Genomic DNA, 115343 nt, shown 5'->3' with positions numbered 1-115343 from the left:
GCCTCACTGTTGAAGACTTTTTCCAGAAACTCAGGAACGCTGGCGTTCTCGGTCGGGATCGGAGGACGGGTCGGCGTATTTGCCATGCTGAAGTCTCCAACCAGTCTTTTTGCGTCGGCGTCCAATTTGGTCCGCAGAGTCAGCACTTTTCTCGTATAGAGGGTCGCGTCCGAACCCGGATTGGCCGAAGGCGGCTGTCCTCGCTGTTGTTCCGTCGTGAGCACCCAGTCTTTCATGGCGGGTCTTTGACTGATCGGGACGTCGTACTCGGTGGCGGGCGTCAGCAGGCGGCGGGGACCGGCTGCGCCCTCTGGTGTGGCGGCTGGCGTTTCGACAATGGCTGCTTCAGCCACGTCGAGGCTGCCTTCGACCGGCATTTTGACTGGCTTCATTCCGCGCGCGATCAGTGCCTCACGCAGTTCGTTCAGGTTCTTGTAGTGCTGGCCGTACAGCTGGGTCCAGTTGCGGTTATCGACGAAAAAGTCTCTGAGGTCTTTCTGGATCACTGTGCGAATCAGTGCGCCGTAGCGGTTGCGGCTCACGATGAGCGTCGCCCCCGATTCGTTCACCAGGGTGAACATGCCGTTTTCGGTCAGGAGTTTATCGGCCCGTCGCATGTTGCTGACCACCTCGGGAGTCTCCAGTTGCAGGCGCAGGTCAGTACGCATTGGCAAGGCCGTGCCGCGATTATCGACGCTCGTGCCAGGGTCCGGTTCTATGCCACGCGCCTTGCCGACGGGGGCCTCTTCGATCCGCAGACCGACGGCACCTTCGATTTCACTGAGGCCCGCGGCACCGTCAAGGGTGCCCACCTGACTTTGGTTTACCAACGCCACCCATTGGTGGGTACCCCGGGCGGTTTGATCGGCATCGATCACGGTTCGCGCAAAATAGTTACCCATTTTGACCTGCAAGGTATTTTTGATGCCCATCCGGCCCGCGTCCTGGTAGCTGGCAAAGCAATCCAGCGCCTGCACCCGAATGTGGTTTTGCTGTGCCGCCCTGACCAGTTCCAGCGTGGTGAATTGGCCACTGGGGTCAGTGCCCTGAACCTGATCGATTTCCCTGAGGTAGCGCTCAAGGCTGCGGGACATGTTGCCGAATCGGGTGAAGTTATCCAGGTCGGCCTGGTGGAATTCGGTGAGCAGGTGTTGCAGGTGCAGGGTGCGGACTTTCAATTTGCTCAGCAGCGGCATGTTTTCGATCAGAAACTGCTTGCTGGCCATGCTGCCCGGCGCCTCGCCAATCACCAGATTGCGTGAGCCCCGCAGCAAGTTCTTGAGAATCTCCTTGGGCGGTGCGGCGGCGCTGATGGCAGGAATGGTCGGCCGTGCGGGCAGGCGAGGGGCGGCGAAAAAACGGTTGGTGTCGGCCTGCAGCTGTAGGTTGCATTCGTACGCCTCGACGCTGTGCTCAAGAATGTCGAACCGGGCTGTGCCGTCGGCTGCCGGTGTTATCCCTGGCCTCAAGGTTTCGGGAAGGTCGTAAGGCGTGGGCGGAGTATCGACGGGTGGCAGTGGTTCGGAGGTCTGTCCCCAGAGTTTCAGGCCAAAGATCTTGCCGCCCACGCCACCTTTCAGGCCCAGTTGCGATGCCGGTTCCCACTCCGAGTACTCGTTCAGGCTTACAGGGATGTTGCGCTTGAGCGACCAGGGATTGGCCGGATCGATGATGATCCAGGATTGCAGCTGCCCGACATAGCGCACCCGGTAGTGATACTTCGCGGTGCCGACCCGCATGAAGATGTAGCGTCTGCCGGAAAGGGTTTCGATCACGCCTTTGGAAATGCCGGTGCCTTCGATAGTGGGTTCGGTGATTTCGGTTTTGAACGAGATCAGAAAGTTCTCTTCCCCGCTTGGGAGAAAGCGTTCCGGCACCAGCTCTTCCAGGGGCGGGGCGGCAATCGGTTCAAGCGCCGGTTTACTGATTTTCCCTTCGGTGATCAGCGGGCTGTCGCTTTGTACGATGGGTTCGGGCAGCACTTGCCCGATGGGCTCCTCGCTGGCCAGAATGCCATCGGCTTCGGCGATATCCGCAACGCTACCGCCCTTGAGAAATATAGCGTTGAACAGGGTATTGATCGCCGCGAAAATCGCCCCGGTGACGCCGGCCTTGCGTTCGACGGAAGTTTTACCGTTCACCGCCTGCTCAATGTTCAGCCCGACATTCGCCAGCCCGGCGCCAACCACCGCCAGGGCCACCGGCCAGCCCACCGCCGCCAACGGCCCGAACACGCGGCCAAAGGCATTCAGATAGCCTATCCAGAGCTTTTTCCGCAGTTCGCCATTGGACGTCATCATGAACGTGGCGTCGCTCATCATGCGCGCGTGAGTCGCATCGCGCAGATAAGTGAAAGGGTCTTGCTGGATGAACTCACCCTGATCCTCAAGCAACCGATGGTCGTTGGTTTTCCAGGCCGTGAATAACAGGTCCAGCACACTGTCGAGGCCGACATTTTCGATGTGCGGCTCCCTGAAAAAATGGGCCATGACGTCGACGGCAGAAAAAGGCGCCATGAGCCATTCGGTTTTTTTATCGAACTGCGCCGTGTCTTCCATGATGTCGTGATCGGCGGCCGGAAAATGCGAGAGGAAGCGCTGTCTGCCGGACGTGCTGTGCACGGCGGACAGAATCCACCAGTGCAGGTCGACGACACTGTCGAACACATGAAAGCCCCACAACTCGCCGGGCACATAGACGATTTGCCGGTTATCACTGTCGACGATGCACAGGATATCGGTGGACACGAAGCCGCCCACGCACAAGCGGCGAATGCGCAGGGCGCTGGAGGGTTGATGTTCTTCTTCGAGCATGTTCAGTGTCGCAGGCCAGGTGACTGTGCCTGCGGCCGCGTTGATCACGGTGCGCAGATGGTCTGCGGTCAGACGTCCTGCTTCGTAATCTTCAAGGGCCTTGGCCAGGAACGCGCACTTGGCCAGGGTCCTGAAGGTCTTGCCTTGGGTGTTCCAGAACGACTCGACCCTGGCCTTGTAGTGATCGACGAAGTTATAGGCCCAGAACGCCTTGAGCACCTCGCTGCCGAACAGACGAACCTCGTTGGTCTCGTTGTAAGTTCCGGCCTCCGGCCCTGCGCTGTAGAAGCCGCAGTCGTTGTCGAGCATGTCGGTGTTGTCCTGGTCATGCACGGTGAAGCGGGTGATCACCAGTTGTGTCAGGGTCATCGAATCGTGAGGGTGTTCGATGTGTTCCCACCCGGTAAAGGTCTTGTCGTTGCTCTGGGAACCATGGAAGCGGTGCCAATAGACCTGATCCGGCTCCAGGTCGTGGATGCCGTGCTCGGTGAGGATGCGTTTGGCGAAGGTGGTCGCCATGTCGTAAAGATCGGGGCAAGCCTCGACCAGTGCCGGAACCAGCACCTTGAGCGCCTGCGCATCGGCGGCGTTGGGCAGGTCGGCGGCTGGCGACGGGTGTTCGGTTGCAGTCATTTCGCTCTTCCTTGAGTGAGTTTGCGCTGCTCACTGTCTCAAGGCTGGAATGACAAAGATGTCGGACGCATTGGCATTTGTTGCAGTCCCTGGCTGATCACAAGCATGGAACTCGCCGTGTCCCGTGTACGAATCAGCGTCGCGCCACATCCGAAAAGTAGAATTTATCCAATGTATGCCGGGACTCGGTGTACTCGAATTGGCGCCCATCCTGCAAAAACGTCTGGTTACTGACCACGATCACGTGGCTTTGGCCGTCGAGGTCCAGCAGCAGTTGATCGTCCTTGCTGCGCGGCACCGCTTCGATGGTGCGCTGGGCGTAGGCGATTTGCAGTTGCAGGGTCTGTTCGATGAAGGCGTAGATCGATTGCTCGGCGATGTCCCGGGACAGGCCGGGGATCACATCGCTGACGAAATGGTTGATGTCGAGGATCACCCGTTTGCCATCGATTCGCCGCACCCGCTTGATCCGCGTGATCAGGCTGCCGGCTTCGGCCTGGATGTGTTCCAGCAGCGCGCCCTCCAGCGGAATCTGGTCGAACTCGACCACTTCGGTGCTGACGTCGTTGCCCAGCCGTGGATAGGTTTCCTGGAAGCTGACGATGCCGCCGAGCTGGAATTCGATCGGGTTGGTCGACAGAACAAAGGTGCCTTTGCCGTGGATTTTCTGGGCGAAGCCGCGCTCCTGCAATTGCTCGATGGCCTTGCGCACGGTGCCGCGACTGGCCTGGTAGCTGTCCATCAATTCGGTTTCGGAAGGCAATCGGGCGCCGCGTTCCAGACGTTCGGTGGTGATGCTGGCAAGCAGATCGGTGTAGATCTGGTTGTATTTACTCATGGGGATGGCTCTATGCCGCGCTGTACTCAAGGCTTCGAACCTTAAGGGCAGGGTAGGGGTTTGTCCATGCGGCTTTGGGATTCGTTGACTTTGAAGGTAGGAAATGTCGCCGCCGGACGGGTTCAGGATAAACAAAATCAAACTCGTCTGTACGAGTTGTTGCATTAACTCGTACAGACGAGTACTTTTCGTTTCGGCGTGCTGCCAATAACAAAAAACGACAACGGAAGATCAAGCATGAGCCACGACTATCCGAATATCGCCAGCGAGCTGCTTGTCAGCCTCGGTGGCAGCGACAACCTCGAGCAGGCCGCGCACTGCGTCACGCGCTTGCGCCTGGCCCTCAAGGACCCGAGCCTGGTCAACAGCGCCACGCTGAACCAGATCGATCTGGTCAAGGGCTCGTTCTTCACCGGTGGCCTGTTCCAGGTGGTCATCGGCCCCGGCGAAGTGGAAAAGGTCTACGCCGAACTGCGCCGGCAAACCGGCCTCGCCGCGTCGACCATCGCCGACGTTAAACAAAAGAGCGCGGACAAGATCAACGCCATGCAGCGCCTGGTGCGGGTGTTTTCCGACGTGTTCATGCCGATCCTGCCGGCGTTGGTGGTTGCTGGCCTGCTGATGGGCGTCAACAACCTGATCGGCGCCAAGGGCATGTTCATCGAAGGCAAAACCCTGCTGGATGCGTACCCGAGCCTGGATGGCATCTGGAGCCTTATCAACCTGATGGCCAACACCTCGTTTGTGTTCTTGCCCGCGCTGGTGGGCTGGTCGGCGGCCAAGCGGTTTGGCGGCAGCGAAATCCTCGGCATCGTGCTCGGCCTGATGTTGGTGCACCCGGACCTGCTCAACGCCTGGAACTACGGCAAGGCTGTGGCCGGGCTCGATGGCCAGAGTCTGCCGTACTTCGATATCTTCGGCTGGTTCAAGATCGAGAAGGTCGGTTATCAAGGCCAGATCCTGCCGATTCTGCTGGCGGCCTACGTCATGAGCGTCATCGAAAAATGGCTGCGGGCGCGGGTGCCGAATGCCGTGCAATTGCTGGTGGTGCCGATCACCACCATCGTCGTCACTGGCGTGTTGGCGCTGGCGGTGATTGGCCCGGTAACCCGGCATCTGGGAATTCTGATCACCGAAGGCGTGGTCACCTTGTTTGACCTCGCGCCGATGGTTGGCGGGGCGATTTTCGGCCTGCTGTATGCGCCGCTGGTGATCACCGGCATGCACCACATGTTCCTCGCCGTGGACCTGCAGCTTATTTCCACTCAGGGCGGCACCTTTATCTGGCCGATGATCGTCATGTCCAACCTCGCCCAGGGCAGCGCCGCGCTGGCGGTGTTCTACATGACCCGCAACGTGCGGGACAAAAGCATGGCCTCGACCTCGGCGATTTCCGCGTATTTCGGCATCACCGAACCGGCGATGTTCGGCGTCAACCTGCGCTACAAATTTCCGTTTTATTCGGCGCTGATCGGCTCGGCACTGGGCTGTATCTTCCTGTCGCTGAACAAGGTCCAGGCCTCGGCGATTGGCGTCGGCGGCTTGCCCGGTTTTATCTCGGTCATTCCGCAGTTCATCCCGATGTTTGTGATCGGGATGATCATCGCCATGGTCGTGCCGTTTGTTTTGACCTGTGGGTTGAGCATGAAGATTGTTCGGCCTGGATTTCGGGTTGCCTGACAGAACCATTCGCGCGTAGGAGCTGCCGAAGGCTGCGATCTTTTGATCTTCAGCGATCTTGATTACTTCGAGAATCAAGATCAAAAGATCGCAGCCTTCGGCAGTTCCTACCGAGGTTGTACAAAATTCAAGAGGAACCCAGCCATGCAAGACTGGCAACGTTCGGTGATCTACCAGATCTACCCGAAAAGCTTCCACAGCCACGCCGGCAACCCCACGGGTGATTTGCTCGGGGTCGTGGCCAAGCTCGACTACCTGCACTGGCTGGGCGTCGATTGCCTGTGGATCACGCCGTTCCTGCGTTCGCCCCAGCGCGACAACGGTTACGACATCAGCGATTACTACGCCATTGACCCGAGCTACGGGACCATGGCCGACTGCGAATTGCTGATCGCCGAGGCCGGCAAGCGCGGGATCAAGTTGATGCTCGATATCGTGGTCAACCACACCTCCATCGAGCACACCTGGTTCCAGCAGGCCCGCAGCAGCCTCGACAACCCGTACCGCGACTTCTACATCTGGCGCGACCAGCCGAACAACTGGGAATCCAAGTTCGGCGGTTCGGCCTGGGAGTACGAAGCCCAGACCGGCCAATACTTCCTGCACCTGTTCGACCACACCCAGGCCGACCTGAACTGGGACAACCCGCAGGTGCGTGCCGAAGTGTTCAAGATGATGCGCTTCTGGCGCGACAAAGGCGTCGGTGGTTTCCGTCTCGACGTGATCAACCTGATCTCGAAACCGGCGGATTTCCCCGAGGACAACAGCGACGGCCGACGCTTCTACACCGACGGCCCGAACGTCCACGAGTATTTGCAGCAAATGCACCGCGAAGTGTTTGAAGGCCACGACCTGATCAACGTCGGCGAGATGTCTTCTACCAGCCTTGAGCATTGCATTCGCTACTCGCGGCCGGACTCGAAAGAGTTGTCGATGACCTTCAACTTCCATCACTTGAAAGTCGATTATCCGAACCTGCAAAAGTGGATTCGCGCCGATTTCGACTTCCTGCAACTCAAGCGCATTCTCTCGGATTGGCAGACCGGCATGCAGGCCGGTGGCGGCTGGAATGCATTGTTTTGGTGTAACCACGATCAGCCGCGGGTGGTCTCGCGTTTTGGTCACGACGGCGAGTATCGGGTGGTGTCGGCGAAGATGCTCGGCACGGCGTTGCACTTCCTCCAGGGCACACCGTTTGTGTACCAGGGCGAAGAACTGGGCATGACCAATCCGGGCTTCGATCACATCGACCAGTACCGCGATGTCGAGACCCTGAACATCCATCGCCTCAAGCGCGATGCCGGTGTCAGCGATGCCGACAACATGGCGGCGATCATGCAGAAATCCCGGGACAACGGCCGCACGCCGATGCACTGGAATGCCGAGCCGAACGCCGGTTTCAGCGTGGCCGAACCGTGGATCAGCGTGCCGGCCAACGCCGCGCAGATCAACGTTGCCAGTCAGCTCGACGACCCGGATTCGGTGCTGCATCACTATCGCCGGTTGATCGCTTTGCGCAGCGAGGAAGCCTTGATGTCCGACGGTGTGTACCGGCAGTTGTTGCCCGAACACTCACACATCTGGGCCTATGTGCGTGAAGGCGTGGATGAGCGCTTGCTGGTGCTGAACAACTTCTACGGCACAACCTGCGAAGTCGAGTTGCCGGAAGAAGTGATCAGCGAAGCGATGTCGCAACGCTTGGTCATCAGCAACTACCCGGACTGTCCGCCGCGCAATCGGCAGGTGTTTTTACGGCCCTTTGAGTCGTTCGTACTGCACCTGACTCACTAATAAAAAACACTGTTTTCAAAAACACGCAGAACACTGCGCGGGGGAGTTTTGCGCGCTGTTTTTTGCTGCAGCACACAATAAAAATAATGGGGTAGCACTTGAAAACAACAATAAATCGCAGCCTTTTCGCCGCGGGCGTGTGCCTGGCTTTGCCGCTGTCGGCCCAGGCGCTGGAGTTCGCCGGTTACTTGCGCAGCGGCGTCGGGACGTCGGTGAACAGTGGCAAACAACAGTGTTTTCAATTACCGGGGGCGCAAACAAAGTATCGCTTGGGCAACGAATGCGAACAGTACGCCGAACTGGAATTGCGCCAGGATCTGTACACCCTGGACGATGGCTCGGTGTTGAGCGTCGACGGCATGGCTTCGCTGTATAACCAGTACGACAAGGACCTGACCTTCAACGGTGATAACGGCTCGGTACGCATGCCGCAGATGTATGCGCAGTGGTCGAACATGCCGAGTCTGAATGGCGGTTCGTTGTGGGCCGGTCGGCGTTATTACAAGCGGAACGATATCCACATTTCCGACTTCTACTATTGGAACCAGAGCGCCACCGGCGGCGGTGTCGAGGACGTGTTGATCGGCGATCTGAAATACAGCTACGCCTACTCGCGCAAGGACAACCTGTACCAGAAGGATTACATCAACCGGCATGACTTCAACGTCGCCGGGTTCGACACCAACCCCGGCGGCGAGCTGGAACTGGGCCTGAGCTACATCGACAAGCCTGACAGCCGTGATGCGCACCGTGGCTGGGCGATCACTGCCCAGCATGTGCAGAAAGGCTTTCTCGGCGGCAAGAACAAACTGGCCTTCCAGTACGGCGAAGGCCCCGGCACCGGGTTGGGGTATACCGGTAACGTGAAGCTCGACGACAGCAACAAAAGTTATCGGGTGGTGGAGTTCTTCGACTGGCAGGTGACGCCGCGTTTCGGCGGGCAGATCGAAGCGGTGTATCAGAAAGACATTCGCCCGGACGGCGCCGACCAGAACTGGATGTCCATCGGCGTACGCCCGGCCTATGCGATCACTGAGCAGTTCAAACTGGTGACCGAATTGGGTCACGATCAGGTCGATGCACCGGGCGGGACGCGCAAGTTGAGCAAGTTCACCTTCGCCCCGACCTGGTCGCCCAAGGGCCCGGAATTCTGGGCGCGCCCGGAGGTGCGTCTGTATTACACCTATGCGAGCTGGAACGAGGCGGCCAAACGGGCGGCCAATGAACTGGCGGCGGGCTCGGCGTTATCCGATACCGGCGCCTTCGGCACGGCGCGCCACGGTGCGAATGTCGGATTGCAGGTCGAGTATTGGTGGAAATAAACGCAAAACTGCGGCTGTCCTCGACGCGCATTGTCGCGCAGAGAACACCTGTAGGAGCACGGCTTGCCGGCGATAGCGGCCTTGAGATCGCCATCGCCGGCAAGCCGTGCTCCTACAGTTACCATTCGCTTCAGCGTCTTTCAAAAGAACAAAACAGCAGGTGACGTCATGGCCACACCCCAACATTTGCAACTGCTCGCGCCGCTGTCCGGCGTGCTGATGCCGCTGGACCAGGTGCCCGATCCGGTGTTCTCCAGCCGCGTGATCGGTGACGGTCTATGCATCGACCCGACTTCACAAACCCTGCTGGCACCGCTGGCCGGGGTGATCAGCAATGTGCAGGCCAGTGGGCATGCGGTCAGCATCACCGACGACAGCGGGGTGCAGGTGTTGATGCACATCGGCCTCGATACCGTGAACCTGGCGGGCAAGGGGTTTACCCGGTTGGTGGAGGAAGGCCAACGCGTCGAAGCAGGGCAGGCGTTGATCGAATTCGATGCCGATTACATCGCCTTGCATGCCCGCAGTTTGTTGACCTTGATGCTGGTGGTCAGCGGCGAACCGTTCACTTGGCTGGTGCCGGAAACGGGGCTGGTGGACAGTGGCCAGCCATTGCTGGGTTTGAACGGCACCGGACCTGTGGCTGATGACGTGTTGGCGGAAGAGGGCGAGGCGCTGTTCTCCAAACCGGTGACGCTGGCCAACCCGAATGGCTTGCACGCGCGTCCGGCCGCCGTGTTCGCGCAAGCGGCGAAAAGCTTTTTGGCAAGCATTTACCTGCATAAACAGCAGGACAGCGCCAATGCCAAATCCCTGGTGGCGATCATGGCGTTGCAGACGGGGCACGGTGACGTGGTGCAAGTCAGCGCGGCGGGGCCGGATGCCGAGGTGGCGATCAAGACGTTGGCCGAATTGCTGGTCGCGGGTTGTGGCGAAACCGTGAAAGTGGCGGTTGAGGTGGAACCCGTCGAGTCGCTGACCGTGCTGCGCGGAGTGTGCGCCTCGGCGGGTTCGGCGTTTGGTCAGGTGGTACAGATTGCCGAGCAGAAGCTGGACGTGAGCGAGTTCGGCCAAGGTGCACAGGCCGAGCTTGAGGTGTTATCGCAAGCGTTGGGCGAGGCTCTGAACGACTTGCAGCAATTGCGCGACAACGCCACCAGCGATGCCCAGGCCGAGATTTTCAAGGCGCATCAGGAATTGCTCGAAGATCCGAGCCTGCTGGATCAGGCCCGGTCGTTGATCGGCGAAGGCAAAAGTGCCGGTTTCGCCTGGCGCGCGACCACCGAAGCGACGGCGGCGCAATTCAAAAGCCTCGGCAGTCCGTTGCTGGCCGAGCGGGCGGCGGATCTGGCGGATGTCGGCCAACGGGTGCTCAAGCGCATTCTCGGCGTAACCGACCGCGCGTTGGACCTGCCGGACGGCGCAATCCTGATCGCCGAGCAACTGACGCCGTCTCAGACTGCCGGACTCGATACCCGCAAAGTCCTGGGATTCGCCACAGTCGGCGGCGGCGCCACCAGCCACGTCGCGATTCTGGCCCGGGCCGCTGGCCTGCCGGCGATCTGCGGTTTGCCGGTGCAAGTACTGGCGCTGGTCGATGGCACGCAAGTGTTGCTCGACGCCGACAAAGGCGAATTGCAGCTTGATCCGGACCTTGCGGCTATCGAACAACTGCAAGCCAACCGTCAGCAACAACAGAAACGCCATCAACATGAACTGGCCCACGCCGCGCTCGCCGCGTGCACCCGCGACGGTCATCACATTGAAGTGACGGCCAACGTCGCTTCGCTGACTGAAACTGAGCAAGCCATGACCCTCGGCGGTGAAGGTGTCGGGCTATTGCGTTCGGAGTTCCTTTATCTGGACCGCAACCACGCGCCGAGCCATGACGAGCAGGCGTCCACCTACAGCGCCATCGCGCGCGCCCTGGGGCCTACGCGCAATCTGGTGGTGCGCACCCTGGACGTCGGCGGCGACAAACCGTTGGCTTACGTGCCGATGGACAGCGAAACCAATCCGTTCCTCGGCATGCGCGGGATTCGCCTGTGCCTGGAGCGTCCGCAACTGCTGCGGGATCAGTTCAAGGCCATCCTCAGCAGCACCGGATTGGCGCGTTTGCACATCATGTTGCCGATGGTTGCGCAGCTCTCGGAATTGCGTCTGGCGCGGCAACTGCTGGAAGAAGAGGCGCTGGCGCTAGGCCTCACGGAACTGCCGAAACTGGGGATCATGATTGAAGTACCGGCCGCCGCGTTGATGGCGGATCTGTTCGCACCCGAGGTGGATTTCTTCTCCATCGGCACCAACGATTTGACCCAATACACCCTGGCCATGGACCGCGATCACCCACGCCTGGCCAGTCAGGCCGACAGCTTTCACCCGTCGGTGCTGCGCTTGATCGCCAGCACGGTCAAAGCGGCCCATGCCCACGGCAAATGGGTCGGCGTGTGTGGTGCGCTGGCTTCGGAAACCCTGGCGACCCCGTTGTTGCTGGGGCTGGGCGTGGATGAATTGTCGGTGAGCGTGCCGCTGATTCCAGCGGTGAAAGCGGCGGTGCGGGAAGTGGATCTGACGGACTGCCAGGCCATCGCCCAACAAGTGCTGGGGCTGGAAAGTGCCGAGCAAGTGCGCGAGGCGCTGCGGCTGTACCACGAAGCGACGGTCGATACTTCACTGGTTCTGGAGAACTGAGCATGTTCGAGAAAATGCAGCGGGCGTTCTGGAAAGCGTTGACGCCGGATTTGGTGGTGGATGAGCCGAAAGTCGTGGCGCAGGTGGTTTCGGGGTTGGCGCCGGAGGTTGTGGCCGCGCTGGGTGGGGTGGATAACCTCAAGTCCCAGCAGCCCGTGGCGCTGACCCGGGTGCGGGTGGAGTTGCGGGATGTGGCGCGGATGGATCCGCAGGCGTTGAATTTGGCTGGTGTGCCGGGCTTCATGAAGCTGGACGATGGGGTGGTGCATTTGTTGATGGGATTGGTGGTCACTGGGCGTTAGGTGACGAGGATCAAGAGCCACCCCTCACCCTAACCCTCTCCCCAAAGGGGCGAGGGGACTGATCGGGTTGTTCTTTCGAGCTACATCGACTTGAGATATCGAGCCGAACTCAGGTGCTGAACAGCATGAAAATCGACTCCCTTTCCCTTCTCCCCAAAGGGGCGAGGGGACTGATCGAGTTGTTCTTTCGAGCGACATCGACCTGAGATATCGAGCCGAACTCAGGTGCTGAACAGCATGAAAATCGGCTCCCTTTCCCCCTCTCCCCTTTGGGGAGAGGGCTGGGGTGAGGGGTGGCCCTTGCAGGCGCCTGCGGCCATCCGCCGCCCCGCCCTTACTGTTTCTCAACCGCAGGTGTATCGTATTCGCCTTTTGCGGGCCTCAGGCCTGTCGCTGATACGTGAGGTAGTTGAGTTCATGTCCTTTACCCGTCGACAAATACTCGGTGGTCTGGCCGGTCTTGTGGTGGTTGGCGTGGGGGCCGGTGGCGCGTCGCGTTACTGGCTGGGCAAGATGGCCGACGCTGACGCGGGCCACGACTATGAGCTGATCGCGGCACCGCTGGACGTCGAACTGGTCGCCGGGCACAAGACCGAAGCCTGGGCGTTCGGTCTGTCGGCGCCGGGCACCGAGTTGCGGGTGCGACAGGGCGAATGGTTGCGGGTGCGCTTCATCAATCACCTGCCGGTCGCGACCACCATTCACTGGCACGGCATCCGCCTGCCGCTGGAAATGGACGGCGTGCCCTACGTCTCGCAGCTTCCCGTGCTGCCGGGCGAATACTTCGACTATAAATTCCGCGTGCCGGACGCCGGCAGCTACTGGTATCACCCCCACGTGAACAGCAGCGAAGAACTCGGCCGTGGCCTGGTCGGCCCGCTGATCATCGAAGAGCGCGAGCCCACCGGTTTCAAGTACGAAAAAACCCTGAGCCTCAAGAGCTGGCACGTCGATGAAGCGGGCGCGTTCGTCGCGTTCAGCATTCCCCGTGAAGCGGCTCGTGGCGGTACGGCCGGGCGCCTGTCGACGATCAACGGCGTGGCACAAGCGGTGATCGAATTGCCTGCCGGGCAAATCACCCGTGTGCGTTTGCTCAACCTCGACAACACCTTGACCTATCGCCTCAACATCCCGGGCGTTGAAGCGCAGATCTACGCGCTGGACGGCAACCCCATCGAACCGCGCCCATTGGGCAAGGAATACTGGCTCGGCCCCGGCATGCGCATCTGTCTGGCGATCAAGGCCCCGCCGGCCGGTGAAGAGCTATCCTTGCGCAACGGCCCGGTGCGCGTGGGCACGTTCCGCTCGGTGGCCAACAGCGACGCGCCGACCCAGTGGCCGCCCGCGCTGCCCGCCAACCCGGTGGCCGAGCCGGACCTGGCCAATGCCGAGAAACTCAACTTCAATTTCGAATGGGTGGGCTCGGTGTCGGTCAACGTCGACAACGGCAAGCCGCCGAGCCTGTGGCAGATCAACGGCAAGGCCTGGGACATCACCGACAAGACCTGCGCCGACCGCCCGATTGCCAAGCTTGAGAAGGGCAAAAGCTACATTTTCGAATTGAAGAACATGACTCAGTATCAACACCCGATTCACCTGCATGGCATGAGTTTCAAGGTGATTGCCTCGAACCGGCACAAGGTCATCCCGTACTTCACCGACACCTACCTGTTGGGCAAAAACGAGCGCGCGCAAGTGGCGCTGGTGGCGGATAACCCGGGGATCTGGATGTTCCACTGCCATGTGATCGATCACATGGAAACCGGCCTGATGGCCGCTATCGAGGTGGCGTGATGCGTCAGATTCGTCCCGCCGCGATCATCGACCGCAGCCGCGACCGCGACTTCATGCGCGAAGCCCTGACCCTTGCCGCTAAAGGCGCGGCCCTGGGCGAAGTGCCGGTGGGCGCGGTGCTGGTGCAGGACGGGGAAATCATCGGTCGCGGCTTCAATTGCCCGATCAGCGGCCACGACCCCAGCGCCCACGCCGAAATGGTCGCGATCCGCGCCGCCGCCCTGGCCGCCAGCAACTATCGCCTGCCCGGCAGCACCCTCTACGTGACCCTGGAGCCGTGCAGCATGTGCGCCGGCCTGATCGTGCATTCGCGCATTGCGAGGGTGGTGTACGGCGCCCTGGAGCCCAAGGCCGGGATTGTGCAGAGTCAGGGGGCGTTTTTTACCCAGGGTTTCTTGAATCACCGGGTGTTGTTTGAAGGCGGGGTGTTGGCGGAGGAGTGTGGCGCGGTGCTGAGCGAGTTCTTCAAGGCCCGAAGAGCCAAGCCCACAGAGTAAACACCGATCAAAAATGTGGGAGCGGGCTTGCTCGCGAATGCAGTGTGTCAGTCACATCTATGCTGAATGACACACTGCATTCGCGAGCAAGCCCGCTCCCACAGGGGATTGGCGTCGAGCGCAAAATCGGCAGCCACTCTAAACAATTGTGGGAGCGAGCTTGCTCGCGATGGCGGCCTTACATTCAACATTGATGTTGGAAGTTAGGGCCTCATCGCGAGCAAGCTCGCTCCCACAGGGATCTTCGTTGGTTTGGAGATCGAGGGTTTATTTGCGAGCGACGATCACCGCCCGCATCGGCGCCGGCAGCCCTTCAACCGTTTTGCTGTGATCTTCCGGGTCGAGGAAGTCACTCAACGACTGGTACTTCATCCACTCCGTCCCGCGCTGTTCCTCGACGGTGGTCACGTTCACATCCACACAGCGCACATCCGTGAACCCGGCCCGGCGCAGCCACAGCTCCAGCGCCGGTACCGACGGCAGGAACCACACGTTGCGCATCTGCGCATAACGGTCTTCGGGCACCAACACTTGCTGCTGATCACCTTCGATTACCAGCGTCTCCAGCACCAGTTCGCCGCCCTTGACCAGGCAATCCTTCAGCGCCAGCAAATGCTCGATCGGCGAGCGACGGTGGTAGAACACGCCCATGGAAAACACGGTGTCGAAGCCTTCCATGTTCGGCGGCAGGTCTTCGAACGGGAACGGCAGGTGCCAGGCATTCGGTTCGGACAGGTAACGCTGCACGGCCTGGAACTGGCAGAAGAACAGCCAGTTCGGATCGACGCCGATCACACTGTCGGCACCGGCGCCGAGCATGCGCCACATGTAATAGCCATTGCCGCAGCCGACATCGAGGATGCGTTTGCCCTTCAAGTCGAGGTGCGGCGCCACCCGCGACCATTTCCAATCCGAGCGCCATTCGGTATCGACGTGCACGCCGAACAGATCGAACGGCCCCTTGCGCCACGGCGACAGGCCCATCAGCGCGGTACGCATCTGCGCACGGGTTTCATCGTCGCAGTCGGTGTCCAGGGTCAGGCCATTGAGCAGATCGACGATACTTGGCTGGATCTTCGGCAAGGCGTCCAGCGCACTTTGCCAGCGCTCCAGGTCGCCGTGACCTTTTTCCATTTTTTTGTCGAGTTGCGCTTGCAGGGTGTTGGCCCATTCGGCCAGCGGGGTGCCGGCCAAACGGCGGGCGAGGGGGGACAGATCAATCATGGCAAGGCAATCAACGAGGCAAAGTTAAGACACTGGAACCACGGCACGACTTTCGAGAACCCGGCGGCCAACAGGCGTTCGCGGTGTTCTTCGAGGCTGTCGGGCTTCATGACGTTTTCGATGGCGCTGCGCTTCTGGGCAATTTCCAGTTCGCTGTAGCCGTTGGCGCGTTTGAACGCGACGTGCAGGTCGGTGAGCAACGCGTGTTCTTCCAGATCGTTGAAACGCAGCTTCTCCGACAGAATCAGCGCGCCACCGGGCAACAGCGATTGACGGATGCGCGAGAGCAATGCGGTGCGCTGCTCCGGGGCGATGAATTGCAGGGTGAAGTTCAGCGCCACCACCGAGGCTGGCTGGAACTCGAGGGCGAGGATGTCGCCTTCGATCACTTCCACCGGCAGCAACTCCTGGAACATCGAGTCCTGACCGTTGAGGTATTCGCGGCAGCGCTCGACCATCGCCGCCGAGTTATCCACAGCGATCACGCGGCAACCGTCGGTGCGCACGTGACGGCGCAGGGCCTGGGTCACGGCGCCCAGAGACGAGCCGAGGTCGTAGAGCACGCTGTTGGGCTGGGCAAACTGCGCAGCGAGCACGCCAAGGTTTTCAACGATAGTCGGATAACCCGGCACCGAGCGCTTGATCATGTCCGGGAACACCCGCACCACGTCCTCGTTAAAGGCGAAGTCAGGCACCTGGGCCAAAGGCTGGGCGAAAAGGCGATCGGGTTCTTTGCTCACGGCGGTTCCAGCGGCGTAGGTGGAAAAGGCCGGCATTTTAGCCAAATTGACGGGGGGATGCGCGGGTTGTCTGATAAACCGTAAATCAAAAGATCGCAGCCTTCGGCAGCGCCTACTTTGGAATGCGATCTCCTGTAGGAGCTGCCGAAGGCTGCGATCTTTTCTCTTAGGCTAAACGCGGTTCCGGGCCGAACGCCGACGCCGTAATCCCCCATTGCCCCACCCAATAACTGAGGATGATCACGTAAGGCGCCGCCTCGAACGGCATCACAAACCGACTAATCCCGATCACGCTGTCAGAAAACACAAACGCCACCGCACCCGCCGCCGCCAGCAGCGCCGAGCGCTTGGGCACATCGCTGCCGAGCCGGGCCAGCGCCCGCCAGAGCATCGCGCTGATCGCCACGCCATACACAATCACTGGCACCAGCAACGGCCCCAGTCCGTGGGAAATCAGAATCCCCAACAGTGCCGCGCCCACCACAACGGCCAAAACCAACGGCAACAACGCCAACCGCCGACAATCGCTCAAGTACGCTTTCAGGTACGCCAGATGCGCGACCAAAAAAGCCCCCAGGCCAAACACAAACAAATCCCCTGGCCACGCCAACAGCACGTCGCCGAGCAGGGAAAAAATCAGACCCAGACTGATCCAGCGCCGATATTCCGTGGGCGGCGCGTCGTGCAGCCAGCCAAGCAGGGCCAATACGGGCAGCGGTTTGACCAGCAGGCAGAGCAGCGCGGCATGCACGCTCAGGCCATACAGAAAAGTCACCGCGCCCATCAGCGCCAGGATCAGCCAGCCCACGATCAGTTAACCGAAATCGCGCAATCGAAGGTTTTCACCGCCGGGACTTCCGGCGCCCACGGTTGCGAGTAGGTCAGGCGCAAACGGCCGGTGCCGGTGGCGAAAGACTGGAAACGCCAGGTGGAAATCCCGGCACTGCCGACGATCCCGGCATCTTCCGGATTGCTATAGACCTCGGGGCTTAACGCACGCAATACGCCGCCAGCGGAGTCCTGGATTGCCCAGCGATAACCCGTGGTCGGGTTGCTCGGCAGGGTCAGGATCAGGTTTTGCCCGTTGCTCAGCCTGGCCGGGCATTCGCTTTGTTTTTCCACGGTCACGTTATGTTTCGGCTGCGTCGAGCAGGCGGCCAGCAGGACGAGGGCGAGGGGGACTAACAGGCGGGTGGGGGACATAAGGTCAGTGGCTCCGGCATTCACGACGAACGGCGAGCATAACTGAAGATGAGACAAAGTGTGACAGTCGGGCCTTTCAGGTGGCCGTTGGATATGTGTTGTGAGTGATGGCCCCTTCGCGAGCAAGCCCGCTCCCACAGGGGAGTGCATTTCAATGTGGGAGCGGGCTTGCTCGCGAAAGCGGTGGTCCAGGCATTACCTACCTATCAGAACAATATCTTCGCCACATCCGCAAAGCGCTTGGCGAAATGCACGGTGATCCCTTCTTTCAGGTACTCCGGCAATTCATCAAAGCTGCCGCGATTCGGCTCCGGCAGGATCAATTCGAAAATCTTCTGCCTACGCGCCGCGATCACCTTCTCGCGCACCCCGCCAATCGGCAGCACATGCCCGGTCAACGTCAGTTCACCGGTCATGGCGATGCCTTTTTTCGGCGCCTGGTTGCGGGCGAGGGAAAGCAGGGCGCTGGCCATGGTCACGCCGGCGCTCGGGCCGTCCTTCGGGGTCGCGCCTTCCGGCACGTGGAGGTGGACGAAGGCTTCGTCGAAGAACTTCGGATCACCGCCAAACGACTTCAGATTGGAGCTGACGTAGCTGTAGGCGATTTCCGCCGACTCTTTCATCACATCGCCCAATTGCCCGGTGAGTTTGAAGCCACGGTTGAGCGTGTGAATCCGCGTCGCTTCGATCGGCAGGGTCGCGCCGCCCATGCTGGTCCAGGCCAGCCCGGTGATCACGCCGGTACCGGACAGCACTTGCTCGTTGCGGAACACCGGATGGCCGAGTGAGGCTTCGAGGTCTTTGGGTCCGATCTTGATCACCGCTTTCGGCTCGTCGATCAACTTGACCACGGCTTTGCGCACCAGTTTGCCCAGTTCTTTTTCCAAGTGGCGCACCCCGGCTTCACGGGCATATCCGTCGATCAAAGCTTTCAACGCGCTGTCGCTGATACTCAGGCTGCCTTTGGACACGCCGGCCTTTTCCAGCTGTTTCGGCCACAGGTGACGCTTGGCGATGGCGATTTTTTCTTCGGTGATGTAACCCGACAGGCGAATCACTTCCATCCGGTCCAGCAACGGGCCGGGGATCGAGTCCAGGGTGTTGGCGGTGCAGACGAACAGCACTTTCGACAGGTCCAGGCGCAGGTCCAGGTAATGATCGAGGAATTCGACGTTCTGTTCCGGGTCGAGGGTTTCCAGCAGCGCCGAGGCCGGATCGCCCTGGTAGCTCTGGCCCATCTTGTCGATCTCGTCGAGCATGATCACCGGGTTCATCACTTCGACGTCTTTCAACGCCTGCACCAGTTTGCCCGGCTGTGCGCCGATGTACGTGCGGCGATGGCCCTTGATCTCGGCCTCGTCGCGCATGCCGCCGAGGCTGAAGCGGTAGAACGGCCGGCCCAGGGATTCGGCGATGGATTTGCCGACACTGGTCTTACCCACGCCCGGCGGACCGACCAGCAACACGATGGAGCCGCTGATCTCGCCTTTATAGGCACCGACCGCGAGGAATTCGAGGATGCGGTCCTTGATGTCGTCGAGGCCGGCGTGGTGTTTGTCCAGTACCTTGCGCGCGTGCTTGAGGTCGAGTTTGTCCTCGCCATACACGCCCCACGGCACTGAGGTCGCCCAGTCGAGGTAGTTGCGGGTGACCGCGTACTCCGGCGAACCGGTCTCGAGGATCGACAGCTTGTTCATTTCCTCTTCGATGCGTTTCTGCGCCTGGGGCGGCAGCACTTTGCCTTCCAGACGTTGCTCGAACTGTTCGATGTCAGCGCTGCGATCATCCTTGGTCAGCCCCAGTTCCTGCTGGATGACCTTGAGCTGTTCCTTGAGAAAGAACTCGCGCTGGTGCTCGCCGATCTTGCGGTTCACTTCGGCGGAGATTTCTTTCTGCAGGCGCGCGACTTCGACTTCCTTGCGCAGCATCGGCAGGACTTTTTCCATGCGCTTGAGCATCGGCACGCAGTCGAGCACTTCTTGCAGCTCGCCACCGGTAGCGGATGTCAGGGCGGCGGCGAAGTCGGTCAGCGGCGATGGATCGTTGGGGCTGAAGCGGTTGAGGTAGTTCTTCAGTTCTTCGCTGTACAGCGGGTTGAGCGGCAGCAGTTCCTTGATCGCGTTGATCAGCGCCATGCCGTAGGCCTTGACCTCGTCGGTCGGCTCGGTGGGCTGGTGCGGGTATTCGACTTCCACCAGGTACGGCGGGCGATGGTGTTTGAGCCAGGTTTTGATTCGGACCCGGGTCAGGCCCTGAGCGACGAACTGCAGTTTGCCGTTTTCACGACTGGCGTGGTGCACCTTGACCAGCGTGCCGTACTCCGGCAACGCAGCGGTATCGAAATGGCGCGGATCTTCCTGGGGCGTGTCCATGTAGAACAGGGCCAGGGAGTGGTGATCGGATTTGCTGACCAGGTCCAGTGTTTCGGCCCACGGTTCTTCATTGACGATGACCGGCAGCACTTGGGCCGGGAAGAACGGGCGATTGTGGATCGGGATGATGTAAACCTTGTCCGGCAGGTTCTGGCCAGGCAGGGCGAGGCCTTTGCCGGTGGAATGGTGTTCGATGTGGTCTGTTTCGGCGTATTCGCTCGGGTCTTCAGGGAATTCTTGCTGGTCGCTCATGGGGCACCTGCGCAATGGGGTATGGGTCTTAGATGGGGCAGGTGGCGGGTGGTTTCAATGGCAGGGGATATTTCAGGGTGTGTGTTCAGGGTTTTGACAGGTCATTGCCGCAATGACACTGATTTCCTGTGGGAGCGGGCTTGCTCGCGAAAGCGGTGGGTCAGTCAGCATCACAGTCGAATGTGAAATCGCATTCGCGAGCAAGCCCGCTCCCACAGGGGATCAACGGTGTATTGAAGATTGCGTTCATTTCGCAGCCACAAAAAAAGGCGACCCCCTCACAGGCGTCGCCTTTCGTTTAACCGCCGCTAAACCTTACTCGGACAGTTTGTACGCCATCACATAATCACCTTGCTTGGTGCCCAGCGAACCGTGACCGCCGGCAACAACGAGCACGTATTGCTTGCCGTCCTTGCCGGTGTAGGTCATCGGCGTGGTTTGCGCGCCGGCTGGCAGGCGGCCTTCCCACAGTTGCTTGCCGTTTTTCACGTCATAGGCACGCAGGTATTGGTCAAGGGTGCCGCTCAGGAAGGCGACGCCACCGGCCGTGGTGAACGTGCCGCCCAGGCTTGGAACGCCCATGCTCAACGGGATCGGAACCGGCGAGCTGTCGCGCACGGTGCCGTTTTTGTGTTTCCAGATGACTTTGCTGGTGGTCAGGTCGACCGCTGTCACGTAACCCCAGGCCGGTGCCTGGCATGGCAGGCCCATTGGCGACAGCAGCGGTTCCAGCACCACGCCGTACGGCGCGCCTTTGTTCGGCTGCACGCCTTCGGTTTCGCTTTTACGCGGACCTTGAGCGGCGATTTCGGCGGCCGGGATCAGTTTCGATTTGAACGCCATGTAGTCCGGGTTCATGAAAGCGATCTGGCGTACCGGGTCAACCGAGATACCACCCCAGTCGAACACCCCGAAGTTGCCGGGATAGACGATCGAACCTTGCAGCGATGGCGGCGTGAACGGGCCGTCGTAGCGCAGGGATTTGAAGTCGATCCGGCAAACCAGTTGGTCGAACGGGGTAACGCCCCACATGTCGCGTTCTTTCAACGGCGGCGGCATGAGGTTGAGGTCGGATTTCGGTTGCGTTGGCGACGTGTGATCACCGGCGACAGCGCCTTGCGGCACCGGCACTTCGTTGATCGGCACAAGCGCTTTGCCGGTGCGGCGATCCAGCACGTAGATGCTGCCTTGCTTGGTGGACGCCAGTACCGCTGGCTTCACGCCGTCAGCGGTTTTCAGGTCCATCAGGGTTGGCTGGCCGCCAACGTCCATGTCCCACAGGTCATGGTGCGTGAACTGGAAGTGCCACTTCACATGCCCGGTGTTGATGTCCAGGGCAGTCAGGCCAGCGGCGTGCAGTTCCGATTCAGGGGTACGCGCGCCACCGAACTGGTCCGGGGTCTGGTTGCCCATCGGCAGGTAAAGCATGCCGAGTTTTTCGTCGACCGCGAACATGGACCACATGTTCGGCGAGTTGCGGGTGTAGGTTTTGCCTTCGGCAATCGGCGTGGTGTCGTCCGGGTTACCGCTGTCCCAGTTCCACACCAGTTTGCCGGTGTGCACGTCGAACGCGCGGATTACGCCGCTTGGCTCGTCGGTGGAAACGTTGTCGGTCACGTGGCCGCCAATCACCACCAGGTCTTTGGTGACCGCTGGAGGCGAAGTGGAGTAGTAACCGCCGGCGGTGAAGCTGCCGATGTTGGCGCGCAGGTCAATCTGGCCTTTGTCGCCGAAGTCTTCGCACATCTTGCCGGTGTCGGCGTTCAGGGCGATCAGACGGGTGTCGGCGGTCGGTAGGAAGATCCGGCGTGGGCACGCGTTGCTGGCCGCAGCCGGGCTGGCGCTGCCGGTCGGGCTCTGCTCGGAGGCGTACACGGCGTCATCGTGATACGACACGCCACGGCAGGTCATGTGCGCCCAACCCTTGAAGTTCGCCGCGTTCTGCGTGGAGAGCTTCGGATCGAAACGCCAGATTTCCTTGCCGGTGTCCGGGTCCAGGGCAATCACCTGGCTGTGCGGCGTGCACACATAGAGCATGCCATTGACTTTCAGCGGGGTGTTTTCAGCGGTGGTTTCGCCCGGATCGTTAGGACCAGGGATGTCGCCAGTGCGGAAGGTCCAGGCCGGAACCAGCTTGTGCGCGTTTTGCGGGGTGATCTGCGCCAGTGGCGAGTAGCGATCACCGTGGGCGCTGCGGCCGTAGGAGTTCCAGTCACCGTCCGGCATCGCCGGGGCGGTGTTGGTCATGCCCGGCACGCTGTCGCGGTCCAGTTGACCCTTGGTTTCACCGGGGCTGGTGAATTGGCTGGCCAGTGCAGCGGCGCCCGCCAGGACAACCGCGACGCTCAGCGCGCCCGTGCCCATCGGCGCAGGGCCGGTGCGCAACAGCGGACGGCGGAACCACGGCAGCAACATGACGATGCCCAGCGCAAACAACATCGCCAGACGCGGCACCAGTTGCCACCAGTCGAGACCGACTTCCCACAATGCCCAGACGGTGCTGGCGAACAGCACCAGTGCGTACAGGCCCAGCGCGGCGCGGCGGGCGGCAATCAGCAGCACGCCGGTCAGCGCCAGGCCGATACCGGCCAGCAGGTAATACAGCGAGCCGCCGAGCATGCTCAGCTTGATCCCCCCGGCCAGCATGGCCAGGCCCATTAGCAGAAGCAGGATACCGAGCAGGCTCGGCAGTAGACGGCTTCGACTCAAAGCACCATCAGTGCTCATAGTGTGGTTCTCCGTGACGTTTTAAGTAGTCCCGCGCAAGTTCACTGTAGATGACGATCTGGCGCGGGCATGGTTCAGATATAAAAGTGAAACTTGTCAGAGCGTGTTCAGCAGAGGTAATCCCTTGTGGGAGCGGGCTTGCTCGCGAAGGCGGCTTAACATTCAGCATTGATGTCGACTGACATACCGCCTTCGCGAGCAAGCCCGCTCCCACAGAGGGTTGTTGTGCCCCATAAGGTTTGTGTTGTGGGTTAGAAGGATGAGATGACTTTGATCCCGCCAATCAGCGCGTCATCGACCTTGTCCACGCCACCGGGATGACGGATGTATTGCAGGTTCGGGCGCACGGTCAGCCAATTCGTGACGTGCACGCCGTAATAGAGCTCTGCGCTGTATTCGGTGTCTTGCGGCGGCAGGAACGATGGATCGTCGTAGTCGTAGACGGCGCGAGCCTGGTTGGTCGCCTCGGCATTCTTGCGATAGGCCGGGTTGACGTGGACGTGGACGCGGGCCAGGGCAAAGCCGATATCGTCCTTGGCGCGGGCATTGAACAGGCCTTTGTAGACGACGCCGGCCTGGACATAGTTGTCGATGGCGTTGGTCTTCTTGTCGTGCATTGTGCCGTTGGCGAACACGCTCAAACCCCGTGAGTTATCGCTGGCGCGGCTGGTGATCTGCTGCTGCACACCGAGCCACACGCCGTGCTTGCTTGATGCGCTACGGTACGCCTCGCCACTCAGGGCGGCGGGTTGACCATTGCTGTCCTTATAGGCGTCGGTGGCCTTGGCGTTGCTGTAGTAATAACCGGCGCGGTACTCGCCCGGCAGGCCATTCAGTTTCGGCGTCCACACCAGTTCAATCGGCAAAATCGCGCCCTGGGTGCCGCTGCCGCTGAGCTTGAAGCCATTGCCGCGATCGAGGTTCGACGGGTTCTGCTCATAAGCGCCGACCTGCGCATACAACTCCGGCGTCAGGTGATATTTAACCCGCATCGCCCACTGACTGACCGGCCAGTTGTACCAGATGCCACCGACCCAGTTGCCGACTTGCGAGCCGCAGAACGCCAGGTTCTGGAAGTCGCAGGGGAAGCTATTGAAATCCTCGCCTTCGCCAAAGCGGCCGACCTTGATGTCGAGCTTCTGGTCGAAGAATTTCTGCTGATACCACATCTGCGTCAGGCGCCAGGTCTGGCCACGGCCCCAGACTTCTTGGGCCGAAGTAAAACCGCCGACCCGGGGATCGTTGATCCGGTCGTTGCTGATGTTGTTGCCGTTGCGTTCGGTGATGGTCAGTTGAAATTCGGCGGCGTCCCAACCGAGGATCTTCTGCAAATCCAGGTGCGTGCCGAGGCCGAACTGATCGCTGTAGCGCGCGGTGCGGTCGTGGTCATAGCCGCCGTGCAGGTTGCTGCCCATTTCGCCGGTGTAATCGACGTTGAAGTCGTAACCTTTTTCCGCCAGTTCGGTGCGCGTGCCGTTCCAGTCGCCGAGCATCCACGTTGAGTCGCTATCGAATGCCGGGGCCGCGTGAACGCAGGTAGCGAGACCGAAAGCGCTGAGGCCGCCGATCAGGTTCAGGGCTTTTCGGTGGGCCACAGGGGCGGAGACAGCGCTGTCTCGCGGAGTTGGAAAGTCGGGCATAAAGTAGAAATTCTTGATCTTTTTCTGGGGATGAACTGAACGCGACGAGATGGAACGGGCAGTGAAGCGTTTCAGCTGAAGAGCGGCAGGATAATGATCTGTTACAAAGAGAGAAAGCGCTTTTACTGACATGCAGCGTTTCGGATTTGGTAACAGTCGTCTGCGACCCGTTGCCACAGGGGGAAAAGCGGGACCGTGTGTGAGCGGGCTTGCTCGCGAAGGCGGTGTGTCAGCCAACATCTATGTCGACTGAAATGCCGCTTTCGCGAGCAAGCTCGCTCCCACCAGGGTTGGGGGTGTCCGGCTATTTTTTGGTGATCAGCTCAACAGGTACACCGGAAAACATTCACACAAGTGCATCACCCGGCGCCGGGTGTTATCCAGCAGCGCGGCGTTGTTCGGCTGCGCCAGCAAATCGGCGATCAGGTTCGCCACTTCGGCGCATTCCGCTTCACCGAAACCCCGGGTCGTCAGTGCCGGTGTGCCAATGCGGATGCCGCTGGTGATCGCCGGTTTCTGCGGGTCATCGGGGATCGCGTTCTTGTTCAGGGTGATGTGGGCGCTTTCCAGCAGCGCTTCGGTGTCTTTGCCGGTGATGTTCATCGAACGCAAATCAAGCAGGAACATATGGCAGTCGGTGCCGCCGGACACCACCCGCAACCCGCGCCGGGTCAGAACGTTCGCCATGGTCCGGGCGTTGTTGATCACCCGTTGCTGGTAATGCTTGAAGCCATCGCTCAAGGCTTCATTGAAGGCCACGGCTTTCGCCGCGATCACGTGCATCAGCGGCCCGCCCTGGTAAACCGGGAAAATCGTTTTATCGAGCAGCGCCGCGTATTGCGCCTTGGCCAGGATCAAGCCACCGCGCGGCCCGCGCAGGGTCTTGTGGGTGGTGGAGGTGATGAAGTCGGCGATGCCCACCGGCGATGGGTAAACGCCTGCGGCGATCAGCCCGGCGTAGTGCGCCATGTCGACCATCAGGTACGCGCCGATTTCATCGCAGATGTTGCGAAAGCGCTGGAAATCGATGGTCCGCGAATACGCCGAGGCCCCGGCAATGATCATCTTCGGTCGATGTTGCCGGGCCAGGGCTTCCATCTCGGCGTAGTCGAGGGTTTCGCTGTCCTTTTCCAGCCCGTAGGCAAACGCCTGGTAGAACTTGCCGGAAAAATTCACCGAGGCGCCGTGGGTCAGGTGGCCGCCGTGGGCCAGGGACATGCCCAGGATCGTGTCGCCGGGTTCGAGCACGGCCAGAAACACCGCTTGATTGGCCTGTGATCCGGAGTGGGGTTGGACATTGACGTATTCGCAGTTGAACAGTTTGCGCGCGCGTTCGATGGCCAGATTCTCGATCTCGTCGACGACCTTGCAGCCACCGTAGTAACGCTTGCCCGGATAGCCCTCGGCGTATTTGTTGGTGAGCACCGAGCCCTGGGCCTGGAGCACTTCTTCGCTGACATAGTTTTCTGAAGCGATCAGTTCCAGGTGGGTCTCCTGGCGATTGCGTTCGCGGTCGATCAGGCGGGCAACGGCGGGATCGAAATTTTGCAGGCTCATGGTGAGTTCCTCAGGTAAGCGCTTCGGCCAGCGGTGCAGATACGGGGTGCGGCGGCACCCGGGACTGGCCTCTGGTCGAGTCGGATAGAAAAATGGAGGTGTCTTTCAAACCGCTGCCAGTGATCAGGATCACGGCGGTTTGCGGGGTGTCGGGGTGGGCTTCGGCGTACTTGAGCAGGCCGGCGAAGGCACTGGCGGCGCCGGCTTCGGGGAACACCCCGGTGCTGGCGGCCAACCGGGACGCGGCGGCGACGATGCTCGCATCACTGACGCAGATGAATTCACCGTGGCTGGCGGTGACGGCGCGCATGGCTTTGAGGCGGTCACGGGGCAACGCCACGTTGATGCTGCTGGCCAGGCTGGTGGGGGCGATGCGTTCGATGTGCTGCATCGGCCGCTCGCTACGCCAGGCCCGGTACATGAAATTGCTGTGTTCGGCCTGCACGCCGATCAGCCGCGGGATACGCTCGATCCAGCCCAGTTGCAGCAGGTCGAAAAAACCCTTGTAGACCGAGCCCAGAATGCAACCGTTGCCCACCGGCACGAACACCAGGTCGGGCACCTGCCAATTGAGTTGTTCGCACATCTCGAAGGCCACGGTTTTCTTGCCTTCGCTCATGTAGGAATTGATCCCGGTGGTGCGGTTGTACCAGCCGTGGGTTTCGCAGGCGTTGAGGCATTGCTCGAAGGCTTCGTCGTATTGCCCGTCCACCAGCACGATCTCCGCACCGTAGCCTTGCATCTGCGCGAGCTTTTCCCGAGGCGCGCTCTTGGGCAGGTAAATCACGTTGTGCAGGCCCAGGCTGGCGCTCATGCCGGCCAGGGCCGATGCGGCGTTGCCGGTGCTGGCCACGGCCACGGTGCTTGCACCGGACTGCAAGGCGTGGGCCACCGCCAGGGCGCTGGCGCGGTCCTTCAACGACCCGGTGGGTTGGCGGGATTCATCCTTGATAAAGACTTTGATCCGCGCGCCCTTGCCCAGCAGCTCAGGGCGCGAATACAGCGGTGTGTTACCCACCAGCAACGGCGGAATAAACTGCGACGAACTCAACGGCATCAGCCGGTCATAGCGCCACATGCCCCGGGCGTGATCGTGGGCCAGGCTGTCCCTGGACCATTCGCGCTTGAGCGTCGGGTAGTCGTAAAGCGCATCGAGCGCACCATCGATCTTGCAATGAGGGCAGTAATAGCTGACCTCATGCGGCTGGTAGCTGCGCTCACAAACCAGGCACTGCAACACATACTCTCTGTACGAATTCTTCATGGCCATCCCCTGAAAGTATGCTGTGCTGGTGCTTCCCTGCCGACGTCGGTCCGCCTGGACCGACGGGCACTTCACTGACAGAAGACGGTTCAGACCACCATGATTGCGTCGATGGCCACCAGGGTATTGCGCGCCAGCGCGCTGGCGCCGGCGGTAGTGCGGGCCGGGTAGGGCTTGGTGAAATACTCTTCCATCACGCGGTTGAGGGTCGGGAACTCGCTCAGGTCCGTGATGAACGCCGTGACCTTGACCACGTTCGCCAGGGTGCCGCCGGCCGCTTCAGCCATTTGCTGCAAGTTGTCCAGGGTCTGGCGCAACTGGCCTTCGAAGTCCTGGGCCAGCACTTCATTGTTCAGCGCCGAGACCGGGGTCTGCGCCGACAGGTAGATGGTTTGCCCATGGCTGACCTTGATGCCTTGGGAATACGTGCCCAGAGGCAGCGGCGCCTTGTCGGTGAAAATAACGTTTTCGTCGCCCAGGAAAGGTTGGGCTGCGGGCTGGAGTTGAGCGTTGGTTTGCATGGTGACGTTCCTTGTTAAGTGGGTGGGGGGTTAATGCAAATCGGCAACCTGTTTGACGGCCAGGCTGGAAAACTCCGCGTCGCGGCAACGGGTCGGGGAAAAATGCTGGTAGTTGAGCTGCAGCGCCGCCAGGTCCGCCGGCAGCGCGATACCCAATGCCGCGTGGCTGCATAACCTGGCGATGGCGGGCGCGGCCTGAATGCCGTAGCCACCCAAGGCGGCGAGCCAGATAAAGCTCTCTTGTTGTGGGTCCTGGCCGAGCACCGGGGAGCGGTCGGCGACGAAGGTGCGCAGGCCTGCCCATTTATTGATGATCGAGCGCGGGCGCAGGCGCGTGGTGCTTTGCAGGCGATCCATGGTGATCGCCAGGTCGAGCTCTTCCGGCAGTGCATCGCAGGGCAGCGACGGGCTTTCATCGCAGGGCGAAACGATCAGCCGCCCGGCTTCCGGCTTGATGAAAATGTCTTCGTCGACGGTGCCCAGGTACGGCGTGTGGTGTACGTCGCATTGCGGATCCACCGCCAGCACCGTGCGGCGCAGCGGTCGCACGCCAACCTTGGGCACGCCGCAGCGCTCGGCGAACTCATCGGCCCAGGCGCCGGCGGCATTCACCACGATGGCCGCCTCCAGCCGCTGGCCGTCCCGGGTGTGCAAGGCCCAGTGCCCGGCGCGGTGCTCACCGCGCAGCACTTCGGCCTCACGTTTGATCACACCGCCGCGAGCCCGCAGGCCGCCGAGGTAGGCGCCGTGAATGCCATGCACATCCAGATCGAAAGCGCTGGGCTCGTAGATCCCGGCGCTCCAGGCGCCCTCAGCCAGGTACGGCACCAGTTCCAACACCTGTTTGGCGTCGAGGAATTGCGCGGTCGGTACTTGCTCCAGCACGGCGGTGAAACGCGCGGCCAGTTTGTCCATCCGTGCCGCCTGGGCCACGATCAATGCGCCCCGTGGCGACCACAGCGGATGCTCGGCCAGGCCTTCGGGCGGGTTTTCGAAAAAAGCCCGGGACGCGCAGGTCAGCGAACGGATCTGCTGGTTGCCGTAGCTTTCCATCGAGATCGCCGCCGAACGCCCGGTGGTGTGGTAGGCCAGTTGCTGCTCCTGTTCGAGCAGGCACACGCTGCCATGGGCCGCCAGTTCATAGGCCGCAGACACACCGGCGATGCCGCCACCCACCACAATAAAGTCGTAACGAGCAGTCATGGTCGGCTGCCCTCGGCGATAGCCACGGTTTTGCTTTCCCGGGTCCAGGTCAGCACGAAGTGCGCGACGAGGCCGAAAATCAGGCCCCAGAACGCCGCCGCCAAACCGAGGAAACTCATGCCCGATGCGGTCACCAGGAAGGTGATCAGCGCGGCTTCCCGTTGTTTCTCATCGGCCATGGCGCCAGTCAGCCCGGCACTGATTGCACCGAACAGGGCCAGGCCGGCGAGGGAGGCAATCAACTCTTTGGGCAGGGCGGAAAACACCGAGGCCAGGGTCGCGCCGAAAGTGCCCATCAGGATGTAGAACACGCCACAGGCGATCCCGGCGATGTAGCGTTTGTCACGGTCTTCGTGGGCTTCGCGGCCGGTGCAGATCGCGGCGGTAATCGCTGCCAGGTTAAAGCCGTGGGAGCCAAATGGTGCCATCAGGATCGAGCCAATCGCCGTCACGGAAATGATCGAGCGCGCCGGGGTGTTGTAGCCCGAGGTGCGCAGCACCGCCATGCCCGGCACGTATTGACCGGTCAGGGTCACCAGGGCCAGGGGCAGGCCAATGTTGATGATTGCGTGCCAGCTCCACTCGGGAGCAATGAAGATCGGGTGTGCGACGTCGATGGTGATCGAGGCGCTGTTCAACGTGCCGAACGAGGCGGCCACGGCGCAGCCGACAATCAGCACCGACAGAATCGCGTAGCGCGGTGAAAAGCGTTTGAAGATCAGGTAGGCGGCAATCATCGACAGCACCATCGCCGGTTGCAGCTTGATCGAGGTGAACAGTTCGGCGCCGAAGCGGAACAGGATGCCGGCGAGCATGGCGGCGGCGATGGCCTTGGGCAGGCGACTCATCAGTTTGTCGAACGCCCCGGACAACCCGACGATGGCGATGATCACCGACGCCACCACATAGGCGCCGATGGCCTGGGGCAGGGTGACGGTGGGCAGCATCGACACCAGCAACGCCGCGCCCGGCGTCGACCACGCGGTGATCACCGGAATCCGCAGGCGCCAGCTCAGGAACAGGCCGGTAATCCCGCTGCCGATGGAAATCGCCCAGATCCACGACGACACCACGTCGTTGGGCAGGTGCGCTTCCCTGGCTGCCTGAAACACGATGATCAACGGGCCGGCGTAGGAAATGATCACCGCGATAAAACCGGCGATGACCGCTGACAGGGATAGATCCTTTCTGAGTGTGTCCATGATGTCTCGACTTGGCGCGGCAGGGCCGCGCAGTGATCAGGGGGAGATTGAGTCGATTGCTTCGATTCGAGATGAGTGTATTTGAATGAATTGAGTTGATTCAATAGACGGCGGGGTTGTTACGAGATGTTTTTTTGCTATCAAGGCCTGTTTTTTGGCTATTTGAAAGTTAAATAATTGATTTATAAGATAAATAATTCTTTTAAAAATATATCGTTAACACGATGCGTATCGATTTAATCGCTGCATCAATCGACTCAATTTATAGGTTGAGTCGATTTATTAGTTGCCTAACCTCCATGTGATATGCTCGGATATTCATCATTTCTACGATGGGCAGTGATCATTCATGTGGGTTCCCCAGCTAAGCGAGTTCAGCCAGCCGATGTATTTGTCGATTGCCGATGCGTTGGCGCGCGATATCAGCAACGGCGTGTTGAACGAAGGTGATCGCCTGCCGACCCTGCGGGAGTTGGCCACCACCCTGAATGTCACGCCGGGCACCATCAGCCGGGCCTATAGCGAAGCCCATCGCCGGCGCCTGGTGCAGGGTGAAGTGGGACGCGGCACTTATGTGCTCAACCAGAAGCAGCTGGAACTGCCAGCCAGCAACAGCGCCGCTCCGCTGAATCTGGGGCAGTCCGAATTGCTCGACCTATCGATCATCAAGCCTTACAGCGAAACCCTGGAATACTGGCTGCGCGGCGCATTGGTCGGCATGGCCAAGAGCACCGATTTCGCCCGCGCCCTCGATTACGCACCGGACGGTGGGCACCCGGCGCATCGCGAGGCCGGTGCCCAGTGGCTGCGGCATTCGCTGCCCGACGCACAATGGCAGCAAGTGGTGATCACCGCCGGCGCCCAGCATGGCTTGATGGTGGCGATGAGCGCCCTGACCAACGCCGGGGACCTGGTGCTGTGCGAGGCGCTTTGCTACCCCGGCATCATTTCCGTGGCCCATGGCCTGGAGCGTCGCTTGCGCGGCGTGCCGATGGACGACGAAGGGATCATTCCCGAAGCGTTGCGCGAGCTCTGCTTGCGAGAGAAACCGGCGATGCTGGTGTGCGTGGCGACGTGCCAGAACCCGACGGCGGCGATCATGTCGCAAAAACGCCGGGCGCAAATCGCCGCATTGGCCGAAGAGTTCGACTTCCTCATCCTCGACGATGACATTTATGGTTTTCTCGCGACCGATCCATCGATCAAACCGCTGTCGGCGTTTGCTCCGGATCGTTCGGTATACCTGACCAGCCTGTCGAAGTCGGTCATGCCGGCGCTGCGGATCGGCTATATCTACAGCCCGCCGAAACTGCTGTCGCGCCTGACCTCAATGGTGCGCAGCAGCGTCTGGATGCCGTCGCCGCTGACCGCGCAACTCGCCAGCAATGTGATCACTGAAGGCCTGGACAAAAAGCTGATCCGTATCCAGCGCAACGAAGCCGCCGGGCGACAAGCCATCGCCCAGGAAATCTTTGCCAACTTCGAACTCAAGACCCAGCCGTACTCCTACCACGTCTGGCTGACCTTGCCCGAGCCATGGACCAGCGACGAGTTCACCATGCTGGCCCGGGCCAACGGTGTGCTGGTGCTCAGTGGCACCCAGTTCCAGGCCGAGCGAAGCGGAATCACCCGTTGCGTGCGGCTGGTGTTGATGTCGCCCACCAGCCAGGACGAACTGCGCTTTGCCCTGACCAAACTGGCCAGCCTGATCGATTCCGACCCGCGTCGGTATTACTGAGTCCCCGATCGCGGTTTTTGTAGGAGCCAAGCTTGCTGGCGAAAGCGGTATGTCAGTCGACATTGAGGTTGCCTGACACGCCGCCTTCGCCAGCAAGCTTGGCTCCTACATAAAGCGGTTGTTGACCTACAGTTAACTGAGCGCTTCCACCCAACGAAACCCTCGGCTAAGGTGCGCGGCTTCTTCATTCTTTCTTCGCGCAAAGGCCCGGCATGACCGAACAGAACAACAACCCGCTGCACGGCGTGACCCTGGAACAGATCCTCAACGCCCTGGTTGAACATTACGAGTGGTCGGGGCTGGCCGAGCGTATCGATATCCGCTGTTTCAAGAGTGACCCGAGCATCAAGTCGAGCCTGACGTTTCTGCGCAAAACCCCGTGGGCGCGGGAGAAGGTCGAACGTCTGTACGTGAAGTTGATGCGCACCAAGCGTCCGGTCTGAACATGCTGATTTCATCTGCCGCGAAGCGTCGTTGTATCACCGTGGCGGCGGTGCTGGGTTGGGCAGGTTTGACTGTTCAGATGTACCTGATCCTCGGCACACGCTGGGAGATCGGCGCCAGCCTGCTCGGTGGGTTGGTGAGTTTCTTCAGCTTCTTCACCGTACTGACCAATACCCTGGTGGCCGTGGTGCTGACCTGTGAGCTGACAGCGCGGGAGTCGGCGGCGAAACGCTGGTTTCTGCGGCCATCGGTCAGCAGCGGGATTGCCGTGAGCATCGCCGTGGTCGCGCTCGCCTACAGCCTGTTATTGCGCCATCTGTGGCACCCCGAAGGTTGGCAGTTGCTCGCCGATGAGTTACTGCACGACATCATGCCGCTGCTGTTTCTGATTTATTGGTGGTGTTGCGTGCCCAAAGGGACGTTGCGCTTGTGGCACATCCCGTTGTGGGTGGTTTATCCACTGGTGTATTTCGCCTATGCGTTGTTGCGCGGGCATCTGCTGGGGGCTTACCCGTATCCGTTCATTGATGCGGGCACGCTGGGTTATCCACAGGTGTTTATCAATGCTGGGGGGATATTGGTGGGGTTTGTCGGGATAGCGTTGTTGGTGTTGGGATTGGATCGGTGGCGAAAGCCGATTTCGTAAACGCCAAAAATCAAATGTGGGAGCGGGCTTGCTCGCGAATGCGGTGTGTCATTCAGCATTGATGTAACTGAAACACCGCATTCGCGAGCAAGCCCGCTCCCACAAGGATTATCGTCGGATGTTATTCCTCGTCAGAGTCATCCAGCCGCCAGTACCCCACCGCTTTGACGAACTGTTCATCCAGCCCATGTTCATCCAGCAGCACCCGGCGGATCTGCCGCGACATTTTGGTTTCCGTCGCCACCCACGCATACAAATTGCCGCTCGGCACTTGCAGTTGTTTCACGGTGTTCAGCAGGTTGTTCTTGCCGCCGTCGCGCAACACCCAGATCACATTGACCTGCGCGGCGCTGTCCAGCTTCTGTTGTTCACCACCATTTTCCACCTCGATGACCACCAGCGCGCGGCGATTGGCCGCCAGGCCTTCGAGGCGTCGGGCGATGGCGGGCAGGGCGGTTTCGTCGCCGATCAGCAGGTAGCTGTCGAAGATATCCGGCACGATCATCGAACCCCGTGGCCCGCCGATGTGCAGGAACTGCCCGGGCTTGGCCTGCTCGGCCCAGGTCGAGGCAGGGCCGTCGCCGTGCAGGACGAAATCGATGTCCAGCTCCAGTGTGTCCAGATCGTAGCGGCGCGGCGTGTAGTCACGCATCGCCGGCAGCGGCTGATCGGTTTTGCCGGCACCGAGCACCAGGGTTTCCAGCGCCGCCGTTTCCGCCGCGTTCTGCGGGAACAGCAGTTTGACGTGGTCGTCCGTGCCGAGGCTGACAAAGCCTGCCAACTCCGGCCCGCCGAGGGTAATCCGGCGCATGCGCGGGGTCAGGTCGACCACCCGCAACACTTCCAGGCGACGGCGTTTGATTTCGTGCATGACGCGGTGAATGGTCTGGTTTTCAAAAACGACATTCATTCGGCGTTCTCCTGGGCTGCTTGAACGGCGGGGCCGTCGACGATGGCTTTGGCGGTGTTGTTGAGCAGGTTGGCGACGCGCAGGATTTCTTCCGGGCTCCAGCGTCCGTGATGCAGTTGCAGCGCATGACGCAGGTTGTGCACCGCTTCGTGGATTTCGGCCGGGCGATCATGACCGCGCAGCGAGCGTTTGCTGACGTCGATGCGCATCCGCACGCCTTCCAGGGCAATCGCCTGGTCGCTCAGGGACTGACGCCCGGCGTCGGTCACGCTGTAACGCTTTTTCCCGCCCTCGGCATCGCCCAGGATCATTTCGCTTTCTTCAAGAAAGGTCAGGGTCGGGTAGATCACCCCTGGGCTGGGGCTGTAGGCGCCGTCGAACATGCCTTCGATCTGGCGGATCAAGTCGTAGCCGTGGCATGGTTGTTCGGCGATCAGCGCCAGCAACAGCAGTTTCAAATCGCCGGGTGCGAACACCCGTGGGCCACGTCCACCGCGTTCGCGGCCAGGGCGTTTCTCGAAGCCGTCGCGGCCGTCACCGTGTTCGCGGTGGGAATGATGGTCTCTCATTTTTGCTTTCTCTTGTCGTGTTTAGATACAACTTAAGATATATCTTTAGTCGAAAGCAAGACGTTTTTCCCACACGCTTTCTCACGACCGACGGACGGCGCGGCTCATCTGGCGCCGCCGTTCACCGCGACTGCAACCCTGTTATTGCCAATCTGGAAATAACTGGAAAGTTAAAGTTATAACTCTATTAGTTGTCGGGCCTATAGTCTAAAGGGACTTCGCTCTTCTCTTCTAAGTTGAAATGGGCTGTATGGTTTTTTTGATAAAACTGTATGTAGTCCGCTGCTGACAGTTGCTCAGCGATAATTCGTGTTTTCGCACTTTTTTCTGTCTTGTTCTAGAGGCGTTTAACTACATGTTCATCGGAAGTTACTTGCTTACTTTCCAGAGACATTGGCCGATCATTTGCCGGCGTTGAAAGTTCAACCCGCGTCGCCAAAACAGGTAGCTGGCCGGCGTCGATTGAACTTGCAATGAATCCTTTATTTTGAAAAGACAGGTACTGACTGATGTTCAAGAAAATGACTTTCGCGGCCCCTCTGGCACTGCTGGCACTGACTTCTTCCATGGCATTTGCCGCCGGTGAAGCCAAGCACTCCATTAGCCTCGTTGCCCACGTGCCAACCAACGGGTTCTACGTCGTACCTGTTGATCCAGACCTGGTCGCCAAAGACCAACGCATGGACTTCCAACCGACCACTGGCCAAATGGCTGAGGTCAACGGGTTCTTTGATATGCGCAACAACAACGGTTCGGTACACGCCAGTTTCGTCACACCACCGAAGTTGTTATCCGGTGCCAGCACCATTGACTTGAAAGTCGAAATCAATGGCCTGGAACTGACCACCACTCCGCAGATGGTTGCCGGTGAAACAGAGTCCAACGTGAACTATCGTGCGCCGTTGCGTATCAGCGCCAAGGGCACCACATTTGCACCGGGCGATTACACCGGTGACGTTGCACTGATATTCGATGCCGTACCACCGGTTATCTAAGTTCCCGTTAGCGTCAACCGAGGAGCCAACAACGTTGTTGGCTCCTCGGACTTCCATTTGTTTGCAATCAGAGTACGTGTTCATGTTCCCGATGACTCCCATCGCGGCTGCGCTTGCGCTGTTGTTTTGCGCCAGCGCGGCGGCGGCTCCGGTTCCTGCCGGTTCGACACCGCGAAGTCTGTTGGCTCAGGCCAAAGGTTTGCCGGCGGAATTCGAGGAGCATTTTTTTGATGTGCCGCTGGCGGTTCGCGTGGAACTCGATCAACAACCCCTGGGCGAGGCGATGATCGTGCTGTCTCGCGATGACCGCATCACCCTGCTCGAATTCACCGACACCCGCGACAGCCGCTTCAGCGCCGCCGAGCGTGAAACCTGGGCCAGTTACCTCAAGCCCGGCGTAGCGCTGGGCGACTGCGTCGGAAAATGCCCGGAGCAGATGCTGGCAGTGCACTACAACCTGGAAAACTCGCTGGTGTCGATCGTCACCGAAAACGCCGAACGCGACACCGAGCTCAAGCGTTACTACGACCAGCCGGAAGGTGGCAGCAGCGGCCTGATGGTGCGCAATCAGCTCAACCTCAACGGCGGCCAGGGCCAGGACCTGGGCGGGCGCTTTGGCCTGGAAGCCAGTGGCAGCCTGGGCAGTTGGAGCCAGACGTTCAACATGCAACTGGCCCGACTCGGTGGTCCGGATGACCAGCTCTACCACGCGGTACACGAGCTCTACACCCAACGCGAATTGCAGGGCCAATTCGTCCGCCTGGGTTACTTCACCCCCAATTCCGAAGGGCTGACCCGCCAACCGCGCACGTTTGGCACCAGCCCCGACACGGCCGTCGGCGTCATGTATGGCAGCTCCGACAGCCTGGCGATCAACAGCCCGATGCCCAGCGTGTATCCGATCTACGTCACGGCCAACCGCCAGGCGTCGGTGGAGATCCTGCGCGACGGCTTGCTGATCAATACCCAATCAGTGCCTGCCGGCCTGCAAACCCTCGATACCCGGCCACTGCCCGGTGGTATCTACGAAGTGGAAGTGCGGTTGATCGAAGACGGCCAGATCACCAGCACCACCCAGGAACTGGTCTACAAGCCCAACAACTGGCGCAACCTCGACGACCGTTGGCGCTACAACCTGTTTGCCGGACAGGAACAGAAATTACTCAGTAACTGGGACCAGCAGGCCAGCGGCAGCGCGACGGCCGGGGCTTCGCTCAACTACCTGATGCACCCTCGGGTGATCCTCGGGCTGTCGGCGCGGCAGATTCGCGAAAAACTGCAATACGGCACGTCCATCGACTGGACCCTGGCCAATCACATCAGCCTGTATGCCAACGTCTACCAGACGCAAGATCACGGCACTGGCCTGGATCTGCAAAGCCTCTATAACTATGGCTCCGGCAGTGTGGTGATCAGCCACAACCGCAGTTGGCTCGATACCACCGATACCTACGACACTTTGCCCGACGGCACCCGTGTGCGGCAGCGCAATGTGTTTGTCGGCGAGACCAGCAATTCATCCCTGGCGCTCAACCATCGCATCAGTAGCAAAAGCTCGGTGAATGCCCGGGTTTCCCACAGCGAGGGCAACACTGAAGGCCTGGGGGTGGACCTGGGCTGGAACCAGCGCACCGTCTTGCTGGGCAGCGACGCCACCTGGCGATTGGCGCTGTTCGACCGGCCCGGCAGTTACAGCAGTGGCGATGCGCGCAATCGCGGGGTCGACCTGAGTATCAACCTGGCGCTGGGTGCTCCGGGGCAGCAAATCACCGGCAGCATCGGTTCGCGGACCGCGCGTGAGGGCGGGCGTGACAACAACGCGTCCCTCGGCTGGCGCAAGGACTTGAAGGACCATGCGCTGCAAAACGTGTCGGTCACCGCGCTCTCCGACACCTATGGCCTCGGCCTGTCGAGCCTGGCCAGTTTTCGCACCGAGGCGCTCAGTGGCGACGGGTTCGTGCAGCGCTCCTCCTACAACGATAACTTCACCGGTGGCCTGAACCTCGACAGCACACTGGTTATTGGCGGCCAGCAAATGGTCCTGACCAGTGAGCATCAGGTGCGTGGCGCGGGGCTGATCGTCGATGTGGAATCCGATATCGACGGCATTGCCTTGCGCGCCGACGACTTCAGCGGCGGCAGCGCAGCCTTGAAACCGGGGCGTAATTTCATCCCGATTACTGCGTACCAGAACAGCTCGGTGAGTTTCGACTTCGAAGGCAATGACGTGCCCGCCGCCAGCATCGAGCCGCCACGCACCTCTTATCACCTGAACAAGGGCGGCGTGGAGTATCGCAAGGTACGGGTGATGAAAACCCTGACCGTGCTGGGTCGGCTGGTCGATCCCCAGGGGCTGCCGCTCAAGGGGCACCACGTGATCAACCACGCCAGTCGTGGCGTGACCGAAGTCGATGGCTTCTTCTCCATGGAAATGAATGCCGGCTCGCCGACGCTGGAAGTGCGCCGGGGCGATCAATTGCTCTGCCAGTTCCGCCTCGATGCCAGTCGTCACCGCAGTGAAAACAACGTGTTGATGATCGGTGATCTGCGGTGCACGCCGGACACCCTGGCCGACGTCACGTCCCACGAGCAGAAGGCAGGTTGAAACCTATGAAACTATCCACAGGGTGGCTGGGGCTGGCCTTGGCGCTGGCGGCGCCTACCGTCGGGGCGGTGAACCAGGAAATCAGGGCGCTGTTCACGCCGGATCCGGCGCAGCCGCAGCGTAACGTGTTTATCAACAAGACGCCGAACAGTGGTTATTGCAGTGATCGTCCGAGCGAGTGCATGCAACAGAATATGTTCAGCATTCGGATACCGATTGTTTTCGGGCCGAGCCCCTCGCTTGCGCCCGGCACTGCCGCCTCTGTCAAAGTGCCGGCCAGTTGGCGGCAACTGACGGTGACCAACCGGGACACCCAGGAGACGGAAACCGTTGAAGTGCGCATCATCGGTATTGGTTCTCAATACACGCTCAGCGATTCGGCCGCCAATCTGGTCGGCGTCACCGACATCCTGGAGGGACACCAGAAGCTCTGGAACCCGTCGTGGGTGTACGCCCCGTCGCCTTGTTTATATAGCGGTGTCGGGCTTTACGGCAGCCACACCTATCGTTTCTTCTGGAAAACGCCGGTCGAGGCACCCTGCACCAAGGTGAATGCTTTTCGCATTCCGTTCATGACCTACGACACCCTGGACTTTGCGTATGAGCTGCGAACGCCTAATCCACTGGGTATGTCGAGCGGGCTGTACACCGGTTCGATGAACTATCGCCTGGGCCCCGGCCTGGATTTCGATATCGGCGGGCTGACGCCGGATGACAGCAACCTGACCCTGGACTTTGTTCTGGATGTGCAGCACACCTTGAAAGTCACACTTCCGCCCGGCGGCAATAAAGTCGAGTTGGTGCCGCCCGGTGGCTGGCAAAGCTGGGTCAACGAAGGGCGCAAACCCAATCGTCTGGTCCGCGATCAGACCTTCCATATCTCGGCGTCATCGCGGTTCAAGATGATGTTGATGTGCCCGGGCCAGGTGGGCAACAACTGCACCATCTTCGACCCGGCCACGCGTCGGCTGGGCGTGGTGCAACTGAGGGTGACGCTGCCCAACGGGCTGACGGACCCATTCGGGCAACCGATCAACCAGCGTCCGTTGAGGATCGGTGACTCGGGCTCTTTGAGCATCGTGCCGAGCTTCTATGTCGATCGCGGAAAGGGAACCCTTCATTTTGAAATCGGCGAGCAATACACCCATTTGATGCTTGAGTCCGGTGTGGCCGGCGACTACTCCGGCGTCATGACCGTGATCTGGGATTCGGAAGCCTGACCGTACATACACTCGGCAATTTTTTTGAGGTTGAAGACGATGAAACGTCTGTTATTGATAGGGATGGCCAGCCTGTTTGGCCTCACGGCAAACGCCGGGCCGCAGATAAATGTCGGCACGGTGTACGACTACCTGGACGGCGATAAAAGTACCTTCCTCAAGCGGGTATTCAACAGTGGCGACAGCACCGCTTTCGTCAAGATCAATGTGCTGGAAATCCTTTACAACACCGACGGCACGGTGCGGGAAGTACCGGTCGAAAACGCGGCAGATGCTGCTTCGCGCAACGGCATCATGGCCAGCCCGGCACGCTTGATCGTACCGGCCAAGGGCATGCAGGGCACCCGTCTGCTGTACATGGGCGAGCGTGACACCGAGCGTTATTTTCGCGTGCGTTTCATCCCGGTCGTGCCGGAAAAGGAAGATGCGTTCGTGCTTTCCCACGAAGAGCGCGAAGACTATAGGAAGAGCCTGTCGGCCGGCGTCAACGTGATGACCGGGTTCGGCACGATCTTTTTCGTACGGCCAAAAAATGCGCGCTTCGATACCGTCATAAACGACACCGCCCAGCGTTATGAACTGCGCAACAACGGCAACACCGTGCTGATGGTCGACGAGTTCAAAAGTTGCTCGATCAGCGATGAAAACGATTGCGGAGCCACCACCAAACACCACGTGATGGCCGGAAAGACTTTCGGTTTCGACAAGGAGAAGGGACGCGAATATCGCTTCATGGTGATCGAGGGCGACAACAAGAAAGTGCTGAAAATAGCCAGTCGATAGTGGCGGCTTCCAATTGATGCTGTGGGTAACGAACATGATCAAGCAATGCACGGTCGCCACGCTACTGGCGGCAACGGCGCTGATAAGTCTTTCGGCGCTGGCCGCCCGTGAAGAGCACATTTTCGAAGTGTCCGTGACGGTCCCGACGCGCTCGTTTTACATCATCCCGTCTGAAACCGGCTGGATTCACCGCGAGCAGATCCTGCCCTGGAATGTCGCGACCGCGCGGCTGGGCAGCCTGCGCAAATACTTCGATGTGCGGCACGACACCAGCGCCGTTGAAGCGCGGCTGGACGCGAATCCGTATCTCTCCAACGGTCATGATGCAGACAACATTGGCTTGCGCGTGCGCTTCAATGGCGTGGAGCTGAGCCACGCCATCGAGCCTCGCCTGGTGGTGACGGCTGCTGATGCGGCGCTGGGCTCGCGGGTGCTGTTGGAGATAGAGCCGCAGCAACCGCCCGGTGGGTATCGGGCCGGGGATTACTACGGCAATGTGTTGTTGCTGTTCAACGCAAGGGCGCCGGGTTCCTGAGTGCTCATCGGTATGCAACCTGTGGGAGCGGGCTTGCTCGCGAAAGCGGTAGGTCTGTCACATCAATGTTGGATGTGCCGCCGTCTTCGCGAGCAAGCCCGCTCCCACAGGAGGAGCGGTGTTCTTACGGTGTTGTCCGCTCCAGTGCTTCACGGGTTTTTGCCCGGGCCCATTCCTGGCGCTGGTAACCCAGGTCGTGGTACAGGGCCTCGTAGGTCTGTTCGGTCATGGCGTGCCCGGTGAACACCTGGTGTTCGGGAATGGACAATTGCTGCGTCAGGACTCGCATCCGTTCCTCTAGCCGATACTGTCGTGGTTCGTTCAACGCTTTGGCCTTCGCCCATTCCGTTTGAGTCTCGCGCAGGCTTTCGAGCGCGTTTGAAAGGCGTTCATAGCGCTGCTTGTTGGCCTGGAACTCGGTAGGCCAGGTTTCTAGCAGGTACTTCACCCAAAACGGTTGCTCAAGCATGGCATTGACCAGTCCGTCGCCTTCTTCCATGGTCAGCACGGTGTCGAATGCCTGGTCGATGGCGTTGTCACTGACGCCGGCGACCGGTCGATACAGCATGCTTTCCGATTGCCAAGGCAATTGCAGGCGATCCGCCAGCGCGGTTTCATACGCCAGGTACACCTCGACTTCGTCCGGGGTGCCGCTGCGCGCCATGATATCGGCCCGGGCAATGTCGTCGACGCGCTCAAGGCGTGCGGCGCCTTTGGCCAGCGTCACCAGCGCCTTCTCCAGCGGCGCGCGGTAGGTCGAATAAGAGTACGCCCGCGAAGCGAGGACCTTGACCCCCATGTTGTTGAACAGCTGAGCCCCGGCGTCGGCACACGTGGTGGGCGCCGTGGCCATGGTGAACAGCTCTTCGCGCAGGGACGTGTCCAGGTCAATGGCATCGATCATGTTCCAGACCCGAATGGACAGCTGTCTGCGCCATTCACCGCCAACCCTGTAATCGGAAGATTCGGTGAGCTTGTCGATCACGCTGAAAAAGCCGTCAGCGTTCGGCTCAGTGATCAACCTGCTCCAGGCCTCGGCCCTGTACGTGCCTAATCCCGGCGCGCTGCCCCACAAGTCAGAATCGTTGGAAACGGGCCATTTTCGCCGCGCGTGTTCGGCGGCGGGAACGTAGACCGTCCGGCGAGGCAGCCCCACCGACTGCCGGTATTCACCGATCTCGAATTGGGCCGTTTGAGGCATGCCAGGTGCGGAGATGCGTGCACGTGCGATGACCATGGCACTGTCCGAACCGGGGATGACCTTGGGGACGCTGGTAATCGGGTTGTCTTGCAGGTCCAGGAAAAAGCCTCGCGGACGACGCTTGCTGAACAGCCCGGGCGGCCAGTGGTCGATCCCGGTATGACTCAGGTTCAGTATGGTCAGGTGCGGCATGCGTTCGACATTCGGCGAACGGCCCAGCGGGTTGTTGTCGAGCCGCAGGGTTTCCATGCGGGTCAGGTTGCGCAACTGCTCCACGGCCTCGGGTGTCAGTTCGAGGTGATTGTCGGTCAGGCGCAGGGTTTCCAGCAGATGCATCTGGCCCACGCCTTCGGGCAGGCGCTGCAGTTCGCAACGTCTGGCGCTGAGATGACGTACGTGACGGAAATCTTTCAGCAAGCCTTCGGGGCCGGCCGAAAAATGAGTGTTGTCCAGCGACAGCGTGGTGACTTGATCGAAATATTTCTTGAGATCGGGCAGCTGCTTCCACCAGCGCTCAAGGTCGTGGTGCTGGAACTGCGACGACAGGTTCAGCGTATAACCGCCTTCCAGGCTGCTGCTCTCATCAAACACGTACGAGCGTCGTTCGAAACACTCCAATAGTCTGTCGGCGATATGTTTGGGGGTGCCTCTATAGATCACCGGATCGTCGGGCAAGGTCGGGAGTTTTTGCTCCAGCCACCACTGAACCGTATTACGCAACAACGTCAGTTCGTCTTCGAGTGATTCCATCACCTTGGAGGGCTCGGGCAGGGCATTCAGCGAACGGACGAACGCGTCCACGTCGCGTGTTCTCATGGTCGGGTACAGGTCTGTGACACGCTCCTCCAGTGTGAGGCGCTTGGTGGACAGCACTGGCCCGCGCAGCAGCAGCATCAATTGCGGCTCGGCGACCGGCCTGATCGCCGGCTCCAGCAACACGGTCCGGCGTTCGGCGGGTGGGGCGGTCTTGGCAATCAGCCAATCCTTGAACCAGGCGCCCTGCCCGGGCTGGTAGCCCAGTTCTTGGCTCTGTTGCTTGGGCAGGGCGCGCAGGATCGACTCATACAGATCCGCCGCCCCATTAATCGGGTAATTATCGGCGTCCCGCACTTCGTAGCGTCCCCATTTGTCGCGCAACAGGTGCCTGACGATCGAGGCTTCTTCGGGCCCGACGCTGCAGCGCAACTCGCCGTCGACGCCATCGCGCACATCGATGCGCAGGTCGCCGAAGGTGTCGGTATTCAAACGCAGGGTGTTAAGGGCCAGTCGTTCGGTATCGACGCTCAGCCGGTTGGCCCTATAGAAGCCTTCGAAGGCACGCGCGGTGCGGATTTCAAAAGCACATTCGCGTGCCTGACCTCTCAAGTTTTGGGGGATGCGTTTCTCGGACAGCACCTCGAACTCGTCTTTCGTGGCCCCGGCCACCAGGGCTTCGGCGATGTCGGCGGACAGGGTCGGATAGTGGCGCTGCAGTTGATGGGCGTTCGGGTCGGGGCTGGCCGGTGCCGGGGCGTCATCGAAGGTCCTGAAGTGTTTGAGGCTGTCGTCCAGCAACAGCGGTGGCGCCGTGTTCTCGACATACATACGGCGTAATGCGCCTTCGTCGACGCCGCTGATGAGCAGGATGTTTTCCAGTTGCTCAGGGCTCAAACCATCGGTGCTGTGACCCAGGCGTTTCATCAACGTTACGCCATCCCAGGTGCGAGGATGCTCGCCTTCATGCACCCAGGCGCCACGACCGTTATGGGCCAGTTTTGGCGCGTAGGCATCCGGTCGATCAGGATGCAGGACTTGGTGTACGCCGGTGACGGGGTCCTTTTCCACGGCGTAGAGGCGTTCGTCCAGTGGCAGGATGTCGTTGTCGCCGTGGCGATGCAGGCCCAATTCATCTGGCGTTGAATACTCGGCCAGCGCAAGATTTTTTTGCGCATAAGGGGTCAAGTCGGGGTTCCACAGACGGGTTTCACCGTTGGCCAGTTGAACCGGTTGGGTGCCCTCGATAAACGGCGAGAGTTTAAGACGGAACTCGTTGACGATGGCGCCGCCCGCGGCAAACCCCGCCAGTTGTATAACGTCCGTCACCACCGAGATCACATGTTCGGCCGCTTCAACCCAAAGGCCTTCTGCCAGGTCGACCACGCCCTCAATGATGTCGTTGGTCAGTTGATAAGCGGTGTAGGCCAGCATGAGTTCGCCCAGGCCCGGCACGAACGGCGCCACCACCATCAGCGCGACGTTGAAAATATCCGAGACGATTTTCTTGAAGTTATCCCACCACGCCCAGCGGGCCTTGCTGTCCGTGTCTGCGGTAGATACTGCGATTTCCCGGCCGTCATTGAGGATCTTGTTGAGGGTCTGTTGATACAGGTGCTCCCACAGCGGACGGGTGATGGGGGCCACGGAAAACTGCAGGTGGGGCTTTTTCACGGGGGTTTCGCGCCACGTCGGGCGCGGATCCAGCGGTTGCTTTTCATGCCATTTGACGATGCTCAGGCGTTGCCCCAGACCGGCGAAAAAATGCCCGCGCTGTTGCTGGTCGATGAACTGGCTGAAGAACTGCTGATAGGTGAGCCCGTTGGAGGGCAGTGTTTTGTTGTCGCGCAATTGGCGCGTCAATTCCTGCATGAACCCGGTGATCGAGGGGTATTCCTTCAGCGGGTGCTCGGGGTCATGGGGGACATACACAATCACCTTGTCGGTCCCGCGACGTTGCTGTTCGACCGGGGCAAACACCACGATGCCGGTCAGGGTGGTGTCCATCATCGCCAGGTCAAACCCCTGCATGACTTTACCGTCCAGGGTCAGGCCCCGCTGCCCGTAGATCAGGCCCGACACCACACTGGCCGCATTGTCGCCGATATCTTTTTTCGCCAACGCCAGGTGGACAGCGGCTTTGAGCGCGGCTTTCTGGCTGGCGGTGACCTTGAGTTGCAGCACGGTGGACGCCACGGGATCGGTCGCCAACAGGACGCTTTCGAGGTGGCGTTTATAGCGGGCACCGATATCCAGTTCGCGGCACAGGGCCTGGAACTGGCCGATGCCCATTGTTCGCCGGATCGGCACGATGTCGAAGTGACCTCGCTGATCGGGCCGGGTAATGAAGTCGGACTCGGGCTCGAAGGTTTCGGCACGGGCGAAGTTATGAATTGCCGCGTCCAGCAACGACACCGTGCGCGTGGTCACGCCTGACGAGGTATCAATTACGTACCAGGGCGTTCCCTTGGGGAGGTAGAGCCTGAGGTAAGTGTTCGCCACGTCGATGTCGAGGCGGTACTTTTCTTTCAATGCGCTTTTGAGCAGGGGCGTGGCGAACGTGCGGATGTCCTGAAGACTGTCGAGCACCCGGTCGACGTCGTTTTGTGCGCTCCAGGCCTCTGTATTGGCGATTTCAAGCGATTTGCCGGCGCGGGAATGCCAGGGTTCGCGCTGAAGTCGGACATTGCCGAGTGCTTGTGCACGGGTGAACGACGCGCGGGTAAACGAAGTGCCGATACGGTCCCGGATCAGGGCGTAATGCCGGCCCTTATAGTCCGGTGCATCAGGCGATGCTTGCAGAATTATGAGTGACTGTAACTGAGACATTGTGACTGTTCTTACGTGAAGTGGGAGGCCTCAGGCTATCCACTCACGGCCATAAAAAAAGTCGAAACGATGGCGCCCGAAGTGCCTTGTGGGCGGGTGATCGATTGAAAATTGGAATGCCGAAAATATATAAATACCGCCCTCGGCATTTATCGTGTTTTCGGCGTGGGAAATGCCGACAACGAGGGTCAGCCTTATCGCTGCACGACCACCGGTGCCAGGCATTCGGTGTTGCGACCCGGCTGCAAATAAGGCGTCAGAATCGGCGCCATGCCCTTGAGCACCTGCACTGGCAGGGCTGAAGTGAATTTAAATGTTTCCGCAGAGCGACCCGGCACAAACGCGGTCAGGGTGCCGAAGTGGTGATCGCCGATATAGAACACGAACGTCGCGGTGCGGTTGATCGATTTTGAACTGAGGATTCGCCCACCGGAGCCGATGGCTTCGATACGGTTATCCCCGGTGCCGGTCTTGCCGCCCATCGCCAGCGGTGTGCCGTCCGGCAGTTTGAAACTGCCCGACACCCGTTTCGCCGTGCCGGCGTCCACCACTTGGGACAAGGCTTCGCGCATGGCCGTGGCCACTTCTGAAGGCATCACCCGTTTGCCGACGTTCGGGTCGTTGATGACTTGGGTTTCATATGGCGTATTGGCCGCGAAGTGCAGGCTGTCGATGCGCAGGGTGGGCATGCGCACGCCATCGTTGAGGATGGTGCCGATCAGTTCGGCCAACGCCGCCGGCCGGTCGCCGGAACTGCCGATGGCGGTGGCCAGCGACGGCACCAGGTGGTCGAACGGGTAGCCGACTTTCTGCCAGCGCTGGTGAATATCGAGGAACGCTTCTATCTCGAGCATGGTGCGAATGCGACTGTCGCGAGCGCCCTTGTGTTTGCTTTTGAACAGCCAGCTATAGACCTCCTGGCGTTCGAACTGGCTGGCTTTGACAATTTCGCTCCACTTGGCATCCGGGTGGGTCAGCAGGTGGCCGATCAACCACAACTCCAGTGGGTGGACCTTGGCGATGAAGCCCTGGTCCGGCAGGTCATACGAGCCTGGGCCGTAGCTCAGGTAGAGGCGCTCCAGGCGCTCGTCGGTGAGTTTCTCGGTGAGCTTGGCGCCTTTGAGGTGCGCGCGCACAAAGGTGTTGAAGGCGGCCTGTTCAGCGTCCGGGTAGAGATAACGATGCACGGCGGCCATGCGGATCGGGGTCGGGCGCATGCTGTCGAGGAAGGTATCGAGCTGCGCCTGAGTGTCCTTGTTCCGGTATTTTTTCCAGAACTTGAGCAGGAACGACGTGCCTTCCTTGTCGGCGAACGACGCCAGGTATTCCTGACGCCGAGGGTCGCGGTCGTCCTTGAGCAACTCGGCGCTGTTGTTGGGGCCGGAATAGGTGGTATAGCGCACGATGTCACGCATCAGCCGGATGAACGGCAGGTTGATCGACTCACGGATGGCATCGCGCAAGGTCGGTATGCGGCCATTGTCTTCATTGCGGAAGTTATGGAACACGTGCAAGCCGCCACCGGTGAAAAACGCTTCGCCGGGGCTGGCCGAGTATTTGCGATCCAGCGCGGCGCCAAGCATTTTCGGCAGGCTACGGTCGGTGTTCTGGATCAGGTAATCGACGACCCAGCGGCTCAGGCGATCCTGATCCGGGACGTCGGTTTTTTTCAGCTCGGCGACGGTTTTGTCAGCGAATTTGTCGTGCAGCTCGGAAATGATCTGCAGGTACGTGGTCAGCACCCGCATCTTCGCGGTAGAGCCCAATTCCAGTTTGCTGCCTTCGTTGATGTCGAAGGGTTGGTCGGTGCTGTCGGTCTGCACCCGAACGCGGGAACCGTCCGGGGTCAGTTCGAACAGGGTGAAGCTGTAGCGAACCTGGGTGGTGCTGGTCGGCGTCAGCAAGCGTTCGCCGATCAGGCCGATCTGCCCGGCGAAAGCCGGGTCGGCCAGGTGCTTGAGGTATTCGGTGGCCTGGGCCTGCAACTCACTTTGCAAGGTACTGGTGGCCGACAGGTCGAGGCGGTCGAGGTCGTACAGCGGACGGTTGAGCATCGACGCCAACCGACTGCGGGCGGTGCTGATGCCTTTATTGGTTTCGATCGGCTGGATGGTCGGTTGAGTCAGCCAGTCGCGGTAGGTGACTTTACTGGCCAGTGCCGCAGCGGCGAATTGAGCATCGATGACGTTGTTCTGGGCGAGCAGGCGAATGTGGCTGTCGGTGAGGTCGGCCAGTTCTTCGTGGCCCTTGGTCAGGTAGTGCGAAGGGCGGCGCTGGGCGATCATCAGCGACAGCATTTCTCGCAGCGCCAAGCCTTTTGCGGCCATGGTTTTTGGATCCGTGGCGGTGCTGGCCAGTGTTTCATTGGCCTTGTTGAAATCGGCGCCGTACCACACGCGCAAACCCTCGGCCATGCCGTGCACTTCACCGTGGCCGGGCACGGCCGACAGTGGCACGCTGTTGAGGTAGTCGCGTACCACATTCTGCCGCGCCTCCAGGGTTTGCGGCCCGCCCTGATAGGCGCGCACGCTGGCGGAAATCATCTGCCGGATTTTCTCCGCGCCGGACACGGTCAAGCCGTCAGGAGAGTGGCGATACTTTTCCAGTTGTGTCGCCAGGGTGCTGCCGCCGGCCGACTGCCCCGGCAAGTGCATCAATTTGGCCACCTGTGACCACGCGGCCATGCCGAACCGAGGCCAGTCCACGGCCGGGTTGGCCAGGGGCTGTCTGGGGTCGAGCAGGAAGCGGTTTTCGATGAACAGCAAGCTGTTGACCACCACCGGCGGGATCGACTCGAAACTGGAGTAGAGCTGTTGCGGGTAATTGAACTGGTAGAGCGGCGCCGCCCTGCAATCGGTGATCGACAGCCCAGCCTGGATTTTTTCCGCATAGGGCACGAAAAAGCCCCGGTCGCTGTACTTCATCAGCGCCGGGGAGAAGCGGGTTTGCGAGGCAATCACATAATTGCGCTTGAGCAGCCGGGGCAGAAAGTCGCCCATGGCGCTATAACCCAGGCGCAAATCAAACGGACCGGCACCAGGATAGCGAATCGCATCGCTGGGGCCGGGTTGCACGTCATAACTCAGGGACGCGGCAAATTTGCTGACTTCCCGGGCCTGAAACTTTGAGGTACGCATTTCCTTGGCGGCGGCCAGGCCCAGCACGACCAGGATAATCAGCAGCAGCAACCAGAACGCCTTCCAGCCGTGCTTGGTACGACGGGGTTTTTCAGGTAAAGGCGCATCATCCACACGTTCAGTCGGAACCACGGTTTTACTCGAATCGGATTGCCATAACGCGCCCATAGTCGACTGATCCATTCACGCAGATTGATCGGACTTGTCTGAAGCTTAGTCGGTGGTTAGCGATGATGAAAAAATTGTGAATAGAGAAATATCGAAATCGTATGTAGGAGCAAAGCTTGCTCGCGATGGCGGTCGTGCAGCCGATGGATCTATCGAATGTAAAACCGCTATCGCGAGCAAGCTTTGCTCCTACAGGGGTAAGGCTTGCAAACTCTGTAATAGCTGAAATAGAAGCCTCGAGGTGGTAAATCCGACCTTTGTCCAAGCATGACGACGCACCATTACCGTGCAATACTCTCCGTCGTTTCGACTGCGAATAATCCTGCAAAACCCAGGTAATGCCCCTCCGTAAACCGCGCTTTTAGCGAGAGTTCTGGCTGAATGTTGTGGTTTATAGAGTGAAAAGCCCTGTCCGAAGCTTTTTATACTGCACGCCCCGCTGATCTTGCAGGTTTTGTCCTACAAGACGGGTTTGCCCAAAAGGCAGGTCCGGTTTCAGGTAAGCAACGGCTATCCGTCGGCGCTTCGACACTCGGCGGTCTTCCAATAACAAGACGAGGTTGTACCCCATGCCAGCAGGCAATCATCTGCCCCAAGGCGAGACCGCTCAGGGCGGCCCGCTCAAACGCGAACTGGGCGAACGGCACATTCGCTTGATGGCACTCGGTGCCTGTATCGGCGTCGGCCTGTTCCTCGGTTCGGCCAAGGCCATCGAAATGGCCGGCCCGGCGATCATGCTTTCCTACATCATCGGCGGCCTGGCGATCCTGGTGATCATGCGCGCCCTCGGCGAGATGGCCGTGCACAACCCGGTCGCCGGCTCGTTCAGCCGTTACGCTCAAGACTATCTAGGCCCGTTGGCCGGCTTCCTCACGGGTTGGAATTACTGGTTCCTATGGCTGGTGACCTGCGTTGCGGAAATCACCGCCGTGGCGGTGTACATGGGCGTCTGGTTTCCCGAAGTGCCGCGCTGGATCTGGGCGTTGTCGGCACTCATCAGCATGGGCACCATCAACCTGATCGCGGTGAAAGCCTTCGGCGAATTCGAATTCTGGTTCGCCCTGATCAAGATCGTCACCATCATCGCCATGGTCGTCGGCGGTATCGGCGTGATCGCGTTCGGCTTCGGCAATGATGGCGTGGCGTTGGGAATTTCCAACCTGTGGGCCCACGGCGGTTTCATGCCCAACGGCGTGCAAGGCGTGCTGATGTCCCTGCAAATGGTGATGTTCGCCTACCTCGGCGTCGAGATGATCGGCCTGACCGCCGGTGAAGCGAAGAACCCGCAGAAAACCATTCCCAATGCGATCGGCTCGGTGTTCTGGCGGATTCTGTTGTTCTACGTCGGTGCGCTGTTCGTGATCCTGTCGATCTACCCGTGGAACGAAATCGGCACCCAGGGCAGTCCGTTCGTGATGACCTTCGAACGTCTGGGCATCAAGACCGCTGCCGGCATCATCAACTTCGTGGTGATCACGGCGGCGCTGTCGTCCTGCAACGGCGGCATCTTCAGCACCGGGCGCATGCTCTACAGCCTGGCGCAGAACGGCCAGGCTCCGGCCGGTTTCGCCACAACCTCAAGCAATGGCGTGCCGCGTCGCGCGTTGCTGCTGTCGATCTTCGTGTTGTTGCTGGGTGTGCTGCTCAACTACATGGTCCCGGAAAAAGTTTTCGTCTGGGTGACGGCGATTGCCACCTTCGGCGCGATCTGGACCTGGGTGATGATCCTGCTGGCCCAGCTCAAATTCCGCAAAGGCCTGAGCGCCAGCGAACGGGCCGGCCTGAAATACAAGATGTGGCTGTACCCGGTCAGTTCTTATCTGGCGCTGGCGTTTTTGGTGCTGGTGGTTGGGCTGATGGCGTACTTCCCGGACACCCGCGTGGCGCTGTATGTGGGGCCTGCGTTCCTGGTGCTGCTGACGGTGTTGTTCTATGTGTTCAAGTTGCAACCGACCAACGTGACGCAAGGCGCGGTGCGTTCGGCTTCTTGAGTGTGTAGCGTTTGAAATGCAAAAGCCCTGGTCAATTGGCCGGGGCTTTTTTGTTTTTGAGGATCAAAAGATCGCAGCCTTCGGCAGCTCCTACGCGCCTTTGGGCGCTGCCGAAGGCTGCGATCTTTTGACTTTAAGCAGGCACCACCGAAACCGGCCGCATGAGGCGCTTATTGAAATCCAGCCAGGCCCCCAGCAACGCCATCAACCCGGCCCCCACCAGCGCGGTGAAAATCTGCATGGCAAAGGCATCGTCGGTCATGGCATTGATCATGTCCGCCAAGGGCGCCAGCAGTACGCCCAGGCAGAAGATTTCCAGCGAATAGCGCCCCATGCGACAACTCTGTTGCGCCAGCCAGTTTTGCGTCCAGCCGTTATCCGGCAACAGCTTGGCGGTGACGTAGGCCAGCGCCAGGAAATGCACCAGTCGCACCGGTGACAGATCGGTCTTGCTGATCGGGTACAGCAAATTGCTCAACCACGCCGGCATCAGCGCATAGTGGATTTCCGGCCAGCGCCAGGCGATCGTGAGCACCCCGGCGAACACCGAGTACACCAACGCACTGACAAACAACGTCTGGCGCATCAGCGCACGGGTGTCGGGCAGTCGCGGCCGCTGCCCAAGCACCGCCACCGCGCCACCGAGCACAAACAGCAATTGCCAGGTGACCGGGTTGAAGTACCACACGCCGTCCTTGATGGCGGCCAGGTTCCAGCCCAATCTCGGCGCCAGCAGGTACACCGTCAACGACACCGCCACCACCGCCCATGGCGCGCGCAACAGCAATGGCAGCACCAGCGGCAAACCCGCCAGCAGCACGATGTACAGCGGCAGCGGGTCCATCAGGTTGGGTTTGAAACGCAGCAGCAACTCATCCGTCAACGCTTGCTGGGGATTGGTGATGAAGTGATGCAGGCCCATTTCCTCCACCAGATCCCGGGTTTCAACGTGGCTGTTGGCGAAAAACACGATGCCCATCAGCATCGCCAGCAAGAAGATATGCACCACGTAGAGCACCCAGGCGCGGCGCAGGATTTTCACGCAGGCGATCAGATAACCGTCACGCTTGAGGATCTTGCCGTAGGCCAGCACCGCCGCCACGCCGGCCAGAAACACGAAAATTTCCGCCGCATCGCTGAAGCCGAAATTGCGCGGGGTGATTTGGCCCAGCGGGTTGTGCGGCACGTGATCCCAGAAAATGAAGATCAGCGCCAGGCCGCGAAAAAAGTCGATTCGGTGATCGCGATCAGACGTCATGGCTGAGGGCTCTTGAACGGGTGTTGAGTAAGGAGCGTTACGCGGCGCAAAAGGTTGCGCGCCGCACATCGGCGGCCCGCAGGGTGGCGCGGTTGGCCGGTAATTGCAAAACCGGGATATTACGGGATATTGCCCCGCATCACCGCCCGTCTTAAACACGGGATGAATGCATCGCGGCAGGATCAAAGCTTCACGGGTTAAACGTAGTACCCGAAGGGGCACCGACATGCGGATGGGCGATTGGCTCGACAGAGAACTCGGCGGCCGGCGAGTCTGGCTGTGTTTTCTGTTGGCGACCTTTGCCTACGTCCTGCCACTGATCCTCGCGGACTATCCCTACATCGATGACAGCTGGCGCTCACTGGCCGCCGGCATGGGCTGGTCGGGGGAGGGCCGCTTGTTCACCCAGCTGTTTTTCAACGGGCTGACCTTTTCCGGCGCTGCGCCGAACATCTTCCCCCTGCCTTTGCTGATCGCCACGCTGGCGATGGCCTGGGCATTGACCCGTCTGACTTTCCACTACTTTGCCGAGCCGACGCTGAGCCATTGCCTGGTGGTGCTCGCGTTCTGGTACAACCCGTTCTTCCTGCAAAACCTGTCGTATCAATACGACGGGCCGGCCATGGCCCTGAGTCTGGTGGCAGTGATTTTCGCGATTACCTTTCGCAGTGTTTCCCGGGTGCAACAACTGGTCGTTCCGGCGTTGCTGATTGCCCTGGGCCTGGGGCTGTATCAGGTCAGCATCAATGTGTTTATCGGGCTGTGTGGTCTGGAATTGTTGCGTGCCGCGAGTGCCAAACTGCCCTGGCCGCAGTGGTGGCAACTGATCGGCTGGAAAGCCGCACAGGTGGCGCTCGCCTGGTTGATCTACTTCGCCACGGCGGGTGCCTACATGAATCAGCATCGCACTCTGTTGTTGGACTGGGGGGCGGCGCCACTGCTGCAAATCGAAACCAACGCGGCGCGGGTGCTGGAAAAGGTCATGTTGCTGTTTCACGATGGCTTCGGTTGGGTGTTCGCGGGGTTGTTGCTGTGTGCCATTGCCGGCAGCGTTTGCCTCGGGCGACGTTTGTTTGAACGTCAGGAAACGGCGCTGAAGCACGCCGTAGTCGGTGTTCTGTGCGTGTTGATGCTGCCGCTCGTGGTGCTGCTGGTGCCTGGCGCCGCGCTGTTTTTCCGCGACTTCAATGAAGGCGCCCGGACCTTGATGGGGTTTTCCGTGGTGCTGGTGCTGCTGTTCTACCTCAGCCATTTGGTGTTGGCGTCCGTGCATCAACGACTTCCGTTCCTGCTGGTGATCCCGCTGCTGGCGATGCTTTCCCTGTCCTTCGCCTACGGCCGGGTGCTGACCTTGCAGAAAACCTTCGTCACCACCGCGCTGAATGCCCTGAGCTACGACATCGCTTCGCGGCCAGCCCTGCGCGATGCCAAACGGATTTATATGTCGGTGAGCTACTCCGATCACTGGCTGGTCGGCGCTGCGGGTTCATTCAAACACCTGCCGGTGCTGCGCTATTTGCTGAACACCGATTACTACATGCTCGCCGAGAACCTGCCAAAGGCCGGCATCACCAACGTGGTGGCCGAGCGCGAGCGGCGCAATGCGACACGGGTCGGTTATCAAGGGTTCGTGCCGTTAGTGGACAGTCAGTACTACCGCATCTATCTGCTGGGGGATTACGGATTTATCGTGATGAAAGAACCGAGGCCGATCACCGAACTGCAATGGTGACCGTTTATCTGGAACAGATGCCGACCTGTGATTTCTGACAGTAGACGGCATAGGGGCATGATTTCAGTTTGAACAACACCTGCGACGGCGACGCAGGACAAGGTGCCAGCCCCCCATGAGGCTGGCATTCCAGGACGCCTTACGCGACAGCCAACTCATTAGGCTCAAAACTATCCGCCCGAGCCATCTGCCACATCCGCGAGTAAAACTCGCCATTCACTTCCCCGGTCAACAACTCCCCCGGTTTCAAAAACACATGCAACTGCGAGAACAGCTTGATCTCAGTCGCCGACATGCGCCGTACCAGGTGCTTGGCCGACAACTGTGACGGATGATCCAGCCCGGCCGCCGCCAACATCTCAGCCAGGGCTTTGAGTGTATTGCGGTGGAAGTTGAACACGCGCTGCGCCTTGTCCGGCACCACCAACGCGCGTTGGCGCAGGGTGTCCTGGGTGGCGACGCCGGTCGGGCATTTGTTGGTGTGGCAGCTTTGCGACTGGATGCAGCCGATGGCGAACATGAAGCCGCGTGCCGAGTTGGCCCAATCGGCGCCGATGGCCAGGACGCTGGCGATGTCGAAGGCGCTGACGATTTTGCCGCTGGCGCCGAGTTTGATTTTGTCGCGCAGGTTCAGGCCCACCAGGGTGTTGTGCACGAACAGCAAGCCTTCGCGCATCGGCACGCCAATGTGGTCGGTGAATTCCACCGGTGCAGCGCCGGTCCCGCCTTCCTTGCCGTCGACGACGATAAAGTCGGGGAGGATGCCGGTTTCCAGCATGGCTTTGGCGATGCCCATGAATTCCCACGGGTGACCCAGGCAGAACTTGAAGCCCACCGGTTTACCGCCGGACAGTTCACGCAGTTGCTGGATGAAGTGCATCAGTTCGATTGGCGTGGAAAACGCGCTGTGGCGTGACGGCGAGATGCAGTCTTCGCCCATCATGATGCCGCGGGTTTCAGCGATTTCCTGGGTGACTTTGTGCTTGGGCAGGATGCCGCCGTGGCCGGGTTTGGCGCCTTGGCTCATCTTGATTTCGATCATCCGCACTTGCGGGGTTTGCGCCTGGGCGGCAAAGCGTTCCGGGTCGAAACGGCCGTCGGCGGTGCGGCAGCCGAAGTAGCCGCTGCCGAGTTCCCAGGTCAGGTCGCCGCCGTTTTCCCGGTGATAGGCGCTGATGCTGCCTTCGCCGGTGTCATGGGCGAAGTTGCCGAGCTTGGCGCCCTGGTTCAACGCGCGAATGGCGTTGGCGCTCAGGGAGCCGAAGCTCATGGCCGAAATGTTGAACACCGACGCCGAATACGGCTGGGTGCACTGCGGGCCACCGACCGTTACGCGAAAACCGCTCGGATCGCTCAACGGCGCCGGGCGCATGGAGTGGCCGATAAATTCGAAACCTGACTGATACACATCGATCAGCGTGCCGAACGGCTTGTCGGCGCTTTCATTCTTCGCCCGGGAATAGACCAGTGAACGCTGGGCCCGGGAGAAGGGCAGGGCGTCGCTGTCGGATTCGAGCAGGTACTGGCGGATTTCCGGGCGAATGCCTTCGACCAGATAACGAATGTTGCCGAGGATCGGGTAGTTGCGCCGCACCGCGTGGGGGCTTTGCAGCAGGTCGAACAGGCCGATCAGGCTGAGAATGCCGGTGACGGCGGTGATCGGCCAGAGCCAGTCGTGTTCCAGAAAGGGCAGGCTGGCGAGGGTGAAAATCACGCAGGCAGCAAAGAAGGCGTAGCGGCTCAGGAGGGACAGGCTCATACGGTTTCCTTGGGTTCGGACTCGGTTGTTTTAGCGCAGTGCTTTGCCTGGATACACATTTCCCTGTGGGAGCGGGCTTGCTCGCGAAGAGGCCATCACATTCAACATTGATGTTGTCTGACATACCGCTTTCGCGAGCAAGCCCGCTCCCACAGAAAAGCAGCCCACTGGGCAATCAGGCATTTTGGGCCTGCAGGAATATCGAAAACAGCTCGGACTGGGATTTGATCCCCAGTTTGCTGTACATGTGTTTCTTATGGACTTTCACGGTTTCTACGGAGATTTCCAGCTTACGGGCGATTTCTTTACTGGAGCAACCGCTGAGCATCAGGCGCCCGACGTCCAGTTCTCGAGCGGTCAGTTGCGCGCCTTTGAGTTGCTGCACCGAGGCTTCCAGCTGCACCCGCCAGTCGACCTGCGGTGGCGCGGGGGCCAGGGCCACGACTTCGTTGATTTCATAGGGCAGGCGCTGGCGTAGCAGGCCCAACACCCACGGCTGGATCAGCGACAGCAACGCAATCTGCTGGCCACTGAAACGCTGCTTGCTGCCCAACGACAGGCACAGCGTGCGCTCGCCTTCGAGCTGGCAATTGAACTGGATTTCGTCGGCCACCACATTCAGACGAAAGTAGCGCTGGTAATACTCGGTCAGCTCAAAGTGTTCGGGCGCGACTTCCGACAGGCGATACAGCCCGGTGCGCGATTGTTCGCGGCAGGCGATGTAGAACGGGTCGAGCAGGTACAAGCCGCGCAGGTAATCCTGGAACAGTTGATCGGGGCTGCCGTCCTCGCCGGGGCATTCGGCGAACACCTGCGGGTGTTGGTCCGCGCTGAAAAGCAGCACCACCCAGCTGTCGAAATCCACGTATTGATCCAGCAACCGGACCAGTTGCGTCCAGAAATTCGGCTTGTCGAGGGCGTCGATCAGTTGCCCCACCGAGCGGTGCCAGGCGATGTCATCCAGCGAAAGTGTCATGCGTCTACCCCTATCGGGTTACCCCGGCCGCGTAATTCCCTGGCCGGTTACTTGCTGCGCATACTGGCGCACAGACACCGGCCGGGCAATCTTTCTGCCGCCCGGCCACGAGAATAAGGAATACCCATGAAGGTCGAACTCGCCCAATTGGCGGGCCGTGACAACGACACGGCTTACAACCTTGAACGCGCCCTGGTCGCGATTGCCGCCAGCGCCGCTGATACGCAGCTGATTATGTTCCCGGAAGGCCACTTGATGGGCTTTCCCTCGGAAGAATCTGTGGCCCAGGTCGCCGAGCCGCTGGACGGCCCGACCGTCAGCGCCGTGATCGCCGCCGCCCGCGAACGCAATATCGCCGTGGTGGTGGGCATGGCCGAGAACGACAACGGCCGTTTCTACAACACCACGCTGCTGATTACCCCCGAAGGCATTGCCCTGCGTTATCGCAAGACGCATTTGTGGGCCTCGGACCGTGGCGTCTACGAGCCCGGTGACCGTTACGCCACGTGTTTGTGGAACGGTGTGCGGGTCGGTCTGCTGATTTGCTACGACATCGAATTCCCCGAAACCGCCCGCGCCCTGGCGCAACTGGGCGCTGAAGTGCTGATCGTCACCAACGGCAACATGGATCCGTATGGCCCGACCCACCGCACCGCGATCATGGCCCGCGCCCAGGAAAACCAGGCGTTTGCGCTGATGGTCAACCGCGTGGAAGCAGGGGATGGCGGGTTGTTGTTTGCCGGCGGCAGTGCGCTGGTGGATCCGTTGGGTACCTTGCTGTTCGAAGCCGGGCGTGAGGAGGGGCAGTTCGCGGTTGAGCTGGACCTGAACCAATTGGCGGCGGCGCGGCAGGATTATCGGTACCTGGATGATCAGCGGCTGAAGTTGCCGGGGGAGATTGTTGAGCATGTTTGCGGGTTGCGGGAGCTGTTGATTCCGCGACGCTAGATATTGAGCGGTGTGTCAGTTGGAACCGCCCCTCACCCTAACCCTCTCCCCAGGGGGGAGAGGGGACTGACCGAGGTGGCCGGACGATTTGCTGCGACCTGAAATACCCAGTCGAACACAGGATCGAAACATCCAAACCGAACCCAGGATTGAGAGAAACACTCAATCGAACCCAGGATTGAGAGAAACGCCCGATCGAACCCAGGATTGAGAGAAACACTCAATCGAACCCAGGATTGAGAGAAACGCCCGATCGAACCCAGGATTGAGAAACACTCAATCGAACCCAGGATTGAGAGAAACACCCGATCGAACCCAGGATTGAGAGAAACGCCCGATCGAACCCAGGATTGAGAGAAACACCCAATCGAACCCAGGATTGAGAGAAACACCCGATCGAACCCAGGATTAAAAAGAAATACCCAGTCGAATCCAGGATTTGAAACCCATGGAGATCTGCCCCCTTTCCCCCTCTCCCCTCTGGGGAGAGGGCTGGGGTGAGGGGTGGCTTTTGACGTTGACGTAATTTTTGCCGAACTCGGCTCTGCCATAAATCTAATAAATTCGGAGTAGTCGCTCATGGCTCGTTTACAACGCACCCTGTCATTGGGTTCGGTGGTGCTGTTCGGCATCGCCTACATGACGCCGATCATTGTGCTCGGCACTTTTGGCATCCTCGCTCAATCCACCGCTGGCATGGTCCCGGCCGCGTATCTGGCGGCGCTGGTGGCGATGTTTTTCACCGCCATGAGCTACGGGCGCATGGCCGCGGCGTTCCCGGTCGCCGGTTCGGCCTACAGCTATGTGCGCAAGGCCATCAGCCCGAAACTCGGGTTCATCGCCGGGTGGGCGGTATTGCTCGATTACCTGTTCTTGCCCATGGCGATCTGGCTGATCGGCGCCGCTTACCTCAACTCCGCGTTCCCGGCCGTGCCGCAGTGGATCTGGGTGTTGGCGTTCATCGGCATCACCAGCGCGATCAACATCGTCGGCCTGAAACTGGCCAACGGCATCAACGCTTTGCTGATGCTGGTGCAAGCGCTGGTGCTGATTGCTTTCGTCGTGCTGTGCGTCCATTACATCGTCGGCGATGCGAGCACGCCGCTGTGGACGGTCAAACCGTTCTTCAACGGCGACATGCAAATGCCGCTGATCATGAGCGGCGCGGCCATCGCCTGTTACTCGTTCCTCGGTTTTGACGCGGTCAGCACCCTGACCGAAGAAACCCGCGATCCACGCCGCACCATTCCCCGGGCGATCATGCTGATCACCCTGATCGGCGGTTTGATTTTCGTCGGCGTGTCGTACTTCGTGCAGGTGGCGCATCCGTCGTTCCAGTTCGACAACGTCGACTCGGCGGCCTACGAAATTGCGCGCAACATCGGTGGCGACCTGTTTGTGTCGATCTTCCTGATCGGCCTGATCGTCGGCCAGTTCGCCTCGGGCCTGTCGGCCCAGGCCAGCGGCTCGCGGTTGCTGTTCGCCATGGGCCGCGACGGCGTGTTGCCCAAGTCGTTCTTTGGCACCTTGCATGAGAAATTCGGCACGCCGGTCAATAGCATCCTGCTGTGCGCAGTGGTGGCATTGTTGGCGCTGAAACTCGACGTGACCACCTCGACCTCGTTCATCAACTTCGGCGCCTTCCTGGCCTTCAGCATGGTGAACCTGTCGGTGATCTTCCATTACTGGATCGCTGGCGAGAAAAAAGGCCCGCGTGAACTGGTGCTGTTCCTGGTGTTCCCGTTCATTGGCCTGGTGGCTGACCTGTGGCTGATGGTCAGCCTCGATCACCTGGCGATTTACCTGGGCCTGAGCTGGCTGGCGATCGGCGTGGTGTACCTGGCGGTGCTGACCGGCGGGTTCCGTCGCCAGCCGCCGGAGATGGATTTCCAGGAAGCCACCTGATCCAAGCCTTACGCATAACCCTGTGGGAGCGGGCTTGCTCGCGAAAACGGTCTGACATTCAACATTGATGTTGCCTGACATACCGCATTCGCGAGCAAGCCCGCTCCCACATTTGATTTGTATTGCCACAATTAATCGGGGTTCAGGCGGAGAGTTTGGTCTGGTGCACCGGCAACTCAACCCTGAACGTCGTGCCTGTCCCGACCACGCTGCGCACCGAAATATCCCCGTGATGCTTCTTCACAATCCCGTACGACAGTGACAACCCCAGCCCAGTCCCCTGGCCAATCGGTTTGGTGGTGAAGAACGGATCGAAGATCTTCTGCAACGTCTGCGGTTCAATTCCCGAGCCCGTATCGGCCACCTCGATCCATACCGTTTCTCCTTCAAGCCCGGTGCTCAGGGTGATGGTGCCCCGTTCCGTGCCAATCGCCTGGGACGCGTTGACGATCAGGTTCATGATCACCTGATTGATTTGCGAGGGCAGGCATTCGATTTCCGGCAGCACCTGATATTGCTTCACCACATCGGCCTTGTACTTGAGTTCGTTGGCGACGATGTTCAGCGTCGATTCGATGCCCTGTTGCAGATTGGCCCACTGCCATTCCTGGTTGGAGTCCACCCGAGAAAAGTCCTTCAGATCCTTGACGATCTGCCCGACGCGGCTAATGCCGTCCTTGGATTCCTTGATCAGCAGCGGAATGTCTTCGCGCAGGAATTCCAGCTCGATCCGTTCGCGCAGCACATTCAGGCGCTCGATCACCTCGGGTGAGGTAATCGCCTCTTCGGCACTGCGATAGGCGTCGAGCATTTCCTGCAATTGCTTGAAGTAGCCGTCCAGGCAACCGAGGTTGGACGAAATGAAGCCGATGGGGTTGTTGATTTCATGGGCGACGCCGGCCGCCAGTTGTCCCAGCGAGGCGAGTTTTTCCGATTGCACCAGTTGCGATTCCAGCTGTTTGCGCTCGTCGATTTCCCGTTGCAGCTCGACACTGGCTTCCTTGAACTGCCGGGTCCGGCGTTCGACCATTTGCCCCAGATGATCCACCTGCACGCTGGCCCGTTCGGTCATGTCCCATTTGGTCAGCAGGGTATTGGCCATTTGCTGGACTTCAATGTTATCGAATGGCTTTTTCAGGATCAGCAACCGGTCGTGGGCCTGCAAACGGTCCAGCAGTTCATCCCACGAATAATCGGAATACGCGGTACACACCACCACTTGCAGGCGCGGGTCTTCCTGCCACAGGTGTTCGATGGTTTGCGCGCCGTCCCAGCCGTCGGGCATGCGCATATCGACGAAAGCCATGGCGTAGGGACGGTGTTCCTTCAGGGCGAATTTGAGTTTGCCCAGGCCTTCCTGACCGCCGAAGGCCGAGTCCAGCTCGAACAGTGCGCTGGCGGATTTCGCTTCGGCACCGAACAGCGTGGCTTCCATCTCATCCAGTTCCACGTGCTGTACCGGGTTCGGGGTGAGGATCTTGCGAAAATCCACATGAATGGACGGTGTGTCATCGATCAACAAAATGCGTCGATTCGAAGGGTTGCTCATGCGTCACCTGCTACGGTTTTCAGGGGGATTTGCAACGTGAACTGTGCACCTTTGCCCGGCCCGTCACTGTGGGCGGTGAGGTGGCCGTTCATCTCGATGGCGGCCAGGGCGCAGCTGTGCAGGCCGAACCCGTGGCCCTCCTTGCGGGTGGTAAAACCGTGGGCAAAGATTCGCGTCATGTTTTCCTCGGGGATGCCTTCGCCGTCATCCTTGACGCTGACTTGAAGAATGCTGTCGTCGACGATTTTGACCCCCAAAGTCATCTGCCGTGGACGGTCGCTGAGATCGGACATCGCGTATTTGGCGTTGCTGATCAGGTTGATCAGGATCAGCAGCAAGCGGTGCTTGTCGCCCATCACCCGCGGGACGTCGCTGTACTCCTTGACCACCGTGACATGGTGCCGGGTCAGTGCGCCGGAGTTCATGCGCAGGGCATCCTCCAGCAGTTCACTGATGTGCAGCGGTTCCATCAGGCTGTTGGCGCCCGCGTAGGATTGCTGGGTGGCGACGATGTCCTTGATGTGATCCACACTTTTGGTCAGTTGGGCCAGTTCGTCGGTCATGCCCTGTTGTTCGAGGGCGATGGCGTCCACCAGTTGATTGAGGTAGCCGGGCAGCAATTTGCCTTTGGCATCCTCGCTCAGGAAACTGCCCAGGTCCTCGGGGTGTTCGTTGATCAACTGCATCGCCTTGCCCAATCCCAAGGCCTTGCTGCTGCGCAGTTTGCGGGTCACCAGGTCGGCGGAGATGTTCACGCTGTTGAGCACGTTGCCGACGTTGTGCAACACGTTGGTGGCGATCTCGGCCATGCCGGCCTGGCGAGCGGTGTCGAGCAGCTCACTCTGGGTGTCCTTGAGTTCCCGGGTGCGTTCTTCGACCCGCAACTCCAGGTCATCGTTGGCCGTTTGCAGCGCTTTGTTGACGCGACTGATCTCGGTGAAACTGCGCATCAGCCGAATCGCCAGGTACACCAGCACCAGGACCAGCAGCACGGAAAACACCAGCATGTAGAAGTGATAGCGCTGATAGATCGCGTCGGACGCCTGCTGATCCTGGTTCAGCAGGCTGGTGATGTCGTCCAGGCGTTCGGCCACGGGGATGGCTTCGATGTTTTCCAGCAGGCGGTTGACGATCGGTTGCTCGCGCAAGATGAGCTCAATGTGATTGCTCAGAATATCGATGGGACCATGGAACGCCTCCGGCAGGCGCAGTTTATTGACCCCCAGTTTGTTCAGGCCCACGAGGATATCGGCGGCCTTGTCGTCCGAGGTGACCTGAGCGAACTCCATGGCGCTGAGCAGCAAGTCGTAGGTGTCGGTGGCGATGTTCTGCAATTGCAGTTGGTCGCCATCTACCACTTGGGTCAGGGGTTGCTGGATGTCGTCCTCGGCGGTGGGCAAAAACGCCAGCGAGTTGCGCAGCACCGCGTTATGGGACTTGAACTGTTCCACCAGGCGGGTCTTTTCCTGGATGGCGGCCAGGTACGCATCATGGCTGGTGTTCCAAGCGGGCGAGTCGCTGCGGCCGTGGTTCGACTCCATGCTGTCGAACCGCTCCCACAACTGGGTCATCTCGGTCAGGGGCGAGACCAGCGGATCGTAGTTGTGGCTGATGGCGACCCGGGCCTTGAGAATCTCGGTTTCCCACTGCGCGTTGAGTTGTTTCATCCGCGCAATCAAGCCCCGGGATTCGGTGTAGGTCGAGGTCTGGTCGGAGCTGGATTTGAGGTACAGGAACAGCAGGATCGAGGCCAGCGCCAGGGCCACGAGGCTGAGCAGCGCCATGCTGCGACGGCGGGACATTTTCATAAGGGCTTGCCCTCCCATTCACCGGTCAGGGTCTTGAGAAACAGGATGATCAGGTGCTGGTCATCGTCCGAGGGCACGCGGCCAAGCTGGAACTTGAACATCACGTCCACCGCCTCTTCGAGGGTTTTTGCCGAGGCGTCGTGGAAGTACGGCGCAGTCACGGCAACGTTACGCAGACTCGGGACCTTGAACACGTTGCGGTCCTCTTCATCCTTGGTCACCAGATAGCGTCCCAGGTCGGTTTCGGTGGGGTTGCCCCGGGTTTTGAAGTAGTCACCCATGACCCCGAATTTCTGGAACATGTTGCCGCCGATGTTCACCCCTTGGTGGCAGGTAATGCAGCCGTAGTCCTTGAAGCGCTGATAACCGTACTTTTCATCGAGGGTGAGAATGTCGGTATTGCCTTGCAGGTACTGATCGAAGCGCGAGTTGCTGCTGATCAGCGTGCGTTCGTAGCTGGCCAACGCGTTTTGCACGTTGTTCATGGTGACGCCATCCGGGTAGGCGTTGGCAAATGCGCTTTTATAGGCCGGGTCGGCGCTCAGCGTCTGCACCACGTGTTCCCAGTTGCTGCCCATTTCGCTGGGGCTCTGCACCACTTCGTGGACCTGGGTTTCCAGGGTGTCGGCCCGGCCATTCCAGAACTGCCGGAAGTTCAGGGTGGCGTTGAACACGCTGGGGGTGTTGATGGCCACCGGTTGGCCGTTGAAGCCGATGGAGAACGGTTTGTTGTCGGCGCCGCCACTTTCCAGCCGATGGCAACCGGCGCAGGACAGGCTGTTATTCACCGACAAGCGCGGTTCATTGAATAACTGGCGACCCAGTTCGACCCGCAGGGGATTTTGCTGCGGCACGGCGGGCAACGGTTTTAGCGGTTCGTCCAGCGGTGCGCCGCTGGCGCTCAGGCAGATCGCCAACATAAACACCGGAAGCAGAAAGGCACGGTCGGGCGACATCGGATGATTCCTTGGCGGTTGGCCTGCGTGTCGGTGCGCGTCGCTCATGTCTGGGCTGAGGGCAGGGGCTTCACGGACATCAAATAATGGGCAAAAGCATCCGGTGCCACGGCTTTGCTGAAGTAATAACCCTGGCCTTCCTCGCAGTGGTGGGCCTTGAGGAAGTCCAGTTGTTCGAGGGTTTCTATCCCTTCAGCGATGACGGTCAGCTTCAGGCTCTTGCCCAGGCTGATGATGGCGCTGACCAGCGCGGCGTCGCTGCTGTCACGGCTCAAGCCGCGAATGAATGACTGGTCGATTTTCAGCACATCGATAGGAAACCGGCGCAGGTAACTCAGGCTGGAATATCCGGTGCCGAAGTCATCGATGGACAGGCGCACGCCCAAGGCCTTGATCCGGTTCAGGGCGGTCACGGTGGTGTCGACGTTCTGCATCAACACCCCTTCGGTGATTTCCAGTTCCAGCAACGTTGGCTCCATCCCGGTCTGCTTGAGGATCTGCTCGATGCTCTCGACAAAGTCCCGCTGCCGGAAATCGATGGCCGACACGTTCACGGAGATGCAGATTTTCGGTAACCCGGCGCTCTTCCAGATACACGCCTGGCGACAGGCCTGGGCCATCACCCATTTGGTCAACGGCACAATCAAACCGCTGTCTTCGGCCACCGCGATGAAATCCGAGGGATAGACCCAGCCCTGTCCCGGCTTTTTCCAGCGGATCAACGCTTCGGCGCCGACCACCTGGCCGCTGGTCAGGTCCATTTTCGGTTGGTAATGGAGCACGAACTCATTGCGCTCCAGGGCCAGGCGAATCCCTGACTCAATGCTCTGCTGCTCTCGGGCGCGCTGGTTCATTTCATCGATGAAAAAGCTGAAATCGTTCGGGCCGTTTTCCTTGACGTTGCGCATCGCGGTTTCGGCTTTCTTGATCAGCACGATGGCGTCGAGGCCGTCCTCGGGATAGATGCTGATCCCCAGGCTGGCGGTCACGCTCAAGTCGTGGCCGGCAATGTGTTGCGGCGCACGGATGGCATTCAAGAGTTTTTCGGCGATGCCCTTGGTCTGCTGCGGGTGCCGCACATCGGCGAGGATCACCACGAACTCGTCGGAGCCGTAGCGAAACACCGAGTCGGATTCGCGCACCGTGGACACCAGACTCTGCCCGACCCGTTTGAGCATCTCGTCGCCGGCCGGATGCCCCAGGGCATTGTTGATGCGCTTGAAGCGGTCCAGCCCGAGAAACATCACCGCCAGTTGTTTGTCATGGCGTCGGGACAAGGCCAGGGACTGATTCAGGCGATCGCCGAGCAATGTGCTGTTGGGCAATTCGGTGAGGACGTCGTACTGCAACAGGTGCGACACCTTCAGCAACTCATGCACCCGGGCTTCGATGGTCTGCTCCAGGCTCAGCACTTTCATCGCCGCGTCCTGGGCCATCTGCCATTTCCAGGTCAGGGCACTGGCCATTTGGCGGATTTCCAGGCTGTCGAAGGGTTTTTTCAACACCAATAGCTGATCGCCGAATTCGAGGCGCTCGGCCATGGCTTCCCAGCTGTAATCCGAATACGCCGTGCACAAGGCGATTTGCAGGCTGGGATCGGCCTTCCACAGCTCTTCAATGGTTTCCAGACCGTCCCAGCCCGGTGGCATGCGCATGTCGGTGAACGCCAGGGCGTAGGGGCGACCTTCGGCCCGGGCGCGCTTGACCAGTTCCAGGGCTTCCTGGCCCTGATACGCGGAGTCGAGCTGAAAGGTCAGACGGTCCGGTTGCAACGTGCCGAACAGCGCTTCTTCGGTGCCGGCCAGGCTCTGTTCCTCTTCCGCGTCGGGGTCGAGGATTTTGCGGAAATCCAGATGGATCGACGGCGTGTCGTCGATGATCAGGATGCGCCGGTTGGTCCGCACGAAGGGTGTCTTCATCCGTTATCCTCCGTGGAGCGAGGCGGGTTGCCCGGGATCGGGCCGGTTTCGCTGCCCGAGGGCACGATGCTCCCGGCTTTCAGCAGTTCGGCGGCTTGTTGGCTGCTGACCGCTTTGCTGAAGAAATACCCTTGGGCGTTCATCGGCGAACCCGTAGCCATCAGCGAACTGCGTTGCTCCTGGGTTTCGACACCTTCGGCAATGATTCCGATCCCTACGTCACGGGCAAAATTAATAATCGCCCGCAACGTGTTCGCGCTCGCCGGGTCCTGGGCGGCTGTGTCAATGAAAGCCTGGGCGAGTTTCAGGTGATTGACCTGATAGGTCTTGAGGTAGTCGAACGAAGAATATTCGGTGCCGAAGTCGTCGATGGCGATCTTCACGCCTAGCTCCCGCAGGCGCGGCAGCACATCGTTGTGGGTCCATTTGGTTTGGGCCAGGGTTGCTTCGGTGACGTCGAAACGCAGGTCCCAGGGGCACAGTTCCCAGCGCGCGGTGGTGCGCAGCACGTCATAAATCAGCTCGGGACCGCTCTTGAGCTGGGCCAGGGACAGCTTGATCGCAATCACCGGCGGCGCCATGTCTTCGTCACGCCACTGGCGCATCTGCCGGCAGGCCTGGTCCAGCACCCAGTGGCCGAGGGCGACGATGGTCCCGGTTTTTTCCGCGGCCGGCAGGAACGACGGGCCTTCGAGGATCCCGCGGGTCGGGTGGTTCCAGGTGACCTGGGCTTCCATGCCGAGGATCTTGCCGGTGCTCAGGTCCACTTCCGGCCAGTAATGCAGTTCGAGCTCTTCGTTATCGATCGCGGTTTTCAGGTCGCTGGCGATGGTCATGCGCTCGACCACTTCCTGATTGATCTCCTCGGAATGGAAGTGGTACTGGTTGCGGCCCTGTTCCTTGGAGCGATAGAGCGCCATGTCGGCCTGGGTCAGCAGGCTGTCGGCGCTGAGGATGTCCGGGGTGCAACTGCTGATGCCGATGCTGACCGAGGCCCGCACATCGTTACCGTTCAGGGAGTAGGGCAGCACCAGCGAATCGCGCACCTTGGCCGCCAGCGCCGCGGACTGGGTCGGGTCGCTGACATCGAGTTGCAAGATCGCGAACTCGTCACCGCCCAGGCGCGCGACCACATCGTTTTCGCGCACGCAGGCCTTGATCCGCCGGGCGACTTCCTGCAACAACAGGTCCCCCACCGGGTGGCCGAGGGTGTCGTTGATGCGCTTGAAGTGGTCCAGGTCCAGGTAAAAAATCGCGAACGCGGTGGCGCCCCGACGATTGGCCGCGAACGCCTGGTGCAACCGTTCGATCAGGGTCGCGCGGTTGGCCAGCCCGGTCAGCCCGTCGGTGCGGGCCAGCAAGGCGATTTTCTCTTCGGCGAGCCGGCGTTCAGTGATGTCGAGGATGATGCCTTCGACTTCCAGCAAGCGGCCTTCGGCGTCACGCACCGGGATGTAGCGGTTTTCCACCCAGCGCCAGGCCCCGTCACCGGTGCGCAGGCGAAACTCGATGGAAGCGCCCTGGGCATGGCGGTCCAGTACCCGCTCCATGGCGTCGTCGACTTTCGACAGGTCATCCGGGTGAATCAGCTCCTTGGACCAATTGGCCGACGCCACCAGTTTGGCCGCGACGTGCCCGTATTTGGTGATGTTGTGCGAGATATACATCAGCGGAAACGACGGCTCGCCGCGAAGGCGATACAGAATCGTCGGGCTGTTCTGCACGATGATGTTGGCGTCGGACAGCTCCAACGTGCGTTCTTCCACCGCTTGTTCGAGCAGGGACATTTTCAGCGCTGCGTCTTCGGTCATTTGCCATTTGGCCGTGAGCGCGCTGGCCATCTGGCGGATTTCGATGGCATCGAAGGGTTTTTTCAGGATCAGCAGGCGATCGCCCAGCTCCAGGCGTTCGTCGATGTCTTCCCAGGAGTAGTCGGAATACGCCGTGCACAGCGCCACTTGCAGCTTGGGATCGATCTGCCACAGCCGTTCGATGGTTTCCAGTCCGTCCCAGCCCGGTGGCATACGCATGTCGATGAAGGCCATGGCGTAGGGCATGTCGTTGGCCAGCGCCGTTTCGACCTTGTTCAAGGCTTCAAGGCCCTGAAACGCGGATTCGAGGATAAAGCTTTGCAACGTGATAGCTGCCGTCGATCCGAAAAGCGCCCTTTCGGTGCTGTCCAGGTCGTCGTCCTGAATGGTCTGAGGGCTGAGGATCTTCGCGAAGTCCTGATGGATCGAAGCCGTATCGTCGACGATGAGAATGCGTCGGTTGGCCCGTGCAATCAGCGCATTCATAGGCAGGCGCCCGGGGCGACAGCGATTCGAAACGGTCTGTTCATAGGGGCATCCTTTCCCTGATCACCTGGCCGAACGGTCACAGAATGTGGTCCGAGTGACCTGAGCATAGCCCCTTGTCTGGAGTTCGCTCGGGCGCATGGAATGAATCAGTTGCAGGCGGTGTCTGAAAATCATCTAGCCTGTAGATCAGGCTCCGGCAAGCGTGGATGTTTGTCGTCGCCCTGCCACAACGCAGACCCGTTTCACTCGAGGTGACGCCATGGAAGAGCAACTCCCTACGACTTTGACCGATAAACCCAAGGTGTTGCTGGTCGACGACGAGGAATCAATCCTCAGCAGCCTGCGTCGTCTGTTGCGCGGCCAGCCTTACGACGTGTTGTTGGCCACCAGTGGGGCCCAAGCCCTGGAAATCATGGCGCAACAGCCCATCGATCTGGTGATGAGCGACGCGCGCATGCCCAATATGGATGGCGCCACGTTGCTGGCCCACATTCATCAGCTCTACCCGGCGACCACGCGCATCCTGCTCACTGGCTACGCGGACCTGCCGACGATCATCAAGGCGATCAACGACGGACAGATCCACCGTTACATCAGCAAACCCTGGAACGACGAGGAGCTGCAACTGACCCTGCGCCAGGCCCTGGAGCATCATCATTCCGAAAGTGAACGCCGACGCCTGGTGCAATTGACCCGCCAGCAGAACGATCAGCTGAAAACCCTCAATAGCACTCTGGAAAAACACGTCGCGGCGCGCACTTCCGAGCTGCAACAGACCGCTGACATGCTTGACCTGGCCTACGAGGAGCTCAAACACAGCTACGTCACCGGCACCGAGGTGTTCTCGTTGCTGGCCAATCTGCGCTTGCCGCCGGCCAAGCAGACCAACCGCCAGATCATCGAGCTGGTGCGGGTGTACTGCAAACTCCACGGGCTGGACGAGGGCACCAGCCGCGACCTGACCATGGCCGCCGCGCTCTACAACATCGGTAAGCTGAGCTGGACCGACAGCATGATGATCACGCCGTCGGACATGCTCCATCACATCGATCGCGACCGTTATCGCGAGTATCCGAAGCAGAGCGAGTCGCTGCTGATGACCCTCGACCCGATGAAAGACGCTGCCCGCCTGATCCTGCACCATCAGGAACGCTGGGACGGCAGCGGCTTCCCGGACCGGCTCAAGGGTGAGGCGATTCCGTTTGGTTCGCGGTTGCTGAAACTGGCGGTGGACTTTATCGAGTTGCAGCGCGGGCTGATCCTCGAACGGCAGATGAACAGTGACGAAGCACTGGTGTATATCCGCAGCTACGCCGGGCGGCTGTACGATCCCGAACTGGTGGAGGATTTCATTCAGGTCTGCGCCGCGTACCTCAGCGACGTGACCCTGGCCGATCCGTCGGTCAAAGTGCTGACCACCCGCGACCTGGCGGCGGGCATGATCCTGGCGCGCAACCTCAATGCCGACAACGGCATGCTGCTGCTCAATGCTGGCAAGGTGCTGAATGGCCCGTTGGTGGACAAGTTGATCGCGTTTGAAACCATGGAAGGCGCCAAGTACAGCGTCTTCGTGAAAATCCCTGAGGAAGTCGAAGCGCTATTGGAGCGCGAAACCTCGTAAAAAACACCGCAATCCCCGTGGGAGCGGGCTTGCTCGCGAAAGCGGTGTGTCAGTCGACATAAATTTTGACTGACACACTGCTTTCGCGAGCAAGCCCGCTCCCACAGGTTATTCTTATGGCCTTTTTACCGAGGCCAATCCAGACCCATGTCCACGCCACCGCGCATCATCCACATCGCCGCCGCCCTGCTGATCGGCCCCGACGGCCGCACCCTGCTGGTCCGCAAACGCGGCACCGAAGCCTTCATGCAACCGGGCGGCAAGATCGAAGCCCATGAGCAACCGGTCCGCGCCCTGGCCCGCGAACTGGAAGAAGAACTGAACCTGTTTATCGATCCGGCGCAAACCGCGTATCTGGGCCAGTTCTCGGCACCGGCCGCCAACGAGCCCGGTTTCATCGTCCAGGCCGAACTCTTTCTGCTGAGCATCGATTCAGACGTCCATCCCGCGGCGGAGATCGAAGAAGTGCGTTGGATCGACCCGGCCACCGACGGCCATCTCACGCTGGCGCCATTGACACGGGACGTGATCCTGCCGTTTTATCGAGCCTCGCTGACCACGATCGCCTGATTAAAACCGGACCCAGGACTGCCCCATGATTCCGCTTCAAGACTTGCTGATCTTCGCCGCCGCCGCGTTGCTGATGGTACTGACGCCGGGGCCGAACATGATTTACCTGATCTCCCGTTCGATCTGCCAGGGGCGCAAGGCCGGGGTGACCTCGTTGCTCGGCGTGGTGGCGGGGTTCTTCGTGCATTTGTTCGCCGCCGCGGCCGGTTTGACCGCAGTGTTTTTGGCGGTGCCAATGGCCTACGAAATACTGAAATGGGCCGGTGCGCTGTACCTGGTGTGGCTGGCCTGGCAAGCGGTCAAACCCGGCGCGCGCTCGCCATTCGAGGCCCAGCAGTTGCCGCCGGATTCATCGCGCAAACTGATCACCATGGGGTTTCTGACCAGCGCTTTGAACCCGAAGATCGCGGTGTTCTACCTGTCGGTGTTTCCGCAATTCATCAGCCCGGAACATGGTTCGGTGTTTACCCAGAGTCTCATCCTCGGCGTGACCCAGATCAGCGTGAGTTTCTGCGTCAACCTGCTGATTGCGCTGTTCGCCGCCGGCATCGCGTCGTGGTTCGTCAGCAACCCGACCTGGCTGGCGGTGCAGCGTTATTTTATGGGCTTCGTGCTGTCGGCATTGGCGGTGCGGCTGATGCTTGAACAACGCAGGACGGCGTGACCATGTGGATCGAACGCCTGGATGCCAGCCATGCGCTGGACTATCGAGAACTGATGCTCGAAGCCTACGACCGGCACCCGCAAGCATTCACCTCCAGCGTGCGCGAACGTGCCGTGATGCCGCTGGGTTGGTGGGAATCGCGGTTGACCAGCAAACTCGATGTGGTGTTTGGGGCGTTCGTGGAAGGCCAGTTGTCGGGCATCGTTGGCCTGGCCTTCGAACCCCGGGAAAAGGCCCGGCACAAGGCGACGCTGTTTGGCATGTACGTGTCGGGCAATGTCCGCCAGTGCGGGCTGGGGTTTGAGTTGGTGCAAGCGGCGTTGACTGAAGCGCAAAACCATCCGGGCCTGAAGCTGATCCAGTTGACCGTCACTGCCGGCAACGATGCCGCGTTCAAGCTGTATCAGCGCTGCGGCTTTATCCAGTTCGGGCTGGAGCCTTTGGCCGTGCGGGTCGGCGAGGATTACTTCGACAAAATCCACATGTGGCGTGAGATTTAAAGATCGCAGCCTCGTTTCACTCGACAGCTCCTACAGGTGTACGCAAAACCCTGTAGGAGCTGTCGAGTGAAACGAGGCTGCGATCTTTTGATTTCCGCTTTTAGTCAGCGAACCGCGCTAACCCCGTCGAGGGTCGAGAACGATGTGTCCTTGGCCGTCAGCAGGAAATCGCGCATATACGGTGCATCCAGCATGTCCGCGCGAATCCCGGCGTACAGCGTCGCAAACAGCCCTTTTTCCCCCAGCCGCTTGGCCTTCACATAACCCCGTGAGCTGTATTCATGCAGCGCCCAGTGGGGCATGCCGCACACGCCGCGTCCGCTGGCCACCAATTGCATCATCATCACCGTCAGTTCCGACGTACGGACCTGGGCCGGTTCGACGTCGGCCGGTTCGAGGAAACGGGTGAAGATGTCCAGCCGATCCCGCTCCACCGGGTAGGTGATCAAGGTTTCCGTCAGCAAGTCTTCCGGCACGATGTACGCCTTGTTCGCCAAGCGGTGCTGATTGGCCACCGCCAGCATCGCCTCATAAGTGAACAGCGGCACGTAGGTGATCCCGGCCAGTTCCAGCGGATCGGAGGTCACCACCAAATCCAGATCACCCCGGGCCAGGGCCGGCAGTGGGGCGAAGGAAAAGCCCGAGGCCAGGTCGAGTTCGACTTCCGGCCACGCATCGCGGAACTGGTCGATGGTCGGCATCAACCACTGGAAGCAGCTGTGGCACTCGATCGCCATGTGTAAACGCCCGGCGGTGCCACCGGCCAGCCGCGCGATATCGCGCTCGGCGCCGCGCAGCAGCGGCAGGGTCGCATCGGCCAGTTGCAGCAGGCGCAAACCGGCGCTGGTGAAACGCACCGGTTTGGTCTTGCGCACGAACAACGGCATCCCCAGCCGTTCCTCAAGCTCCTTGAACTGGTGGGAAAGGGCGGACTGCGTCAGGTGCAGGCGGTCGGCCGCATCCACCAGGCTATCGGCTTCGCGCAAGGCGTGCAGGGTCTTCAAGTGACGTATTTCAAGCACCGGGGGCTCCATGAGGAAAACTTGTGATCAACACGAAAAGGTTGAGTTTGTCTCATGTTGGCTTGGGTGTCGACAATAGCGCCATGTTTTCACACCCTCTTTTATAGGAAGCAACTCACCATGGCTCTGGCCCACACACTCGGTTTCCCACGTATCGGCGCTGACCGCGAACTGAAAAAAGCCCTCGAATCCTACTGGAAGGGCGATCTCGATCAGAACGCGTTGAAAGCCGTCGGCCGCCAATTGCGCGCCACTCACTGGCAATTGCAGAAAGACGCCGGCATCGATTTGCTGCCGGTTGGCGACTTCGCCTGGTACGACCAGGTGCTGAGCCATTCCCTGGCCTTCGGCGTGGTGCCCGAGCGTTTCGACAGCACCCTGGATGCCAGCGGCCAGCCGACCCTCGACACCCTGTTCGCCATGGCCCGTGGCGCGACCACTGCCTGCTGCGGCGGTGAACACACTAAAGCGCAATACGCCCAAGAGCTGACCAAGTGGTTCGACACCAACTACCACTACCTGGTCCCGGAATTCAGCGCTGACCAACCATTCAAACTGAGCTGGGAACAGCTGTTTGACGAAGTCGCCGAAGCCAAGGCCCTGGGCCACAACGTCAAACCGGTGATCATCGGCCCGCTGACTTACCTGTGGTTGGGCAAGGCCAAAGGCAACGACTTCGACAAACTCGAACTGCTCGAACGCCTGTTGCCGGTCTACAACGAAATCCTCGGCCGCCTCGCCGAGCAAGGCGTGGAATGGGTGCAGATTGACGAACCAATCCTGACCCTCGACCTGCCGCAAGCCTGGAAAAATGCGTTCGAACGCGCCTACCACATCCTGCAATACTCGCCGCTGCGCAAACTGGTAGCCACGTACTTCAGCGGCCTGGAAGACAACCTCGGCCTGGCCGTCAGCCTGCCGGTGCAAGGTCTGCATATCGACGCGGTGCGTGCGCCGGATCAACTCGGCCAGGTGCTGGATCGCTTGCCGACCTACAAGGTTCTCTCGGTGGGCCTGGTCAACGGTCGTAACGTCTGGCGTTGCGAGTTGGAGCAGGTGCTAGCGCAACTGCAACCGGCGCAAGAGCGCTTTGGCGACAACCTGTGGGTCAGCAGTTCCTGCTCGTTGCTGCACAGCCCGGTGGACCTTGAGCGCGAAGACAAACTCGACCCGGAGCTGAAATCCTGGCTGGCCTTCGCCGTGCAGAAGTGCGGTGAAATCGCCGTGCTGCGCGATGCGCTCAACGATCCGCAATCACCGAAAGTGCAAGCCGCGTTGGCTGAAAGCCGGGCGATCCAGGCCAGCCGCGCGCAATCGCCGCGCATCCATAAAGCCGAGGTCCAGGCCCGCATCAACGCCGTCGGCGCCAAGGACAGTCAACGTCATTCGCCGTTCGCCAAACGCATCGAGCAACAACGGGCGCGCCTGCAATTGCCGGCGTTCCCGACCACCACCATCGGCTCGTTCCCGCAGACCGGTTCGATCCGTCTGGCGCGTCAGTCCTTCAAGCAAGGCAAGTTGTCGGCCAACGATTACACCGACGCCATGCACAGCGAAATCCGCCACGCGGTGCAAGTCCAGGAACGCCTGGGCCTGGACGTGCTGGTGCACGGTGAAGCCGAGCGCAACGACATGGTCGAGTACTTCGCCGAACAACTGGACGGCTACCTGTTCACCCGTTTTGGTTGGGTCCAGAGCTACGGTTCGCGCTGTGTGAAACCGGCGATCATCTACGGCGACCTGAGCCGCCCGAACGCCATGACTGTCGACTGGATCACCTACGCGCAAAGCCTGACCGACAAGGTCATGAAAGGCATGCTTACCGGTCCCGTGACCATGCTGATGTGGTCGTTCCCGCGCGAAGACGTGTCGCGCAAAATCCAGGCGCAGCAACTGGCCCTGGCCCTGCGCGACGAAGTGACGGACCTGGAAAACGCCGGGATCAAAATCGTGCAGATCGACGAAGCCGCGTTCCGCGAAGGCTTGCCCCTGCGCCGGGCGCAATGGCAGGAATACCTCGACTGGGCCGTGGAAGCCTTCCGCCTCACCGCGTCCGGCGTGCGCGACGAAACCCAGATCCACACCCACATGTGCTACAGCGAATTCAACGACGTGATCGAATCCATCGCGGCCATGGACGCCGACGTGATCACCATCGAAACCTCGCGCTCGGACATGGAATTGCTCGAGGCCTTCGAAGCCTTCGACTACCCGAACGACATCGGCCCCGGCGTGTATGACATCCACTCGCCACGGGTGCCGGACACGGCCGAGATGGTCAAGTTGATGAGCAAAGCGGTGAAGCGCATTCCGGCTGAGCGCCTGTGGGTCAACCCGGACTGCGGCTTGAAGACTCGCGCCTGGCCGGAGACTGAGGCGGCGTTGGTGAACATGGTGGCGGCGGCGCGGCAGTTGCGCAGTCAGTTGGCTTAAAGTCCTGCGGCGCCTGGTCGGGCGCCTTCGCGAGCAAGCCCGCTCCCACAGGTGATCGCGTTTCTTCAAGGGGAGTGCGGTCGAATGTGGGAGCGGGCTTGCTCGCGAATGAACGATAACGCGGTCTCAAAAATGACCACTCGGCAATCTTCATCAAACTGTCACGCAACTGTGGCAGCGCGCTTGAACAAACTTCATCAGACTCGCGCTCTACTGGGGTTCTGCGTTTCGGTGTTTTTAATGCGTGTATTTTTCTTTCTGGCGGCGCTGCTTTTAAGCCTGCCTTCCTTCGCGGCGAGCCGTTGCGATGTCAACGTGGCGACTGAACATGTCGATCTGGATCAGGTAAGCCTGGCGTACCAGAGCATTGGTCGTGCGTCCGATCCCGCGTTGTTGCTGGTGATGGGCCTGGGCGGGCAGTTGATCCACTGGCCGGACGAGGTGGTGGTGGCCTTGTGTCAGCAGGGCTTTCGCGTGATTCGCTATGACAACCGTGACGTGGGGTTGTCCACTTGGCGCCAGACGCCGGAAAACGCCAACCTGGCCTTTGAAGTGTTGCGCTACAAACTCGGCTTGCCGGTTGCAGCACCTTATACCCTTACCGACATGTCAGAAGACGCGCTCGGACTGATGGACGCCTTGCACATCGAGCAATTCCACGTGTTGGGCGCGAGCATGGGCGGGATGATCGCCCAGCACATGGCGGCCATGGCGCCGCAGCGGGTCGAGAGCCTGACGTTGATCATGACCAGTTCCGGGGCCGAGGGCTTGCCGGCGCCGAGTGCGGCGCTGGTGCAATTGCTGTCGCGCCGGGGCGCGCCGAATCGCGAAGTGGCGCTGGAGCAGCAAGCCGATTTGCTCGCGGCCCTGAGCAGCCCAACCGTGAGTGATGATCGGCAAGTGCTGCTGCAACAGGCCGCGGCGTCGTATGACCGCGCGTTCAACCCCGAAGGCGTGAAGCGCCAGATCATGGCGATCCTCGCCGAGCCGAGCCGGGTGGCGCTGCTCAACCAATTGCGCGTGCCGACGCTGGTGGTGCACGGCACGGCGGATCCGTTGTTGCCGGTGATGCACGGCGTGCACCTGGCGGCGCACATTCGCGGCAGTCAGTTGAAGCTGATCCCGGGCATGGCCCATCGGTTCCAGGAAGCCTTCAAGGCACCGCTGCTGGCGGCGGTGTTGCCGTACTTGCAGTCCCACCGCGAAGACACCTCGCATTGGGCGCAGATTGAGCCGGTGGCGTCGCCGAACCTCCTGTAACACCCCAATCCAACTGTGGGAGCGGGCTTGCTCGCGAAGGCGGTGGGTCAGCTGCATTAATGTCGGCTGACACTCCCTCTTCGCGAGCAAGCCCGCTCCCACAGGGGGTTTTCGGTGGCCGCAGGGATCTGCTGCAACCCCAGCCCCGTCAGGTGTATCGTTCAGCTTTTGCAGCCCGATTCAGCCTGTGAGGTATGCGATGAGTAACTCCCTGAAAATCGATTTTGTCAGCGACGTGTCCTGCCCCTGGTGCGTCGTCGGCCTGTATGGCCTGACCAAGGCGCTGGACCTGTTGGGTGACGAGGTCCAGGCCGAGATCCGTTTCCAGCCGTTCGAACTGAACCCGAACATGGGCCCCGACGGTCAGAACATCACCGAACACATCAGCGAAAAGTACGGCTCCACTGCGGAGCAATCGCAGAAAAACCGCGAGATGATCCGCGCCCGCGGTGCCGAGGTCGGGTTTGCCTTTCGCACCGACGGCAGCAGCCGCATCTACAACACCTTCGACGCCCACCGCTTGCTGTACTGGGCCGGGCTGGAAGGGTTGCAGTTCAACCTGAAAGAGGCGCTGTTCAAGGCGTATTTCACGGAGGGCGGTAACCCGTCCGATCCCGCCCAACTGGCGCAGATCGCCGAGAGCGTAGGACTGGATCGGCAGCGCGCCGAGGCGATTCTGGCGTCGGATGAATACGTCAGGGAAGTGAAAGAGGAAGAGCAGTTGTGGCTGTCCCGGGGCGTGAGTTCGGTGCCGACGGTGGTGTTCAACGGCCAGTACGCCGTGACGGGCGGGCAACCGGTGGAAACGTTTGTCGGGGCGATCCGGCAGATCATGAGTGAGGCCAAGGGCGGGAAGGTGAACTGATTTCAGCGCCAGCCAGAGGTATGTGACAAAAAAATATCAATGTGCCACTACCGTTGATACGATTGCTGCCGATAAAGGCAGCATCGTTTTCAATCATAGGGACTTGATCCATGAACTTTCACGCTCTACGCACCTGGGCCGCCATCACATTATTGGCCTGTCTGACCCTCACCGGCTGCGCCCACGTTCAACCTCCCGTAGCGCTGGACCAACAATTCTGGGATGCCAAAGAGCCGACCATCGGCGTGGCAATCACCGTGCTGCCAGAGCCGATGCTGGCGTTGACCGGTAACCAGGGGATTCTCGACTACGCCATCAATCGCGGCATCAACAGCAAGCTCAGCGACACCGTTGAAAGATGGCAAACCCGCGACCTCAACACCTTGCCGGATGCCATCGTCGCCAAATTGCAGGCCAAGGGCTACAAGGCCAAGCGCATTGACGAACCGGTCGATCTGCAGAAGTACAAGGAAGCCAGTTTCCGTGAGGGCTATACGGCCCGCGACTTGACGCCAATCAAAGCGGCTTACGGTGTTGATCGTCTGCTGTTGGTCAACGTCTTCGCCACCGGTGCTACCCGCAGCTACTACAGCATCGTGCCGACCAGCGTACCGATGGCCCAAGTGTCCGGGCAGGGCATGGTGGTCGACCTGGCCGACAACAAACTGCTGTGGTTCCAACCCTTCGCTGCGGTACAAGCCGCCCAGGGCGAGTGGGATGAGCCGACTTACACCAACCTGTCCAACGCCTTCTATCAGGCCATGGACAATAGCCGTCAGCAAATGATCACCCCGTTCGCCCAATGAAACGTCCAGGCGTGGCGACCGCTGCGCTGGCGTTGCTGATGCTGGCCGGTTGTGCGCAAAAACCGGGTCCCGAACCCGGTTTCAAGGATCAGGGAGCCCTGCCCTACGTCCTGGCCCACGGGCTTAAGGTCGATGTGCAATTGCCGCCGGCGTTTGTCGGCGCCAGCACGGTGATTGATGCCAAGGCTGCCCAGCGGGCGGCGACGTCGAGTTATAACCTGGTGGCGAGCTCGGGCAACACGGCGGGGCTTGCCGGCTTGCTGGTGGCCAGCGTGATCAGTACGCAAATGGGCAGCGGCACGTTGCAGCGCGATGCGGAAAAAACCGCGCTCAACGAGGCGCGGCCGATGGCTGACTTGCTCGCCGGCGTGCCGTTGCAGGAGCGCCTGCAACAGCGCTATCAACAGGCGTCGCAGGTGGCCGGGCTCAAGCAGGGCGAGGGCCAGGTCACCGCTCGTTTGTTGATCGAACCCCAATTGCTGCTCGGCCCTGATCGCGGCAGTTTTGTACTGATCAATCAGGTGCAGGTTCAGGACATTGCCGGTTCGGCGTTGTATCGCATGCGCATCGAAGTGGCCAGTCAACCGATCCGCCGTTGCGGCAGCCAATGCATCGATGACGGCGCCCTTGATCTGGCCAAGGTCACGGCGGTGCTCGATGAATGCATCGACGAGTCCATGCGTGTGTTGGCCACCGACCTGATGCAGCCGACACCGCCGGCGGCGGCCCAGGAAACCTTGCGTTATGTACTCGATGGCCAACGGGTGGTCGAGCGGGGTTATCAATTGGCCAACAACGGCAGTTATTGGCGCTATCGCAATCTCTATGGGGCGGTGAAGTCAGTGCCGGTGCCGTTTGAAGACGCCATGAGCCAGACGCAGTTGCAGAAGGTTTACGGGCAGTAACGCCGCGGCTTTTGATGATCGTTCCCACGCAGAGCGTGGGACGATCAGCGGGGGGCTTAGCGGACGATTTTGTCCACATGAATCCCCAGTTTCTTCAGCCGATACCAGAAGCTGCGCTCGGAGATCCCGATCAGTTGCGCCGCCGCAGCCTGCACGCCATTGCTCTGTTGCAGCGCCGCCAGAATGTAGGCTTTTTCGACTTCCGCCAGCGCCGCTTCCAGGTCCGCCGGCACGCCGTTGTGTTCAATCAGCACGCCACTGTCGGCGGGCCGTGAGGCGAACAGATAGGCCGGCAAATCATCCTCTTCAATCACCGACCCACTCGCGACAATCGTCGCGCGTTCCACGCAGTTCTGCAGTTCGCGAATATTCCCCGGCCACGAATAATTGGCCATCGCCTGCAACGCCTCCGCGCTGAAACCGCTGAAGCGTTTGCCCGCCGCAGCGCCCAGGGTATTAGCAAAATGCCGGGCCAGCGGGGCGATGTCTTCGACCCGTTCGCGCAGGGCCGGCAGCGGGATCGGGAACACGTTGAGGCGGTAATACAGGTCTTCGCGAAACTCTTTGTTCGCCACCGCATCCAGCAGGTTTTTATTGGTGGCGGCGATCACTCGCACATCCACCTTGCGCTCGCGCGGATCGCCCACCGGCTCGATCACTCGCTCCTGCAACGCGCGCAAGATCTTCGCCTGCAAGGCCAACGGCATTTCGCCGATCTCATCCAGAAATAATGTGCCCTTGTCGGCCTGCTGAAACCGCCCGATCCGATCCGCCACGGCGCCGGTAAACGCGCCTTTGCGATGGCCGAACATTTCGCTTTCCAGCAAGCCTTCGGGGATCGCCGCGCAGTTCACCGCCACGAACGGTTTGTCGGCGCGGTTACCGTGTTTGTGGATGGCCCGGGCGACCATTTCCTTGCCGGTGCCACTTTCGCCGGTCAGCAGAATCGTCGCGTTGCTTTCGCGCACCGAGTCGATGGCGTGCAGCACCCGGCGGAAACTCGGGCTGTCGCCCACCAGGCTGTCGATTTGCTGGTGTTCGTCGAGTTCGGCGCGCATGCGCTGGTTGTCTTTGAGGATGTCGCGAAATTGCAGGGCCTTGCTGACGGTGATGTCCAGTTCGTCGATGTCGAACGGCTTGGCGATGTAGTCGAACGCGCCGTTGCGCATCGACTGCACGGCGTTTTTTACCGTGCTGTAGGCGGTCATGACGATCACCGGCAACTGCGGGAAACGGCTTTTGATTTCCGCGAGCAATTGCGGGCCGTCCATGCCGGGCATGCGCCAGTCGCTGATCACCAGGTCGATGTCCTCGCACTCCAGCACTTTGAGCGCGTGCAGGCCATTGCCGGCGGTGAACACGCTGATGCCGTTCTGACTCAGGGCCGATGCCAGCAGGTCGCAGAGCTTGGGCTCGTCGTCGACCACCAGTACGTTATGTGTCATCGCTTGCCTCGTCGATGTCGTCGCCATGGGTCGGAATGTACAGGCTGAACGTAGCGCCGGCATCTTTTTCACTGGTGCATTCGATGTGCCCGTCATGGTTTTCCATGATCGAAAACACCTTGGCCAGACCGAGCCCGGTGCCGGACGCCTTGGTGGTGACGAACGGGGTAAAGATCCGTTCGAGCATGTCCGGTTCGATGCCCTGGCCGGTGTCCGCCACGCTGATGATGGTGTGCGCGGTGTCGCGGTTGATGCCCAGGGTCAGGTGGCCGCCGTCGGGCATGGCGTCGATGGCGTTGACGATCAGGTTCAGCCCGGCCTGCTTGAGCTGGCGCGCATCGGCGTACAGGGTCGCGCCCGGCGCCTGATCGTCAATGTGCACCTCGATGTTATGGCTGGCCAGTTCCGGGGCGCAAAACCCGACCAGCTCATCCACCAACGGTCGCGCCGGTTGGGTCGAGCGCAGCGGTGCGCTGGGCTTGGCGAAGTCGAGGAAATCGGTGATCAGGTCGTTGATGCGGCTGACTTCGCTGACCACGTATTCCAGATGTCGCTTGTCGGTTTCGGGCAAATCCGCGCGGCGATGCAGCAATTGGGTGGCGGTCTTGATGATGCCCAGCGGGTTGCGGATTTCGTGGGCCAGGCCCATGGCAACTTCGCCCAGTGCGTGCAAACGGTCGCGGCGGCGCAGTTGCGATTCCAGGTGTTGCAACTCGCCGAGGCGTTCGCTCATGTGGTTGAACGTGCTGCTCAGTTCCGCCAATTCATCGCCACCAGTGACCGGCAAGCGTTGGCGATAATCCCCGGCAATCACCGCTTGCACGCCGTTGGACAAGCCGCGCAACGGTTGGGTCAGGCGTTGCGACACCAGCCAGCCCACACCGAGGGAAGCGGCTGAGCTGAGCAGGAAGATCAGGATGAACAGGTTGCTCTGATTCACCAGCCCCACCAGGCTGGTGTGGCGCAACAAACCGCTGAAAATTACGCCTTGAAGCTCGCCGTTTTCATTGAGGATCGGTCGGTAGATGCCGCTGTAGCGACTGGTGAATTGTTCGGTCGGCTGCTTGGTGGTGCGCAGGATCTGTTCGATTTTTTCCGGCACCGCCGCCGGGTGATCCTCGAAACGCTGACTGGAGAAAATCTCCGAAAAGTCATCGCCCTTGGCCAGGTACAAACGCAGGTCCAGCGAGTGCACGTCGGAGACGCTGGTCAGGAAGCTGTTGTCGAGGTAGGTGGCGATCACCAGCTTGTAATCGACGCCGTTCTGTTCCGTCTCGAAGGTCGAGACCACGGTGCCAGTGGCGACACCGCCGATTTGCAAGGTTTGCATCACCGCTTTGGGCGCGGTGCTGATCTGCCGCACGATGTCATCGGCGGCGGTGCTGAACACCACTTTGTGATCGCTGTTGCGCACCAGGGCGACCACGTCGATGCCCATGGAGTCGGCGATGTCGGTGGTCAACCGGTCGTGGCGCACCGAGGCCTTATCGACAGGAGGCTGGGTGTAGCGCAAAAACAACTGCGCGGCCCGGGCGTTGTCCCGCAGGATTTCGCTGATTTCGTCCTCGACGATCTTGGTCGATTCCTGCAGCCAGATGCGCACGTTGCTGTCGAAAATCTGCGACAGCGTGGTGGCCGCCAGTTCCGCAGCGATCATGGTCGGGATCACGCTGACCAGCCAGAAGGCCAGGACCAGTTTGCGTTGCAGGCTCCAGCCGGAGAGGGCGAAGGGGCGGGCGTTGGCGGGACGGTGTTTGGTCATCGGGTTTCGCTTGTCGAAAGCCATGGCGGGAGAAATTGTGAGTCCTGGTTCACTACAGTAGCCGACATTGCCCCGCCGGTGGCGACCCGTCTGCAACCGGGTTCGCTACGGGCTCAGGCCAGTTGCCGATATTCCCGGCGCAACGGGGGCGCCGTGATTCGCTGTTGGATGAAACGTTGCTGGATAAAGTCCACGCTCAGTTCAATTACCCGGCGGTATTGCAGGTCGACGGTGATCATGTGATAGCAGTCGTCCAGCAACACCTTGACCACCGGCCCGCCGAGCTTGCGTTCGACGTAATCGGCGTTCCAGCGGCTGGTGATGTCGTCTTCGATGGAGTGCAGCACCAGCGCTTGGGTGGTGATCGACGGCATGCATTTTTTCACCACCGCGTTGAGGCGATGCAGTTCGCGCACGGTGACGCCTTCCATGGTCAGCAAACCGGCGGCGCTGCTTTCGCCTTCCTTCATCTGGCGTTCGACGATGGCGCGCAGGCGTTCATTCTTGATGCCGTAAGGCGGTTTTTCTTCGAAGCTGCAAAGATGCACGCCAAACGGAATTCGCATCAGCAATGGCGTGAGGAATGCCAGTTTGTTGATGCTCCAGCCGTCGTAGCGCAGGGTCGTCGAATACAGCAGCAAACCTTCAATCTGCCCCGGATGTTCGGCCGCCAAATACATCGACAGCACCGCGCCCATGGACAAGCCGCCGACGAACACGTGCTCGTGTTTACGGCGTACGCCGACGAAGGTGTTGCGTGCGCTTTCGTACCAGTCGCGCCAACCGGTGGCTTGCAGGTCGGCGTTGCCGCCGCAGTGCCCGGCCAGGGTCGGCACGTAGACCGTGTGCCCGGCTTTCGCCAGGCCCATGGCCACCCGACGGAGTTCCGTCGGGGTGCCGGTGAGGCCGTGGATCAACAACACCGCGACCTCGCCCGAGCCGAGAACGAAACCGGCGCTGCCTTCGCCCATGTCGATCTCATCGTGCATCATCTTTTCATCGCCCGGTGCAGCAAGCGGTCGAGGAGGGCGATACCCAGGTCGATTTCCGGGTAGCTGATTTCCAGCGACGGTGCCAGGGTGATCACGTTCTTGTAGTAGCCGCCCACGTCGAGGATCAGGCCCAGGCGTTTACCGTCGATTTCGATGTCGCCCTTCATGCCTTCGTCGACCATGAAATCCAGGGTGGCCTTGTCCGGCGTGAAGCCGTCCGGGCCGCAGATTTCGCAGCGCAGGGCCAGGCCCAAGCCATCGACGTCGCCGATGATCGGGTAGCGTTTCTGCAAGTCTTTCAGGCCTTCGAGGAAGTATTTGCCCTTGGCCATGACCATCGCGCCGTAATCGACTTCGCTGGTCATCTTGAACATTTCCAGGCCCACGGCCGTGCCCAACGGGTTGGAGGCAAACGTGGAGTGAGTCGAACCCGGCGGGAAGATTTTCGGGTTGATCAGTTCTTCCTTGGCCCAGATACCGCCCAGCGGATTGAGGCCGTTGGTCAAGGCCTTGCCGAAGACGATCACGTCCGGTTTGACGTCGAAGTGCTCGATCGACCACAGCTTGCCGGTGCGCCAGAACCCCATCTGGATTTCATCGACCACCATCAGGATGCCGTGCTGATCCAGCACATGCTTGAGTTCGCTGTAGAAGTTCATCGGCGGAATCACGTAGCCGCCGGTGCCCTGGATCGGCTCGACGTAGAACGCGGCGTATTCGCTCTGGCCGACTTTCGGGTCCCAGACGCCGTTGTATTCAGTCTCGAACAGACGGGCGAATTGCTGCACGCAATGGCTGCCGTATTCTTCCTTGGTCATGCCTTTCGGGCCACGGAAGTGGTATGGGAACGGGATGAAATTGGCACGCTCGCCGAAGTGGCCGTAGCGGCGGCGATAGCGGTAGCTGGAGGTGATCGACGACGCGCCGAGGGTGCGGCCGTGGTAACCGCCTTCGAAGGCGAACATCAGGCTTTTGCCGTTGGTAGCGTTGCGCACGACCTTCAACGAGTCCTCGATCGACTGCGAACCGCCAACGTTGAAGTGCACGCGACCGTCGAGGCCGAACTTGTTCTTCGCATCGACCGCGATCATTTCCGAGAGCTCGATCTTGCCTTTGTGCAGGTACTGGCTGGCGATCTGCGGCAGGGTGTCGATCTGCTGTTTCAGCGCGTTGTTCAGGCGCGGATTGGCGTAGCCGAAGTTGACCGCCGAGTACCACATTTGCAGGTCGAGGTAGGCCTGGTCTTCGGTGTCCCACACGTACGAGCCTTCGCAGCGGCTGAAGATACGCGGCGGGTCGATGTAGTGAACGGTGTCGCCGTAGGAGCAATATTTGGCTTCTTTATCCAGAAGGATCCGGTCTTCGGCGGTCGCGATTCGAATATCAGACATGATGGAAGAGTTCCTGTGTTTCGACGTTGAAAGGGGTGGCGTTGGCGGCACTGGCGGCAGGCAATCTGGCCAGCAGGGCCGGGAGTTCGGCGAAGCTGTCGAAGCGCGCATAGGCGATGCCGCTGCGCTCGCAGTGCTCGGCCAGGCGATCCTTGGCGAACACGAAATCGGCGGTGGCGGCCACGCACATGTCCGACTGGCCGTCGCCGATCACCAGCACCCGTTTGCCCTTGGGCGTGGACTTGCATTTGCAATTGCCGGACGCGGCGCGGCAGGCGTCGCTGGAATACGGGAAGTCGATGCGCCAGCTTTCGTGGCCGAGTTGGCGCAAGCGGTTGGCGAGGATCGGCAGCAGGGTCACGTAGTGGCGCGCGAGGATCCGCGCAATGCCTTGCTCGATGCCGTCGCTGACCACCTCGAGGCTGGCACCGAGGCCAATCACGTGATCGACGAAGTCGGGGAAGTCCGGGTCGATTTCGATCGTGTCGAAAAACGCGAGCAATTCGGTCGGCGTAGCCTTGACCAGCGAGAGCTGGCGGCTGAGGCATTCACGGGAACCGATGTCGCCTTGCAGCCACTCGTTTTCGATCGCTTCCCAGCTCGGGTCGGCGAAGCGTTGGAGGATGCTGTCGATCACGTCGGTGCGGGTGATGGTCCCGTCGAAATCACACACGATATGCCAATCATTCATCTCATTACCTATTGGGCAGGGCGCGCTGTCTGCGCTTGCCAAAGGGGTAGAGCAGGGACTGTGCCAATCGGGTTTGGCCCCGTATTCATGGGGTTCTGGCGGGTATATGTGTCGACGAAGCTACAATTTTTGTAGGTTGCTACAAACAACATGAGTGCTTGCGCAGGGCAGGCTAAAAGAGGATTGATGCGCGCATATCTTGTTAAGGAAAGGCCTCATGTCGAGGATTACCGTTGCTCTGTTTGCGGCGCTGACGTGTTTGTCGGCCAATGTCCTGGCCGATGGCATTACCGGTGAGGCGGGTGCGGGGCTGAGCTATCAGCCTCACGACCCGACCGGTAGCCGCCATGAAGTCCGGCCGGTGCCGTACTTCGATCTGGACTGGGGCGATGTCAGCCTCAGCACCGACGACGGGCTGACCTGGAGCGCGTTGAAAACCAACGGCTTCAGCGCCGGGCCGTTTTTGAATTACCTGCCCGGGCGCACCGCCAATGGCAATTTGCAGGGCTTGCACGATGTGCCGGACATGGGCGTCGTCGGTGGGTTCGTGCAGTACGCCCCGGCTGATTTCTGGCGGGTGTTTGCGTCTGTTGGCGAGGCGGTCGGCGGGCCGGATGGCGTGGTCGGGCGCGTGGGCGGCGAGGTGGGTTATCCACTGGGAGGCGGGGTGATTGGCAGCAGTAACCTGACCGCGCACTTTGCCGATGCGCAGCAGAATCAGGCGTTTTTTGGGGTGAGTGGTTCAGAGTCCCAGGCTTCGGGTATTGCTCGCTACAACGCCGGGGGCGGTTTGCAGAACGTCGCGTTGACCCAGAGCTTTGAATTTCCGCTGGCCACCCATTGGTCGCTGTTGACCAGTGCCAGTTGGATTCACCTCACGGGTTCGGCGGCGGACAGCAGCATCGTTAAACAGATCGGGCAACAGGATCAGGGGGAAGTGCAGGCGGCGGTGGCCTATAAATTTGACTGACTGAGAACACCGCATTCCCTGTGGGAGCGAGCCTGCTCGCGAAGGCCATTTCCCATTCAACATTATTGTTGACTGACCCGCCGTCTTCGCGAGCAAGCCCGCTCCCACAATTGATTTGAGGTGTTCACACATTGTGCCTTCACCACAATTCCCCTGTGGGAGCGGGCTTGCTCGCGAAGGCGTCCTTGAATTCAGCGAAGATCTACGTTTGTTCACCCTCGGCCAACAACGCTATCCCGCCAATAATCACCGCCACCCCCATCCAGTGCAGCACGCTGATCTGCTCACCCAGCCACAACCACGACCCCAGCAACACCCCCACAAACACCAGCGAACTCAGGGGGAACGCCAGGGACAAACTGCTGCGGCGCAAGATCAGCATCCACACAAAGAACGCGCCGATGCCGCAACCCACCGCAAACAACACGCCGGGGTCGACGATCACGGACTGCAACCAGTGCAGGGTAAAGCTCATCTGGCCGATTTGATCGCCGCCGACTTTGGTCGCGATCTGCCCGGCACTTTCCAGAATAATCAGCAGCGCCCACAGCACCATCGTGCCCAGTCGCCCGTGCAGCCAGTCCATCGATTCAGGATCACGCATGACCGGCACACACCAGCATCACGCCCAGCGTAATCAACAGCGTTGCGAGCCAGCGTCGGCGGCTGACGGTTTCACCGAGCACGACTTTACCGGCCAACACCACGCCGCAATAGGCCAGGGCCCCGGCGGGAAATAGCAGGCTGAGCGGCGCGCGGGACAAGGCTTCGAGCCAGACGAAAAACTCCAGCGCATAGGCGCCGATCCCACCCCACAGCAGCGGTGCGTTAAACACCTGGCCCCAGAATGCGTTCAGCCGAAACCCGCCTTCGAGTTCCGGCAAACGGTCCAGGCCGAGCTTGAAACAGAGCTGGCCGATGACGTCCAGCACGATGGAAAAGGCCACCAGCAGAATGACGGTGACGGTCAGGTTGGGATCGAGGATAGGCACAGTCAGGATTCACCCTTGGCTAACACTCCGGGACACCAGCGTCATCGAGCATGACGGCCGGCCGAGAAGGCTGCTGGGTGAAATGCAAGGGCCGGGCCACTCAACCTACACAGTTTGTAACCGATGCGATAACTATGTACCGCCCGGCGGCGGCGCCAAGTTCTTCTAATGCGGCCTATAGCGGTGGGGATCGGCCTTGCCGCCAACATGATCAGGCCCTCGGATGGACAAATCAGCCGCTGAACATACCGCAATTCTCGACCTGCACTTCGATGCCCTCAAGGACCGGCCACGCCGCGACGAACGCCTGTTTCTGGCGGCGGCACAGCGCTGGGAGGAGGCGCGCCAAGCGTTTCTTGAGCTCATGGCAGACTCGCCCGATACAGGCCGCTTGATCGGCCGACTGGATTTCAAATCACGCCTCAACCAGCGCTGGGATGCCTGGTGGGCCGAACGTGCACCGGGTACGCCGGTATCCCGGTGGGAGCGGGCCACTCAATTGTTTCGAGCGCACTTCGGCGCAGTCGCACAGTTGACCTTCGCGCAAGGACAGATCCCCCCCGAACAATTGAAAACACTGGAGGCGTTGGTTGATCCAGCGCAAACAACCGAGGGGCAGACACTGGCCATCACTGAGCGCCTGGGGGGCACGGCTGAGTTGCAGGATGCCGAGTGGTCCGCCGTGCTGGTGATCACCACGACCGACGGGCCGCTGCTTTATCTGCCCGCCCGGCAGCCCGCCTTGCTGTCGTTCAAGCAGCGTTTGGCACTTGAAGAACACTTGAGCCGGGAGCGTCTGTCCCGCCACGCGGTTGGCGCTACGGTGCCGCCGTCAATCCTGGCCGACAGTCCGCAGAGCGATCCCTTGCTGGCGGCGATCACTCGGTGGCGTTCGCAGCGCATCGAGGCGCAATTGGACGCAGTGCGCCGGGTCCAAGAGGGCACGCTGACGGAATCAGAGGCGAATGAGTGGGACCGACAGCACCGGACGCTGTTTGCCTCGGCACCGGCGTTGACCGGGTTAGCGATCGCCGACGAGTATGACGACGCGGACGTCGTGCCGTTGTTCGGTTCGTTGAGCGCCAACGACCTGACGGGTGATCAGCACAACGTGCTGGAGCCGCAACGACAAGCCATCGAAGCCTTGCTCGATGATCCCCAAGGCCTGCCGGACCGAGCGCGCCTGCTGCCGCTTCAGGAGCAGCTTGAGGCACTGAACCGGGCGGAAGAGGACGCCCATAAGGCGGCGACCGCATTGCTGGACCGACGCCCGGCCACGCGCATGCTCGAACTGCGCCAGCGGCCCAACCCGCATTACGATGCGTTGTACCGAGCCCGGTTGGCGGGTTTACGCGCCGAAGCCGCCGTGCAAAGGCTGTTAGGGCACATCAGCGAAGAAGAGCACGGCTGGCTCGACGCGGTGCTGGATCATCCTGCACGCGCCGACCGCAAAGAGGAGGTGACCGCTTCGCGGTTGAGCCTGTCGTTCGGTGACACGGAACATGCAACGCTGGACGGTCCGCTGGTCATCACCCGCGAAGCCTCGGGCCACGGCTTGTTGCTTTATTGGCCCGGCAGTGCTGGCGGGTTGCAACGGTTCGAGTCGCAGGCGGCGCTGGAGCGGGCGGTGTTCAAACTGCACGCCATCGATCCCGGGTTGGCGTTGCACCTGACACCTGTGGAAAGTGACCCGTTTGAATACGGCTTGCAGAAGCAGTTGTATGCCTGTGAAGTGCGGATTGCCACGCTGCTGGCTGATTTCCCGGTGCCGGCTTATCAGGAACAGCGCCGGGTCGAACTGGAAAAATGCGTGCTGGAAACCGTCGATGCCCTCGGCGTGCCAGTTCATGAAGCCCGAGAGCACGCTTACGCCGAAATCCTTGAGCAACAGCAGACGCACGTCCTGGCCGGTCACATGCCGCAGTGGCTCAGCCGCGCCTCTGATACTGAACGCGGGCGGCTGAAGACTGCGATCAAGGCGTTCATCGCGGCGATGAAACGCTCCCATGCACTGATCGAGCGTGACTTGCCGCACCGCGACGATTTCGCTGGCAAGCGGGTCGAAGAATGCCTGTGTCGGGACTTCTCGCTCACGCAAGGTTTTAGCGTGACCCTGGACCTGCCGGACTCGACCACGTGGCAAAAGATTTTGGTGGAAGGGGCGGCGCCGGGCACGCCGCAAAAGAATATTCTGGTGGCCAGTGCCCAGCGCAGTCCCTGGTCGATTGCCCAGCTGGCGAACAGCAATATCGATCAGTCGCTGTGGTGGCGAATGTCCTTGATGAAGGTCGCGGTCAGCGCCGATTCGGCTACCGAACGCACTACTCTGATCAACGGCATCACTTCGTCGTACCTGCGCACACTGGTCACGGAACTGGACCTGGCCGGGCATTACGAGGGTCTCATTTACCGGGCCTTCACGGGTTCTCCGACGGCGCCCGCCTTCAGCAACGAGCATCGTCGCGAATGTCTGGCCGAACCGTTTCGCCTGATGCTGAACATGCGCGGCGACTCGGCCCTGTTGCAAAAACAGATCGAACAGAACGGTTGGCAGATTCTGAGCACCGCCATCGACGCCAGTACCGCCCAGGCCTACGCGGCCAATGGCCAACGCATTGTGTTACGCCCGGCCCGCCTGACCGTCGGCGGTTCTGACACACAGGACGGGGCGACCGGGTTATCGGGGGTGACGTTCATAGAAGAGCAGGTCAGCGGAGTGACGTTGCTCTACCTGCCCGACAGCCCTGACGGGCAGTGCTTTTATCAACGGGCCAGTCTTGAATTGGCTCGCCAACTTCTATTCAACCTGTGTCTGCGCCCGGACATGGTCAATTACCTGGCCGGTCGCGCAGTGATCGGCGATTTCAACCGCCATGTCAGCCGGATTGACCAGGCGCGCAAGATCAATTTCGATGCCTTGATCGGGGTCGGCGTACCTTGGCCGGCGACCACCTCGCTGGCCGTTCATCTGCTCAACGCCCACATGGGACGCTTGATCGAAGCGCACCGCGCGACGTCGCGCTCCAACACCGCGTTGTACCTGGAGCAGTACGCGTTGCAGGGCGGCCTGATGTTCAATTACCTGAAAATGGCCTTGGGCATGGTGCCCTTTGTCGGTGGCGCGATTGCGCTGTATGACGCCTGGGACAACGCCAACCTGGCGGTGGCGGCGTTCTTGCGCGGCGAAGTGGGCCATGGCCTTGCGCAACTGGAATCGGTGCTGTTGTCCTTGATCGACGCGGCGATGGACATCTTGCCCGGTGTGGCCAGCGGCCCGAGCCTGGCGCGGGCATTGACCCGGCAACGGCAGGCCAGCGCCTTGATCAACGGTGCCACCTTCCATCGTCCTTCCTTGCGCAAGGCTCGACGGCTGAAAGATCGGTTTGAGGGTTATGAATATGAGGGGTCGATTTCCCTGGTCGGACTGCAACCGGCCAGCGAAGGCCTTTATCGCAATGTGTACCGGCACGCCCTCGGCGACTTCATTCTTCGTCAGGGGCGTGTGTATCAAGTCAGGTTGCTGGACCGGACACTGCGTCTGTATGGCACTCGCAGAAGGGCCTATCAACAACCGATTGCCATCGACGAAGCGGGCCACTGGGACACCTATTTCGCGGTACACGGTGCGTTGTTCAGTTCGGGACTGCCCGGTGGCGGAAATCTGGCCGGGCATCTGGCCGATGGCCTGGACCCGATCTGGCCGGCCTTCATTCGTCGATGGCTGCCGCGCTGGTTGACCGATCAGGCCTTACGGCATCAACGTCGGCTGGAACATTCGATCGATGCGCTGTCGCGGCAACTCCATTCCCAACACCAAAGCCATAACGTGGCGATCCGGCGGTACCTGGACGGTGACGATGCAACACGTCGCTCGCTCTTGGACTCGGTCAACGCCGGATGCATCAACGACATTGAACTGGCTATCCAACGGCATGAGCAGTTGAACCAGATGTTGTCCCTGAGTCATGGCAACCGTCGTCATGAAACCCAGGAACTGCTGAGCCAGTCGGCGATGGTGGTGGTCGAGCGCACCCTGCATCGCCTCGACCTGGCCCGGGATCGCAGTCTGCATTACTTGGACGACATCGCTGCCGTGACTGATCAGATGGTCAAGCTCCCAGCGGGCAGCCTCGACGCGTCCCTGAAATTTTCCCGGCAAATACGCCAGCTACGCGTGAAGCTGATCGATGAACTGCAAGAGATCGACGCCCACGTTGCACAACTTGATGTCTGGCGTCGCCGCGTCAAATTGCGCGCGGACAAATCCAACGTTACCGAGGATCTGGAACGCATCGACAGCACGTTGTCCGAAGCGACGCGCGACTACGTCAAAACCCTGAACCATTTGTCCATGCTCACCCGCTATGACCGGGTCTTCGATCCTGCCTGGCCATACCTGCACGGGCGAATGGGCGAGGCTCGCACCAAGGTGTATGAGGCGCTGACCAGTCAACACAGCCTGCCCGACGTCATTGCCAACGTGAATCGGCGCAATCAGATACTGAGTGAGTGTTTGCAGGAGTATGAAACGTTCGCTCGTGACCTCACGGTGTGGGCGGCGGGATATGGGCAGCATTTCGATTTGCCTTGGGTGGCACCGACATTGGAGCTGCTGCACAAGATGGGCAACCATGCGCGCCACGGCATCAAGAACGGCATCAAACCGTCAGCCAACGCCAGGAACAGCGGCAAGGAAATCTTCGAAACCGATGGCAATCGTCTGTTGATCGGTAAAAAAGAAGTGGACCCGCTGACCCGGCAAACCCGCTTTACGCTGACCGGTGAAGACGGCCGCGTTGAACACTGGCTGCCCGCCAGTGCCGGCAAGTACCGACGTCAGGTGCCGTCAGGCGTTGTTCAGCCTGATGAGGTGGTTGACGTTCCGGCATTATTGACCGAGGCCCGACAGCGTCTCGCGGCGCTGGATGGCTACCGGCTGAAGGTCGAAGGTTATGCCCGTCAACAGATGTCGCCGGCCAACCTTGAATACATGATGACCAGCGAAGCGGCGGAACTGAGCCTGCGTGCCCGGCGAATCGGCCGGGCGTCTGCACAAGAGCCAATCATTGCGCAGTTGAATGCGAAGGCCCAGGCGCTGATTCAGGAAGGCCGTGACCTGCGGGTGGCGCACACGCTGAAAAGCAAGACACCGACCGAAGGCTATCTGGAGGATTTGCATCAAGCGGCAACACCGGGGCAGCCGATCATTGAAATCCGCAAGGTCGGGACATTGGTGGACCTGGGCCGGCGCGCCGATGGCCGGCCGGACTTCCTGCAAGAGTTTGAGGTGCTCGACCTGACCCAGGGCGTGCCCCGGGTCGTGTGGTACGCGCACTTTCATTTCGGCACGGCCGACCCGGTGTTCAACCGGTTCGACAAGGCGCATCTGAAACTGCCCGAGCAGCGCAACCTGGGCTTGAAATGGCAACAGAAACAGGCCCGCGACGGCGCGGCGGTCGACCCGATCTGGCGCGGGTCGATTGGCAAGCCGTTGGCGCTCCGCTATTTCGAAGCGTTGTTCTGATCGGCCGGTGTGGGTCAGCTGTGTAACCTGACCCACACCGACACCAGCACGCTGGCCGCCATCAGCCAGGCCACCGCCGCCACGGCCAGCGAGGCTTCCAGGCGCATGCGGTCGACCATCACGTACAGCGTGGCCAGGTACACGAAGTACGGAATGATCGACCACATGCCAAACACGATGGTGGTCTTCAAATCGTCCAGCGAACGGCCCTTGCCGACGATGTAATGCGCAATCAGCGCGAAGGTCGGGAACAGCGGCACCAACCCGGCGATGTAATAGTTTTTGGTCTTGGCCAACGCGGCGAGAATCAGCACCACGCCTGCACCGAGTGCGGCTTTTAGAATCAGGTCCATCAGTGGCTCAGCCCGTACTTTTTCACTTTGTCGAATAGCGTGGTCTTGGCCATTCCCAGTTCCAGGCTGGCCTGGGTCAGGTTGCCGCCGCTGCGCTGCAAGGCGTCGTTGAGCAGGTTGCGTTCGAAGGCTTCCACCGCTTCGGCGAAGGCCAGGCCCTGATTGCTGCCGCTGGCACCGGACTTCTTGAAGGCCGGCAAACCGAGGGCGAACCGCTCGGCGACGTTGCGCAGTTCACGCACGTTGCCCGGCCAGTCGTGGCTCATCAGATGGGACAGGGTCTGGTTATCCAGCTCCGGCACTTCGCGGTCAAAGCGCAGCGATGACTGCTGCAAGAAGTGCTCGAACAGTTGCAGGATGTCTTCGCGACGTTCGCGTAACGGGGGCAGTTCCAGGGTCACCACGTTGAGGCGGTAATACAGGTCGCTGCGGAATTCGCCCTTTTTGCTCGACTCGTCCAGGTCGGACTTGGTCGCCGCAATCACCCGGCAATCCACCGCCACGCTCTGGTTCGAGCCGAGGCGTTCGAGGGTGCGTTCCTGCAATACCCGCAGCAGTTTGATCTGCAATGGCAGCGGCATGCTTTCCACTTCATCGAGGAACAGCGTGCCGCCGTCGGCGTGTTCGATCTTGCCGATCCGCCGTTTGCCGGCGCCGGTAAAGGCGTTGGCTTCGTGGCCAAAGATTTCGCTTTCGAACAGGTTTTCCGGGAGGCCGCCGCAGTTCAGCGCGACGAACTGTTTGGTATGGCGGCGACTGAAGTCATGCAGGCAACGGGCGACCAGTTCCTTGCCGGTGCCGGTTTCGCCTTCGATCAGCACGTTGGCCGAGGTGTCGGCGACGTTGGCGATCAGTTCGCGCAGGTTCTGCATGGCGGGCGAGCGGCCGATGATTCGGCCTTCCAGAGAGTCCCGTTCCGCGAGTTGCCGGCGCAGCGAGGAGACTTCGCGGGCGAGGCTGCGTTGTTCCAGAGCGCGACGGGCCACGTCCACCAGACGTTCCGGGGAGAACGGTTTTTCCATGAAATCGTAGGCGCCTTTCTGCATCGCGCCGACCGCCATGGAGATGTCGCCATGCCCGGTGATCAGCACCACCGGCAGGCTGCGGTCGCGGGCCTTGAGCCGGGTCAGCAGTTCCAGGCCATCGATACCCGGCAGGCGAATGTCGCTGATGACGATCCCGGCAAAGTTGTCGCCGACCCGCTCCAGCGCTTCTTCGGCGCTGCCGACGCCGACGCAGGGAATGTCTTCCAGGGTCAGCGCCTGTTGGCAGCCGAGCAGCACATGGGGGTCGTCTTCGACGATCAGCACACTAAGGTCGTTGTTCATATTGGCTCGGCGGGAATGGGGCTTACCAACGGTAAACTGAGGACGAAGGTGGTACCACCGCTGGCCGGGTGCTCGACACCCAAGTGACCGCCGGTGGCCGCGGCCAGGCTGGCGGAAAGGGTCAGGCCGAGGCCCAGGCCCTGCGCGCCGGGTTTGGTGGTGAAGAACGGTTCGAACAGATGCTTGCGGGCTTCGGCGTCGATGCCGTGACCGTTGTCGCGTACCCGCAAGCGATATTTGCCATCGTACTCTTCGCCTTCCAGCCACAGCTCCGGCAGGGGTTGCGACTGCATGGCGTCGAGGGCGTTGCCGATCAGGTTGACCAGGATTTGTTCCAGCCGCGTCTGGTCGATCTGCACCTGCACATCCTTGAAGTCGCGATGCAGGTCCAGATGCGCGCATTCCATCCGACTGTTGAGCAGTTGCAACGCCGCGTCCACGGCTTTGCCGAGACTGGCCTGGCCCTTGTCGTCGCCGCGCCGGGCGAAGGAGCGCAGGCTGGCGGTGATGCGGCCCATGCGGTCGATCAGTTCGTTGATGGTTTTCAGGTTGGTGCTGGCGACGTCCAGTTGACCCCGTTCCAGGAAACGTACGGTGTTGCCGGACAAGGTCCGCAGCGCGGCCAGCGGCTGGTTCAATTCGTGGGCGATGCTGGTCGACATTTGGCCGATGGCCGCCAGTTTGCCGGCCTGGACCAGTTCATCCTGGGCCCGGCGCAACGTCTCTTCGGCCTGGCGCCGTTCGCGGATCTGGCCCTTGAGCCGTTCGTTGCTGGCCCGCAGGTCGGTGGTGCGTTCGGTAATCCGACGCTCCAGTTGATTGTTCGCTTCCTGCAAGGCTTCCCGGGCGGCGAGGCGGGTGGCGATGACCTTGCGCCGCTCGTTCCAGGCGATCAGCAGGAACGCCACCAGGGCAAACGCCACCGCCACCAGAATCCCCTGATTGATCGCTTCCCGGCGCAAATCCGCCAAAGGCGTGAGCAGGGTGAAATTCCACGGCGTGTCGCTCAAGGGGCGGGTCTGGGCCAGGTAGGTGATGTCCTGGTCGTCGGAGGCCAATTCGCTGTTGGCGGGGAAGGTCAGTTTCTCCACGCCTTCGGCCAGGGTTTCCCGGGCCAGCGGTTGCAATTCGTTCAGCGGGAACCAGTAGTACTGCAGGCTGCGGGCGAGTTTTTCCTTGGTTTCGTCACTCAGCGGCACCACGGATTTAAGCCGGCGTGCCGGATCGCTGGAGAGAATGATGATGCCGTTCTCGTCGCTGACGAAGGCTTCGAGGCGGGCGCGCTGCCAGCGTTCTTCCATGGCTTCCAGCCGGACTTTGACCACGGCGACGCCGATGATCTTGCCGTGTTCTTCCAAGCCATGGGCCAGGTAATAACCGGGTTCGCCATTGGTGCTGCCGATGCCGTAGAAGCGCCCCGGCTGACCGCGCACGGCGTTCTGGAAGTAGGCACGGAAGGACAGGTCTTCACCGAGGTAACTGTCGACATCGCGCCAGTTGCTGGTGGCCAGCACGCGACCGGTGGTGTCCATGACGTAGATGGCCCGACTGCGGCTGCGCCGGTTCAGGCCCTCAAGGTAATCGTTGACCGTCTGCCGGGTTTCCGGGGTCGGGTCGTCCAGCAGCTTTGAAACACTGGATTCGAGTTCCAGCAGGCTGGGCAGGTAGGTGTACTTGCTGATCTCGCTCTCGACGGCGCGGGCGTGCAGTTCCAGCTGACGCTGGCCGTTCTCGCTGAGGCTGCGAATCCCGTAATGCTCACTGACCCAGAAGCCGATATAACCCAACCCAATCATCAGGGCGATGACCAGCGGCGGCAGGAACAGATGGCGAATCAGGCGGGGTTTCACGGCGAGTGATGGCGGCGCTGCGCGATAGAGAGTGGGGTCGCATTTCATCACAGATGCCTTGGGTCAACCACAACACAAATCTACAAGCCAACACCGACCCCCTGTGGGGGCGGGCTTGCTCGCGAAAGCGGTGTGTCAGTCAACAGGGATGTTGAATGTGCTGGCCTCTTCGCGAGCAAGCCCGCTCCCACAGGGGGGAGCAGTGCCTTTCTTAGTGCTGCAAAATCTTCTCAAGGAAGTGCTGCGCACGTTCGGAGCGGGCGCTGATGTCGCCGAAGAACTCTTCTTTCGGGCAGTCTTCGATGATCTTGCCCTGATCCATGAAGATCACGCGGTCGGCCACTTTGCGGGCGAAGCCCATTTCGTGGGTGACGCACATCATGGTCATGCCTTCGTGGGCCAGTTGCACCATCACGTCGAGCACTTCGTTGACCATCTCCGGGTCCAGCGCCGAGGTCGGTTCGTCGAACAGCATGACGATCGGGTCCATGGCCAGCGCACGGGCAATGGCCACACGCTGTTGCTGACCACCGGAGAGTTGGCCCGGGTGTTTGTGCGCGTGGGCCGACAAGCCGACGCGCTCCAGCAGTTGCAGGCCTTTCTTGGTGGCTTCTTCCTTGCTGCGGCCCAAGACCTTGATCTGCGCGATGGTCAGGTTTTCGGTGATGGACAGGTGCGGGAACAGCTCGAAATGCTGGAACACCATGCCGACGCGCGAACGCAGTTTCGGCAGGTCGGTCTTCGGGTCGGCGATGGACGTGCCATCGACCACCACGTCGCCTTTCTGGAACGGTTCCAGGGCGTTGACGCATTTGATCAGGGTCGATTTGCCCGAGCCGGACGGCCCGCAGACCACGATCACTTCGCCTTTTTTGACCTCGGTGCTGCAATCAGTCAGCACCTGGAAGTCGCCATACCACTTGTTGATGTTCTTGATAGAGATCATACGGCAAACCTTTTTTGCAGACGCTTGACCAGCAGCGAGGCGGCAAAGCTGATTGTGAAGTACGTAAGCCCTGCGAAGATCAGGAACTCGTTGGAGCGACCGATGATGTCGCCACTGGCGCGCGAAGCATTGAGGAAGTCCACCAGGCCCACCGCGTACACCAGCGAGGTGTCCTGGAACAGGATGATGCTCTGTTGCAGCAACAGCGGGGTCATCTTGCGAAACGCTTGCGGCAGGATGATCAAACGCATCATCTGGCCGTAGGTCATGCCCAGGGCCTGGGCGGCGCCCATCTGGCCCTTGGAGATCGACTGCACGCCAGCCCGGACGATTTCGCAGAAGTACGCCGCTTCGAACATCATGAACGCGACGATGCACGAGGCGAATGCGCCGATCGGGGTGTCTTCGCCAGTGATCCAGCGCAGTACGAACGGCACCGCCAGGTAGAACCAGGTGATTACCAGCAGCAGCGGGATCGAACGGAAGTAGTTGACGTAGGCGCCGGCCAGGTTCGACAGCAGTTTGTTGTGGGACAGGCGCATCAGCGCCAGGATCGTGCCGAGGATGATCCCGCCGACCACGCCCAGCGCCATCAACTGGAGGGTCATGATCATGCCGTTCCACAAGCCCGGCAGGGACGGAACGATGCCCGAGAAGTCGAATTCCATCATTTACCCCCTAGGGAGATCAGGCCCGGTACGGCGACTTTCTTCTCGACCAGGCGCATCAGCAGCATCAGGCTCATGTTCAGGGTGAAGTAGATCAGCGTGGCCAGGGTGAAGGCTTCGAACAGGTTGGCGGAGAACTCGGCGGTCTGCTTGGTCTGCGCGAGCAGCTCCATCAGGCCGATCAGCGAGGCCACCGACGAGTTCTTGAACACGTTCAAAAATTCCGAGGTAAGCGGCGGAATAATGATGCGGTAGGCCTGGGGCAGCAGCACGTTCCAGTAGATCTGCGGCAGCTTGAAACCCATGGCGCGAGCCGCGGATTCCTGACCCTTCGGCAAGGCCTGGATGCCGGTGCGCACTTGTTCGCAAACCCGTGCCGCGGTGAACAGGCCCAGGCACACGACAACGCTCAGGTAGGCCGAGGTGGTCGGGTTCAGGTCTTGCTTGTACCAGTCCTGCATGTCTTGCGGCAGCAGGTCGGGCACCAGGAAGTACCAGATGAACAGCTGAACCAGCAGCGGCACGTTACGGAAGAGTTCGACGTAGCAGGTCGCGATGCCCGATACGATGCGGTTCGGCACGGTGCGCATGACACCCAGGATCGAGCCCAGCGACAGCGCGATAATCCAGGCCACGACGGCGATGGCGATGGTCCAGCCCAAACCGGAGATGAACCAGTCGAGATAAGTCTCGCTGCCCACGCCGGTGGACTTGAAGAACACGCCCCAGTCCCAGTTGTAATTCATTAGGGTCTCCCCTCGGATCGATCAATGTACAAGTGCCCGCCTGGGGAAGCTCCGTTCCCGCCTGACTTTGAAAGCCAGGCACACACGATCGGCTCGACAGCCACCGGTTCGAGTGTTTCCAAAATCTGCCAGCAGGGAGTGACAAACCCCTGAAAGGGCAGTGGCCCTCTCAGGAGATAAGGTTAGTCAGGAATCAGGATTTCTTGTCGTCAGCCGCTTTGTCGGTCGGATTGGCGATCAGTGCCTTGAGCTCGTCGCTCATCGGGAAGTTCAGATTCAGGTTTTTTGGCGGGATTGGCGACATGAACCATTTTTCGTAGATCTTGTTGATCTCGCCCGACTTGTAGGTGGCCACGATGGCGTCGTCTACAGCCTTCTTGAACGGCTCGTCGCCTTTACGGACCATGCAGCCGTAGATTTCGTAGGACTGTGGCGTACCGGTAACGGCCCAGTCATCCGCTTTCTTGGCTTTGGCCGCTTCGCCGGCCAGCAAGGCGTCGTCCATCATGAACGCAACGGCGCGGCCCGATTCCAGCATCTGGAAGGACTCGCCGTGGTCTTTGGCGGAGATGACGTTCATGCCCATTTGCTTGTCGGCATTCATCGACTTGAGGATGCGCTCGGACGTGGTGCCTGCGGTGGTCACGACGTTCTTGCCTTTCAGGTCGTCGAAATCCTTGTACGCCGAACCTTTCTTGGACAGCAGGCGGGTACCGATTTCGAAGATGCCGACGGAGAAGTCAACTTGCTGCTGACGTTCTACGTTGTTGGTGGTGGAGCCACACTCGACGTCCACGGTGCCGTTCTGCACCAGCGGGATACGGGTTTGCGAGGTGACCAGGTTGTATTTGACCTGCAGGTTTGGCAAGTCGAGGTCTTTCTTGATGGCTTCGACGATTTTCAGTTGCAGATCGTGGGAGTAGCCGACCGGTTTGCCGGAAGCATCCGCGATGTAGGAAAACGGAATGGAAGCATCACGATGCCCGAGGGTGATCACACCGGACTCTTTGATCTTCTTCAGTGTGCCGGTGAGTTCGGCAGCGAAAACTGGAGTGCTAATCAGAGCGGCAGCAATGGCTGCGCCCAGGATATGGGGAACGATGCGCATCAAATTTTCCTCGACATTGTTTTTTTTATGGAGCCAGTTCGTCGGCCCTTTTGTGCTTCGAATGCGTGGCGGCACCGGAAGGGTGGTCACGACAATACATTCGTCCAAGAGTGTAGAGCATGACTCGTGCCAGGCCAGGCGTCATGGATCAAAGTGTTGATTTATAAGGGGATTAAATATTTGTGGTGGGATTTCTAGCCAGGAATAATCCGGTTAACCGAATCGACCGACAGGTCGCGTTCGGAAAACCGAATGGCTTGCCTTGCGCATAACCCCTATGGGAGCGGGCTTGCTCGCGAATGCGGTGAGTCAGGTAAATCCATGTCGACTGTCACACCGCATTCGCGAGCAAGCCCGCTCCCACAGGGGATTTGTGGTGGTTTGGCAGAATGCAAAAAGCCCCTGAATCTCGCGATTCAGGGGCTTTCACTTAACCGGATTCCCGATCAGGCCGCTTCGATCTTGCTGCGGTTCTGCTCGACCTTGCTCAGGTAATCCGCCAGTTTCTGCTGCTCGTCCGGGGTGGTGAACAACCCGAGCTTGCTGCGGCGCCACAGAATGTCATAGGCGGTGGTGGCCCACTCTTCGCTGCACAGGTAATCGACTTCGCGGGTGTAGAGACCGCCGCCGATGTGTTCGCCCAGGTCGCTGAGGTTCTGCACGCCTTCCAGCATGCGCCAGGTGCGGCTGCCGTAGGTGGTGGCCCAGCGGCGGGCGATCTCGGTAGGCACCCAGTCGAAGGTGTCGCGGATCTTCGCGCACAGGGCTTGGGGGGTGGTCATGTCTTCGCCGCCGGGCAGGGTGGCCGTCGCGGTCCAGCTTGGCTTGATCTGCGTGAAGTACGGGGCCAGTTGCGCCAGCGCCGACTCGGCCAGTTTGCGGTAGGTGGTCAGCTTGCCGCCGAACACCGACAACAGCGGCGCTTCCTCACCGGTGCCGGACAACGCCAGGGTGTAGTCGCGGGTCACGGCCGACGGGTTGTCGGATTCGTCGTTGCACAGCGGACGCACACCGGAATAGCTGTGCAGGATGTCGTCGCGGCTGACTTGCTTCTTGAAGTGGGCGTTGACCACTTTGAGCAGGTAATCGGTTTCGCCTTCGGTGATCGCTACTTTTGCCGGGTCGCCAGTGTATTCACGATCCGTGGTGCCGATCAGGGTGAAGTGGTTCAGGTACGGAATAGTGAAGACGATGCGCTGATCTTCGTTTTGCAGAATGTGCGCGTGTTCGCCGTCATACAGTTTCGGCACGATCAGGTGGCTGCCCTGGATCAGGCGGATGCCGTACGGCGAATCCATCTTCAGGTCATCACGAATGAACTTGGCAACCCATGGGCCGGCGGCGTTCACCAGCGCCTTGGCGCGGATCGAAAACAGGCTGCCATCGGCACGTTCCAGGTTCAGGTGCCACAGGTCTTTGGCGCGACGAGCGCTGATGCAACGAGTCTGGGTGTGAACGTGGGCGCCTTTCTCGCGAGCGGCCATGGCGTTCAGGACCACGAGGCGGGCATCGTCGACCCAGCAATCGGAGTATTCGAAGCCTTTGGTGATTTCGGCTTTCAGCGGGCTGTTCGGACCGAACTTCAGGCTTTTCGAGCCTTCCAGTTTTTCCCGTTTGCCCAGGTGGTCATAAAGGAACAGGCCGGCGCGGATCATCCACGCCGGACGCAGGTGCGGGCGGTGCGGCAATACAAAGCGCATCTGCTTAACGATGTGCGGGGCCTTGGCCAGCAGGACTTCGCGTTCGGCCAGAGCTTCGCGCACCAGACGGAATTCGTAATGTTCGAGGTAGCGCAGGCCGCCGTGGATCAGCTTGCTGCTGGCCGACGAGGTATGGCTGGCCAGGTCGTCTTTTTCACAAAGGAACACCGAAAGACCGCGACCGGCGGCATCCGCTGCGATCCCCACGCCATTGATCCCACCACCGATGACGGCGATATCGTAGACCTCGGCGAGAGGGGGCGTAGGCAAGGTAGAAGTGGGCATCGGCTGGCCTCGGGCTTTTATGATTTTCGATATTGGAATTCGAACATTAATGTTCATTTGCGAAAATGGTAGCCCATAAAGCCGCGCACAGCCAGTCAACTTCGATTGAAAATACTGATCGAAGGGCCGGGAAAGGAAAATTTACGAACATTTAGATGCGCGGTAGGGCGCGGAAGGTGTGTCGCTTGGGCAACCGTATTCGCGAGCAAGCCCGCTCCCACAAGGATTGCAGAGATCCTGTGGGAGCGGGCTTGCTCGCGAAAGCGCCGGAACAGGCGCCGAAGAGGGAGAGAGTTAAACCACTTCCAACCGAATCTTGTGCTGACTCAACAACTGCGCCAACGCCGGCACCGGCTGCTGATCGGTCACCAAACAGTCAATCAGGCTGATCGGCCCCAAGCGAATCATGGCGTTACGCCCGAACTTGCTGGAGTCCGCCGCCAGAATCACCTGTCGCGCGTTGGCAATGATCGCCTGGGACACCCGCACTTCCTGATAATCGAAGTCGAGCAGGCTACCGTCTTCATCGATACCACTGATGCCGACCAGAGCGAAATCCACCTTGAACTGGTTAATGAAGTCGACGCTCGCCTGACCGACCACACCGCCGTCGCGCCGCACATTGCCACCCGTCAGCAGGACATCGAAATCGTCCTTGGCGCTGAGCATCGAGGCGACGTGCAGGTTGTTGGTGATGATTTTCAGGTGATTGTGGTTGAGCAGCGCTCGGGCAATCGATTCGGTGGTGGTGCCGATATTGATGAACAGCGAGGCGTGATCGGGAATCTGTGCCGCAATGGCTTCGCCGATACGCTGCTTTTCATCGCGCATCTGGTCGGCACGCATGGCGTAGGCGGTGTTTTCGACACTGGAATCGTAGGCCGCGCCGCCGTGGTAGCGACGCAACAAATTGGCTTCCGCGAGCTGATTGATATCGCGGCGAATGGTTTGCGGTGTAACGACGAACAGCGTAGCCATTTCCTCGATACTCACATAGCCGCGTTCGCGGACCAGTTCGAGGATTTGCTGCTGACGGGGAGGCAGATTCATGGGGCTTCCTTTGGGCTGCCGTGCAAAATTTGCCCATGATGCCGCAGGAATCTGCTCCCTACCAGTTACAACCCTATTCGGATCCTGTTGTTGGCTTATTCAGCGCCTTCATGCGGTTCCCAATCGCGGGTGCGGCTGACCGCTTTCTTCCAGCCGGCGTAGAGTTTTTCCTTCGCGCTTTCTTCCAGGGCCGGTTCGAATTCGCGTTCGATGACAGCCTTGCCACGCAACTCTTCGAGACTGCCCCAGAAGCCGCACGCCAGGCCGGCCAGGTAAGCGGCGCCCAGTGCGGTGGTTTCGCGCATTTGTGGGCGCTCGACCTGGGTGCCGAGGATGTCGGCCTGGAATTGCATGAGGAAGTTGTTCGCCACGGCGCCGCCGTCCACACGCAGGGATTTGAGGCGTTCGCCGGAATCCTGTTGCATGGCGTCGAGCACGTCGCGGGTTTGATAAGCGATCGATTCCAGCGCGGCACGAATGATGTGATCCACGCGTACGCCACGGGTCAGGCCGAACAACGCGCCACGGGCATACGGGTCCCAGTACGGCGCGCCCAGACCGGTGAAGGCTGGCACCAGGTACACGCCGTTGCTGTCCTTGACCTTGCTGGCGAAGTATTCGGTGTCGGTGGCATCGGCGATGATCTTCAGCTCGTCACGCAGCCACTGAACGGTTGAACCGCCGTTGAACACTGCGCCTTCGAGGGCGTAAGCCACTTCGCCTTTCGGGCCGCAAGCGATGGTGGTCAGCATGCCATGCTTGGATTTCACGGCTTTGTCGCCGGTGTTCATCAGCAGGAAGCAACCCGTGCCGTAGGTGTTTTTCGCCTGGCCGGGTTCGACGCACATCTGGCCGAACAGCGCCGCTTGCTGGTCGCCGGCGATACCGCCGATGGCAATGCCGCTTTTGGTGTGGCCGTAGATTTCCGACGACGATTTAACTTCTGGCAGCATTTCGCGCGGGATGTCGAGGATCTCCAGCATCTTTGCGTCCCACTCCAGCGAGTGGATGTTGAAGAGCATGGTGCGCGAGGCGTTGGTGTAGTCGGTAACGTGAACTTTGCCGCCGGTAAATTTCCAGATCAGCCAGCTGTCGACGGTGCCGAACAGCAGTTCGCCGTTGCGCGCACGTTCACGGCTGCCTTCGACGTTGTCGAGGATCCACTTGAGTTTGGTGCCGGAGAAGTACGGGTCGGTGACCAGGCCAGTGGTGTCGCTGATGTATTGCTCGTGGCCATCGCGTTTGAGCTGCTGGCAGATCTCGGTGCTGCGGCGGCACTGCCAGACGATCGCGTTGTAGATCGGGCGGCCGGTGGTCTTGTCCCAGACCACGGTGGTTTCGCGCTGGTTGGTGATGCCGATGGCGGCGACCTGGTCGTGATGCAGGCCGGCTTGAGCCAGGGCCTCGACCATCACGGCGCTTTGGGTCGCGAAGATTTCCATCGGGTCATGTTCGACCCAACCGGCTTGCGGGTAATGCTGCACGAATTCGCGCTGGGCGGTGCAGACCACGTTCGCGTCGCGGTCGAAGATGATCGCGCGGGAGCTGGTCGTACCCTGATCGAGGGCAATGATGTAGTTCTTATTCTGAATATCGGTCATGTCGATTGCCTTGGACGAAAAAAGGAGTGAGGTCAGGCGCGGGATCAAAGGGCAGGATCACGCGCCAACGGTATCAAGAAGTTCTTGGTTTGCCGTCAATGGCCGGTGTTGCATCCTTTGTAGCAGGTTCGGTGCTGGGCAGATGACGGGCAATCAGCCCGCGATAGGCCGCAGCGCCGAGGCAGGCACCGACAATCGGTGCAAAAATCGGAATCAGGAAATACGGGATATCGCGTCCGCCGGTGAAGGAAATTTCACCCCAGCCTGCGAAGAAAGTCATCAGCTTGGGCCCGAAATCACGCGCCGGGTTCATCGCGAAACCGGTCAGCGGACCCATCGAGCTACCAATCACCGCAATCAACAGGCCGATCAGCAGTGGCGCCAGCGGACCCTTGGGCAGGCCGTTGTTGTCGTCGGTCAGGGACATGATCACGCCCATAAGGATGGCGGTGATGACCACTTCGACCAGGAACGCCTGGGCTGTGGACAGGGCTGGGTGCGGGAAGGTGGAGAACACCGACGCCAGCTCAAGGCTTGCTTGAGTGCCACGAACCATATGGTGAGTTTGTTCGTAATCGAAAAACAGATTGCTGTAGAGCGTGTAAACCAACAACGCCCCGCAGAACGCGCCGGCGACTTGGGCAATGATGTAGAAGGGCAGTTTGCGCTTTTCGAAGTCAGTGAAAATACTCAGCGCGATGCTGACGGCGGGATTGAGGTGAGCCCCGGAAACACCGGCGGTCAGGTAGATCGCCATGCTGACGCCCACGCCCCAGATGATACTGATTTCCCACAAACCGAAGCTGGCACCCGCGACCTTGAGCGCAGCAACACACCCTGTTCCGAAAAAGATCAACAGTGCAGTGCCCAGGAATTCGGCCATGCATTGGCTGGAGAGTGGCGGTTGTTTCAAAGCAGTTGTCATCGAAAACCTCTTTTTTGTTGTTGTCTGGCGCCTTGTCATCTTGGTCAGGGCGCGATTTTCACCAAGTCAGGATCCCCATCCTGATTTTGGTTTACTGCCGAGTACTACGTCGAGATCATTCCTACAGTATTCGTAAACGAAAAAATATAGACAAGAAACGCCGCTGTCAAAGGTCGAAAGTGAACCATCAGTCATATTTAAACTATTCGCCTCGTGAATGATCGTGTTGATGGCCTGATGAGTCGGCTGCAAACCCATGAAGCAGGCCCGCGCCAAGCCTTTGAAATAGCACCGCAATAGAGCCTTTTACGGATCAATGACCTAGAATCCAGGGCAGTGTTTTTTTTCTGCTGCCCAGCCTGGAGCTGCCATGACGCCCGCATTGGATTTGTTGAAAAAAGTTCGCGCCGAACATCGTGTGCACAGTTACGAACATGATCCGAAGGCGGCGTCCTATGGTCTGGAGGCAGCGGAAAAACTGGGCTTGGACCCGGCGCAGGTGTTCAAGACGTTGCTGGCGGCCAGTGAGAAAGGTGAATTGCTGGTGGCGGTGGTGCCGGTCGTCGGAAGTCTCGATCTAAAGCACCTGGCCCATGCGGCTGGCGTGAAAAAAGTCGAGATGGCTGATCCGGCGGCGGCACAACGGGCGACGGGTTACCTGTTGGGCGGAATCAGCCCGTTGGGGCAAAAGAAGCGTCTGCGCACCTTTATCGATAACTCGGCTCAACCCTTTGCCAGCATTTTTGTCAGTGCCGGACGGCGGGGGCTGGAAGTCGAGTTGGCGCCAGCAGTGCTGGCCGAACACACCCAGGCGAAGTTCGCTGATATCGGCCGTGTCTGACGAGCACTGTCGACCCAGGGTGTATGGTGAAAATTGGACTTCACTGTCACTGGCGCCGGATAAGTCGTGGCTTCATGCTCGGCGACCTGACTTAGGGAGAGCGTTATGCAGCTTGAATTTCATCAGGTCGATGCGTTCAGTGATCGACCGTTCAGTGGCAACCCAGCGATGGTGTATCGGCTCGATGCCTGGCTCGCCGATGAGTTGATGCAGAAGATCGCCGCCGAGCACAACCTCGCCGAAACCGCTTTCGTGGTCCGCGAAGCTCAGGCCTGGCATATCCGTTGGTTTACCCCGACCACCGAAGTGCCGCTGTGTGGGCACGCGACCTTGGCCAGCGCATTCGTGCTGTTTGAAATCTACAAGGAGCCGGCCGAGCGCCTGGATTTCATCTGCAAATCCGGGCCATTGAGCGTCAGCCGGGAAGGCGGGCGGTTGTGGCTGGATTTCCCGGCGATCATGCCGTCGGAAGTCGGCGTGACCCTGGATGTCGAACGTGCCCTCGGTGTGGAAGCGGTCGATGTGCTCGGTTCGAACGAACTATTGGTGGTGCTGGAATCCGAGCAGGCAGTGCTCGATTGCCAACCCGACATGACGGCGCTGGCGAAACTGCCGTGGCCGGGGGCAATCGTTACGGCCAAGGGCGGCAAACATGATTTCGTGTCCCGCTACTTCGCGCCGGCGATCGGCATCAATGAAGACCCGGTGACCGGCTCAACCCATTGCAGTTTGATTCCGTACTGGTCGAAGCGATTGGGCAAGTCGAGCCTGGCGGCGTATCAGTGCTCGGCCCGGGGTGGGGAGTTGTTCTGCCGGCTGGAAGGGGAACGGGTGAAGATTGGCGGGAATGCGACGTTGGTCGCGAGCGGAACGCTGATGTTGGGCTGACCCAAATCCAATGTGGGAGCGGGCTTGCTCGCGAATGCGGTTGGTCAGTCAGTGATGATGTCGACTGATACAGCGCTTTCGCGAGCAAGCCCGCTCCCACATTAGCCCGTATTGTGTCAGCTGGCGGTGCTGTACCGGCGTACGCCCGATTCAACCACCGGAATCTGCGCTGCCGTACTTCCGCTCGCCTGGAACAACACCAAATGCTCCGCCGCCACCCGAATGCCCACTTGCGCACCGACCTGATGATCAGCATGGCTCGGAAAGATCGATTCCAACTGCGCGCCCGTCGGCATCTGCAAGCGATACAGCGTCGAGGCGCCCAGGAACGTCTTGCCGACGATGCGCGCCTTCAGCGGGCTGTCCGGCGCATAAACGATGTCATCCGGGCGCAGTAACACGTCCACCGCGCCGCCAATCGGCCAGGTATAAGCTCGGTTGCCGCGCAACTCGCCCAACTCGGTCTGCACCGACTCCGGACTGCTCAGTTGGCCGCGAATGAAGTAGCCCTGGCCGATGAAACTGGCCACAAACGGTGTCAGCGGTTCGTGATACAGGTTGTAGGGCGTGTCCCATTGTTCCAGGTGACCTTCCTTGAAAACCCCTACGTGATCGCTGACGGCGAAGGCTTCTTCCTGGTCGTGGGTGACCAGAATCGCACTGGTGCCACGGGCCTTGAGAATGTCGCGGACTTCATGGCTGAGCTTGCGTCGCAACTCGCCATCAAGGTTGGAGAACGGTTCGTCGAGCAGCAACAGTTGCGGTTCTGGCGCCAGGGCTCGGGCCAGGGCGACACGTTGCTGCTGGCCGCCGGACAGTTCATGGGGAAAGCGCTTGCCGAGGTTCTTCAGGTTGACCAGTTCAAGCAGCTCTTCGGTGACGCGGTCCTTTTGCGGATGTTTGCGGATCCCGAAGGCGATATTCTCGGCCACGCTCAAATGCGGAAACAGGGCGTAGTCCTGGAAGACCATGCCGATCCGGCGTTTCTCCGGGGCGAGGGTAAAACCGGCGCTGGAGATGGTCTCGCCGCCCAGCTGGATTTCACCTTCGTGCACCGGTTCGAAACCAGCGATGGCGCGCAATGTGGTGGTCTTGCCGCAGCCTGAAGAACCCAGCAGGCAACCAATGTCGCCGGCATTCAAATGCAGGTTGAGGTTTTGTACAACCCGCTGGTCCTGGTAACCGCAGGCAAGGTTGCGCAGGTTGAGCAGTAATGGCTGGCTCATGCGTGGTGGTACGCCGGCATCACGAGAAACTCAAGCAGGGCCTTTTGCGCGTGCAGACGGTTTTCCGCCTGGTCCCAGGCCACGGAGCGCGGGTCGTCCAGCAAGTCGAGGCTGATTTCTTCGCCTCGGTGGGCCGGCAGGCAATGCATGAACAGCACGTCCGGCGCCGCCTGGTCGAGCAGGGCGCGATTGACCTGGAACGGCGCGAACAACTTCAGGCGCTTGGCGGTTTCTTCTTCCTGGCCCATGGAGGTCCAGACGTCGGTGCTGACCAGGTGAGCGCCGCGCACGGCATCCTGTGGATCGCGGACGATGGTCACACGATCGCCGGCCTTGGCCACGAATTCCGGGTTTGGCTCGTAACCTTCCGGGCACGCAATGCGCAACTGGAAGTCGAACTGGATCGCCGCTTCTATATAGCTGTTGCACATGTTGTTGCCGTCGCCGATCCAGGCCACGGTCTTGCCCTGGATCGAGCCGCGGTGTTCAAGGAAGGTTTGCATGTCGGCCAGCAACTGGCACGGGTGCAGGTCATCGGACAGACCGTTGATTAGCGGGACGCGCGAATTGGCGGCGAATTCGGTCAGTGTGCTGTGGGAAAACGTACGGATCATCACCGCATCGAGCATGCTCGACATGACAATGGCGGCGTCGCCGATCGGCTCGCCACGACCCAGTTGGGTATCGCGGGGCGACAGGAAGATCGCCTGGCCGCCGAGCTGGATCATGCCGGCTTCGAACGAGATGCGGGTGCGGGTCGAGGACTTCTCGAAAATCATCCCGAGCACGCGGTTTTTCAAAGGCTCGAACAGTACGCCGCGGTTACGCAGGTCCTTGAGCTCAACGCCTCGACGGATCACGCTGACCAGCTCTTCGGGCGTGCAATCCATCAGGGAGAGAAAGTGCCTTGCGCTCATCATTGACTACCTTTTTGCAACAGACCGCAGATACTCAAAGCCTTGTTTAACTGAAAAACGGGCGAGACCTGCGGCGTAAGCCGCACGGGGCGACGAAATAGGGGAAGGCGCGATCTTATAATTAAATGTCGCGTCTTACCAATAGGAGGCTTATTTTCCGGTTTGATAGATTCTTCAAAATTCATAACCGGTCGCCGCATTTGTACACGGAGCCGAAGCGGGTTTGCAAATCAAGCGCCGTGCGCGCCCCCAAGGCAGGCCCGGGTTTAAGGGGCCGCGTTGCTTGCTGTTACGGTTTTGCGTGCCAGTGGTGGGGCTGCCGTCCGGTATTATCGGCGCAATTGCAATCTTCGACCGAATCAAGTCAGTCACCCAAGGAGGGAGCCTTGTATGTCGCTCAATAAAACCGGAATCGTTGGCCTGACACGTCTGCGTCGAGTCTCTCCGGCGTTTGATATGGCAGTGTTGTCCACGGTGATGGGTTTCGCGATTATCGCGAATACGATTTGCCCGAGCGTGCCGAGTGCCGTGGTGGGGGCCATTGTTGGGGCTTTTATCGGAGTGAAGAATTTCAAGGATGATGCGATTGCAGATTGATTCGAGGCTTCACTCTGGATGTCTAGGCAGTGTGTCTGGTCTGAAACATTTGCTAATGCAAAGTGCTGGGTTATAACTAAGTCTCGAGCGACGCAGGAAGCCTCCGGAATGGAATCGAAAGAACAGCAATTAATGGAACTACTCGGCCTCACGGCCCGCTCCCTGACCCATCTCACCGCTTCCATGACTTCAATGTCCTTCGAGTTGATGCGCAGTGAAGACGAAGTGACCAAGGCCGCCGGTCGGCGGATGATCGATCGCATGGCCACCATCAGTGCCGGGCTCGATGAGCACTGGCGGTTGATCGGCGAACTCACCGGCGTGCACGTTGCCCACGAACAGATCGAAACCATTCAGGAGATCCAGTTGCAGGCGCCACCCCGGTTGCCACCGAACTGAATCCGTACAGCCATCGGCTGGCCTGATGGCCACCGATTCACAAGACGAACGTCGCTGGCGCAGCGGCGGTTCGCGCGCCATAGTTTTGTTCCCGTGGCAGACATTGCCCGCCCAGAACAAGACAGAGACTGGCCATGACCAAGACTCTCCATCACCGTGCCTGCCACCTGTGCGAAGCCATTTGTGGCCTGACCATCGAAACCACCGAGGCCGAAGGCCGGGTGCAGATCACGTCAATCAAGGGTGACCCGCAGGATACGTTCAGTCGCGGGCACATCTGCCCCAAAGCGGTAGCCCTGCAAGACATTCAGAACGATCCGGATCGCCTGCATCAGCCGATGCAGCGCGTGGGCAGCGAATGGCAGCCTATCGCGTGGGAAGACGCCTTCAACCTTGTGGCCGAACGCCTGGCAGGGATTCAGGAACGTCACGGGCAGAACGCGGTGGCGGTCTACCAAGGTAACCCGAGCGTGCACAACTATGGGCTGATGACCCACAGCAATTACTTTCTCGGCCTGCTGAAAACCCGCAACCGGTTTTCCGCGACGTCGGTCGATCAGTTGCCCCATCACCTGACCAGCCATTTGATGTACGGCCACGGCCTGCTGTTGCCGATTCCGGACATCGATCACACCGATTTCATGCTGATCCTGGGTGGCAATCCGCTGGCGTCCAACGGGAGCATCATGACCGTGCCGGATGTCGAGAAACGCCTGAAGGCGATTCAGGCCCGGGGCGGCAAAGTGGTGGTGGTCGATCCGCGCCGCAGTGAAACGGCAGCGATTGCCGATCAACATTTGTTCGTGCGTCCCGGTGGCGACGCGGCGCTGTTGTTCGGGCTGCTCAATACCTTGTTCGCCGAAGGCCTGACCCGCGACAGTCATCTGCCGGTGGACGGTCTGGATGAGGTGCGTGAGGCGGTGGCGGGTTTCACTGCGGAGGTCATGAGCCCGCTGTGTGCGGTGCCTGCCGAACAGATCCGTCAACTGGCCAGAGACTTTGCGGCGGCGCCGACGGCGGTTTGCTATGGGCGCATGGGCGTTTCGACCCAGGCCTTCGGCACGTTGTGCCATTGGGTCGTGCAATTGATCAACCTGGTCACCGGCAATCTGGACCGCGTGGGCGGTGCGTTGTGCACCGAGCCGGCGGTGGATCTGGTGGCGTCCACCTCGGGCGGGCATTTCAATCGGTGGCAGAGCCGGGTGTCCGGACGTCCGGAGTACAGCGGCGAATTGCCGGTGTCGGCCCTGGCCGAAGAGATGCTCACCGGCGGGGAAGGGCAGGTGCGGGCGTTGATCACCGTGGCGGGCAACCCGGTGCTGTCCACGCCCAACGGCCGGCAACTGGAGCAAGCGCTGGACGGGCTGGAGTTCATGGTCAGCATCGACCTGTACATCAACGAAACCACGCGTTACGCCGACCTGATCCTGCCCTCCACCTCGGCCCTGGAAAACGATCACTACGACACCACGTTCAACATGTTTGCCGTGCGTAACGTCTCGCGTTTCAATCGGGCGATCCTGGCCAAGCCGGAAGGTGCGCTGCACGATTGGGAGATCTTCGTCGGCCTGGCCCAGGCGTTTGCCGCGAAGACCGGCAAGGAACTCAAACCGACCATCGCTCCGGCGCAGATGATCGACCATGGCTTACGGATGGGGCTGTATGGCGATGCATCCGAGCACAAGCTGTCGCTGGCGACCTTGTTCGATCATCCTCATGGCATTGATCTGGGCGCGCTCAAATCCAATCTGGCGCCACGGCTCAAGACCCCGAACCAGCGTGTCCAGGCGGCACCGGCGCCGATCCTCGCAGACCTGGCGCGTTTCGCCGCCCTGCAGGCGCCAGCCGCCGATGAATTGCTGATGATTGGACGCCGGCATGTGCGCAGTAACAATTCGTGGATGCATAACTATCACCGTCTGGTGAAGGGCAAGCCCCGGCATCAACTGTTGATGCACCCGGATGACCTGGCCAGCCGTGGGCTCACCGATGGGCAGCGGGTGCGGGTCAGTTCGAGGGTCGGGGTGATCGAAGTTGAAGTGGTGGGCAGTCTGGATATGATGAAAGGCGTGGTCAGCCTTCCGCACGGTTGGGGCCATGCGCGGCCTGGCGTGCAGATGGCGATCGCCAGTAGCCAGCCGGGGTCCAGCGCCAATGACTTGACCGACGAATGTCAGCTCGATGAGTTGTCGGGGAATGCGGCGTTGAACGGCGTGCCGGTGACCGTGGCGGCGGCTTGATCGAGTCTGTCGGGGAGACCGAGCATGGCGCTCGGGTTTCCGTTACAATGCGCCACCGTGCCGACCCTTGAGTCGGAAAGTTCAGCCGAGGTGCTCCATGGATATCATCGAAACGATTAAAGAGCAGATTGCTAACAACACCATTCTGCTTTACATGAAAGGCTCGCCGAATGCCCCGCAGTGTGGCTTCTCCGCGAAAGCCGCGCAGTCTGTCATGGCGTGTGGTGAGAAGTTCGCCTACGTGGACATCCTGCAGAACCCGGAAATTCGCGCCAACCTGCCAAAATACGCCAACTGGCCAACCTTCCCGCAACTGTGGGTCGGCGGTGAGCTGGTCGGCGGTAGCGACATCATGACTGAAATGGCCGCAGACGGTTCGTTGCAGGCCACGATCAAAGCCGCTGTTGAAAAAGCGGCTGCTGCCAAGACCGAAGCGTAAATCGATTGGCCCCACTGTAGGAGCCGTCGAGTGCAACGAGGCTGCGATCTTTGATCTTCAGCCACTAAAAAGCCCCGCCTCTCGAAAGAAGGCGGGGCTTTTTATTGTGCTATTCCTGTAGGAGCTGCCGAGTGAAACGAGGCTGCGATCTTTTGATCTTGATCTTAAAAAAGCAAGATCAAAAGATCGCAGCCTCGTTTCACTCGGCAGCTCCTACACGGCTCCTACACAGCTTCTACATAGATGCTGCGCAGTTCTTATTCTTCACCCATCTGCGATTGCAGATAGTTCTCAAGACCCACTTTATCGATCAGGCCCAGTTGGGTTTCCAGCCAGTCGATGTGTTCTTCTTCGGATTCAAGGATGTCTTCAAGCAGTTCACGGCTGCCGAAGTCGCCGACGGTTTCGCAATGAGCGATCGCGACCTTGAGGTCCGCGTGACCGGTGCGTTCGATTCGCAGGTCGCATTCAAGCATTTCCTGGGTGTGCTCACCGATTTGCAGCTTGCCCAGGTCCTGGACGTTCGGCAGGCCTTCGAGGAACAGGATGCGCTTGATCAGCTTGTCCGCGTGTTTCATCTCGTCGATGGATTCGTGGTATTCGTGCTTGCCGAGCTTGTTCAGACCCCAATCTTCATACATGCGTGCATGCAAAAAGTATTGATTGATCGCGACCAGCTCATTGGCAAGGATCTTGTTGAGATGCTGGATGACTGTAATGTCGCCTTTCATGATGGGGTCCTGCCCTGTATTAACTGACTATAAGGCAGAGTTTGAGCCGCGTAATTAAGAGTGTCAAACCTAAGTTATTGAAACTTATATGAAAATTAATCGGAATAAGAATGTTTGTGTTCCGCGTCTAGCGCCTAAGCGATTGATTTGCGGGCATAAAAAAACCGGACATTAGTCCGGTTCTTTGAAATACGGTAGTTACGCGGCAGTAAATTCAACAGGAAATGGAATCGCGGCCTGGGCGGTTTGCAGCTTGGTCAGGGTTTCGCGCACCACTTCCTTGGCAAGGCAGGCGCATTTACCGCATTGGCTAGCTACGCCGGTGGCCTGACGGACTTCCTTATAGCTGCAGCAACCTTCATAGATTGCATCGCGGATTTGACCGTCGGTGACGCCAGTGCAGAGGCAGACATACATAAGTGAGAACCGTCGCTGGTTGTGACTCAATTGCGATGGATCTTAATGTTAACGAGAATGATTGTCAAAGTGCTTTCTGAAAGCTTCGCGTTATAAGCGCCGATGGCTGACGAACGGTTTGCGGCATGGCATTGCGACAGTAACCGTAACAGTCCGAATTCGCGCGCTGCTGAAAATCCGTTAAGGACAGCTCAAAAACGCCGTGTATGATGGGCGGTTCTTGCGAAGGGATCGTGTCACAGGGCTGTCGCCTGAGGGTGGCAGGCTGATGCGAATCCAGTTCTTCACGTTAATAGACCAGGAGATTTTCAATGAGCGTACTCGTAGGCAAACAAGCCCCAGACTTCACCGTACCGGCCGTCCTCGGCAACGGCGAGATCGTAGACAGCTTCACTCTGTCGTCGGCCATCAAAGGCAAATACGGCCTGGTGTTCTTCTACCCACTGGACTTCACCTTCGTTTGCCCGTCCGAGCTGATCGCTCTGGACAACCGCATGGCTGACTTCAAGGCGCGTAACGTTGAAGTGGTTGCCGTGTCGATCGACTCGCATTTCACCCACAATGCATGGCGCAACACCCCAGTGAACAATGGCGGTATCGGCCAGGTTCGCTACACCATGGCTGCCGACATCAAGCAGGAAATCATGAAAGCCTACGACGTTCAGTCCGCTGACGGCGTGGCTTTCCGTGGTGCATTCCTGATCGACGACAAAGGCGTTGTCCGCTCGCAGATCATCAACGATCTGCCGCTGGGCCGTAACATGGAAGAGCTGATTCGTCTGGTCGATGCACTGCAATTCCACGAAGAGCACGGCGAAGTTTGCCCTGCCAACTGGAAAAAAGGCGACAAAGGCATGACCGCTTCCACCGAAGGTGTTGCGGCTTACTTGACCGAGCACGCTGCGGCGCTGTAAGCCCAAGCGTCAGGCATAAAAAAACCGGCCGCGAGGCCGGTTTTTTTGTGGGCGGGATAAAACCCTCCGACCGGATCAGTCGTTGAAGTCTTCCCAGCCGCCCATTTGTTTCCAGCGATTGACGATGCCGCAGAACAGCTCTGCCGTCTTCTCGGTGTCGTAGCGCGCCGAGTGGGCCTCGCGACCGTCGAAGTCGATATCGGCTGCCTGGCAGGCTTTGGCCAATACGGTTTGACCGTAAGCCAGGCCGGCGAGGGTGGCAGTGTCGAAACTGGAGAACGGGTGAAACGGGTTACGTTTCATGTCCAGACGCGCGACAGCGGCGTTGAGGAAGCCCAGGTCGAAGCTGCTGTTGTGCCCGACCAGGATCGCCCGTTTGCAACCGTTGGCTTTCAGGGCCTTGCGGATGCCGCGGAAGATGTCGGTCAGGGCGGTTTCTTCACTCACGGCCATGCGCAGCGGGTGATCGAGCTTGATCCCGGTGAATTCCAGGGCGGCCGCTTCGATGTTCGCGCCTTCAAACGGTTCTACGCGAAAGAAGTAAGTGTGATCGGGATACACAAAGCCTTTTTCGTCCATGGCGATGGTGGTCGCCGCGATCTCCAGCAAGGCGTCGGTGGCCGAGTTGAAACCACCGGTTTCTACGTCGACGACAACCGGCAGGTAGCCACGGAATCTGGCAGCCATTGGATGACGAGGACCGCCTCCGCCGCCTTGACCGTCCTGTTCGTCGTCGAAATGGTCTTCACTCACGCGTGTTCCTCCAGCAGGCGCCAGCGCAGTTTTTCACCGGCGCGCAGCGGGATTACGGTCAGCTCGCCAAATGGCAGGCTGGTTGGGGCGGTCCACTCTTCGCGGACC

Annotated in this window: 88 protein-coding genes (2 of these 88 running past the window's edge); 37 read left to right on the top strand and 51 right to left on the bottom strand. The window is 60.2% G+C overall.

Annotated features, from left to right (window positions below; translation table 11 throughout):
* Together HB680_RS10655 and treR are read right to left on the bottom strand one after the other, a co-directional pair.
* Positions 1-3446, bottom strand: the 5' portion of a protein-coding gene (locus HB680_RS10655; RefSeq protein WP_213938426.1) for a membrane-targeted effector domain-containing toxin. The gene continues 928 nt to the left of window position 1, outside the view; only the first 3446 of its 4374 coding nucleotides appear in the window; it begins with the start codon at positions 3444-3446; its stop codon lies beyond the left edge, outside the window.
* Positions 3447-3579: 133 nt separating this feature from the next.
* On the bottom strand, positions 3580-4284 hold the full coding sequence (gene treR / locus HB680_RS10650; protein WP_213938425.1) for a trehalose operon repressor: 705 nt from the start codon (positions 4282-4284) through the stop codon (positions 3580-3582).
* A gap of 237 nt (positions 4285-4521) precedes the next feature.
* Between treR and treP the strand changes: the two genes are divergently transcribed.
* The 7 genes from treP (at position 4522) to tadA (ending at position 14361) form a co-directional block, all read left to right on the top strand.
* Positions 4522-5964 carry a PTS system trehalose-specific EIIBC component gene (treP, locus tag HB680_RS10645; RefSeq protein ID WP_213938424.1) on the top strand — a complete coding sequence of 481 codons (1443 nt, stop codon included), beginning with the start codon at positions 4522-4524 and terminating at the stop codon, positions 5962-5964.
* Positions 5965-6108: 144 nt separating this feature from the next.
* Positions 6109-7755: an alpha,alpha-phosphotrehalase gene (treC, locus tag HB680_RS10640; protein WP_213938423.1), complete on the top strand. Its 1647-nt coding sequence runs from the start codon at positions 6109-6111 to the stop codon at positions 7753-7755.
* Between the two features lie 98 nt (positions 7756-7853).
* Entirely contained in the window at positions 7854-9077 is a 1224-nt protein-coding gene (locus HB680_RS10635; RefSeq protein WP_213938422.1) for a carbohydrate porin, read from the top strand.
* Between the two features lie 168 nt (positions 9078-9245).
* Entirely contained in the window at positions 9246-11768 is a 2523-nt protein-coding gene (gene ptsP, locus HB680_RS10630; RefSeq protein ID WP_213938421.1) for a phosphoenolpyruvate--protein phosphotransferase, read from the top strand.
* A 2-nt stretch (positions 11769-11770) separates the two neighbouring features.
* The gene (locus HB680_RS10625; protein ID WP_213938420.1) at positions 11771-12070 is read left to right on the top strand and encodes a PTS transporter subunit EIIB; all 300 of its coding nucleotides are present in this window, start codon (positions 11771-11773) and stop codon (positions 12068-12070) included.
* Positions 12071-12487: 417 nt separating this feature from the next.
* Complete coding sequence (locus HB680_RS10620; protein WP_213938419.1) at positions 12488-13864, top strand: multicopper oxidase family protein; 1377 nt, start codon at positions 12488-12490, stop codon at positions 13862-13864.
* Positions 13864-14361: a tRNA adenosine(34) deaminase TadA gene (gene tadA / locus HB680_RS10615; protein ID WP_213938418.1), complete on the top strand. Its 498-nt coding sequence runs from the start codon at positions 13864-13866 to the stop codon at positions 14359-14361. The genes HB680_RS10620 and tadA overlap by 1 nt, the downstream gene beginning before the upstream one ends.
* 267 nt (positions 14362-14628) lie before the next feature.
* Here tadA and cmoB read toward each other — a convergent pair whose 3' ends face one another.
* From cmoB to HB680_RS10555, 12 genes are all read right to left on the bottom strand, one after another.
* Entirely contained in the window at positions 14629-15585 is a 957-nt protein-coding gene (gene cmoB / locus HB680_RS10610) for a tRNA 5-methoxyuridine(34)/uridine 5-oxyacetic acid(34) synthase CmoB (protein ID WP_213938417.1), read from the bottom strand.
* Positions 15582-16361, bottom strand: coding sequence for a carboxy-S-adenosyl-L-methionine synthase CmoA (cmoA, locus tag HB680_RS10605; RefSeq protein WP_193560118.1), 780 nt, complete (start codon positions 16359-16361; stop codon positions 15582-15584). The genes cmoB and cmoA overlap by 4 nt, the downstream gene beginning before the upstream one ends.
* A 130-nt stretch (positions 16362-16491) precedes the next feature.
* Positions 16492-17133, bottom strand: a complete 642-nt coding sequence (locus tag HB680_RS10600) for a lysoplasmalogenase family protein (protein ID WP_213938416.1) — start codon at positions 17131-17133, stop codon at positions 16492-16494.
* Between the two features lie 2 nt (positions 17134-17135).
* Positions 17136-17528 carry a protease inhibitor I42 family protein gene (locus tag HB680_RS10595; RefSeq protein WP_213938415.1) on the bottom strand — a complete coding sequence of 131 codons (393 nt, stop codon included), beginning with the start codon at positions 17526-17528 and terminating at the stop codon, positions 17136-17138.
* Positions 17529-17734: 206 nt separating this feature from the next.
* The gene (lon, locus tag HB680_RS10590; RefSeq protein WP_218627629.1) at positions 17735-20152 is read right to left on the bottom strand and encodes an endopeptidase La; all 2418 of its coding nucleotides are present in this window, start codon (positions 20150-20152) and stop codon (positions 17735-17737) included.
* Positions 20153-20467: 315 nt separating this feature from the next.
* Positions 20468-22879 (bottom strand): glucose/quinate/shikimate family membrane-bound PQQ-dependent dehydrogenase, encoded by a 2412-nt coding sequence (locus HB680_RS10585; RefSeq protein WP_213938414.1) that lies wholly within the window; start codon positions 22877-22879, stop codon positions 20468-20470.
* 251 nt (positions 22880-23130) lie between these two features.
* Positions 23131-24519, bottom strand: a complete 1389-nt coding sequence (locus HB680_RS10580) for a carbohydrate porin (protein ID WP_213938413.1) — start codon at positions 24517-24519, stop codon at positions 23131-23133.
* 318 nt (positions 24520-24837) lie between these two features.
* Positions 24838-26076, bottom strand: a complete 1239-nt coding sequence (gene glyA / locus HB680_RS10575; RefSeq protein WP_213938412.1) for a serine hydroxymethyltransferase — start codon at positions 26074-26076, stop codon at positions 24838-24840.
* A 10-nt stretch (positions 26077-26086) separates the two neighbouring features.
* A complete protein-coding gene (gene thrC, locus HB680_RS10570) occupies positions 26087-27340 on the bottom strand; it encodes a threonine synthase (protein WP_213938411.1) in 1254 nt (417 codons plus the stop codon).
* Positions 27341-27429: 89 nt separating this feature from the next.
* Positions 27430-27861 carry a Rid family detoxifying hydrolase gene (locus HB680_RS10565; RefSeq protein WP_213938410.1) on the bottom strand — a complete coding sequence of 144 codons (432 nt, stop codon included), beginning with the start codon at positions 27859-27861 and terminating at the stop codon, positions 27430-27432.
* 30 nt (positions 27862-27891) lie between these two features.
* Positions 27892-29064, bottom strand: a complete 1173-nt coding sequence (locus tag HB680_RS10560) for an FAD-dependent oxidoreductase (RefSeq protein ID WP_213938409.1) — start codon at positions 29062-29064, stop codon at positions 27892-27894.
* A complete protein-coding gene (locus HB680_RS10555; protein WP_213938408.1) occupies positions 29061-30266 on the bottom strand; it encodes a benzoate/H(+) symporter BenE family transporter in 1206 nt (401 codons plus the stop codon). Before HB680_RS10555 ends, HB680_RS10560 begins: the two co-directional genes overlap by 4 nt.
* 349 nt (positions 30267-30615) lie before the next feature.
* Between HB680_RS10555 and HB680_RS10550 the strand changes: the two genes are divergently transcribed.
* From HB680_RS10550 to HB680_RS10540, 3 genes are all read left to right on the top strand, one after another.
* Entirely contained in the window at positions 30616-32004 is a 1389-nt protein-coding gene (locus tag HB680_RS10550) for a PLP-dependent aminotransferase family protein (RefSeq protein ID WP_213938407.1), read from the top strand.
* Between the two features lie 212 nt (positions 32005-32216).
* Entirely contained in the window at positions 32217-32447 is a 231-nt protein-coding gene (locus HB680_RS10545; RefSeq protein WP_007944895.1) for a VF530 family protein, read from the top strand.
* A gap of 2 nt (positions 32448-32449) precedes the next feature.
* Positions 32450-33094 (top strand): Pr6Pr family membrane protein, encoded by a 645-nt coding sequence (locus HB680_RS10540; protein ID WP_213938406.1) that lies wholly within the window; start codon positions 32450-32452, stop codon positions 33092-33094.
* A 121-nt stretch (positions 33095-33215) separates the two neighbouring features.
* On the opposite strand, the gene HB680_RS10535 is transcribed toward HB680_RS10540, so the two are convergent.
* Both HB680_RS10535 and HB680_RS10530 read right to left on the bottom strand, forming a co-directional pair.
* Positions 33216-34004 carry a siderophore-interacting protein gene (locus HB680_RS10535; RefSeq protein ID WP_213938405.1) on the bottom strand — a complete coding sequence of 263 codons (789 nt, stop codon included), beginning with the start codon at positions 34002-34004 and terminating at the stop codon, positions 33216-33218.
* The gene (locus HB680_RS10530; protein ID WP_213938404.1) at positions 34001-34573 is read right to left on the bottom strand and encodes a PadR family transcriptional regulator; all 573 of its coding nucleotides are present in this window, start codon (positions 34571-34573) and stop codon (positions 34001-34003) included. Before HB680_RS10530 ends, HB680_RS10535 begins: the two co-directional genes overlap by 4 nt.
* A gap of 509 nt (positions 34574-35082) precedes the next feature.
* On the opposite strand from HB680_RS10530, the gene HB680_RS10525 reads away from it, so the two are divergent.
* The 5 genes from HB680_RS10525 to HB680_RS10505 all read left to right on the top strand — a co-directional run bounded on the left by HB680_RS10525 (position 35083) and on the right by HB680_RS10505 (position 40711).
* On the top strand, positions 35083-35568 hold the full coding sequence (locus tag HB680_RS10525; RefSeq protein ID WP_213938403.1) for a CS1 type fimbrial major subunit: 486 nt from the start codon (positions 35083-35085) through the stop codon (positions 35566-35568).
* Positions 35569-35650: 82 nt separating this feature from the next.
* Complete coding sequence (locus HB680_RS10520; protein ID WP_213938402.1) at positions 35651-38173, top strand: CS1-pili formation C-terminal domain-containing protein; 2523 nt, start codon at positions 35651-35653, stop codon at positions 38171-38173.
* 5 nt (positions 38174-38178) lie between these two features.
* On the top strand, positions 38179-39393 hold the full coding sequence (locus HB680_RS10515; protein WP_213938401.1) for a hypothetical protein: 1215 nt from the start codon (positions 38179-38181) through the stop codon (positions 39391-39393).
* 39 nt (positions 39394-39432) lie between these two features.
* Positions 39433-40176, top strand: a complete 744-nt coding sequence (locus HB680_RS10510; RefSeq protein WP_213938400.1) for a molecular chaperone — start codon at positions 39433-39435, stop codon at positions 40174-40176.
* Between the two features lie 34 nt (positions 40177-40210).
* Positions 40211-40711 carry a CS1 type fimbrial major subunit gene (locus tag HB680_RS10505; RefSeq protein ID WP_213938399.1) on the top strand — a complete coding sequence of 167 codons (501 nt, stop codon included), beginning with the start codon at positions 40211-40213 and terminating at the stop codon, positions 40709-40711.
* 124 nt (positions 40712-40835) lie between these two features.
* On the opposite strand, the gene HB680_RS10500 is transcribed toward HB680_RS10505, so the two are convergent.
* A complete protein-coding gene (locus HB680_RS10500; RefSeq protein WP_213938398.1) occupies positions 40836-45494 on the bottom strand; it encodes an NEL-type E3 ubiquitin ligase domain-containing protein in 4659 nt (1552 codons plus the stop codon).
* Positions 45495-45688: 194 nt separating this feature from the next.
* On the bottom strand, positions 45689-48799 hold the full coding sequence (locus HB680_RS10495; RefSeq protein ID WP_213938397.1) for a transglycosylase domain-containing protein: 3111 nt from the start codon (positions 48797-48799) through the stop codon (positions 45689-45691).
* Between the two features lie 569 nt (positions 48800-49368).
* On the opposite strand from HB680_RS10495, the gene HB680_RS10490 reads away from it, so the two are divergent.
* Positions 49369-50790, top strand: coding sequence for an amino acid permease (locus tag HB680_RS10490; protein WP_213938396.1), 1422 nt, complete (start codon positions 49369-49371; stop codon positions 50788-50790).
* 133 nt (positions 50791-50923) lie between these two features.
* Here HB680_RS10490 and HB680_RS10485 read toward each other — a convergent pair whose 3' ends face one another.
* A complete protein-coding gene (locus HB680_RS10485) occupies positions 50924-52048 on the bottom strand; it encodes an OpgC domain-containing protein (protein WP_213938395.1) in 1125 nt (374 codons plus the stop codon).
* A gap of 226 nt (positions 52049-52274) precedes the next feature.
* Here HB680_RS10485 and HB680_RS10480 point away from each other — a divergent pair, with 226 nt between their 5' ends.
* Positions 52275-53780, top strand: coding sequence for a glucosyltransferase domain-containing protein (locus tag HB680_RS10480; RefSeq protein ID WP_256735500.1), 1506 nt, complete (start codon positions 52275-52277; stop codon positions 53778-53780).
* A gap of 139 nt (positions 53781-53919) precedes the next feature.
* On the opposite strand, the gene HB680_RS10475 is transcribed toward HB680_RS10480, so the two are convergent.
* Together HB680_RS10475 and HB680_RS10470 are read right to left on the bottom strand one after the other, a co-directional pair.
* Positions 53920-55539, bottom strand: coding sequence for an FMN-binding glutamate synthase family protein (locus tag HB680_RS10475; RefSeq protein ID WP_213938394.1), 1620 nt, complete (start codon positions 55537-55539; stop codon positions 53920-53922).
* A 175-nt stretch (positions 55540-55714) separates the two neighbouring features.
* Positions 55715-56515, bottom strand: a complete 801-nt coding sequence (locus tag HB680_RS10470; RefSeq protein WP_213938393.1) for a LuxR C-terminal-related transcriptional regulator — start codon at positions 56513-56515, stop codon at positions 55715-55717.
* 126 nt (positions 56516-56641) lie between these two features.
* Between HB680_RS10470 and HB680_RS10465 the strand changes: the two genes are divergently transcribed.
* Complete coding sequence (locus tag HB680_RS10465; protein ID WP_213938392.1) at positions 56642-57463, top strand: carbon-nitrogen hydrolase family protein; 822 nt, start codon at positions 56642-56644, stop codon at positions 57461-57463.
* A gap of 579 nt (positions 57464-58042) precedes the next feature.
* Positions 58043-59368, top strand: a complete 1326-nt coding sequence (locus HB680_RS10460) for an APC family permease (RefSeq protein WP_213938391.1) — start codon at positions 58043-58045, stop codon at positions 59366-59368.
* Positions 59369-59510: 142 nt separating this feature from the next.
* On the opposite strand, the gene HB680_RS10455 is transcribed toward HB680_RS10460, so the two are convergent.
* From HB680_RS10455 to HB680_RS10435, 5 genes are read right to left on the bottom strand one after another with little or no spacing between them, the layout of a single operon-like run.
* A complete protein-coding gene (locus HB680_RS10455) occupies positions 59511-60917 on the bottom strand; it encodes an ATP-binding protein (RefSeq protein WP_213938390.1) in 1407 nt (468 codons plus the stop codon).
* Positions 60914-62725, bottom strand: coding sequence for a DAHL domain-containing protein (locus HB680_RS10450; protein ID WP_213938389.1), 1812 nt, complete (start codon positions 62723-62725; stop codon positions 60914-60916). The genes HB680_RS10455 and HB680_RS10450 overlap by 4 nt, the downstream gene beginning before the upstream one ends.
* Positions 62722-63681: a cytochrome c peroxidase gene (locus HB680_RS10445; protein ID WP_213938388.1), complete on the bottom strand. Its 960-nt coding sequence runs from the start codon at positions 63679-63681 to the stop codon at positions 62722-62724. Before HB680_RS10445 ends, HB680_RS10450 begins: the two co-directional genes overlap by 4 nt.
* Positions 63682-63725: 44 nt before the next feature.
* Positions 63726-65600 carry an EAL domain-containing protein gene (locus HB680_RS10440; protein WP_213938387.1) on the bottom strand — a complete coding sequence of 625 codons (1875 nt, stop codon included), beginning with the start codon at positions 65598-65600 and terminating at the stop codon, positions 63726-63728.
* Positions 65597-67897, bottom strand: a complete 2301-nt coding sequence (locus tag HB680_RS10435) for an EAL domain-containing protein (RefSeq protein WP_256735499.1) — start codon at positions 67895-67897, stop codon at positions 65597-65599. The genes HB680_RS10440 and HB680_RS10435 overlap by 4 nt, the downstream gene beginning before the upstream one ends.
* A gap of 262 nt (positions 67898-68159) precedes the next feature.
* Here HB680_RS10435 and HB680_RS10430 point away from each other — a divergent pair, with 262 nt between their 5' ends.
* The 4 genes from HB680_RS10430 to HB680_RS10415 all read left to right on the top strand — a co-directional run bounded on the left by HB680_RS10430 (position 68160) and on the right by HB680_RS10415 (position 71255).
* Entirely contained in the window at positions 68160-69521 is a 1362-nt protein-coding gene (locus HB680_RS10430) for an HD domain-containing phosphohydrolase (RefSeq protein ID WP_213938386.1), read from the top strand.
* A 147-nt stretch (positions 69522-69668) separates the two neighbouring features.
* The gene (locus tag HB680_RS10425; RefSeq protein ID WP_213938385.1) at positions 69669-70091 is read left to right on the top strand and encodes an NUDIX domain-containing protein; all 423 of its coding nucleotides are present in this window, start codon (positions 69669-69671) and stop codon (positions 70089-70091) included.
* Between the two features lie 25 nt (positions 70092-70116).
* Positions 70117-70755 (top strand): LysE family translocator, encoded by a 639-nt coding sequence (locus HB680_RS10420; protein ID WP_213938384.1) that lies wholly within the window; start codon positions 70117-70119, stop codon positions 70753-70755.
* Positions 70756-70757: 2 nt separating this feature from the next.
* Positions 70758-71255 carry a GNAT family N-acetyltransferase gene (locus HB680_RS10415; RefSeq protein WP_213938383.1) on the top strand — a complete coding sequence of 166 codons (498 nt, stop codon included), beginning with the start codon at positions 70758-70760 and terminating at the stop codon, positions 71253-71255.
* Between the two features lie 104 nt (positions 71256-71359).
* Here HB680_RS10415 and metR read toward each other — a convergent pair whose 3' ends face one another.
* Positions 71360-72277: a transcriptional regulator MetR gene (metR, locus tag HB680_RS10410; protein ID WP_213938382.1), complete on the bottom strand. Its 918-nt coding sequence runs from the start codon at positions 72275-72277 to the stop codon at positions 71360-71362.
* 120 nt (positions 72278-72397) lie between these two features.
* Here metR and metE point away from each other — a divergent pair, with 120 nt between their 5' ends.
* The 5 genes from metE to HB680_RS10385 all read left to right on the top strand — a co-directional run bounded on the left by metE (position 72398) and on the right by HB680_RS10385 (position 78546).
* Entirely contained in the window at positions 72398-74710 is a 2313-nt protein-coding gene (gene metE, locus HB680_RS10405; RefSeq protein ID WP_213938381.1) for a 5-methyltetrahydropteroyltriglutamate--homocysteine S-methyltransferase, read from the top strand.
* A 240-nt stretch (positions 74711-74950) separates the two neighbouring features.
* Entirely contained in the window at positions 74951-75970 is a 1020-nt protein-coding gene (locus HB680_RS10400) for an alpha/beta hydrolase (RefSeq protein ID WP_213938380.1), read from the top strand.
* Between the two features lie 199 nt (positions 75971-76169).
* Positions 76170-76835, top strand: coding sequence for a DsbA family oxidoreductase (locus HB680_RS10395; RefSeq protein ID WP_213938379.1), 666 nt, complete (start codon positions 76170-76172; stop codon positions 76833-76835).
* 110 nt (positions 76836-76945) lie between these two features.
* The gene (locus HB680_RS10390; protein ID WP_213938378.1) at positions 76946-77641 is read left to right on the top strand and encodes a hypothetical protein; all 696 of its coding nucleotides are present in this window, start codon (positions 76946-76948) and stop codon (positions 77639-77641) included.
* On the top strand, positions 77638-78546 hold the full coding sequence (locus HB680_RS10385; RefSeq protein ID WP_213938377.1) for a hypothetical protein: 909 nt from the start codon (positions 77638-77640) through the stop codon (positions 78544-78546). Before HB680_RS10390 ends, HB680_RS10385 begins: the two co-directional genes overlap by 4 nt.
* A 56-nt stretch (positions 78547-78602) precedes the next feature.
* On the opposite strand, the gene HB680_RS10380 is transcribed toward HB680_RS10385, so the two are convergent.
* The 5 genes from HB680_RS10380 to HB680_RS10360 all read right to left on the bottom strand — a co-directional run bounded on the left by HB680_RS10380 (position 78603) and on the right by HB680_RS10360 (position 84827).
* Complete coding sequence (locus HB680_RS10380; protein ID WP_213938376.1) at positions 78603-79991, bottom strand: sigma-54 dependent transcriptional regulator; 1389 nt, start codon at positions 79989-79991, stop codon at positions 78603-78605.
* Positions 79981-81753, bottom strand: coding sequence for an ATP-binding protein (locus HB680_RS10375; RefSeq protein ID WP_213938375.1), 1773 nt, complete (start codon positions 81751-81753; stop codon positions 79981-79983). Before HB680_RS10375 ends, HB680_RS10380 begins: the two co-directional genes overlap by 11 nt.
* A gap of 113 nt (positions 81754-81866) precedes the next feature.
* Complete coding sequence (locus HB680_RS10370) at positions 81867-82745, bottom strand: alpha/beta fold hydrolase (RefSeq protein WP_213938374.1); 879 nt, start codon at positions 82743-82745, stop codon at positions 81867-81869.
* The gene (locus tag HB680_RS10365; protein WP_213938373.1) at positions 82742-84136 is read right to left on the bottom strand and encodes an aminotransferase class III-fold pyridoxal phosphate-dependent enzyme; all 1395 of its coding nucleotides are present in this window, start codon (positions 84134-84136) and stop codon (positions 82742-82744) included. The genes HB680_RS10370 and HB680_RS10365 overlap by 4 nt, the downstream gene beginning before the upstream one ends.
* On the bottom strand, positions 84129-84827 hold the full coding sequence (locus HB680_RS10360) for an HAD-IB family phosphatase (protein ID WP_213938372.1): 699 nt from the start codon (positions 84825-84827) through the stop codon (positions 84129-84131). Before HB680_RS10360 ends, HB680_RS10365 begins: the two co-directional genes overlap by 8 nt.
* A gap of 217 nt (positions 84828-85044) precedes the next feature.
* Here HB680_RS10360 and HB680_RS10355 point away from each other — a divergent pair, with 217 nt between their 5' ends.
* A complete protein-coding gene (locus HB680_RS10355) occupies positions 85045-85797 on the top strand; it encodes a MipA/OmpV family protein (RefSeq protein ID WP_213938371.1) in 753 nt (250 codons plus the stop codon).
* A 202-nt stretch (positions 85798-85999) separates the two neighbouring features.
* Here HB680_RS10355 and HB680_RS10350 read toward each other — a convergent pair whose 3' ends face one another.
* Both HB680_RS10350 and HB680_RS10345 read right to left on the bottom strand, forming a co-directional pair.
* A complete protein-coding gene (locus HB680_RS10350) occupies positions 86000-86401 on the bottom strand; it encodes an EamA family transporter (protein WP_213938370.1) in 402 nt (133 codons plus the stop codon).
* On the bottom strand, positions 86394-86768 hold the full coding sequence (locus HB680_RS10345) for a transporter (RefSeq protein WP_213938610.1): 375 nt from the start codon (positions 86766-86768) through the stop codon (positions 86394-86396). Before HB680_RS10345 ends, HB680_RS10350 begins: the two co-directional genes overlap by 8 nt.
* 244 nt (positions 86769-87012) lie before the next feature.
* Between HB680_RS10345 and HB680_RS10340 the strand changes: the two genes are divergently transcribed.
* Positions 87013-92313, top strand: a complete 5301-nt coding sequence (locus tag HB680_RS10340; protein WP_213938369.1) for a DUF6543 domain-containing protein — start codon at positions 87013-87015, stop codon at positions 92311-92313.
* Positions 92314-92327: 14 nt separating this feature from the next.
* On the opposite strand, the gene HB680_RS10335 is transcribed toward HB680_RS10340, so the two are convergent.
* From HB680_RS10335 to HB680_RS10285, 11 genes are all read right to left on the bottom strand, one after another.
* A complete protein-coding gene (locus HB680_RS10335) occupies positions 92328-92657 on the bottom strand; it encodes a GlpM family protein (protein WP_213938608.1) in 330 nt (109 codons plus the stop codon).
* A gap of 8 nt (positions 92658-92665) precedes the next feature.
* Positions 92666-93994, bottom strand: coding sequence for a sigma-54 dependent transcriptional regulator (locus HB680_RS10330; protein ID WP_213938368.1), 1329 nt, complete (start codon positions 93992-93994; stop codon positions 92666-92668).
* Positions 93991-95892, bottom strand: coding sequence for a sensor histidine kinase (locus tag HB680_RS10325; protein ID WP_213938367.1), 1902 nt, complete (start codon positions 95890-95892; stop codon positions 93991-93993). The genes HB680_RS10330 and HB680_RS10325 overlap by 4 nt, the downstream gene beginning before the upstream one ends.
* Before the next feature lie 163 nt (positions 95893-96055).
* Positions 96056-96790: an amino acid ABC transporter ATP-binding protein gene (locus tag HB680_RS10320; protein ID WP_092278598.1), complete on the bottom strand. Its 735-nt coding sequence runs from the start codon at positions 96788-96790 to the stop codon at positions 96056-96058.
* Complete coding sequence (locus HB680_RS10315) at positions 96787-97458, bottom strand: ABC transporter permease subunit (RefSeq protein ID WP_054045226.1); 672 nt, start codon at positions 97456-97458, stop codon at positions 96787-96789. The genes HB680_RS10320 and HB680_RS10315 overlap by 4 nt, the downstream gene beginning before the upstream one ends.
* Positions 97458-98204, bottom strand: coding sequence for an amino acid ABC transporter permease (locus tag HB680_RS10310; protein WP_213938366.1), 747 nt, complete (start codon positions 98202-98204; stop codon positions 97458-97460). Before HB680_RS10310 ends, HB680_RS10315 begins: the two co-directional genes overlap by 1 nt.
* A gap of 193 nt (positions 98205-98397) precedes the next feature.
* Positions 98398-99312 (bottom strand): glutamate/aspartate ABC transporter substrate-binding protein, encoded by a 915-nt coding sequence (locus HB680_RS10305; protein WP_213938365.1) that lies wholly within the window; start codon positions 99310-99312, stop codon positions 98398-98400.
* Positions 99313-99758: 446 nt separating this feature from the next.
* Positions 99759-101297 carry a glycerol-3-phosphate dehydrogenase gene (glpD, locus tag HB680_RS10300; RefSeq protein ID WP_213938364.1) on the bottom strand — a complete coding sequence of 513 codons (1539 nt, stop codon included), beginning with the start codon at positions 101295-101297 and terminating at the stop codon, positions 99759-99761.
* A 294-nt stretch (positions 101298-101591) separates the two neighbouring features.
* Positions 101592-102347 carry a DeoR/GlpR family transcriptional regulator gene (locus HB680_RS10295; protein WP_007916700.1) on the bottom strand — a complete coding sequence of 252 codons (756 nt, stop codon included), beginning with the start codon at positions 102345-102347 and terminating at the stop codon, positions 101592-101594.
* A 95-nt stretch (positions 102348-102442) separates the two neighbouring features.
* The gene (gene glpK / locus HB680_RS10290) at positions 102443-103948 is read right to left on the bottom strand and encodes a glycerol kinase GlpK (RefSeq protein ID WP_213938363.1); all 1506 of its coding nucleotides are present in this window, start codon (positions 103946-103948) and stop codon (positions 102443-102445) included.
* A 73-nt stretch (positions 103949-104021) separates the two neighbouring features.
* Positions 104022-104873 carry an MIP/aquaporin family protein gene (locus HB680_RS10285; RefSeq protein WP_213938362.1) on the bottom strand — a complete coding sequence of 284 codons (852 nt, stop codon included), beginning with the start codon at positions 104871-104873 and terminating at the stop codon, positions 104022-104024.
* Positions 104874-105243: 370 nt separating this feature from the next.
* On the opposite strand from HB680_RS10285, the gene ybaK reads away from it, so the two are divergent.
* Positions 105244-105714, top strand: a complete 471-nt coding sequence (gene ybaK / locus HB680_RS10280; protein ID WP_213938361.1) for a Cys-tRNA(Pro) deacylase — start codon at positions 105244-105246, stop codon at positions 105712-105714.
* 105 nt (positions 105715-105819) lie between these two features.
* A complete protein-coding gene (locus tag HB680_RS10275) occupies positions 105820-106602 on the top strand; it encodes a PhzF family phenazine biosynthesis protein (protein WP_213938360.1) in 783 nt (260 codons plus the stop codon).
* Positions 106603-106718: 116 nt separating this feature from the next.
* Here HB680_RS10275 and HB680_RS10270 read toward each other — a convergent pair whose 3' ends face one another.
* Both HB680_RS10270 and argF read right to left on the bottom strand, forming a co-directional pair.
* Positions 106719-107828, bottom strand: a complete 1110-nt coding sequence (locus HB680_RS10270; RefSeq protein WP_213938359.1) for an ABC transporter ATP-binding protein — start codon at positions 107826-107828, stop codon at positions 106719-106721.
* Positions 107825-108745, bottom strand: coding sequence for an ornithine carbamoyltransferase (gene argF / locus HB680_RS10265; protein WP_123515094.1), 921 nt, complete (start codon positions 108743-108745; stop codon positions 107825-107827). The genes HB680_RS10270 and argF overlap by 4 nt, the downstream gene beginning before the upstream one ends.
* Before the next feature lie 390 nt (positions 108746-109135).
* Between argF and HB680_RS10260 the strand changes: the two genes are divergently transcribed.
* From HB680_RS10260 to grxD, 4 genes are all read left to right on the top strand, one after another.
* The gene (locus tag HB680_RS10260) at positions 109136-109342 is read left to right on the top strand and encodes a hypothetical protein (protein ID WP_213938358.1); all 207 of its coding nucleotides are present in this window, start codon (positions 109136-109138) and stop codon (positions 109340-109342) included.
* A gap of 108 nt (positions 109343-109450) precedes the next feature.
* Positions 109451-109741, top strand: a complete 291-nt coding sequence (locus HB680_RS10255; RefSeq protein WP_213938357.1) for a hypothetical protein — start codon at positions 109451-109453, stop codon at positions 109739-109741.
* Positions 109742-109875: 134 nt separating this feature from the next.
* Positions 109876-111981, top strand: coding sequence for a molybdopterin oxidoreductase family protein (locus HB680_RS10250; RefSeq protein ID WP_213938356.1), 2106 nt, complete (start codon positions 109876-109878; stop codon positions 111979-111981).
* Between the two features lie 97 nt (positions 111982-112078).
* Entirely contained in the window at positions 112079-112420 is a 342-nt protein-coding gene (gene grxD / locus HB680_RS10245; RefSeq protein ID WP_054045200.1) for a Grx4 family monothiol glutaredoxin, read from the top strand.
* Between the two features lie 257 nt (positions 112421-112677).
* Here the strand turns inward: grxD and bfr are convergent, their stop codons facing one another.
* Positions 112678-113151: a bacterioferritin gene (bfr, locus tag HB680_RS10240; protein ID WP_017340571.1), complete on the bottom strand. Its 474-nt coding sequence runs from the start codon at positions 113149-113151 to the stop codon at positions 112678-112680.
* Between the two features lie 198 nt (positions 113152-113349).
* On the bottom strand, positions 113350-113568 hold the full coding sequence (locus HB680_RS10235) for a bacterioferritin-associated ferredoxin (protein WP_008057530.1): 219 nt from the start codon (positions 113566-113568) through the stop codon (positions 113350-113352).
* Positions 113569-113879: 311 nt separating this feature from the next.
* Between HB680_RS10235 and HB680_RS10230 the strand changes: the two genes are divergently transcribed.
* On the top strand, positions 113880-114482 hold the full coding sequence (locus tag HB680_RS10230; protein ID WP_054045198.1) for a peroxiredoxin: 603 nt from the start codon (positions 113880-113882) through the stop codon (positions 114480-114482).
* Positions 114483-114557: 75 nt separating this feature from the next.
* On the opposite strand, the gene rnt is transcribed toward HB680_RS10230, so the two are convergent.
* Positions 114558-115235, bottom strand: a complete 678-nt coding sequence (gene rnt, locus HB680_RS10225) for a ribonuclease T (protein WP_054045196.1) — start codon at positions 115233-115235, stop codon at positions 114558-114560.
* Positions 115232-115343: the 3' end of a dihydroorotase gene (gene pyrC, locus HB680_RS10220; RefSeq protein WP_213938355.1), read on the bottom strand. It continues 935 nt past the right edge of the window; the window shows 112 of its 1047 coding nt (coding positions 936-1047); its start codon lies off the right edge, out of view; its stop codon occupies positions 115232-115234. The genes rnt and pyrC overlap by 4 nt, the downstream gene beginning before the upstream one ends.

The sequence above is a fragment of the Pseudomonas sp. dw_612 genome (assembly GCF_018449725.1).
In the GTDB taxonomy this organism is placed as follows: Bacteria; Pseudomonadota; Gammaproteobacteria; order Pseudomonadales; family Pseudomonadaceae; genus Aquipseudomonas.
The sequence above is the reverse complement of the archived record's forward strand: the minus strand, read 5'-3'. Positions and strand labels throughout refer to the sequence as shown.

Excerpts from the sequence above, each read along its gene's own strand:
- HB680_RS10455 (WP_213938390.1), bottom strand. The coding sequence starts at position 60,917 with ATGAGCAACCCTTCGAATCGACGCATTTTGTTGATCGATGACACACCG.
- treC (WP_213938423.1), top strand. The coding sequence starts at position 6,109 with ATGCAAGACTGGCAACGTTCGGTGATCTACCAGATCTACCCGAAAAGC.
- HB680_RS10625 (WP_213938420.1), top strand. The coding sequence starts at position 11,771 with ATGTTCGAGAAAATGCAGCGGGCGTTCTGGAAAGCGTTGACGCCGGAT.
- HB680_RS10620 (WP_213938419.1), top strand. The coding sequence starts at position 12,488 with ATGTCCTTTACCCGTCGACAAATACTCGGTGGTCTGGCCGGTCTTGTG.
- HB680_RS10470 (WP_213938393.1), bottom strand. The coding sequence starts at position 56,515 with ATGACACTTTCGCTGGATGACATCGCCTGGCACCGCTCGGTGGGGCAA.
- HB680_RS10500 (WP_213938398.1), bottom strand. The coding sequence starts at position 45,494 with ATGTCTCAGTTACAGTCACTCATAATTCTGCAAGCATCGCCTGATGCA.
- HB680_RS10375 (WP_213938375.1), bottom strand. The coding sequence starts at position 81,753 with ATGACCAAACACCGTCCCGCCAACGCCCGCCCCTTCGCCCTCTCCGGC.
- HB680_RS10450 (WP_213938389.1), bottom strand. The coding sequence starts at position 62,725 with ATGAAAATGTCCCGCCGTCGCAGCATGGCGCTGCTCAGCCTCGTGGCC.
- thrC (WP_213938411.1), bottom strand. The coding sequence starts at position 27,340 with ATGAAGAATTCGTACAGAGAGTATGTGTTGCAGTGCCTGGTTTGTGAG.
- HB680_RS10320 (WP_092278598.1), bottom strand. The coding sequence starts at position 96,790 with ATGATCTCTATCAAGAACATCAACAAGTGGTATGGCGACTTCCAGGTG.
- HB680_RS10565 (WP_213938410.1), bottom strand. The coding sequence starts at position 27,861 with ATGCAAACCAACGCTCAACTCCAGCCCGCAGCCCAACCTTTCCTGGGC.
- lon (WP_218627629.1), bottom strand. The coding sequence starts at position 20,152 with ATGAGCGACCAGCAAGAATTCCCTGAAGACCCGAGCGAATACGCCGAA.
- HB680_RS10435 (WP_256735499.1), bottom strand. The coding sequence starts at position 67,897 with ATGAATGCGCTGATTGCACGGGCCAACCGACGCATTCTCATCGTCGAC.
- HB680_RS10490 (WP_213938396.1), top strand. The coding sequence starts at position 49,369 with ATGCCAGCAGGCAATCATCTGCCCCAAGGCGAGACCGCTCAGGGCGGC.
- HB680_RS10390 (WP_213938378.1), top strand. The coding sequence starts at position 76,946 with ATGAACTTTCACGCTCTACGCACCTGGGCCGCCATCACATTATTGGCC.
- bfr (WP_017340571.1), bottom strand. The coding sequence starts at position 113,151 with ATGAAAGGCGACATTACAGTCATCCAGCATCTCAACAAGATCCTTGCC.
- HB680_RS10515 (WP_213938401.1), top strand. The coding sequence starts at position 38,179 with ATGAAACTATCCACAGGGTGGCTGGGGCTGGCCTTGGCGCTGGCGGCG.
- HB680_RS10445 (WP_213938388.1), bottom strand. The coding sequence starts at position 63,681 with ATGTCGCCCGACCGTGCCTTTCTGCTTCCGGTGTTTATGTTGGCGATC.
- HB680_RS10380 (WP_213938376.1), bottom strand. The coding sequence starts at position 79,991 with ATGACACATAACGTACTGGTGGTCGACGACGAGCCCAAGCTCTGCGAC.
- HB680_RS10250 (WP_213938356.1), top strand. The coding sequence starts at position 109,876 with ATGACCAAGACTCTCCATCACCGTGCCTGCCACCTGTGCGAAGCCATT.
- HB680_RS10595 (WP_213938415.1), bottom strand. The coding sequence starts at position 17,528 with ATGTCCCCCACCCGCCTGTTAGTCCCCCTCGCCCTCGTCCTGCTGGCC.
- HB680_RS10285 (WP_213938362.1), bottom strand. The coding sequence starts at position 104,873 with ATGACAACTGCTTTGAAACAACCGCCACTCTCCAGCCAATGCATGGCC.
- glyA (WP_213938412.1), bottom strand. The coding sequence starts at position 26,076 with ATGAGCCTGCAAAATTTCGATCCCGCCGTTGCCCGCCTGATCGACCGC.
- HB680_RS10555 (WP_213938408.1), bottom strand. The coding sequence starts at position 30,266 with ATGGACACACTCAGAAAGGATCTATCCCTGTCAGCGGTCATCGCCGGT.
- treP (WP_213938424.1), top strand. The coding sequence starts at position 4,522 with ATGAGCCACGACTATCCGAATATCGCCAGCGAGCTGCTTGTCAGCCTC.
- HB680_RS10420 (WP_213938384.1), top strand. The coding sequence starts at position 70,117 with ATGATTCCGCTTCAAGACTTGCTGATCTTCGCCGCCGCCGCGTTGCTG.
- tadA (WP_213938418.1), top strand. The coding sequence starts at position 13,864 with ATGCGTCAGATTCGTCCCGCCGCGATCATCGACCGCAGCCGCGACCGC.
- ybaK (WP_213938361.1), top strand. The coding sequence starts at position 105,244 with ATGACGCCCGCATTGGATTTGTTGAAAAAAGTTCGCGCCGAACATCGT.
- grxD (WP_054045200.1), top strand. The coding sequence starts at position 112,079 with ATGGATATCATCGAAACGATTAAAGAGCAGATTGCTAACAACACCATT.
- HB680_RS10350 (WP_213938370.1), bottom strand. The coding sequence starts at position 86,401 with ATGCGTGATCCTGAATCGATGGACTGGCTGCACGGGCGACTGGGCACG.
- HB680_RS10315 (WP_054045226.1), bottom strand. The coding sequence starts at position 97,458 with ATGGAATTCGACTTCTCGGGCATCGTTCCGTCCCTGCCGGGCTTGTGG.
- HB680_RS10460 (WP_213938391.1), top strand. The coding sequence starts at position 58,043 with ATGGCTCGTTTACAACGCACCCTGTCATTGGGTTCGGTGGTGCTGTTC.
- glpD (WP_213938364.1), bottom strand. The coding sequence starts at position 101,297 with ATGCCCACTTCTACCTTGCCTACGCCCCCTCTCGCCGAGGTCTACGAT.
- HB680_RS10535 (WP_213938405.1), bottom strand. The coding sequence starts at position 34,004 with ATGAATGTCGTTTTTGAAAACCAGACCATTCACCGCGTCATGCACGAA.
- HB680_RS10530 (WP_213938404.1), bottom strand. The coding sequence starts at position 34,573 with ATGAGAGACCATCATTCCCACCGCGAACACGGTGACGGCCGCGACGGC.
- HB680_RS10550 (WP_213938407.1), top strand. The coding sequence starts at position 30,616 with ATGTGGGTTCCCCAGCTAAGCGAGTTCAGCCAGCCGATGTATTTGTCG.
- HB680_RS10430 (WP_213938386.1), top strand. The coding sequence starts at position 68,160 with ATGGAAGAGCAACTCCCTACGACTTTGACCGATAAACCCAAGGTGTTG.
- HB680_RS10520 (WP_213938402.1), top strand. The coding sequence starts at position 35,651 with ATGTTCCCGATGACTCCCATCGCGGCTGCGCTTGCGCTGTTGTTTTGC.
- HB680_RS10340 (WP_213938369.1), top strand. The coding sequence starts at position 87,013 with ATGGACAAATCAGCCGCTGAACATACCGCAATTCTCGACCTGCACTTC.
- HB680_RS10295 (WP_007916700.1), bottom strand. The coding sequence starts at position 102,347 with ATGAATCTGCCTCCCCGTCAGCAGCAAATCCTCGAACTGGTCCGCGAA.
- HB680_RS10485 (WP_213938395.1), bottom strand. The coding sequence starts at position 52,048 with ATGACGTCTGATCGCGATCACCGAATCGACTTTTTTCGCGGCCTGGCG.
- HB680_RS10325 (WP_213938367.1), bottom strand. The coding sequence starts at position 95,892 with ATGAAATGCGACCCCACTCTCTATCGCGCAGCGCCGCCATCACTCGCC.
- cmoA (WP_193560118.1), bottom strand. The coding sequence starts at position 16,361 with ATGCCGGCCTTTTCCACCTACGCCGCTGGAACCGCCGTGAGCAAAGAA.
- HB680_RS10395 (WP_213938379.1), top strand. The coding sequence starts at position 76,170 with ATGAGTAACTCCCTGAAAATCGATTTTGTCAGCGACGTGTCCTGCCCC.
- HB680_RS10330 (WP_213938368.1), bottom strand. The coding sequence starts at position 93,994 with ATGAACAACGACCTTAGTGTGCTGATCGTCGAAGACGACCCCCATGTG.
- HB680_RS10545 (WP_007944895.1), top strand. The coding sequence starts at position 32,217 with ATGACCGAACAGAACAACAACCCGCTGCACGGCGTGACCCTGGAACAG.
- glpK (WP_213938363.1), bottom strand. The coding sequence starts at position 103,948 with ATGACCGATATTCAGAATAAGAACTACATCATTGCCCTCGATCAGGGT.
- HB680_RS10540 (WP_213938406.1), top strand. The coding sequence starts at position 32,450 with ATGCTGATTTCATCTGCCGCGAAGCGTCGTTGTATCACCGTGGCGGCG.
- HB680_RS10275 (WP_213938360.1), top strand. The coding sequence starts at position 105,820 with ATGCAGCTTGAATTTCATCAGGTCGATGCGTTCAGTGATCGACCGTTC.
- HB680_RS10235 (WP_008057530.1), bottom strand. The coding sequence starts at position 113,568 with ATGTATGTCTGCCTCTGCACTGGCGTCACCGACGGTCAAATCCGCGAT.
- argF (WP_123515094.1), bottom strand. The coding sequence starts at position 108,745 with ATGAGCGCAAGGCACTTTCTCTCCCTGATGGATTGCACGCCCGAAGAG.
- HB680_RS10370 (WP_213938374.1), bottom strand. The coding sequence starts at position 82,745 with ATGATGCACGATGAGATCGACATGGGCGAAGGCAGCGCCGGTTTCGTT.
- HB680_RS10440 (WP_213938387.1), bottom strand. The coding sequence starts at position 65,600 with ATGAAGACACCCTTCGTGCGGACCAACCGGCGCATCCTGATCATCGAC.
- HB680_RS10585 (WP_213938414.1), bottom strand. The coding sequence starts at position 22,879 with ATGAGCACTGATGGTGCTTTGAGTCGAAGCCGTCTACTGCCGAGCCTG.
- ptsP (WP_213938421.1), top strand. The coding sequence starts at position 9,246 with ATGGCCACACCCCAACATTTGCAACTGCTCGCGCCGCTGTCCGGCGTG.
- HB680_RS10400 (WP_213938380.1), top strand. The coding sequence starts at position 74,951 with ATGCGTGTATTTTTCTTTCTGGCGGCGCTGCTTTTAAGCCTGCCTTCC.
- HB680_RS10480 (WP_256735500.1), top strand. The coding sequence starts at position 52,275 with ATGCGGATGGGCGATTGGCTCGACAGAGAACTCGGCGGCCGGCGAGTC.
- HB680_RS10425 (WP_213938385.1), top strand. The coding sequence starts at position 69,669 with ATGTCCACGCCACCGCGCATCATCCACATCGCCGCCGCCCTGCTGATC.
- HB680_RS10465 (WP_213938392.1), top strand. The coding sequence starts at position 56,642 with ATGAAGGTCGAACTCGCCCAATTGGCGGGCCGTGACAACGACACGGCT.
- HB680_RS10365 (WP_213938373.1), bottom strand. The coding sequence starts at position 84,136 with ATGTCTGATATTCGAATCGCGACCGCCGAAGACCGGATCCTTCTGGAT.
- HB680_RS10475 (WP_213938394.1), bottom strand. The coding sequence starts at position 55,539 with ATGAGCCTGTCCCTCCTGAGCCGCTACGCCTTCTTTGCTGCCTGCGTG.
- HB680_RS10415 (WP_213938383.1), top strand. The coding sequence starts at position 70,758 with ATGTGGATCGAACGCCTGGATGCCAGCCATGCGCTGGACTATCGAGAA.
- HB680_RS10385 (WP_213938377.1), top strand. The coding sequence starts at position 77,638 with ATGAAACGTCCAGGCGTGGCGACCGCTGCGCTGGCGTTGCTGATGCTG.
- metE (WP_213938381.1), top strand. The coding sequence starts at position 72,398 with ATGGCTCTGGCCCACACACTCGGTTTCCCACGTATCGGCGCTGACCGC.
- HB680_RS10495 (WP_213938397.1), bottom strand. The coding sequence starts at position 48,799 with ATGGGCGCGTTATGGCAATCCGATTCGAGTAAAACCGTGGTTCCGACT.
- HB680_RS10260 (WP_213938358.1), top strand. The coding sequence starts at position 109,136 with ATGTCGCTCAATAAAACCGGAATCGTTGGCCTGACACGTCTGCGTCGA.
- cmoB (WP_213938417.1), bottom strand. The coding sequence starts at position 15,585 with ATGATTGATCTGTCCCCCCTCGCCCGCCGTTTGGCCGGCACCCCGCTG.
- treR (WP_213938425.1), bottom strand. The coding sequence starts at position 4,284 with ATGAGTAAATACAACCAGATCTACACCGATCTGCTTGCCAGCATCACC.
- HB680_RS10360 (WP_213938372.1), bottom strand. The coding sequence starts at position 84,827 with ATGAATGATTGGCATATCGTGTGTGATTTCGACGGGACCATCACCCGC.
- HB680_RS10270 (WP_213938359.1), bottom strand. The coding sequence starts at position 107,828 with ATGAGCCAGCCATTACTGCTCAACCTGCGCAACCTTGCCTGCGGTTAC.
- HB680_RS10305 (WP_213938365.1), bottom strand. The coding sequence starts at position 99,312 with ATGCGCATCGTTCCCCATATCCTGGGCGCAGCCATTGCTGCCGCTCTG.
- HB680_RS10505 (WP_213938399.1), top strand. The coding sequence starts at position 40,211 with ATGATCAAGCAATGCACGGTCGCCACGCTACTGGCGGCAACGGCGCTG.
- HB680_RS10580 (WP_213938413.1), bottom strand. The coding sequence starts at position 24,519 with ATGCCCGACTTTCCAACTCCGCGAGACAGCGCTGTCTCCGCCCCTGTG.
- HB680_RS10525 (WP_213938403.1), top strand. The coding sequence starts at position 35,083 with ATGTTCAAGAAAATGACTTTCGCGGCCCCTCTGGCACTGCTGGCACTG.
- HB680_RS10355 (WP_213938371.1), top strand. The coding sequence starts at position 85,045 with ATGTCGAGGATTACCGTTGCTCTGTTTGCGGCGCTGACGTGTTTGTCG.
- HB680_RS10255 (WP_213938357.1), top strand. The coding sequence starts at position 109,451 with ATGGAATCGAAAGAACAGCAATTAATGGAACTACTCGGCCTCACGGCC.
- HB680_RS10510 (WP_213938400.1), top strand. The coding sequence starts at position 39,433 with ATGAAACGTCTGTTATTGATAGGGATGGCCAGCCTGTTTGGCCTCACG.
- HB680_RS10310 (WP_213938366.1), bottom strand. The coding sequence starts at position 98,204 with ATGAATTACAACTGGGACTGGGGCGTGTTCTTCAAGTCCACCGGCGTG.
- HB680_RS10560 (WP_213938409.1), bottom strand. The coding sequence starts at position 29,064 with ATGACTGCTCGTTACGACTTTATTGTGGTGGGTGGCGGCATCGCCGGT.
- HB680_RS10230 (WP_054045198.1), top strand. The coding sequence starts at position 113,880 with ATGAGCGTACTCGTAGGCAAACAAGCCCCAGACTTCACCGTACCGGCC.